Below are 115,343 nucleotides of genomic sequence, written 5' to 3'. Positions count from 1 at the left end.
GCCTCCAGCATATCTATTCTGCCCCGCTCAGGTACTTTCTGAATACCGCGGAAGGCGCTGAAACTGACATTTGTCTGGCCCGCAGCTCCCTTCTTAGTAGTTATCAGGACTACTCCGTTGGCTGCTCTTGACCCATATAAAGAGGTGGAAGCCGCATCTTTAAGAATAGTGATTTCCTCTATTTCGTTTGGGTTTATAGCACCTATACCGCCTGTGATAGGAAAGCCATCCACCACGTATAACGGATCACTTCCTCCGCTAACAGATAACTGCCCGCGAATTCTTACTGACATTCCTTGCCCAGGTTTGCCTGTTGCTTGGTTGATTTGAACGCCCGCTAACTTACCCTGTAACTTTTGTGTTACCTGAGATACAGGTATGTCTTTAATCTCCTTTGTACTAATGGTCTGAACAGATCCTGTCACCTCCTCCTTCAACTGGCTGCCGTACCCTACTACCACTACTTCCTTCAAAGCCTCGGTATCAGTTCCTAGTTGTACGTTTACTGTAGAGCGGTTATTTATTGGCACTTCTTTATTCTGAAAGCCTATGTAAGAAAAAATTAGTGTTCCATTGCCATTGGGCGCATTTATGGAGTAGGTTCCATCTGCACTAGTGGGAGCAGCTGTGGAAGTACCCTTCAAAACAACAGTTACACCAGGCAAAGGAGTACCACTTTCATCTGTAACTTTACCCTGCACAGTGGTGCCTTGAGCAAGCGCACTGGCAACAGACAGAAATAAAAGATGAAGTATGAGCAGATACCGCACCCTTTTGAGTCTAAGTAGATAATTCTTCATATTTAATTAAGTTAAATTTTATAAAGAGATTGCTGTAACACAAACATTAAGTGATTAATCAATTACAATTATTATCGTAGCATTCCTGGTAAACCTACTACACCAGAAAAGTTAAACTATACTCAAGGTATGCGTCGTATCAGAGGGTATTCTCTATTTAACCACAAGCCGAACATTTTTATCTAACTCCATCAGTACGAGTTATGGTATTTATTCTAAGATAGAGGATAAAAATTGCAGATCTGTCCTGAAGTGTCCTGATACAACCTTATGAATTATAATCAGAAATACTCCGTTCTCTTAGAAGCGTGTTCAGGAAATTACAGTTGTTTCATTCGTAAGTCCCGATACTCAACCTTCATAGGCGGACCAACGTGTACCTGTATCCCCAGTAATCCTTCAAGCTTTCGGTTGATGGTATCATTGTCTGTTACATCACTCATTAAGACACCGTTTACATAGTGCTGCAGCCTGTTACCTTTTACTACTAAATGCACCTCGTTCCAGTCGTCACTTTTGATGTGCGCCTTTAAAGAGTCTGATGCACCTAATGACTCTGTTACAGTAGTAGCTGTCCAGGCGTTATTTTTAACATTGTCCCTCAAGGACTTTGCCTGGCCATCAGGGGAGCTTACCTTTACTTTTTGCCCACGATAGGCCAAGGTCGTTCTCCCACGTTCTTCATAATTCTGGCCAGTATAGCGGTTTCTCCCGTCTATATCAGCTTGGTATCCCCTAAGTGCGAAGGGAATGGTATCCAACTCTACACTACGGTAATTGATGCCGCTGTTTCCAGTTTCGGTAAGGCGAAACTCTCCTTTTAACTCGAAGTCTTTCGTCTGCCCTCCTCTCCATATAATGAAGGTGTTATTCTTTAGAGGTTTATCCGGAGTAACCTCACCTACCAAGTTGCCATTCTCTACCCTCCAGTAAGTGGGGTCTCCCTCCCAACCTTGTAAAGTTTTGCCGTCAAATATTTTCACAAACCCATCTTCAGCGCTCCCTCCCTCTTGAGCCATAGAGCAACCAACACTGAAAAGGATAAAGGGAAGTGGTAGAACCCACCTCATCTTACTAAGCAGACCTATTTTCATATTTATTTTTTAGTTAGTGTAAACTTGTGCTAGTCATGACTCATTATAGAACTAGCATCCTTGCATAACCTCTATATTAGTTAGTTAAATCTAATGTAGTCTCTGCAGTTAAGTGTCATGAGCTGTGCTGACTGCGCCTTTTTCTTTAGAGATATTTCTATCGTTTATCGTCTCGCAGAAGCGTTAGTAATAGATGAGAAGTGATACCACCGCTCTTATAGCAGAATGACTTTTGAGCAGGTGCAGCATTTATACCATGGGTGTATAGCAGCAGAAAACAATAAAGTTTAACCTCTTCGGACTTGAATCTATCGTAATGCCTCAAGAAGTAGCAAAGTTTGTCTGTGCCTTGGAAGCCATTCAAAACTGTATGAGAAATCTTACAGCTCTAATCACCAGTCATCAATGGGACTTCGCAAGGCAGTAGTCAACTGGGCAAGCAGGACATTCGAAGACAGCAAAGGTCAAATTACCCGATTCCCGCAAATACTGTAGAAGGAGTAGGTGTGTACATAATGGGTTGATACGCTTCACCATCAGAGGGATGCTTAGTGGAGAAAATTATAGAGACGGGGTTTAAAACTTATAGCATGAACCAACTCTGAGGCACTCCTCATACTTCCTTATTGGAAATAAACAGCAATGCTTGTAAAACATGAAGGCTCTCTACAATTCCCTCTGTTAAAAGTAAGGAATGTAAAGAAGAAACCGGAAATTCAGGACCTTAATGTACAGCTCTCAATGCATACAGCCGATTATAAATTAGTGTCCGGACCAGGTAAGTGCTGGAGAACAGAGTAACTCAACAGCAGCCTTTCAAGCAGACCTGCCAGTGGTATCATAAGCCAAACGGTAACTGACAACCCACTACCTATAATGTCAGATTAAATCTTAAAAAACTTTGTAGTCAAGATAAAACTGACACTAAACTAATCAAAAAGAAGGCAATCCCACCTTCCTCATGAACGTTACAAATAGGGCAGAACAGGTAGACCTACAACTACACCTAGTGTTAAGGACAGGAGAATACATACAAGTTGAACATATCATGAACATCCTCAGTCAAACTTATCCACACATAATCCTACTAAATCTTATGGATAGCCGGAGCATTTCGACGTATGACAAAAAGTAAATATAGAAACTCTGAGTTTAAGACTACAACAGAGTAATTGTAATGTTCAAGAAAACTTTAATCAACGGGGCAGATTCAATTTATCGTTTATATCTTCTACTTAAATAAGGACACAGGGGTGTTTTTTATAGATCTATAGCGAAGTACGCCGAATCATATAAAAAGAATTCTTCACCTTTATTCGCTTCTTGTCTAACAATAAGTTAGCAGCTGTTCTCCCCATTGCCTCAAAATCAGTCGTAATTATAGTTACAGAAAGTACCTCTTTTAAGGCAGTGTCATTGAATGATATAATGCCTATCTCGTTACCAGGTGTATAGTTAGACTTCTTTATCTTTTTCAATAATTCTCCCAGGTCCGACTCTTCTATTGCAATGTACACGGTTCCTGGATGCGGCACTTCTTCAGCAACATTATTGATGATGGAGAAATCTATGTTATAGCACAAACAAAAGTAACGGAACCCATTCAAAATCTCAACTGGATAGTTTTCATCAACAGGAAAGACTAAAGTTATCTTTTGATATTTACTTAATAAATCCAAGGCTGATTGAAGGGCTTTAAAAATATCCTTCTCAAAGTCCTGAAAAATAGCTAAATAATTCGAGTTCAAGGCAGGAATATCTTTATCCAATAACACCAACTCATCGGCAGGTATACTTTTTAAGATTTTCTTGTATTCATCTTGGTCTGCATCATGGGAAAAATGCGGCATAACTACATAGTAGTTGTACTTACCCAAGCTTTTTTCAATTATATCTTTAAATACCTGAACATCATAATGGTGAATATGCAAATCTAATGTAGCCTTGTCTCCAAGTGCTTTTAGAAAGGAGTAGTATATAATTTTTTTGTAAGAACTAAGCTTATTAAATACTAAGAGTATTTTCAGTTTCTTTTCATCACTGCCAGCTACAAAGTTGCCTTTACCCTGTACTGAGGTAATAATCCCCTGCCCCTTTAGCTCCCGATATGCCCTCTCCACTGTATCACGTCCTATCCAGAGTTCAGCACTTAGATCATTAATAGACGGGAGTTTCTGGTCCTTTTTCAGAATACCTTTTTCTACATCAGCAATAATCGCCTGTAGGATTTGCTTGTACTTCGGAGTCTTGCAAGTATCACTAATTTTAGGGTAATACATTAGGATAGGGTTTAGGTGGTTAGAAAAAGTACACCTGAATTTAAATTCTGCCAAATCAGCTAAGCACTATGATTTCACGACTGTTACATTCAGGTTAAGGAATAGGAGATCTATATCTTCCACTATAGCACCCTCATAAGAGAGCTTACAACTTCCTTTGAGGATTTTATTTAATATAAAGGTGTTTGCCATCTTGTTCAGCATTCTTCATTAGAAGAGCTTTCACACGGACTATTTACATCTCATGAACGGCTCGTGCATTATCCACTCAATATATTTAGCTGAAAATAAGACTATTAGTGATAACCACAAAACTTTATCAAAAAAAAGTGACTAGTTACTCATATAAAAATGTTTATTTATAAAATAAGAAAAGAATAATAGGCAAATAGTAGAACCTTATGCTATAATCCTTAAAGAGGGATTTAATAATTCATTTATCATATCTACCAGATAGTAGCGAATTAGGTCCAGATTTGATAATGATGCAGCAGGTCTGTTGTTCCAAACTAGAGACTATAAAAGAATAACAGAGGCTTTAAACAGTTAATATGCATCAGCCGGGATAAGATTTATACTGTAACTATAATAAAACTTAGCACGAGCGGATTCTACAAAGAAAGAGTGTTTTCTATATGTTTAACAAAGTTTTCTAAGCCTTTCTGATTATTCAGCTTTGATTTTAACCAGTAAAGTAGATATATAGCAGCGCATTGGATCTTGAGTTGACTCAATTGTGAGTTGCTGAAGATATTTTCACATAATATCTTAACTTATTTTCTGCTCGTATTCTCCACACTATCCATACTAGAATTTCCCCGGCTCCGTCTTCTCCTCCATGCCCTGTAGCAAAAGCAGATAGCCTCTTACGGGTGATGTAAACTGCTATCAGTATACATCACCCGTAAGAGGCTATCTTAAATTCTGTGTTACTCGACCTAAGTCAGCGTATAGGTTGAAGAGGCAGAAGCATTATTAAAAGCTGCCCTTTAGAGAGAACGTTTAGGCAACACCGTTCCATAGCGGATTAAATTATCAGTACTACTTTGCAATCATCTCATACACCCGCACATAGTCAATCTCCATCGTCTGTGGGTATACAGAAGGGTCGACGCCCTCTGCTCCGCCCCAATTGCCCCCGACGGCTATGTTCATCAGGAGGTGGAACTTCTTGTCGAAAGGCCAGCTTTCAAATTCTTTGCCTTCATTTATAAATTCAAATACCTGCTGGTCATCAATGTACCCCCTTACTGCATAAGGCGTCCAGTCGACACGGTAGAGGTGGAATTCTGTACTTGCTGTTTCAACCACTTTAGTCTTTCCTTTCTGGGTTCCCTTACTGTGGTTATAAGCTTCGGTATGAACCGTGATGTGCACCTTGTTCTGATCGTATCCCACATGCTCTATTATGTCTATCTCTCCGGATTTTGGCCATCCGCCGTAGGCCCAGTCAGTAGGCAGCATCCAGCATAGGCGCTGCCACTTGTGAGGGTAAAGCCGAACCCATCTCTTGTCTGGAAGGTTTGAGTGGTATCTACTTCAATCGTAGGATTACTGTTTGTGCCCGTCTTAAATTTCAGTTTCGTGCTCTGCTGCGTAAACAAAACTGATTTGTCCGGGTTGGTTAGCCAGAACGCGACCTGACTTGCACCCACAGCAGGTGCAGGAGGCTGCGGAGTAATAGGCTCCGGATCTTTCTTATCACCACAACCCGTTAGCCACAGAACCAACAGCAAAAAAGCAGTCGCTTTTACGGAAAGCCTGTTTATTAATTTTCTCATCTTTATCCTCTAATAGTCATTCTGCTACGTGTGCCTTTCCTCTTATTGTTTATGATGCAGGACACAGTTGGCTGTTATAGCTGTTCCTGTAGCAACACAGTCCTTAACTTGTCTGTAACTAAGATTAAAAGCGGCAGAAAGTAATTATGTCTTTTTGCTTTCGTGTTCTAACATCAACCAAGATAGAGAGTCTTTCAACAATTTCAATGTAATAAAGCTGTTTATCAGGAAAAGGTGCATCTGTGACAGCAAAAGTCTCTAAACTCCTTCCACTGCTATATATGTTGTAACTATAGCTATGTAATACCTCGGTGCAGCCAATGATGCACAAAAGTGTAAGGGCACAAAAAAGCCTGCTCTTCCGAGCAGGCTTTGCTATTCTTCTTTCTGACTTGCTTTTCAGAGTTATTATTTATCACCTTGATATACTTCCTGAAGTTGCTGCGTCAGAAACTTATGGGCATTTGGTATCTCTACCTCTGGGTTATTTACACGACCCTCGATAAACATGGGGCCACTGTATCCAATCTGTTTCAAAGCATGGAAATAAGGTCTGAAGTCTTCGCCCACCACGCCGGGCAGCGTTCGATTTTCCTCTTCCGCTATTTCCACATAAACAATAACGTTGCCGGCATCTATAATGTGCTGCGGCGGCTCGTTTTCTTTCATCATGTGGTAGATGTCAGCATTCAGCCTGAAGTTGGGGTGATTCGCACCCTTTACCACTCCGGCTGCTTCCTCCAGCGTGGTCAGGAAGTTTGTTTCTGTACTGTTCAGACTTTCCAATGCTACCGTAATGCCGTGCTTTTTGGCAGTCTGCCCTATCTTACGGGCCAGTTGGGTGAAGTCTTTTGTCGCCTTTTGGTAGTCACAGTTATCCGGCAGTCTTCTGGCGCCCCCGCTTCCCAAAACAATCACAGGTATCCCTGCCTTTTTCGCTCTGGAGAAAACTTTGTCTGCATAGGCCAACACCTTCTTCTCATCCACCTCTGGTCCTGCTATTTTTAGGTCGGATGGGAAGAAGACATTACAGACATACACTTTCGTTTTTGTTTTCTTTATTTTCTCTACGTTCGCCTGGAACTCGGCTTCAGTTAAAGAAGGTGACAGCATTCTCCCTACCGACTCACCCAGCATCTCAAAGCCCGATGCATGAAGCAGGCTATCCCTGTCAAGGGAGGCTATCATACCCAGCTTTGGTATTTCCTGCGCTTCTGTACTGAACCCCTGCAAGGTGCATAAGGATATTAATATCACATAAAATAAAGTTTTCATATCATCAAGTTAAGTTGTAAGTCATTCTCGCCAGGAGTTGACACTGTATGTACTGTAACTAAAGCTATACATTTTTATCATTAGTTCATACAAAGTCTGCTTTACTTGAAAAATATTACCAGATTTCATGATATTCTTGCACAATGTTTGCACGGCTTTTTTGTTTAGACAGTCGTAGGTACAGCTTATCCAGCGATCCATTAGTAGCCTTTTCCACCTTTCCTTCCTGTGCTCTCTAGGCAGAGAGGCCTCGTCTTTGTGCATCGCGCTGTGTAACTGAAGCTGCCCTCGCTCCGCTCGGGCTGCCTCACTGCGTTCGGCACCGCAACATTTACAATAGAGGGCCCCTTCCCCCAGGCGCTCAATACAAAGACTGGAAACAGTCTCACTTCGTGCCGAAAAGTTGGGAGTTTATAGAAGAATAGCATATGATAAACCTGAGGAGATAAGATAAAGCTTTGTTTTTATATTGCTGTACTATCTTATTATACATCTTAACCTTTAAAAGCCCTGCATCAGGAGTATAGGGCTTTTATAGGTTAAGATGTATGTACTATTTTTAGATGGGTTGACAAAAGTAGGCTGCTGCCCTTTCAGGTTTTATTCAGCTGAACTATAGATGGATTTTAAATCAGTCATTTGTCCGGAAACAAGTTTTAGCTGGCCATTTTCTGTCACTAATTTCACTTTTGTAAACTCTTCATCAGGAAAGAAGATAGCTGTCATTACTGTCTTTCCGCTATCTGCGAAAAGCTCTACAGAGGCCACATCTACTACCAAACGCAGGTCAAAAGCCTTGTCATTTGATAATCTGGGGGCATACTGAATACCTGAAAACTTATCAGAAAAGCTGTGGTCTCCCGACTTCGTTCTGTCGATGTAGTACTGTCCGCGGGAGGCATCGAGGCCTACCAACACCTTCTGGTTTTTTGCATTAGAAAGCTCTACTGCAAAAGAGTTTTGCGTACCAACAGGTTCCAGCCTCAATTGCAGGTCGTAGGTGGATGTATTTATGGAAAGCTTATCAGAGATATCGAGTACATTGGAAATAGTTTGCGCTTCCAGCTTTTTAGTAGTGCCGTATATGTTCTGCAGCTCTTTTACCGGCATAGACGCCACGCGCATACCTGCCGGTGTATTTACCAGTTCCAGCTTACGCGCTATGGCCATGGCGCTTCTCCATTTCTCTGTGGGCACCACGTTGGCATAGTCCCAGTTACTCATCCAACCCATGAACAGACGGCGGCCATCTTCTTCCGGAACACCGGACCACGAAACACCGGCATATTCATCACGACCGTAATCGAGCCAGATGCCTTCCTGTCCGTTTACAGTAGTGGCAATAACTGGTTTCGCATTCAGGCTGGCCTCAAACTGCGGGTCTATAACAAAATTGTTCCCATCAAAAGAACCCAGAAAGTACTGCGTACCTGATCCACCGTTTGGCGCACCCGGATTAATGTTTACAATCAGCACCCATTTTTCTTCATCCGTATCCTGTGTTTTCAGTTTAAAGAGGTCCGGGCACTCCCATACGCCGCCATGGGCACCCACGTTAGCTCCGAAGTCACTTTCCAGCTTCCAGTTGAGCAGGTTTGGAGAGGAGTAAAAGCTGATGTGGTCTTTCACGGCCAGCGTCATAATCCACTTCTGCCCCTCTTCGTACCACATCACCTTCGGGTCACGGAAGTCGCGGGTGCCCGGGTTCTTGAGCACAGGGTTGTTTTTATACTTCGTCCAACTTCGGCCGTTGTCCAGGCTAAAGGCGATGCCCTGCGTCTGGAAATCATCTCTGCCTGCCCTCTCTCCTTCTGCATCGTGGTAGGTATAAATAGCGACCATGGCCGGATTCTCTTTCGTACCCAGGCCAGAGGTATTGTTCATATCCACCACAGCACTGCCCGAGAAGATAGTGCCCAGGCTGTCCGGGTATAAGGCAATCGGCAGGTGCTCCCAGCTGATCATGTCCTTGCTCACTGCATGGCCCCAGTGCATCGGCCCCCAGACAGTACTATCAGGGTTGTGCTGATAAAACAGGTGGTATTCGCCGTTGTGGTACACCATCCCGTTCGGGTCGTTCATCCAGCCGGAGGGAGGCGTGAAGTGGAACTGCAGGCGGTGCTGTTCGTTGAAAGTCTCCGTTTGCTCCATGTTCCCTGCTGCAGTGTCTTCCGTTATCGCTGTATTTGTGCTGCAGCCCCAGCTAACTGCTATCAGCAGTACACTAAGCAGATGAATTATCCTTTTCGTTCTCATGATTCTTTGTTAGTTGCTCCTGTTTGATACCGGCACATCTATATTCAACAGGTTCAGTGCAGGCTACTCAAAAAGTAAAATTGAATTCAGCGCCTGGCCCTGATGGTTATATCAAGGCCTACTAAGTCGGCAACTCTGGCCTTTATCTTGTTCAAGTTAAGGATTATACAAGCAAGTCGCTATGCACCTCATAAAAGTTTCCTAACTCAGCTGGCACAGCACTTTTTCCACATGGAACAATCCTGCTTTTCCTGTGCTGTTCGCGAACACGTAGTTCCCAGGCAAAACAACTCAGCACCCGGTAAATGACTTTTATCATTTTCCGGACTGACAGCGCTCATTCAGATCATGGCCAGCGTCCCCTACCTTGGCGACAGAAAAACACGAACAATAAGTTAACGCCTTCACCCTGCTTTGTAATACACCACCGTTGTTTGCCACTGCCGTGCCTGATTTTGCCGGTGCAGCAGGACAGGCTTACAGAATGTCTGCTACAGATAATAAAATTGAACCACACAACTCCATGACTATGAGCAACACTACTGAATTCCGTTGTGTCAGGCATTTCAACCCGGAGAACCTGCAGGTAGTCTTCCGGGGTAAGAAAGACAGCGAACTGAAGCTGGCACACTGGCTGTTTCGCCTGATGGGGAGCCGCTCCCTTACAAGGCTGGGTGGCTCGGCTACAAGGGAGTGGTTTAAATCAGGACTGCCTCTCAAGGGCTTTGTCATACATTCCGTATACCGTCATTTCTGCGGAGGCCAAACGGTGCAGGAGGCACAGCAGGCAATCAGGAAACTGCAAGCGGCCCGCGTGCAGACGGTACTGGACCATGCCGGTAAGGCGAAGAAAACGGAAGAGGGCTTTAACAAAGTACAGGAGGAAGTACTGCGCACCATTGCGCTTGCAGAGCAGTCACGTTCGTTTTCGCTCATCAGCATAAAACTCACAAGCATTGGGCACAAAGAAATACTCCAGAAGCTGGCAGAAGGAACGGGCCTGTCGCCGGAAGAACAGAGTGACTTTGCCCGCACCAGACAGCGGCTGGACGCCATCTGCAGAACGGCGGCGGAAGCAAGTGTTACCGTTTATATAGATGCAGAAGAAAGCTGGCTACAAGACCCGATAGACGCACTGGCAGAGGAAATGATGCTGCGGTATAACAGCCAGCAAGCTGTCGTCTTCAATACGCTGCAGATGTACCGCACCGATAGGCTTGATTACCTGAACAGCTTCCTTCAGCGCATAAAAGAAAAGCAGGTAACAGCAGGTATAAAACTGGTACGAGGCGCTTATCACGAAAAAGAACAGGAAAGAGCCGGCAAATACGGCTATACCTCCCCGGTATTCTCCCGGAAAGTGGATACTGACCACAGCTACAATAGCGCCATCGATATTTGTCTGGAACACCTGCCACAGGTAGCATTATGTGCTGCAACGCACAACGAATACAGCACCCATTACCTGACCAGGCGCATCAGGAAGGGGGAAGTAAACCATTACCGGGACCGTATTCATTTCTCTCAGTTCTATGGCATGAGCGACAACCTTACCTTTAACCTCGCTGATGCCGGCTACAACACATCCAAGTACCTGCCTTATGGTGAGCTGGCAACGGCCGTTCCTTACCTCATCCGGCGGGTAGCGGAAAACACCTCTATCGCGGGGCAGATAAAGAGAGAGCAGGCACTGCTGGAGCGGGAAATGAACAGACGCAGGCTCAGCGAAGAACACAAACAGACAGACAAGTGATGTTCATAAAGCTGCCATGCAATTCGGCTCTTTACCAGAACAACATCAGGATTTAAGGAAAAGCTTTTTACCCTTACACGGAGGCGGGAGGAGTCTTCATCGATTTTCAGGATTTGAATCCAAAAAAGTACAGCAGCAACAAAAACAATTTTACAACCATAACAGCAGCGTAATGCAACAGAACATGCTTCATACCTTCCACTTACCAGTCATGGGACTGGCCTTTTCTATTGACTCACCTCTTAAAGTAGCGCAATACGGCATTTCCTCCGTGCTCTCGCTCAGCGACGATACTTTGCTGGAGCAGATGCGGGAATACTATAGCGGCATTTACCAGAAAGCCTTTGTTCCGATTTCATCCAAAGAAGAAGACTACCGCGCCCGACGCATCACAGCTTATCTGGACCTGGTAGATGAACTGGTAAACCTACAGATTGCTCGCATGAAACAGGATCAGTTTGAGCCGGGAACCAAGCTCACCAGGTATTTCACGCTATTACCGGACAGATCTTCTCTGAGGGTGAGATACCTCCAAATGTTGGAAGAAGCAGCTCCTGCTAAAAAGCAACAACTACAGCAGGAGTTGCGCGAGGCCATCGAACCCGGAAGGATTGATGTGAACATCATGACAAAATTGGACCGGACAAACTACTCTAAAGAGGGCGAGCCGCTGCCGCAGGAATTTTCTGATGCCTTGTCTGCTTTCCGTGGATTTGCCAGGAGCACAGTGCAGTCGGCGGTGGTTTTCTCTGCGGGCATGAACATGCGCCTCTTCAGCTACATAGAGCAGTTCCCGGAGTTTATCCCGGACAATGAAGGTAACCTGCGCAAGCAGATCATCATTAAAGTGAGCGACTACCGCTCTGCCCTAGTTCAGGGTAAGATTATGGCTAAAAAGGGCCTTTGGGTTTCGGAGTTCCGGATAGAGTCCGGGCTTAACTGCGGTGGCCATGCTTTTGCCACCGACGGCTACCTGCTGGGTCCGATTCTGGAGGAGTTCAAGCAACATAGGGGTGCGCTGCAGGTAGAGTTGTACAGCCTGTTCTGCGCTGCGCTGGCCAGCAAAGGAATACACGTGCCCCGCACTGTACCTGACATACGCGTTACTGTGCAGGGTGGCATTGGCACAGCAGAAGAGCAGGAGTTCCTTATGAAGCACTACGAGGTAAACGCTACCGGGTGGGGCACGCCTTTTCTTTTAGTACCCGAGGCCACAACCGTAGATGCCGAAACCCTGCAGCTGCTGTCGAAGGCAAAAGCGGAAGATTTATACCTGAGCCCGATTTCGCCGCTTGGTGTGCCTTTCAACTCGCTTCGGGGCACCAGCAGCGAGGCGTTAAAAAACTACCGGGTTGAAAAAGGCAAGCCTGGTAGCCCCTGCGTAAAGAAGCACCTGGTGTCTAATTCAGATTTCACGAAAGATCCTGTCTGCACAGCCTCCCGCCAATACCAGCGCCGGAAGCTGGAAGAACTCGCGGCGCAGGGGCTGCCGCAGGAGGAATATAAGGCTGAGGAAGCAAAGGTGCTGGTGAAAGAATGCCTCTGTGAAGGCCTGGCAAACACAGCCCTTTTGATAGCCGGCATGAGCAAAAGAGCCAGTGAAAAAGCAGTGGCTGTCTGCCCTGGCCCTAACCTTGCTTTCTTTTCAGGTGTCTTCAGGCTGCAGGAAATGGTTGACCATATCTACGGCCGCTTTAACGCACTTAACCAGACATACCGCCCGCACATGTTCATCAATGAACTGAGAATGTACATTGACTACTGGAAAAACAAGAAGGCGGAGCAAATGGACACACTCACAGTGAAACAGCAGAAGTACCTGCAGGGCTTCTGGCAGGAACTACTCAAAGGCACTGCCTATTACAAACAGCAGGCATCGGAAGTGTATGCCGGGAACCTGGAAAAACAAGTGCTTTTTATTGATGAGTTGCTGGAGGCAGAAGACCAGCTCCTGCGTTCGAGGCTGGGGGCTACTGCTACAGCATAAGTCAAAATAGGGCTTCAGCAGGCCCTCACAACACAAGCTCAGTTCTTAGCTTACTCTATGATAGTATACCATGCAAGAGGCACGGGGGTAGTCCGCTTAGTTTACAACGCGTTAGTTGCTGCAAACACTAAGGAAAACGAACTACCCTCCTGACTCGGGTACAGAAACAGGTCACAGCATAGAGCACGAGTACCTGGTACTGGACTAGCTTAAATCAGCCGCAGTAATATGTTCACCTGTAGCCTCTAAGCTATAAGAAACAAAAAATTGAAATTTTAAGAAACCTTGTTTGCCATGGACCTCCAAAACCGAAGTTTTGGAGGTCTCTGTTTTTTCACCCTTTGCATCCGCTGCTGGTGCTCTTGCGATAACCTGCCAATGGCAGCAGAAACGACAAAGAATAAAACTTAATGACATAACATTTCAATACTATATAATTATTTCAATAATATCTTAAATACTATTTACTCATACAGTAAACAGAGACAAATTAAACAGAAAGACCTACAGTACAATTCATTATCCAAAACCAAAGCTGCACTATAAAATAAAATTTATTAATCTTTAATTATTTTTACTCATTTTAAAGTAAGTTTACTTCACCTCTTTATAATTAGAATAGTTATACTATATCATTCTAAATAATAACTAAAAGCCCCTCCACATTACTTTAATTATTTTTTTAAACTTATTGTAAGTTTTAATATTTCCTATCACTATATTTAAATATCGAAATACCGATTCTTTATAAGCTGATTTCATTTAAGCAGGAATGTCACCAAAACAAGATAAAGTATTTTCAGAAAACAGTGCAAATCAAAACTTATTTCTAAATATCATTTTTAACGTATGACAGCAACTTTACCTCCCCCCCTTCGCCTGAGTTTAACCATGGCATTGCTATGGTTTCTTCAGCTGGTAAGCATACAGAACCTGTATGCGCAGACTAACGGTTCGTATACAGTCGACCTAACCGGAAACCCAAATGGCTCCTGGACCTCCCCAAACGTGAGTAGAGAGGGGAGCTTCTGTGCAGGTGGTAATTGCATCGAGTTTATTGTTACGCTGAACAAGAATGCAGGTGGTCTGGAGATAATAAGCGAAGGGGCAAACGGCACGGAGTACCAGATAAACTGCGGGACACCCAAAAAAGTTGGGCAACCTATCTGTGTGGATGGTATAGGCCCTCACAAAGTTACGTTCTGCAAACCTGGTGGTGACAAAACCACCTATACCATCAGATCTATTGCCGCCTTCGAGCCACAGCCGGATGTATCGGTAACAACGGGATGTTCGGCTGAGTTAAAGGCACCTATCGCTTTTGAGGAAAGCTCAATTACCTGGAAGGATGTTACTGGGGGAGGCATCTACAACAAATACCTGTCTTTCCCGAATGGAAAGTCTACCGCTATTGTGACGCCAGATGATGATGCACCTGCCTTTGTTGACTATGAGGTTTGCGGCAATTCAGTGGCCTCTCCTTGCTCCAGCTTGCCTTACTGCGATGTGGTGCGGGTTTACTTCCATAAAAAGCCAGTCGTTACCATCGGTCCTGACCCGGCTATTATCTGCCCCGGAGGCAGTAGTGTTGCATTAACGGGTACTGTAACGGGTGGTGACGGCAACTTCACATATATATGGACTAACAGCAGTGGCGATGTGGTAGGAAATGCATTGACTTATAATGCTACTGCTGTCGGAACCTATAAGCTGGAGGTAAAAAATACCAACCAGCTGAACTGTCAGGAATTTTCTGCAACAGTTAATGTAGTTACAAACCTCACTGTAAATGCCGGCCCTGATCAGCTCGCCTGCTCGCAAAACACAGTTCAACTGGCAGGTGTGGTAACAGCAGCAACCGGTGGCACATGGACGAGTAGTGGAAGCGGGACATTTTCAGACAGAAACGTCCTGAACGCCATTTATACGCCTTCGTTGGCTGACATAGCTGCAGGCTCAGTAAGATTGACTTTAACTTCTACTGGTAACGGTTCCTGTACTGCTGTAACAGACCAGGTGCTCATCACCTTCTATTCTATGGATGTGAGCCTGGCTGGTCCAAACCTTGTATGTGACGGCAACCTGGCAACGATTACAGCAAGCGTAACCGGCGCACAGGGTGCAGTTTCTTATTTATGGAGTACAGGTGAAACGACTGCATCTATCAGCAATAAGCCAGCCGGCACTTACAACGTAACAGTACGCGACGAAAAAAGCTGTTCTGTTCAAAAATCTATCACTATCACTCAGGCAACAGGACCCACTGCACTGGCAGTTACACTGAAGCCTTCTACCTGCGGCAACAGCAACGGCGAAATAACGGTAACAGGCGTAACGGGTGGAACTGCCGGCTATACCTATAGTAGAAACGGCACCACTTTCCAGAGCGCTACCAGTTTCACAGGTCTGGCGGCCGGAAGTTACACCATCACGGTTAAAGACGCCAACGGATGTACTTTTGCCAGCTCTTACACTTTAACCAACAGCGCCGGACCAACTGCTTTAACGGCTACCTCTATACCTGCGAGCTGTCAGAATAACGATGGCTCCATAAACGTAGGCACTGTAACGGGCGGCACTGCTCCTTATACATATGCTGTAGGTAGCAGCGCCTTTCAGACCTCTACTGCCTTCACAGGCTTTGCCGCGGGCGCTTATGTCGTAACGGTGAAAGATGCTAACGGATGTTTAAAAACCACCTCTGTCAGCATCACGACCAGTGTGCCTACGGGCTTTACCAGCACCTCAACCGCTGCTACCTGTGGCAGCAACAATGGAGAGGTAACCATTACCGGCGTAACGGGAGGATTCGCTCCTTATACTTATAGTAAAGATGGCAGCACCTTCCAGAGCTCCGCTACTTTACAGAACCTGTTACCCGGCTCCCATACCATCACCGTGAAAGACGACAGAGGTTGCACCACCTCCAGCCAGGTGCAGGTAAGCAATGTTGCCGGGCCAAGTGACCTGACTACTACTGTTAAAGCAACGACCTGCGGGGGCAGCAACGGCGAAATTACGGTAACAGCTGTTACCGGTGGAACCGGTTCTTACACCTACAGCAAAAACGGAACTACCTTCCAGACTTCAGCTACCTTCACAGCCCTGGCAGTTGGCGCCCACACCATCACGGTGAAAGACGAAAAAGGCTGTACCTATAGTAAAGAAGTAGCCGTGAGCAGCATCGCTGGAGCAACCTTCACAGCGACAGCACAGTCTTCTACCTGCGGCAATAGCAACGGCAGCATCAGCGTGAGCAATGTTACCGGTGGCGTAGGCCCCTATACCTATAGCTTGGATGGTATCAATTACCAGCCTGGCACTACGTTCAGCAACCTGGCAGCAGACACCTATACTATCAGAGTGAAGGATGCCAGCGAATGCGTAGGCGCAGCTACCGTAGAGGTGCAGAACGTTGCCGGACCATCCGATGCAGCAGTAGATGTTTTTGCGGCTATCTGCGGTAATAACAACGGCTACTTCCGGGTGACCGGCGTAACAGGCGGCACCGCACCTTACATGTATGCCAGAAACGGTATGCCTTTCCAGGAGTATGACACTTTTGGAAGTTTAGCTCCAGGAGATTACACAGTAACTGTCAGAGATGCCAATGGCTGCTTGTACACTGAAAGCGTAACCATTCTAAGCCAACCCGGCCCTAGTAGCTTTGCAGGAACTACAAAATCTACTACCTGCAGCCAGAGCAACGGCGAGATAACCGTAACCGAAGTAATAGGTGGCACAACTCCGTACAGGTACAGCATAAATGGTGGAACAACCTACCAAACCGGCAACACCTTTACCGGTTTAGCGGCAGGTAAGTACTATATCACTGTAGCAGACAGAAACACCTGTACATTGGTCAGAGAGTTCAACATCACCAATATGGCAGGACCTACTGCTGTGGCAGCCACAACCATTCCTGCCTCCTGCGCCAACAATGACGGTACCATTACCGCAGGTACTGTAACTGGCGGAACGGCTTCTTACACCTACTCTATTGATGGCACCAACTTCCAGTCTGAAACTACCTTCGCCCACTTAGCTTCCGGAAACTATACGTTGACTGTGAAAGACGCAAACGGATGCACGGTAACAAGACAGGTGACGGTAACAAAGAGTGAGGTAAGCAATTTTGCGAGTACTTCTACTTCATCTACCTGCGGCAGCAGCAACGGTGAGATAAGCGTTACCGGCGTAACAGGCGGAACAGCCCCTTATTCCTACAGCAAGGGTGGCGGCACCTATCAGACTTCTGCTACCTTCACTGCCCTGGAAGCTGGAAACTACCAGGTGAGTGTAAAAGACGCGAGAGGTTGTGTTTACACTAAAACTGTACAGGTAACGAACGTAGCAGGACCAGTTTTCACAGCAACAGCACAATCCTCTACCTGTAGCAGCAGCAACGGCAGCATTACCGTCGGCAACGTTACAGGCGGAACGGCTCCCTACTCTTACAGCAAGGATGGCACCATCTTCCAGGATGGCACTACTTTCAGCAACCTGACTGCAGGTGAGTATACGATTGTCACGAAAGACGCTAACAACTGTGTCAGCACCAGGGTAGTACAGGTGCAGGACATTGCAGGGCCATCTGATGCAGATGTAGAAATTTTTGCTGCTACCTGCAGTATTAGCAATGGTTATTTCCGTGTGAAAGGAGTAACCGGCGGTACTGCTCCTTACATGTATGCACGAAATGGCACGCCTTTCCAGGAGTATGACACCTTTGGTTCGTTATCACCTGGAGACTATACTATATCTGTTAAGGATGCTAAAGGGTGTATTTACACTGAAAGTGTAACCATACCTGGTATCCCTGGCCCAAGCGATTTTACCGGAACAACACAGGCTTCTACCTGCGGCCAGCCCAACGGTGAGATAACTATAACAGGAGTGACAGGCGGTACTGCCCCTTACAGATACTCTAAAGATGGCGGCACCACTTACCAGGGTAATATCTTCACTGGTTTGGCTGCAGGAACGCATACCATCACGGTAACAGACAAAACAGGATGTAGTATTGTGAGGGCGTTCACGCTGACAAATGTTGCCGGCCCTACAGCTGTGGCAGCCACTTCAACTCCTGCCAGCTGTCAAAACAACGACGGTACTATCACGGCAGGAACCGTAACTGGCGGAACAGCTCCTTACACCTACTCTATCAACGGCACCAGCTACCAGTCTGAGACAGCCTTTGCCAGTGTAGCTTCCGGAACATACACCCTCACTGCGAAAGATGCGAACGGTTGTACCACCACGAAACAAGTAACAGTAGGCAGAAACGTTCCGACAAACTTCACTACCACAACGGTAGCCTCTACCTGCGGCAGCAACAACGGAGAGATTACGGTAACTGGTGTAACAGGCGGAACAGCTTCCTACACCTATAGCAAGGACGGCACGAACTTCCAGAACTCATCTACCTTTACAGGCTTACTAGCCGGCGCCTACACCATCACGGTGAAAGACGCGAAGGGATGTGTTTTTGCGAAGCAGATACAGGTAAGTAATATTACCGGCCCAACCGGCTTAACAGCCACTGCCCAGGCATCTACCTGCGGCAACAGCAACGGAGAGATTACGATAACCGGCGTAACCGGCGGAACAGCCTCTTACACCTATAGCAAGGACGGCACGAACTTCCAGGCTTCGGGCACTTTCCAGAACCTGCTGGCTGGCACCTACACGATTACAGTAAAAGACGCAAAAGGCTGCCTTCATGCACAGGAAGTGGTGGTAACCAACATCGCTGGGCCTGAGTTTACAGCAGTGGCACAGGCCTCTACCTGCGGCAACAGCAACGGTAGCGTTACCATCAGCAACGTAGCGGGTGGCACGGCTCCTTTTACCTATAGCAAAGATGGCACGAACTTCCAGACTAGCGCTACCTTTACAGCACTGGCGGCAGGTGAGTATGACATCACGGTAAAAGACTTGAATGGCTGTTTGTCCACCAAAGCTGTACGGGTAACCAACATTCCTGGCCCTACGGATTTCGCTTTAACCTCTACTCCTTCTACCTGCGGCCGCAACAACGGCATCCTAGAAATAACAGACGTAACCGGCGGAACAGCACCTTATACTTACTCCATCAACGGCACCACCTTCCAGAGCGCAGTGGCCTTCGAAACAGTAAGAGCAGGTGAGTACACGGTAACAGTAAAAGACGCCAACGGCTGTATCATCAGCAAGAAGGTAATTGTTAGTGACGTTGCCGGACCATCTAACCTGACTGCCAGCCTGACCTCCTCCACTTGCGGACAGAGCAACGGGCAGATTGCAGTAACAGGTGTAACAGGTGGAACAGAAGGATATACTTACAGCAAGGACGGCGTAAACTTCCAGGCTGCTGCCACCTTCACAGCGCTTGCAGCCGGACAGCACACCATCACGGTGAGAGACGCCAACGGATGTACCTTCGCCAGAAGCTTCACCATCACGAACATCGCCGGACCTACAGCTGTAACAGCTACTTCAACTCCTGCCAGCTGCCTTGACAACGACGGCACCATCACGGCAGGAACTGTGACGGGCGGAACGGCTCCTTACACCTACTCTATCAACGGCACCAGCTTCCAGTCTGAGGCAGCCTTTGCAGGAGTAGCCTCCGGAACATTCACCCTGACTGCTAAAGACGCAAACGGATGTACCGCCACCACGCAGGTAACGGTAGGCACAAACGTTCCGACAAGCTTTACCAGCACTACCGCTTCCGCAACCTGTGGCAGCAGCAACGGTTCCCTCACCATTACAGGTGTAACCGGCGGTACAGGCACTTACACGTACAGCAAAGACGGCACAAACTTCCAGGCTGCTGCTACCTTCACAGCACTTGCTGCCGGCTCTCATACCATCACGGTGAAAGACGCCAAAGGCTGTGTTTATACAGGCCAGGTGCAGGTAAACAACCTGTCTGGTCCATCTGACCTGGTGGCTTCCACCCGCTCAACTACCTGCGGTGGCAGCAATGGTTCCTTAACCGTTACATCTGTTAGCGGGGGAGTTGCACCTTATACTTACTCACTGGATGGAACGAACTTCCAGACTGGAGGAACATTCAGTGACCTGCTGGCTGGTAAGCACCAGGTGAGCGTGAAAGATTCAAAAGGTTGTGTGTACACAGAGGAAGTAGAAATAACAGATGTGGCTGCTCCTTCTTTCACAGCCACAGCACAAGCCTCTACCTGCGGTAATAGCAATGGCAGCATCACCATCAGCGAAGTGACAGGCGGAACAGCTCCGTTCTCGTTCAGCAAAGACGGCACTAACTTCCAGGCTGGAACTACTTTTAACGGATTAGCTGAAGGCGCTTACACCATCACCGTGAAAGACGCTAATGGCTGTCTGGGCACTGCTTCAGTAGAACTGGAGAACATACCTGGTCCGACAGACTTTACGGTAGTCTCTAACTCCTCAACCTGCAGTGGCAGCAACGGCACCATTACAGCCAGCGACGTTGCAGGCGGAACGGCTCCTTTCACCTACTCTATCAACGGCACCAGCTTCCAGGCTTCTGCGATGTTTGAAACAGTAAAAGCAGGTGACTATACGGTAACAGTGAAAGACGCTAACGGCTGTATCATCACTAAAAACATTACTGTAGGTGACATCGCCGGACCATCTAACCTGACCACCAGCCTGACCTCTTCCACTTGCGGACAGAGCAACGGACAGATTATGGTAACAGGAGTTACGGGTGGAACAGAGCCTTACAGGCACAGCAAGGACGGCGTGAACTTCCAGGCCGCTGCCACCTTCACAGCGCTTGCAGCCGGACAGCACACCATCACGGTGAGAGACGCTAACGGCTGTACCTTCGCCAGAAGCTTCACCATCACGAACATCGCCGGACCTACAGCTGTAACAGCTACTTCAACTCCTGCCAGCTGCCTTGACAACGACGGCACCATCACGGCAGGAACTGTGACGGGCGGAACGGCTCCTTACACCTACTCTATCAACGGCACCAGCTTCCAGGCTGAGGCAGCCTTTGCAGGAGTAGCCTCCGGAACATTCACCCTGACTGCTAAAGACGCAAACGGCTGTATGACCACTACGCAGGTAACGGTAGGAACAAACGCTCCGACTGAATTTGCAAGCACTACGAACGCCTCTACCTGTGGCAGCAGCAACGGCTCCCTGACCATTACAGGGGTAACAGGCGGAACGGCTCCTTACACGTACAGCCTGAACGGCACAACATTCCAGAACGCTGCTACCTTCACAGCACTTGCTGCCGGAGTGTATGAAGTGACAGTGAAAGATGCCAAAGGTTGTATTTATAAGACCGACGTACAACTGAGCGATGTAGGTGGGCCTGCCTTCACAGCTACGGCACAGGCCTCTACCTGCGGCAACAGCAACGGTCAGGTATCAGCAGGTAACATAACCGGAGGAACAGCCCCTTATACGTATAGTATAGATGGCACAAACTTCCAGGCCGCCGCTACTTTCAGCAACCTGACAGCCGGCTCGTACAGCATCACAGCTAAAGACGCAAATAGCTGTATCACGACACAGGCTGTTGAAGTGGAAGACATAGCAGGACCAAGCGACTTTGAGCTGCTGGCTACTGCATCTACCTGCGGCAACAGCAACGGACGCATCACCATTGGTGCGGTAACACACGGTACTGCTCCTTACGCCTACTCTATCAACGGCACCAACTTCCAGGCAAGCGCTACCTTTACAGCACTGGCTGCGCAAGCCTATACGGTAACGGTGAAAGATGCCAACGGCTGTACTTTTGAGAAGAGGACATTAGTAGAGAATGTAAGCGGCCCTACCGACTTTACCGCCAGCACGAAAACATCCTTCTGCGGTAGCGCAAACGGAGAGGTGACAGTAGTTGACGTGAACGGTGGAACAGCCCCTTATACCTACAGCAAGAACGGCAGTATCTTCCAGGCCTCCACTACACTTACTGGCCTGGCGGCCGGCAACCACATCATCTACGTGAAGGATGCCAACGACTGTATATTCAACAAGCCTTTCACCATCAGGAATGTGGCAGGTCCTTCGGCTCTGGCGGCTACCTCTACTCCTGCTACCTGCGCCGGTAACGACGGAAGTCTTACAGCAGGTGCGGTAACAGGCGGCACTGCTCCTTACACTTACTCCGTAGATGGCGTGAACTACCAGGCTGCCGCTACCTTCACGGCTCTGGCTCCACGCGAGTACCAGGTGTATGTGAAAGACGCGAACAACTGCACCACATCAACCGCCGTTACGGTTGGCTCAGAGGTAATGCAGGAAGCAACCCTTGCGGCCACTCCATCCGGCTGTACCACCAGCACCGGCACCATCCGGGTAACAGATGTAACAGGCGGAACAGCTCCTTATACCTACAGCATCAACGGCACTTCGTTCCAGGCAGCAGCGCTGTTCGAAAATGTGGCAGTTGGCTCTTACACCATTACTGTGAAGGATGCAGCAGGATGTGTTATTACCCGCACACAGGTTGTAGCCAGCACAGGCGGAGCAACCGCTCTGACAGCCACTACTACAAACTCAAGCTGTGGCAACACAGACGGAAGCTTGTCTATCAGCAACGTGACCGGTGGCAGAAGCCCTTACACGTACAGCATAGACGGAACCACTTTCCAGGCACAGGCCGCTTTCGCTAACCTTGCCGCAGGCGACTACCAGATAACTGTTAAAGATGCGGAAGGATGTACGTACGTGCAGACAGCCACTGTAAACAGCAACGGACAACTGGCAAACCTGCAGGTAAAAGTAACGCCATCAGGCTGTGACCAGAACAGCGGCCAGGTAGTGGCAGAAGGCGTAACAGGCGGTACAGCTCCTTACACTTACTCGCTGGATGGCGTGAACTTCTCTGCTTCCTCCACCTTCATGGGTGTGGCACAAGGCAGTTACACACTCACGGTGAAAGATGCCAGCAACTGTAGCACAACCACTACAGTGGAAGTAGGAATGGTAAGCAGCACCCTGGAGAATGTAAAGGATGAGAGTTGCTTTGGAGCAGCTGACGGCGAGATTATCATCACAGCGACAGGCGCAACAGACCAGACCGAATACAGCATCGACAACGGCGCCACCTTCCAGAAACAAGCCGTGTTCACAAACCTGCCAAAAGGTGTTTACCAGGTCATCACCAGGTTCTCTGCCACCTGCTCTATTACCATCGGAACAGCAGAGGTAAAAGGACCAGATGAAATAGTGGCCATTGTAACGCCACGAACCAAATCTTTTGGACACCAGAACACAGGCAGTGCCGCTGTTACCAAAGTAGAAGGAGGCGTAGCACCTTACACTTACAAAGTAGACAATGGCAGCTTTACCACAGCTACAGAGTTTACCAAACTAGGCGCAGGCGTTCACAAAGTGCTGGTGAAAGATGCGAATGGCTGTACCGTAGAGGTAACCTTCACAATTGAAGATGAAAGCGGAATTGAAATACCGAACGGGTTTACGCCAAACGGCGACAGGATGAACGACACATGGGAGATTAAGAACCTTGCCCGCCTCTATCCTCGCTGCAGAGTAACCGTGTACAATCGCTGGGGTAGCCTGGTGTTTGAGTCCATGGGCTATAATAAGGAGTGGGATGGCACATACAACGGCAAGAAGCTTCCGGTGGGCACCTACTACTGCATCGTTGAGTTGGGCGAAGGACAGCCGCCTGTGAAGAAGTCTTTGACCATCATGCGCTAATCTCATTCATATATTATCCAATCGTTATGAAAAAGTATAGTATAATTTTCCTCTTTCTGCTGTTCGCTTCAGCTGCAGTTGCCCAGCAGAAAGCTTTGTCCAGCCAGTACATGTCAAACTATTTCCTGCTAAACCCGGCTGTTGCCGGGTATAGCAGAGACCTTAACTTTAAGGCTGGCTACCGCAACCAATGGGTAGGGTTTGAGGGTGCGCCCTCTACCTTCTACCTGAGTGGCGAGACGCAGCTCTTTAAGTACAGGAACAGGGGCAGGAAAAAAGCGCAGGCTTTCCATGGTGCAGGCGGCTACATCTACAAAGATGTTACCGGCCCTACAAGCCGCACAGGAGTACTCGCTTCCTATGCGTACCATGTGCCGCTAAACAGAACCATGTTTTTGTCTTCGGGCGTGTTTGCGGGGGTGCAGCAGTACTCCTTCAATGAAAACAAGATTCAGCTGGCAAACGGGTCGAATGAGCAGGATCCTGTTACCAACGTCGGCAGCTCTACTTCTTTCATGCCTGACCTGAGTGTGGGTACCTTCTTGCATTCAAAAGAGTTCTTTGTGGGGGTGTCGTTGTTCCAGGTGCTGGGAAACAAGATTTTCGAGTTTGAAAACTCACAGGATCCCAGCCGCCTGACCCGTCACCTGTTTGTGTCTGGTGGGTATAACTTTGAGATAGACAGGAGCATCACCGTGGTACCTTCCGTTTTGCTGAAGTATGCACACCCTGCTCCCCTGCAGGCCGACATCAACGTAAAAGGCATCTACAATTTCAACAACAGGCGCAGAGGCCAGAACGACCTGGTGTGGGCAGGCCTGTCGTACCGCACCGAAGACGCCCTGGTAGGACTTATAGGTGGACAGTTCATGGAGCAGTACGAGTTAAACTACTCTTACGATCTAACAGTCTCCCGCATGAGGCACCACAGCTCCGGTTCTCATGAAATAACAATCGGCTACCGCGTAAAATAATCCGTTAGGCGCAGACCTAAACAAACTTAAATTCAGAAACCTCCAAAGCTCTTAGCTTTGGAGGTTTTCTTTTTAGACAGAAGTACAGTTCCCTGGTTTTAAAGATCGCTATACGCCCTTAGCGAACCTTACGAAACCCTTCGCCTTCTTAGCGGTTTAAACATGCTACTCTTCCGGCTTCTCCTGCTGCAGTGGCTCGCCAGGCTGGTAAACGGCCAGCAGGGTGCCGACTTTGGAGTTCAGGCCCATGATGGGAGAAACGACTACCATCCGCTCCGGATTGGAATCATCCACAATGGTCGAATCGGCCTTGAGATATTCGGGTTTGAAATGATCCGCGAAGGCCGCACCTGTAAAGTTCTGATCGGTGGAGCTGATGATATTGCCGTTTTCATCTGCGACAAGCACCAGGGCAAACTTCTCTTCCTGCACAAATTGGAATAAGTACTGATCGACCTGCTCTGTGTTGCCCGACAAAAGCGCTGTTCTTAATGCCCAGGAGAAAGGCTTCGTCAGTACCTGAAGCAGGTAGTTGTTGTTTTCAGATATCCGCTTGTTCGCCCGCTCAAGAACAGCTGCCTGCTCCAGTTCTGCCTGCTTCCTCACATCATTCAGTTGCGACTCCTTGTACAGGTACAGCCCCAGTAGAGCGAGCAGCAGAATGAGCGGAATGTACACCACAGGCTTTTTCAGCATTGCGACAAAACGATTTTCTCCTGACCTGTCTCCTGTATTCCGGTGTGGCTTTTCGGGAGCCCCGTCAGAATGGTAGTTAGCATTGTGCATGTTGTGTCTTTCTTTTGATTCTCCGGGTTCATTCAAATACCTGAACCTCTACTTTACGATCTAACGGGTTTTCTTTTTTAGAAGATTTTTCATCGCCCAGATACTGCGTGCTGATACGTTGCTTCGCTATTCCCTGGTCTGTCAGGAAACTCTCCAGCGCCTCTACCCGCCTGCGACTGAGCGCCAGGTTGTAAGCAGGATTTCCGGACTGGGAAGTATGGCCGGTGAGCCTTACTTTCATGTCAGGGTTTTCCTGCAGCGCTTTCAGTACCTGGTTTAAGTCCCGGAGGCTTTCGGCCGGAACACGGTAGGCGTTGATGGGATAGAAAACAGAGGTGGTATAGCCTTTCGGCGCCTCTTCAGGTGCGGGTGCGGGCGCTGGTGCCACCACCACCGGGGCAAGAACCGGAGCAGGGGCCGCATTCGCTTGCTTCAGCAGGGCCAGTTCCTGTTCGTACTGGTTCAGGCGCTGCAACATGCTGTCGTTGAGGGCGGCCTGCTGCTGCAGGTACTGCACCATGCTGGTGTCTACGGCCGCCGCTGGTCCTGACACAAGGGTGTCTCCGCTCGTTTGCGGCACTGCCTGTAGCGAATCTATCCTGCTCCGGAGCCTCCTGTTCTCTGCATTCACGGCATTTATCCGGAGCCGCTCCTCCCGAAGCTGCGCTGCATCCGCAGTTCGCACAGCGGCAGATCTGGTCTCTGAAGGTATGTATACATTCCGCTCGACAACGCGTGCTGTTTCCGAAGCCCGGGCAGGCGCAATTTCCTGTACGCTCTCCTGGGTTCTTCTCTCTGTTCTGACTGGGGCAACCTCCTGCGTTCTGACAGGTGCCCTTTGCTGTGCTCTGGCTGGGGCTGCTTCCTGTGTTGTAATGGGAGCTCTTTCTGTGGTAGTAATGGTTGTTGTGGTGATAACAGAATCCTGCGTTTGCACCCGCTGTTGTGTTGCCACTGCAGGCTGTGTTTGCGCTGCCGGCTCCCCTGCTACCTCCACCCTTTCCCGCACAGCAGGGGCAGGCTGTATGGTAGTGTTGCCCACTACTGAATCAAGACGGATAATGGTGCTGGCGGAGGAAATTGTTTTCAGGTCTCTTGTAGTAGTTTCCTGAGCCTGGGCCGGCTCAATAGGTACTAAGCGGTGTCTCATTATCTGTGCCAGGGCACTACTGGTATCTGCATCCGGCGTAGTGCCGGTAGTTGTGGGAGCCATGGCCGGCGATTCAACATTTCTCTTTGTAATCACTGTCGGTGTAGGCACCGTTTCATTTGGTGCGATGACAACCTGCACCGGCTTAGGCTGTATCTGCAGCATCATTTCCAGCTCGTTCTGCCTCGGCTGATTTGGCCCCTCCACTGATTGAAGCAAAGCCACATTATCTGCATAAAAACGGGGTGCCTTGAAAGTGGACTTCTTAAAGCCGAAACTATAACCAAGCGTAAAACCTGTATGCAGAAAGGCACTGTTATACTCGTTCTGCTCCAGGTCAGGCCCCTGCAGGTGGGCATCTGTCAGGTAAACCGCTTCTGTTTGCAGCGCCAGTTGCCAGCGTTCCGCTAATCTGAATTTAAGGCCAAACCCCAGGGGGATAGCGGGCACATAACGCGATTCTCTCGTGATGGCTCCACTGGAAGTTTCGAGAATGCCAAGGCCGTAACCAGCAAAAACATAAGGTGCCACCAAGGCAGATGAGTTCAGCAGCCAGCCGTTGTCGGTATAGAAATAGGCCCGCAGCGCCGACAGGCGCACGTCTGTGGTAAATGGGTTCTGCTGCAGATCATTTCCGCTTACTTCCCCGAAGGAATAGCTCGCCGATAGCCCGAAGCTGTTCCCGATATGGCGGGTTAGCTCCAGCCGGTAAAGCTGGCCGTTGTCTGTGGTAAAATAGTCGGAGGAGCTATTGTTGTCGTTCAGGTACCTGGCAAAGCCAGTATAGCCGCTCAACTTCCAGTTATACAGGTCGTGCTGCGCAAATGCCACCTGGCAACTGACCAGGAGCATGCATAGAGTTAGAAACTTTTTCATGGCTAGCGGCTTAAATCGGCCCAAACATTAAGCTCCAGGCTCAGGCCCACAAACGGCCTGACATACACCCGGTCCACGTTAAAGTCGGAGATGGTGTTGGACCCCTGGTCGCTTTGCAGCACGGTAGCTCCCGCATTAATGCGGACAAAAGGAAGTGCCCTGTAACCAAGGCCCACATACACAGGGCGCCTCACCACTGGACCTGTGGCTACATTATCGTCGCCGAACTCCAGGTTCGTTAAAAAAACACCGGCCGAGATGCTGGTTCTGGCCCAGAAAGCAGAAGTAAATGGTGCCCGGCCAAACGGAATGGAAATGCCGGCATAGGGCGCGGTAGCCGAAGAGAAGTTATCGAAATCGCCGGAGTAGTATACCCCGCCGTAGCCCGCGTTAAGTGCTATCACGTTCCTGGTTTTCTCGGTAGCGTAGTCTGTTATTTTTTTACTGTCTGTCAGCACCAGCAGCTGGGCGTTGGCATACTGCGCTACTTCCTGGTTCACCATCACCTTCAGGGCCTCTATCTGCTCCTGCGCATACTTCAAGCGGAGCGTCCGCTTATCGTCTCCTTCTCTTGACAGGATATTTAGCCGGGCTTTCTTTAGCCGCAGTTCGTTTATCTGCTCCAGCTTGTCCAGCACAATGTCAGAGAAGCCCCTGAAGTCATAGTTTATCTGGTTCCGGTAGAGTCCCAATCCCTGGTTTACAATCGCGTTCATGTCACTGCGCAGGTTTTTGGGGTGCTTGCGTAGTTCTACGCTGCTTCGGCTCACCACAAACGACTGATCGATATAGGAATTCAGGGCGGAATTGAGCTGCCTCAGGAGTTGCTGTTGTTGCAGGGCCGAGGCGGGCGTGTAATAGTTCAGCACCAGGGTATACTTCTCGTTTCCGCGCAAGGGATAATTAATGGGCAGTGTAAACATGGTTTCGGTGCTGGAGGGGCGTTTCTTCCAAGCGTTCTTATAGAGCGGTTCTTTGTTTGTATCAGCGGAGCCATAGATAAGGACTTCCACCAGACCCACATTTCTTCCGGCCTCCCCGGTGAGTAGTATATTGCTTTCGGCAGGCAGCGGCTGGCCTTCATTAAAATAGGTTCTGTCGTAGTTAAAGACCACTGTCTCGTACTGGGCAAGCAGCGGGTAACCGGACAACAGTAAAATGAACAATAGGTAGAATGTTTTCATTTGGTTAGTTTTTTAGTGTAACAAATAGCGTAGCATGGTGCTACAAATGGCTCTGGTCAGGTGAGCGAAGATGCTCACTGGCATCTTGTAAGGCTATATAGAATAACTCTACCTTAGAGGAACAAGGCTTTTAGAACAATGTTTTAATAAAAGCTATATTCAGATAGACTGTTTCAACCGTTCCCCTTGGTCCTGTACAAATCATGTTCCTGTTCCCAAATCTTAAAACATGGAATTTTACTTTACCTTCTGGCAGCGCTGCCATCAATAAATCCTTTTGTGGAAAGGAAACCGCAGCTCGTAAACCATGATCCTGCACTTCGCTTCCAGTACAGGTTTTATAAAGGCACTCATGTTATAGTATGGAGCGTCTCATAAATTAGAGGGAGCATGAGGGTGCATCATGCAGCTAATGGATTTCCGCCAGAATGAGTAGCCAATACAGGAACCTGATGAATTGATTACCAGGTAATTCCTGTAATACCCGTGACGTTACGCTGGTGTTTTGCGTCAGTGGAAGAGAGAATAGAAACAACAGCGAAGTACGCTGCCCGGCTATAAATAGACCTATTTGTATACGTGCTTTTTTACCATAGGGTAACCGATAACAGCAGGTATAAAGTGCAGGGAGAGAAAGGCTGCTTTGTATGAATCCAATGGGTGAGGAAGCTTTCACCAACCCGACAGGCTAGCTTATTTTGCACTTCCATAAACAGATACCTTTCTAATATACATTTCTTTGTTTTTACATATTAGTTTTTATATTTACATATATTAAAACCTATATATTAAAGTACAGGGAACTATGGCGCTATAACAGCAACACCACATGTTAGAATGCAAATCAAAAAAAGCAAAAGCCATACATATAACTAAATAATTTTATACTAACAGCATCTATGGAAGTTTGCGTGACAGATCAGGAAGGTGTCACAAAGAATATTACTTAATCGCGGATGCCTGTTGCGCCTAGCCTGATAACAGATAATGTAACCAACCTTTATAATTTTAGCCCCATGAGAGTATACAACTATTCCACCAGCGACATTGAATCAGAAATGGTGATAAACGCCCTTCAGAAGTGCTATGAAAAACTTTTGACAGCAGCCAACAAAGCCGATGCAGATGGCAAAGAGTACATCAACCACGCGGCCAGCTCTTACAAAAAGCTACACGAGAAGTATAAAGCAGCTTACGAGAAGCAGGCATTAGCAGAAGTAGCTGAGGCAACTGATAAACTACACGTAGCTTAGTATATTCCTTATTCCCCTGCGCTAGCCTACTGTTAGGCAAAGGGCGCAGGCCCTGCATTGCTAAAAGGCAGGCTCCGCCTATCAGCAATGCAGGGTCTTTCTTTTAATTGCTTATTTGATAGACCTGTTCAGATTAGAGCATACATTCAACTACACACTCCTGGCAGCGGGTGCAGGAATGGCTCTTAGCAGAATTTCCCCTCCTGCTGAGATGGATAGCTGGTTCTTACCTTTCATGGTTGCAGGGCAAAGTCTTATGTCTACGGTAAACAGCCAGGCGTCTGCATCTTCTTCGAACCTCCTGGTTTAAAAGCTTATCTTTCTGCCTGTCGTTAAAGCGTATATCCCGAATACTTTTCTACTGTCTGCTCTTCAATTTAACCCATACTTCCTGTATTCATAAGACAGCTACCTGAACTGAGCCTGCAGGCTGAGGCTTTTTTAAATAAAACTTTCCACCAGGAAGCACCGCACGGGTACAACAGCTCCTGTTATTCTTTATATTGTCACATAAATTCCTTCCTGTTTAAACTTATTCAAGCACCATGAAAACAGCTTTTCTTGTACTCTTATTTTCACTTGCTGTGGCCTTTGCCTCTAATGCTCAAACCCAAAAGGGAACAAAAATGCTTGGCGGCAGTGGATTTGTTCTGCTTGATGAAGGTATAGATATTTACCTGGTGCCCAATGCAGGTTACTTCATTGCCGACGATGTAGCCGTAGGTGGTGGTGTGGAGTTATATTATGCCCGGTATGACCCTTTCCGCTATATGGCAGTAGGCCTACAGCCGTTTGTGCGGTACTACTTCGGGCCACCGACTGCCCGGACGCGGTACTTTGCACAAGTAAACGGCGCAGTGAGCTATCGTAATGACAAAAACATGGATGCTGTAGAAGACATCTCGCACAACTATACCAGCAACTCTGTTGGGGCGGGCCTGGGCGTGGTTTATTTCCTGACAGAACAGGTTGGCGCGGAAGCAAGACTCTTCTACGAAAATGAGAAGTATAATGCTGGTCCCCGCAATGGCCGCCTGGGCCTGCGCTTCGGTGTACAGATCCACCTCCCGGGATCTGCTGAGTAGCAGAGACGAGTGTTGCGCCAAATTAAAAATCAAAAATGAAGAATTAGAAATAAGGACTTAAGTGCTTCTGCTTATCATATTTACAGCAAGCCCTGATTCTGGAAATTAAATTAGAAGAGCACGAGTCCTGCTGATTCCTGATTCAGTATAATCTGGGTATAAAGGCTGACTTAAAGAGAAAAATGTTTTACCTATCCCAGTGACAGGAGCCAGGCTTCTGCGTCCGCATCTTCTTCAAAGGTTCTTATCTCAAATGTATGGTCTATGTGCTGTATAAGGGTTTCGATAGTAAGCGTAGCATAGATGCTGGAGGGCACCACCTGCGCCAGGTACCTTAAGCCCGCCGCTCTCATCCGGGGCGCCCATTCAGTTTCGGCCCATTCCAGTGCCATATCCCAGGAGCCAATGACTTCTTTGTTACTGTTGAGCAGTTTCGGGCAAGACTGCTCCTCCATCATATCCAGCAGTTTATAGCCTCCCTCCTTCACCGTCTCCACAGACTGCACCCCAAACCACTGCGCATACAGAAAGGCGTTGCCATCTGTTCTGCTGGCGGTGAAAAACACATTCCCGAATACTTTTTTTAACGTTTCCTGCTCTTCCATTTAACCTGTATGCCTCTTAAGCCTATGCCACTTACGAAGAATTGTATTTTTAGGCTATTTCCGAAGGAAATTTTATGTGAGATAACATTATATTTTTATATTTGAATGTTCACTTAAACCTTTTAATATCCCCCATTTTTCATGAAACAAATTTATACTTTATTGTTCCTGGTGCTAGCCAGCGTGGCTTCTTATGCCCAGGAAGTTGACTCCATGAAACTGGAGATACAGCAGATTGAAAACTCGCTACAGTACCAAACCGGCACCATCAGCTTAAAAGACGGACTTGCCACCATTACAGTACCACCAGGCTTCAAGTTTCTGGATGCAGAGCAGGCAGAATATGTGCTGACAGAGCTGTGGGGCAACCCGAAAACGGAAACGACGCTGGGGATGCTGGTGCCGGAGCAGTATGGGGTACTCGACTCGAACAGCTGGGTTTTTAACGTAGAGTTTGATGAAATCGGGTATGTGAAAGACGATGACGCCAACGACATTGACTATGCCGACCTGCTGAAGACGATGCAGGAAGAAACACTGGAAGAAAACACAGCGCGTACGGCCGAAGGATACGACCCCATCCAACTGATAGGCTGGGCCTCCACCCCTTACTACGACAACGAAAACAAGATCCTGCACTGGGCAAAAGAAATCAGGTTCGGGGAAGCAGACGAGAACACGCTAAATTACAATGTGCGGGTGCTGGGGCGCAAAGGCGTGCTGGTGCTGAATGCCATTGCCGGTATGAACAACCTGCCCGAAGTACAGAAAAGCATTGCCACTGTAACGAGCAACGTAGCGTTTGAAAACGGCCACAGTTACTTCGACTTTGACCCAAAAGTGGACGAAGTAGCCGCCTGGACCATTGGCGGACTGGTAGCAGGAAAGATGTTAGCCAAAGTAGGCTTCTTCGCGCTGCTGCTGAAGTTCTGGAAAGTAATAGCGCTATTTGTGGTAGCGGGAGGCTCGGCCGTTATGAAATTCCTGAAGCGCAGAAAAGAAGCTGCACCAGCAGAAGAGATTCCTGTTGCATAAAAATAGTGTTGTCAATAAAAGTAGTTAAAGCCACCTTCGCCTGAGGGTGGCTTTGCTGCTTTTAAGCACTTCTGCTAGTGCTTTTGAACCGCTAGCACGAACTTTCTGACTTCGCAGCTTTACCTCTTGTATGAGTGAAGGTTCGAGCTGCAAGCTTGCACCAGTTAGGGATTCGCTTAGTAACATACACTATATTTATGAACAGGTCAGTCAATGGTAATTAGTTGAAAGGCATGAGACACGCTGAACACTTTTATTTTCATGATACAGCTCTAGTAAAACACTTGCTTCCTATTTTTCTATATTTATGATGATATAGAAAGCAGCTATGATAATTGATTTAGATAAAGGAATAAAGGGTCTAGTAATTCATCACCAACCTATAACAGAAGTTCAACTCAAACGACTGTTATTGATCTTTGATGAAGTGTATTTCACACCACCTAGTGATAATTTATTCTTCTTAGAGAAGGGATCAATTTGTTATTCATACTATCCTGACAAGAATGGTGTTGCAATCTATAGTATGAATGGCTTTGATATGTTACATCATTACGCAAATGTACCATCACCTGAAGTTTCTGAAGATAAATTAAGAGTAGCTACAATTCATTCCTACGGAGGCTCAGAGAATACACGTGTAGGAGCTTATCAAGCTGTCGTTATGTCCGACATCTTGCCCCTATTCAATGATAAGGCGTATTCAAAGGATGAGGATGCCTTATTAAATAAATTTGAATTAGCGCTTAAAAGAGACTTATTAAAAGTTTTAGACTATAAGAACTCAGACTTTTACATGCGCAATAGCATTGCTTTAAAAATAGCCTATGATAATGATGCTATTGATAAGCGTGCAGCTTCTTTTTTAGCACCTTTATTAGTTAAAAAGAAAAGGGAAGATAATAAGATGTTCATTCCAAGCCCTTCATTCCCAAAAATGTATGGTGTCAATATATTTCCAGGTACTAAATACATTGACTTGTTTCCTAAAGAAAATAATAGATTATATGATTATAACAGACAGTTCTACTCTATTATAGCGAGAGTCAATAAAAAGTTGGCTCTTTGTGGAGAACATGATCTTGTACCAATATTTCTTGATCAGCACATATATAATTTCTTTAATTACAAAGTCGAAAAATCAAAAAAGAATAAAGAAGAAGGTGTAAATGCAGAGTGGCAGAAATCATACAACATTCCTTTGTTTAACTTAAGCCAGATATCAATTCAAGCCTCAGACATACACATCTCTGATAGCGTTTTGAGAAATTTGACTATCCCAGAAATCGTATCATATAAAGAGAGATGTTTACTTAACCTGTATAGATTAAGAAAATCGTTCATTAATGACTTAAATGAGATTATAAAATCTGATTATGGATTATCATTTGATAGAGAGGTCGATAAGTTCATGCATAGCAAAATTATTCCAGATTTAAAAAAATATCAAAGAGCACAAGCAGACACTTTACAGAAAATAGTAAAAGGAGCTATTACTTTTTCCGTTGGAGCTGCTACTAGCCATTTGGGAACTATACAAGGTTTATCACCTAATTTAATCGCCCTGTTAGGAGGTACTAGTCCGTTATTTTCAGAAGCTTTACTTCAACTATCTGATAAGGTAAGAGATCGAAGGAGAAAACAGTATGAAAATACTTTTGCCTATTTCTTGAAATTAAAATGATTAGTTTGTCTGCACTAGAGAGGTTTTACAACTCGTGCCTATAACTTCTAGACAGCTTCACCTCTTGATATAAAACATTAAGTTCGCACTAGCAGGAAGTATTAGACAACCTGTTACTACTTCAGTACCTTACACCTTCTATTTCAACCAAAACACTACTTCGTTGACAGGAGTAAAAATGCCTGGAGCTTCGAGGCAGAAAAGCCAGCTCTCGATTAGGAATGAAAATAGACGTAACTGATTATCAGAAGATACTGAACCAGATTCAGCAGGAACTCTCCGGCACAAAAGTAACCGGAAGGGTAGCGTCCTATGTACCTGAACTGGCCAAGGTGCCGGCAGACAAATTCGGAATGCACCTCTATAACCTGGAGGGCGAAAGCTTTTGCTTCGGCGACAGTGACGAGTGCTTTTCCATCCAGAGTATTTCGAAGGTATTCTCCCTGGCGCTGGCTATGAAAATGATAGGCAATACACTGTGGAAGCGGGTTGGGGTAGAGCCATCGGGCGCCAAGTTTAATTCACTGTCGCTGCTGGAAGACAATTTCGGTATCCCCCGAAATCCGTTCATCAATGCCGGGGCACTGGTGGTGGCCGATGTACTGGTGTCTTATTTCAGCGACCCTAAGGCGGCCTTTCTCACGTTCCTGCACGAGCTAACCGGCAACGACACCATCACCTACAACGAGACTGTGGCTGCCTCTGAGAAGTCGGAAGGCTACCGGAACTTTGCCATGGCCAATTACCTGAAGTCGTTCGGAAACATGAAGAACGATGTGGAAGACGTGTTGGACTTTTACTTTCACCAATGCTCTATCACCATGTCCTGCAGAGAGCTGCCGCAGGCCTTTATCGTGTTTGCCAACCAGGGCCAGTTATTGGGTTCGGACCGGCAGTTCCTGACTGGGCAGCAGGTAAAACGCATTAATGCGCTCATGCTCACCTGCGGCTTTTACGATGAAGCAGGCGAGTTCAGTTTTGAAGTAGGCTTACCTGGCAAAAGCGGCGTTGGCGGCGGTATTGTGGCCGTGCACCCGGGGCATTATGCTGTAGCCGTCTGGAGCCCGCCGCTAAACCCCAAAGGCAATTCAGAACGGGGCATGGCCTCCCTGGAAAGACTGACGACGCTCACAGGTTATTCCATTTTTTAGTAATGCATGCTTTCAGGCCTCCTGTAGCCTTTCGCTGGCGGGATCCTGCTGCTTATAACTTTCAATATAATCCATAAAAAGGGTGATAGTGCTAATTTCTGCACCACCACCCCTTTTGACTTGCATTTACCGGGCACACACTTACTCTAAAAGAGTGGCTAGTCGTTTCTATCTCTCGGAGTAGTGGTTATATTGTTGTTGGTGTCAACAGTAATATCATACTCATAGCACTCACTCATCTGAACAACCTCCTCACGTACAGCTTTGTCTACTGCGATAGTAAAGGTTATTGCACCAGCGGCATAATTTCTAAAATCTGAAGTTGCTCCTGCAGGCACATTATTGAGGTTCTCTGTGTTGCCTCCAGTTGTTTTTATCTGTACGCTTGCCTCTTTCGTGCCATTGTTTATTATCCTGGCACGTGGCTGTTCCCCGTCACACTTGTCACAACTGCTGAATGATATAGAAATCACACATAGCGTTAATATTTGGAAGAGTTTATTCATTTGCTACCTTGTAAATTTTGTTGGTTATAAAATAATGTCAAAACTAGTCATTTTACATAAACAAATCTATATATTTAAAATAAACAATTTACACATTTCAATTTGTTGCTTATAGCACAACAATGCTTGTTTAAATTATATAAACTGTTAATAAATCATAGTAGCACCCTAATTTATAAAGTTACATTATCCAATATATCTTACTCTTTTCGTAATATACTTGTAGCTCTCCCCTTCGTGTAAGAGTTTTCTTTTCAAGTGCTTTTTTGCGCCGTTTTCGCAAAGGCTGTAGCGTTTCGTTGTTGGTGAAAACACCAACAACGGCAAACTTTAATCCTGCACTAAGCCTGAAGGAAGCTTGCTACTCCCCTTGTTCTAAAATTTCGAAGCAACCGTCAGCAGCAAGTATGGCACTGTTGGTTCATACCTTTACCTTTTCTTTCTAGCTGTCCCGCTGGCAACACCAACAGTACCAGCCACAAACCCGCACGTGCAACTACTGTCTTAGCGCTGTAGCCTTCTTTTGCAGCAGAAGCGGCGCATTTTGCAAGCCCGCACCAGCAAATGTGTCTAACTTCAACGGGTTCTCCCCGTTTAATAAAGCTGTAAGCATAAAGAGGCCGTGTAAAGCTTTACACCCTCCGTTAACTCAAACAAATAAACGAACTTATGAATTATACAGAGAATTTTGAAGGCATCAAGGTAGATGTACAGGCAGTAGACATTTCAATATCAGATGATGTGCAACAGCATATCCGCAATTCTATTTCCAAGCTAAAGCGCAACGGCACCAGAATAGACTCAGTGGATGTTTACCTTAAGGAAGAAACAAACCATGCGACTGACACCCGAAAAGTAAGCATGCGTGTGGGTGTACCCGGCAATGATGTTTTTGCGGAAGATAGAGGTGACAACTGGTATGAGTTACTGAAAAGCGTGGAAGAGAAGCTAAAAAAACAACTCGAAAAGCGCTAACCTGATAAGAATATTTTAATGAAAGCGTCCCGCTGCTGGCCAGGAACTAACCTGCGCCGGCAGCGGGACGTTTACATTTTAGCCTGTACTGATGCGGGTAGAAGTACCCGCAGTGGCAACAGAACGGTTCAGCTACTTCAACAAAGAAAGGCTACTGTGCCGCCGGCTTCTTCTTCAGGTCCTGCTGAAACTTTTGCAGTTGCTTGTCAATCTGCTTTTTATCACCTACCACCACCAGGGTCATGTCGTTTGGCCGGATGTACTTTTCAGCGGTTTCCTGCACCTGCTGCGGAGTAACGGCATGGATACGCTCCACCTGGTTTGTCAGGAAGGAATCGGGCAGTTTATGCAGGTCCAGGAAGTTAAGCTGGCTTATAATGCCGCCTGGTGTGGAGTTGCGCAGCACAAACAGGCCTGCCTCATAGTTCTTAATGCCCTGCAGTTCTTCTTCTGACGGTGGCTCCGTGCGCAGCCTGTCTATTTCGTACACAATCTCCTTCAGGGAATTGCCGGTGTGCTCAGTTGTCACATCGGCTATCTGCGCCCAGTCTCCTACCTTGTAACGCTCCGACACAACACTTCTGGGCGAATAGGTATATCCTTTATCTTCCCGGATGTTGCGGGTAATGCGCGAGCCAAAAGAGCCGCCCAGCAGGGAGTTGGTAATGCGGAGGGCCATATAATCCGGGTGCGAAGGGTCCACAACCGGCAAGCCCATCACGATTGTGGATTGTGGCGCACCGGGGCGGTCGATTACGATCATATCTGATTTTGTAACCGGCTCCGCAACAGGTATCTCTGGTGCCGGCCCTCTTTCCATCTGGCTGAGCGAAGAAGTAATGGCTTCCTTCAGGGCACCAGTATCAAACTGGCCAGCCACATACACATCAGTGCGAGCCGCTCCAAACTGCTTTTGATAGAAATCACGGACCTGCTCCAGGGTAAAGGCATCGATCTCCTTGTCAGTGGGCAGGTCGCGGCCGTATGGATGATTGGGATACAGCGCGCCCCTGTACTTGCTTTGTGCCTGCGTCCCCGGCTGCGCCCGTGCCAGGTTCATCTGCCGCTTAAAGTCATTTTTAATGCGCTCCAGCTCCGACTCCGGGAAAGCAGGCTGCTGCAGTATGTCTGCCATCAGCCGCACCAGCTCCGGGCCATACTCAGAAAGCGCATCGCCATACAGTATGGTCTGGTTCGGACCGATGCTGATGTTCAGGGCACCTCCCATCCTGGCAACCTCTTCGGCAATCTGCTTTCCGTTGCGGGTGGCGGTGCCTTCTTCCATCAGCTTCCCAACAATATCAGCCAGGCCGTTCTGGTTCGGGCCTTCGTGTACGTTGCCCGCCTCTACCACCATACTTACCGTTACTTTGGGTATTTTGCCGTAAGGCACCAGCGTAGCCGATACGCCATTGGGCAAGGTGAACTCCTGCTTTTCCGGCAGGGTAAAATTGCGTGGAGTTCCTCCCTCCGGCGGTGTCTGTTTTTGTGCTGTGGCAGGAATGGTACTGCATGCCACCAGCACAGCTATTGCGAAAGAAAGTAGTTTATTCATAGTCTGATGTCTTTATATCTGTGCCTGTGGGTTAACAACTAACACGGTTCGGTTTGTAGGGCGCAGGTACTCCTGCAGGGTGCGCTGCATGATCTCCGGCGTTATTTTCCTGAACTCTTCCTCCAGTTCGTTTATGCGTTCCGGGTTGTCATCGAACAGGGCAAAGCTCGCCAGCAGATCCGCTTTCCCGAAACCGCCGCTCATCTGGTCGTAGAGCGAGGAGCGCATTTTCACGATGGCCCGGTCCAGCAGTTCCTGGCTGATGCCATTCTCCTGCAGCTGCTGTATTTCCTGGTCCAGCACGCTCACAATAGAGTCTGCTGACACGCTTTTATCGTGTATCAGGCTGCCCATCCACAGCATAGGCCCGTTGTAGTTGAACATGTTCCCCAGGAAGGCATTAATGCCGCCATCCACAGAGCCCGCATAACCCCGCTCCTGCACCAGCGCCTGGTACAGGCGGCTGTCGTTGCCCTGCAGCAGGATCTGGTCCAGCAGGCCCATGGCATAATATTCCGGCGTGTTCTTTTCCGGCATATGATAGGCAAAAGCCAGGGCAGGGCGGTTTGCCAGTTTGTCGTCTTTTGTAAAGCGCTGCTCTTTTTCCTGCCGTGGCTCCTTCAGATCAGGTATAGGGGGCACCTCAGAAGACTTAATGTCTCCAAAATACTGCTGAATCCATTCCTTTGCCTCTTCTATTTCAAAATCGCCTACCACTACCACCACAGCGTTATTCGGAGCGTAATAGGTGTCGAAGAACGACTTCACGTCCTCCAGGTTGGCGGCGTCCAGGTCCTCCAGGTCGCCGTAGAAGTTGTGGGCGTTATACCAGTTCTTGTTCGCATACTGGGGCATGTCCAGCCAAGGAAAGCCACCGTACGGTTGATTCAGCACGTTTACCTTCACCTCGTTCTTTACCACCCCCTGCTGGTTTGTCAGGTTCTCCTGCGTAATGTTGAGGCCCCTCATCCGGTCTGCTTCTGCCCAGAGCACAGTCTCCAGTTTATGGGCTGGCACAGTTTCAAAATAGTTGGTGAAGTCGAACCGGGTGCTGCCATTCAATACGCCGCCGTTTTTCTGCACAAGCTGGATAAACTCCATCTTGCCCAGGTTATCTGACCCCTGGAACATCATGTGCTCGAACAGGTGCGCAAAACCGGTGCGGTCTTTTGGCTCTACCCGGAAGCCAATGTTATAGTACACAGCCACCGTGGCAACAGGGGCAGTCTCGTCAGGCGACAGCACTACTTTCAACCCATTGTCCAGTTTGTAATATTCTACAGGAACTTCAAATACAGGAACAGCAGGCAATTCTGAATCAGTAACTTCCTTTTCTGTCACTGTTCCAGCAGTGGCTGTAGCATCGCCTGATACTGTTGGGGCCGTTTTCTGGCTACAGGAAGCCAGCGCCACCCCCAGCACCAGCGACAACAGGGAGTACCTGAGGGCTTTCAAGTGAAGCGTGTTTATTTCCATAAATAACTCGATTAAGGTTAGGACTTTGATTCTTACTGATACACAGCCTTATACGGCACAAACCCGGAATGATATAAGTTTCACCATAGAATTAATTCAAATAGTATAAGTCGTAATATATTCACGATTTTAAACTGCACCCACTCCTACCCCTGCGAGGCTACTCCCCGGACACAAGGTTTTCCTGCCTCAGGTTATTTACCTGGAGCACGAAGGGGACAGTGTTTTTACCTGCGCGGGTATGAAAACTCATAAAAGGCGGGTATGGCAGGCAGGACCGCCGGCACTACCCCAGGCGCATTTCCCCATACCTGCTACACCCAGTAGGATTATCCGTATACAGCTTAGCCGCAACTGGTACAGCTGTGACAGATTACATCTTGCCTGGATGATGTAACATGGATACACCGAAAGAAATCATGTATAACCAGAACAGTATCGTCATTGTCACTATCCTGTTTTTCCTGATCCTGCTGGCGCATGAGGCAGGCTACCGGTTGGGCCACTACTACCAGAGCAAGACGGATACAGATGTAAAAACGCAGACAAACACCATACAGGCGGGCACTCTGGGTTTGCTGGCACTTATACTTGGCTTTACCTTTAACATGGCGCTGCAGCGCTACAACAACAGGAGCCAGGCCGTTATACACGAGGCAAATGCCATCGGCACTACCTTGCTCAGAACCCAGCTCCTGCCGCAGCCCTACGATACCGTGACCCATGCCTTGCTCCAGCGCTATATTAACCTGCGCCTGGGTGTGAGCAACTCAAACGATGCCTCAGTTATGGAGAAACCGCACCTGGATGATGAGACAAAGAAACTTCAGGGCGACATCTGGATAAACGCGGTAAAGGCGGCGCGTATTGACCCGCGGCCCGTAACCACAGGCTTTTTTATCACCTCGCTGAACAACATGATTGATGCGCAGGGGGAGCGCAACGCCATGCTCCAGCTGCATGTGCCGGAGGTTATTTTGTTTCTTTTATTTATAGTCTTCATTATGTCCGGGGCCTTGATGGGCTACGGCAGCGGCCTGGGAAGAAAGAGAACCTTTATCCCGGCCATGATGATGACGTTCCTGATCTGCCTGGTGGTCTTTATCATCATCGACCTCGACAGGCCCAAAAGAGGCATCATCAAGGTAAATCAGAATATCATGTTTCAGCTAAAGGGCGACTGAAAGGCGGAGATATATAAATCCAATTGCTGCTGATAATCAGGAACGCAGTATGCGTTTGTAACTGATGCCTGTACGCGCTTTTTGCTTGCGCCTACGCAGCTGTACATAGGAGTGATAACATTTTTCTGTCTAAGCTGGCGTAGCAACAGTTTAGACAGCGACATCAAACCTACTGTTTTATTGTGCTACTCTGTGCTCTCCAGGCTGAGGGGCCTCGTCCTGGAGTATTATACCTTCTGAACGATTCGCTCAAGCTCAAAACGCGCATTAGCGTAATTTGCTTCAACTGGTGTGTATTAAAGCTGCTGTCGTGCTGCTGTTGCTAATTTGTTATACCTGCCACATCAGGAAAGAAAGAAGCACAGGCTTGCCGCTTGTGCTTTTTAGGGTTCATTGAGATTGGTGGGTAGCCTGCTGTACCCGAAGCTACTTGAACAGGAGGTTCATTTTAACTCCTGTTCTGCCCTGCACCGTCACCTCTGTTTTACCAGGTTTGCGGGTTATAACTATCTCATCTTCTTTCAGCGATAAATGAGGGTTTTTTTTAATGACAAAGGCCTTTATTTCCGCATCGGTCATGTCTTTGGCAGGAGGCACTTCTCCAGGTTGGAGGTATTTTATCTGCTCCTGGACATGGGTCACGCGCTTGCCGTCCTTCACTTTCAGATCCACTCCAAATGCTTCGCCCGCCTCATCGGTTATGCTGGTGTTTATCTTTCGCTCCCCATCCTGGCCGGTTGTTACTTTCACAGCCAGGTTATGGATACCCTGCGCCTGCAACTGCTCCTGTATGCTCTTTTCCAGTGCCTCATTTGAAATACCGGTCGCATCCATTTCTATTTTAAAAAAGCTCTCCAGGGCCGCGGCATACAATGGTTGCGATCTTGTATGCGTAACCGGCGACACGGTTAAACCAGAGACACCTTTTATTCCGGCCAGGCTGTTCCGGTAGCTTTGCAGCACAGCGGGATCAGCATCCGGCACAGTAATAGAATAAGCCAGGTAGCTGTTTCCATTCAGGTTTATTTCTTCTACCAGAAGTGGTCCCTGCTGCAACCAGCTGATCTGTTTCATAGCATTTACAGCGGCTTTGTCATCGGCCTTCACTTCCCAGCGCAACACCGTGGCAAGGGGTTCCTTCACCTCTACCGGGTAATTGCAGGCACCCACTACCAACAGTAGCGCCAGCACGATGTAAGCCATCCTGAACTTCAGGCCAGCGAGACGGACATGCATCTTTTCAGGGATGGAGTGGCTGACAGTAGCAGGGTGTTCACGGTGGCGCACCCAGTGTGATGTTTTAGAAAAGGAATTTGAATGATCGGTATTCCGGATGGTTTGCCAGTACGCTTTCATTTCAGCGCTAGTATTATCGGCGGCCGAGGTAGGCTGCGGCAAGTTTTTCTGTTTCATGGTTTAAATCTCCTGTAAGCATGGGGGTTAAACTTCTTTTTTTTTCAGCGTCTATGACAGACGTCTTCAGCTTCTGCCGCGTCCGGCTGAGCCGCGATTTTACTGCCGACAGGCTCTTCTCTTCCTGTATGTCGGCGATTTCCTGTATGGAGAACTCCCCTATCTCGAAAAGTAAGATGGCAGCACGTTCTTTTGGTTTCAGTTCCTGCAAGGCCAGCAACAGAAGTGCCTGGCGCTCGTTCCCGGGTTCTTCTTCAAACACAGCGGGCAGTGGGAGTTCTTGGTAAGGGGGGCCCAGTGGCAAAAACCGCGACCAGAACTTTTTCCGACGCTGGGTATAAAAAGTGCGGGTAATGATTTTAAAGTACCACGACTTAAACTTGTCCGGCTCCCGAAGATGAGAGGCTTTCTCCAGGGCACTTACCAGCGATTGCTGCAGCAGGTCCTGTGCCTCGTGCGGGTCGCGGCACAGCGCCCGGCAGTACTGTAGGGCATCGCGGTAATGTGGCTTTAACAGGCTTAAAAATTCTTCCGGATTTCCTGGCATATGCTTTTGGTTTAACATTCATGCATTAGACACAGCACAAGGCAAAAAGTCGCAGTTTCTAACAATTATTCTATGTGAGATAAATCAGTAAAGCTTTAGATACTGCTTAAGCTGGTTCTACCACTGGCGCAAACATGCAGTTCGTGCCTCCTTTCCATTGCACAACCAAAACGCTTTCACCAGAAAAGCTTGGCTACAAGTATATAGGGCCACCTCCACAAACATTACGCTACAGCAGGTAGAAAAGCGTGAGGGAAGCCCCTTTATATATTGATTCCTGTATTAAAAGCTCCGGTATTCTGTATAGAAAAAGCTTGCTTTCACCCAGACTTTTTGATAGTACACGCAATATGCCCGCTACCCTTTTTAAAGATACCAAGATTACATTATCTTATACAAGGTATTAGTTATCAACACCTTAACTAAAAATTACTATGGACAAGAGAAGGAGTTTCGCTTATCTTCTGCTGCTCTCAGGTATTGGCCTCTTTACGCAATGTACGGAAGCACGCACTGAAGATCGCATGCAACAGGCTGCAGTAAACCCTGTCGTTCAGGAGGGTCCGCAGCAGAACAAATACGGCGGGTTTGAGAGCCAGATAAAGTATGGGGAGCACCTGGTGCTGATAGCTGGCTGCCATGACTGCCACACACCAAAGAAAATGACGGACAAAGGCCCGGTGTTGGACTTTTCCTTAGCCCTCTCAGGGCACCCTGCTAAAATGCCACCGCCCGACATTGACCGGCAGGAAGTACAGAAAAAAGGACTTGCCGTTACGCAGACTTTAACCTCCTGGGTAGGCCCATGGGGTATTTCTTTTGCAGCCAACTTAACTTCTGATAAAACAGGTATCGGAAACTGGCAGGAGCAAAACTTTATTTATGCCATTAGAGAAGGCAAAATAAAGGGAATGGAGAACGGCAGGCCGATACTGCCCCCCATGCCCTGGGATATGTACCGTAACATGACCGACGAAGAGTTGAAAGCAATTTTTGCTTACCTGAAGTCTACCAAGCCGATACGGAATGTAGTTCCGGCTCCTGTGCCGCCCGTTGCACAGGCTTCTGTTAAATAACATACACGCGCGTATCCATACCCACTGGTGGTGGTTCTCTGCAACGGTTGTTTTCCGCTGCCAGTCTCGACTTACTTAACGTACTCTGTTACGAACACCTGCTCCCCGATAGCAACTGAACATGCCAAAAGCCCGTGTTTTTAGTGCGGGGTAAATTAAACTTAACATCTTTTAGCGTTTGACAGTGAAATTGTTCCCGTGCACAAGAATACCAGCACCAAGTTTACATGTTTAACATACTGCAGTTGCCTGTAAAAGAAAACAGCCGTTGACTTCAAACAACGGCTGTTTTTTATGAGGGAATCAGGTGCTCTAGTAATACCTATCCTGCAAATAGCTGCGGCGGTTGGAGTCGAGCCAGCTGTCTCCGCTGCTGTCACGGTCGCTCTCATACCTGCCCCTTGTGCCGGAACTTCCTGAATAGCCTGTGCCGCTATTGTAGTCCCTGCCACTGTAACGGGAGCTTCTGTCATAGTCTCCTTCTCCGAAATAATTTTCCCGGTCATTTCTTCCTCTTCTGTAGTCATCCCTGCCGGAGGAGGAGTAGCGGTCGGAGGTGCCATAGCGCTGCCGCATGTTACCATAGTCCCGGCTGCTGTCACGGTCTCCTCTGTCATAGTCCGGGTTGCTGCTGTAACTGTCGCGGCTGAAGCTGCCACCGTTATACCTGTCACGGTCCCGGTCGTTCCGCTGGTTGCCGGAATAATCTCCGTAGCCTCGGCCTTCTCTCCTGAAACGCTCATAGGCATCACCCATATCGCCCTCGTGGTAGGTGTGATCCATGTGGTGCCGGTTACCGCCCCTGTGGCTTTGATATTCCTGCTCGAAGGTGTCCGTTAAATTTCTGGCGCTGTGGTAATGCTCATCATTCCTGTTGTAGCCCTCATAGCGTCCGTAGTCATGCTCGTAGTCGTTCCGATCTCTGTCTCGTCTGTTCATAGCTCTTCATTAGGTTTAGTTACAAATTACTTCCCTATATAAACGGTCGTTCACCTTTTGGGGTTAATTCCAGCACGGACCCCTTACCAGTGCCAAAGCAGGGTGCAAAGCCCTGCCCCTTTACGACAGAACAGCAGCGCCTGGAGTAAACCGGCATACCGCCGCCTACACAGCACCCCGAACGAATGAGACTTTCACCTAATATGCTTACCTTTGCCTGCCAAATTCTTTTTAAACAGAGTTAATAGAGTAGTCACCCATGATCAGGAGCTTTTATATACAGGGAAACGAGCTGTGCTGGGATAAGAATCCTGACAATTTAAACACCGATTGCCCGGGTAGAACTATTTGGATTGACTTGCAGGGGCCTACACCGGAGGAACAGAAACAGGTCGAGGATTTCTACGGGATAGAATTTTTCACGCCACAGGAAGCTGCGGAGATTGAGAGCAGTTCCCGCTTTTACGAAGACAGTACCGGCTTTGAGGCAAACAGTGCTTTTGTGGTGAAGGAGGGCACGTCTTATAACACGAGGCAGGTGTCATTTATTTTCAAAGATGACATTCTTTTCACACTCCGGCACGGTGACTTAAAGTCTTTTGCCGAAACAGTGCGCAAACTCAAGACCTTCACGACCACCAACAACAAAGCACTTCAGATCTGGCTGCTCCTGCTCGAAACCCAGACCGACCTGGATGCTGACTTTATTGAGTTCCTGTCACGCTTCACGAATAAAGTCAGCCGTAAGCTGGTGAAAGAACGATCCATTGAAGAGGAGGTACTTATCCAGATAACGGAGCTGCAGGAAAATACCATTCTCATACGTGGCAGCATCGTGGATAAGCAGCGCCTGGTTTCTTCTCTGCTGAAGAGCTTCCTGGTAAATGAGCCAGAGAAAGAACGCCTGCGTATTATCCTCAAAGACATTAACTCCCTGCTTCAGCACACGCAGTTTAGCTTTGAGCGTCTGGAGTACCTGCAGAATACCTTCCTGGGTTTGGTGAACATTGAGCAGAACCAGGTTATCAAAATCTTTACGGTGGTAACCGTTGTATTCATGCCCCCTACCCTCATTGCCAGTATCTACGGAATGAACTTCGAGCACATGCCCGAACTGGAGTGGACATTCGGCTATCCATTTGCGCTCGTGCTCATGGTCATTTCATCCATGGCATTCCTGTGGTACTTCAAGCGGAAGAAATGGCTATAGAGAAGGCTTTTCCGGGCCTATAGCACCAATATCCACCATTTCACTGGCACAGGTTTTCAAACCTGCGCCAGTGAAATGGTGGAGAATACTCCTTTCCCTCTGGGAAACCACAGCATACGTAACAAACCTGAGAATCCTTAATTTAAATCCGCGCCTGATATGTGTAAAGCTGGTAATACCTTCCTTTCTTCTCCAGCAGTTCTTCATGTTTTCCCTGCTCTGCAATGTTACCCTGTTCGATTACCAGAATCTGATCGGCCTGGCGGATGGTGCTGAGGCGGTGGGCAATGACAAAGGTGGTGCGTCCCTGCATCAGTGTCTTGAGGCTAGCCTGTATCAGGCTTTCGCTCTCTGTATCCAGGTTAGAGGTCGCCTCATCCAGGATCAGGATGCGCGGGTCCGCCAGCACGGCCCTGGCTATCGCGATGCGCTGCCGCTGGCCTCCCGACAGCTTTACACCGCGTTCCCCAATCAAAGTATTCAGGCCCTCCGGGAACCGGTCAGTGAACTCCTGCACGTGGGCTGCTTTTACGGCCTGCTGTACCTGCTCTTCGGTGGCATTGGGGCGTGGGAAGATGATGTTTTCCCTGATGGTGCCTTCAAACAGAAAGTCGTCCTGCAGCACGACGCCCAACTTGCTCCTATAGCTCTGCAGGCTTATTTTCTGCAAGTCGTGGCCATCTACTGTAATGGTGCCGCAATCCGGATTCAGGAATGAAGCAGCCAGCCCGGCAATGGTAGTTTTCCCTGAGCCGGATGTTCCCACCAAAGCAGTAACAGAACCGGCAGGCGCCTTGAAGCTGATTTCCTTCACTACTTCTTTTCCTTCCTCATAGGCAAAAGACACCCTGTCAAAGACGACATCGCCGTGTATATGCTCCAGTTTTAAGGTCCTGTGTCCGCCATCATCTTCCAGAGGCGTGTTCAGAATTTCTTCGGTACGGTCTAGCCCGGCGAATGCTTCTGTAAACTGGCTCCCGATGTTGCTCATCTGAAGTATAGGCGCAATCAGGAAACCCAGGAAAAGCGTATAGGACACAAAATCGCCGTATGTAAGTTCACCGTTCATGATCTGGTAACCACCTATCCCCATAATGCCTGCCGAAGCAAGCCCCAGTAACAAGGTAGCCGCACTGGTTACCAGGCTGGTGGTGACCAGGCTTTCCTTCACGTTCAGGAAAAGCCTGGTAACGCCCGCTTCAAATATTTTAATCTCCTGCGCCTCCGCGTTGAATCCTTTTATCACGCGTACGCCCCCCAAAGTCTCTGTCAGCCGCCCGGTTACTTCTGCATTGATGACGCCGCGGTCCCTGAAAATAGGCCTTATTTTTCCGAAAGCCTTTAAAGAGATGACACCGAAAATAGCGACAGGAATTAAAACAAAGGCGGTCATCAGCGGGCTGATATAAATAAGCAGGCCCAGGCAAATAAGCGAAGTGAGCACCCCTCCTATCATCTGGGCAAAACCTGTCCCAACCAGGTTTCTTACGCCTTCCACATCCGTCATAATCCTCGAAACCAGCTCACCGGTTTTTGTATTGTCGAAGAAACGGATGGGAAGCTGAATGATGTGCCGCTGCACCTTCGCCCTTAGCTGGGAAATGAGGTGCTGCGCTTCTACACTCAGTATTTGCGTCAGGGCAAAGGACGTGACAGACTGGATGACAATAGCTGCTGCCACTGCCAGGATCAGCCATTTCAGCATCGACATGTCCCTGTTCGGAATGACATCATCTATCAGATATTTGCTGGCGCCAGGTACCACCAGGCCCGCCAGGCGGCTGATGATGATCAGGACCAGCCCAATACCGAGGTACTTTTTCCGGGGCCAGATGATGGTTTTGAACACCTGGCTGACGGTTACATTCTTAAGCTTTTTTGATTTCGCCATTTATTTAGGAAAGACAACGATTACAACAGGTGTTAACCGAACTTGTTTTTGCTTCACCCTTTAGCGCCCACCCCTACTTATTGATGTCAGCAGTATGACCCTCCTTTCTACATAAGACTTCAGGAAAGCCACCAGGCAGAAAGTTCTATCTGTGAACAAGTCCCCCTTTGAAGGGATGAATCGCTTCATTTTAAGAGTATGAAGTTGATTTACTGTCATTCTGTTAAGGAACCTGATAGAAATAGAGGGCCCCTACCCCCGGGAGGTTAAGCTTTCGCGACTCGCCCACAAGATCCTTAACAGGATGACAAATATGTAGAATGAGACGATTTCTACCCTTTGAAGGAAGGCTACTGCACGGCTCATGTACTTCAGGCACCATAAAATTCACTGCGTCTGTTTTAGCCACACCTCGGTAAACTGTGAATATAGAATATAAACTAATGTGTTTGTCACTGCTGGCGCGAATCACCCTTTTTTTGTCGCTTTTGTACCATCTGTTTATATGGTGGCAGGAGATGAGATAAGCACAAAGAACAATAAGTTATGGAGGTCGCACCATATAAAGTTGAACTTAAAGCGCCTTTATATCTTTCTATTACTACGCGCATGTTCATAGTTTGTCCTTTTCGAATCAGAACGAAAAAAACATGCTCCCACTCGCTTACATGCAAGCTTAACAGCATTCACATCTTAAGATTAGCTCCCCATGAAATTCAAAATAAAAATTACCGACGCCACCACAGTAGAGGAAATAGCTAGCTATTGGTCGACGGAGGATTATATTCAGTTACTTGAAAAATTTAACTACCCGGATGCAGCAAATGCGGCAAAAGACACCTTAAATGAGCTGCTCCTGATGGCTATCACGGACTATGAGCCAAATGAAGCCGCCGCTATCTTTCTGGAATACAAACTCAGCGACCACCTGAACGACGGCCAGATACAGCAGATTTCCAACGATATGTTACTGGACAAGGTGGTGGAGGAATATCCTGAGATCAGCCTGCATGCTACCTTATTTCATATCAATCAGCTCTTGTACAAGGCTTTCAACGGCAAATTCCCCAACACCAAGGCCACAGTTATTGATTGCAGCTTCACAGCTTCAGAAGAAACCAGTGAAGCTGCATATCCAAAGGAAATGGTTCTGAAATTACTGGGTGCAGGTCTTTCAGACAGGAATCTTGTTAATAGGCTGTTTAGTGAGCAGATGGCAGGAAATAAACCTTTCCCGGAAGCGGATGATATCCTGTGGGAACTCAAGCAGACGGATGGAAACCACTATAAAATCCTGACTTCAGAGAACTGGATAAGCAAAGACGACCTGACTACAAATGAATTTGAAGCAGAATACGAGAAAGCTGAGGTTCTGGAACAGGAATAATCAGAAAAGAAAAGCTGAATTCCTTTCAAGCAAAGTTCAAATACCTATACGCTTTTCAGGCTATCTGCTGCCTGCACAGGTATAAGCTGGGGTACAAAAGTTTGGGGATGAGCTATTGGCTTACTTTCCAAACCGCTCCCTGGCACCGCCTTCCGTTCCGGAACGGCAAGGTTTGAAAGTTCAGGATAAAAGGGTGGAATGACCTTTGGTTCTGTTTGCGGCTCTTCTTCAAAGCTCAGTAACAAGGCGAGGGCGCCACATAGAACACCCATTATGAGTATTGTGCCAATAAAAAAAATAACTATCGCCATAGATAAGACGTGTGGTGCAGGGTGATGATGAATCCTTCTAAAATATATAGTATTAATATATTTAAAACAAATTATTCCCTTTCCTTTTTTTCATGTACGTGGTCAGAATAAACGCAAAAGCCCTTTCCTGCAGGAAGGGGCTTTTGCGTTTATTCTCAAACAATGAAAAGTGTACGGGCTCAGGTCTCGCGGACACGGGAAGCCAGTAGCCTGAAAATCAGGTACAGTACAGCGAATATGACCATCGCTATCAGAGTCCAGAATTTTTTCCGGTTCTTTTCCTGCCAGAAATCACGTTCAACCTCTGTTTTCTTTAGCTGCTGCCTTGTTTCACTATGCGCTACGGACTCTTCATTCAGTTCTGCCAGCAAGGCATCCAGTCTGGCAGTGTCTGGCAGGAGAACTGTTTGAGTAATGCGAACAGGAAGACATTCAGGGCAGTCTCTGGTACGCGGAACTGGCACATACTTCGTTCTTTGCTCCGGCACTGGCCATGGTGTTAGCCTGCCGGGCACAATCAGCTGCTCCCTTTCTGTGGCAGGGGGAGGTAGTTGCGGAGAGAGCTTTGCGGGGAAATGTTTGGCAGCATAAGCTTTCCCATACTCCTCCGTGTACGCTGTGTTTTTATCCACGTATTCCGCCAGTTCTTCCGGGTTTTTGTCAAAGAATTTCTCAGCCCCACGTTGTGTGGCGCAGGAGCACAGCAGCATTAGCACGAATATCAGTCTTGTGAGTTGCATAACGCTTGTCTTTACTGAAGTAAAGCTGGGCACCAACAAAACGGGTTATTTGCTGTGCTGTTCAAGGTTATGCTCCTGAACAGAGCCAACCGGTGCCAGGCATCTAAAGGACTTCAGGAACTCAAAATACGAATACTTATTGTATTTTATTCAATTCCTCTACGGTGAAAGCCCTTTGGCGGTCACTTAAACGCTGCCTTACTTTGGTAACCTCCTCAGCAGTAATTTTACTGGCGTCGTTTTGCCACGATTTCCGGATGTAGCTGAGCAGCTGCGCCACGTCTTCGTTAGGCAACGATTTGTCATAGCCAATACCCGGCATATCGCCATTTATTTCCGGCGCTTTATACAGGTGGCCGTTTACTGTTACCGGTCCGGTCAGGCCATATAACACAATGGATACCAGTTTGTCTTTGTCGCCTGTTACCCACTCCGATTTGTTCAAAGGAGGCGCCAGGCCTTTGACACCATTGCCGTCTGCGCCATGGCACGTCTGGCAGGACCGGGTATACATCGCCACACCTTTCGGAAACTCCTTTAGCAGCGCTTCCGGGCTCCGGCTTGCGCGGGCATCTCTGATATTTGTTACCACCCGCGCCAACTGCTTGTTTATGGTATAGGCAGTATCAGGCGCCAGCGCCAGTAGTTCTTCCTGGAACGCTTCTTCACGGCCCTGCAGGTTGCTTATAACGGCATCGGCTACATATTCATTTGAAGGGTACTTCTGAGCTACTTTTTGTAACAAGTTGTTCGCTGATACCTTGTCGAATGGCTGGATGTGGTTTGCAAGGAATGCCACATAGGGTGCTGCCAGTGTATCGTTGCTGGCTACCAGTTGCTCCAGCACCGGCACATATTGCTTGTAATTTGCCTTGTTCAGCACAGAAGGCAACGCAGTTAATGCCTGCATCCGTAAAGGCCATACTGGCTGCTTTAGCAGGGCAAGTACCTCTTCAGACTTCAGTGCTCCCAATCCTTCCAGTGTCCAGAGTGCGTGCATTACCTGCAGGGGGTTGTCTGTCTCTTTTACTGCCTGTCGTAAAGCCGGGATAGCTTGTGTAAAATTTCGGTCTATGAGCTTTTGCTGCGCATTGTCCCGCACCCATCCATTTGCATGCCCCAGCAGTTGCACCAGTTGCTCAGGAGCATCCGGCAGCGTCACCATTTTAGCCGTCTTGTTTTCAGGAACAACCTTGTAGATGCGACCATAGCCTAAAGGCTGTGTTAAATTCCGGAGGGCTATTTCATTTTTGAGGTAGGGGGTCAGGTACGTTTTATGCTGGATAATACCGCGGTACATGTCAACGATGTACAAGGCTCCGTCCGGACCGTTGTACAGGTTTACCGGCCGGAAACGCTCGTCCACGCTTGCAATGAACTCTTTCCCCTGGTACGCCTGCTCACCGCCTGTAACATAGCCGCTCTCGCTCAGGATATTGCGCTTGATGAGGTTACCCGCTGGCTCTGCCACAAAGGCGTTCCAGGCATAGGTGTCCCCGAACAAATCGCCCCGGTACACTACCGGTCCGTTGGCAGCGGTAAAATTCACCAGGCGCAGGCTGTCATCTAAAACACCTTCCATGTACCCCCTGTTCACGCCGGGGGTAGGCCTGATGGGGTAAACCTTGTTATTGGCTACTATTCTTTCGTTGTAGCCGGCAACACCACGCTGGTTTTTGTTTGTAGCGCCAAAACCCGGCGCGAAGTAATCGCCCAGCACGTTAGAAGGGTTGGTATTGTAGTAGAGCCGGCCATAATTATCCTGGGTAATGCCCCACTGGCCCCGGAAGTGCGTTGGCTCTATCAGCCACTTGTCTCCAACCTTCCGGTAGCGCTTGGTCGACTTGGCGTTGTAAATCCAGTTATCCATGGCCCGGAAAAGCCCATTAGGCTGGTGCTCCACGTTGCCCCCTACTGCATAGGCATCATCGACCAGTGTTTTTTTGCCTGGCTTGCCGTTGTTTATTTCGTAGTACCACAAGTATGGCGGCTCCGCCACCAGGATGCCATTGTCAATAAGGGCTATAGCTCTTGGCAATACCAGCGAATCCAGGAACACGGTCCGTTTATCTGCTACACCATCTTTGTCTGTATCTTGCAGAATAGCAATCTTACCACTCGGGATTTCCTCCCCGGTTCCGGCCGTATCGGGCATATAGCCTTCCATTTCCACCACCCACATGCGCCCCTCATCATCAAAGGTCATCGCAACGGGAGCAGTTACAAGGGGCTCTGAAGCTACCAGTTTCACCTCAAAGCCATCAGCTACCTGCATCAGGCCGAGCGATGCTGCAGGAGAGACAACAGGAGATGAATCAAGGCTAAACTGGGCAGCCAGGGGTTTGCTTCCTTCTTCCAGAGTAGCCGTAGCCTGTTCAGTGTTATTCGTTTTGCTGCTTTGGCAGTAAACCAGGAAACACGCCATGACCAGTAGAAGAAAGGGATACAGATATTTTCTCATTGTTATTAATTCAATTCAGTTTAGCAAGTAAGGCGACAGAATGGATAAGGATAAAGCCCGCTCAAATTATACTTAAACCCACCCCTGCTGCTCCCCGAAGGGAACCACACATGCAGGGAGAACTCTCCTCCTTAGAAGGGCAGGTGATTATGTATGCTCTTCACTTTTACCATCAGTCTTTCAAACAGATAACGTTCTTTTAGGTTTTTTCCTCTCCTACAACTCCAGCGGCTTCATACTTTTAGTGAGCAGGTGTATAATCAGCCAGGCCAGCAGGTAAGCAAAACCGCAGATGATGAACAGGATGTTATACCCGGCACCAATGTTCCCGAGCACCTCGTAATAATTCAGAAGCCAGCCTACGAACAAAGGGAAAAAGGTAGAGGCAATGGAGCCAGACATACCTCCGATGCCCACAACAGAACTGACGGCTCTTTTAGGTACTATATCCGAAACTATGGTAAAGATATTCGTGCTCCAGGCCTGGTGCGCGGCTGCCGCCAGACTGATAATGCCTACAGCCACCCAGATGTCTGTCGCGTACCTTGCCGTCATGATAGGCAGCACCACAAAAGCCACAATGAGCAGGGTGGTTTTCCTTGCTTTGAGCACCGGCCACCCCCGCTTAATGAGGTGAGATGACAAGTAGCCGCCGCCAATACTGCCAAAGGTGGTTGCGGTATACACAACTGCCAGCGGTAGGCTTGGCTTGGTGAGATCCAGGTTAAAGGTGGTAGCAAAATAGGATGGCAGCCAGAACAGGAAAAACCACCATATCGGATCAGTTAACACTTTGCCCACAATAAACACCCATGTTTGCTTTACCTGGAGCAGGCGGCTCCACTTTAAGGAACCTGCTGTTTCTGTTAAGGCGGGCTCATTATCAATGTGAATAAAAGCGTATTCCTCAGGCGTTATTTTTTTATGGCGGGAAGGAATTTCATACATGAACCACCAGAATATCAACCAAACAAATCCCAAAGCCCCGGTAATGATGAAGGCTTCCTGCCAGCCATATGCACCCAGGATCCAGGGCACCAGCAGCGGGGCGGCTACTGCTCCAATGCTGGTCCCGGAGTTAAAAATACCAGTAGCCAGAGCACGCTCTCTTTTCGGGAACCACTCCGCTACCGCTTTTACAGCTGCCGGAAAGTTACCGGCCTCTGCCAGGCCCAGCAAGCCCCTTACAAGGCCAAAGCCCAGCGTGGAGCGGGCCGCGGCATGTAGCATAGCGGCAATACTCCAGACAACCACAGAAATGGAATAACCCAGCTTCGTCCCTATCCTGTCGATGACACTGCCGAATATGACATACCCTATAGCATAGGAGGCAGAGAAAAACATGATGATGTACCCATAGTCGAGCTCCGTCCAGTTAAACTGCGCTTCGAGGGTCGGCTTCAGCAAGCCAATCACCTGCCTGTCGATGTAGTTGATGGTGGTGGCGAAGAACAGCAGAGCGCAGATGACCCAGCGGTAATTGCCCACTTTCGCTTTTTCTGTTAACCCGGTGCCGGTATCGGTTAGTTGCGTTTTTCCCATGGTATGAATCTGATTTCTGTTGATATGGTGTTAAATCTGCGTCTGTTGCTTTCGTGGTGCTATTTGATTGCTGCCTGCTTTCTCCTCAAAATGTCCTTCGATTTTTGTTTCTCTATTAAGGGGATTGATATTAATCACACCTGTGATCCATCATCAATTTACTCTTTCTGAGGCTACTTCTAATCAAGCCACAGCAATTTAGTACTCCCAGCCGCCTCTCATCCCCTACCCCCTTCAAAGGGGGACTTTTTCGCAGTTATTGCGAGACGTCTTTATAGTATAGTAATGGCTACTTCCGCTCCTTTTCGCTCCGAGGAGACATAGCCGGCGTAGATAGTAGCAATTACATCGGCGGCCAGGCTGCTGTTGCTTTCTACCGGCTCGCCATAGGCAGCAGACTTATAGAAAGCGTCCATCTCGTGCTGGTAGCCGGCAAACCAGGCTTCATCCGGCGACATAGACGACCAACCTTGCTTCGTTTCCGTTTTCTCGACCACGTATACATCTTTGAAATAATGCTCTGACGGAGTATAGGCTTGCATGGCATTGTTAGGGTGAATATTACAGATGGTGCGGTGGTTGTTGGTGTTTACCTCTATCCAGTTATGCACCCCGCCCAATACCAGTTCGCTTGCAAACACATCAGCAATAGTACCGTCTTCAAACACAACATGCAGTTGGGCGAAGTCTTCAATGTCCTTATAGATTGTTCTCAGGTGGCCTTCATCCTTGAAAGTTGGCATGCGGGTGATGGCATGGGTTCGCGCGGAGATCGACTGCGGCCGGATAGGTTTTCCATCGCGTGCCCGCCCTTCCACGTGCTTCAGGTAGATGGCCGCAGATAAAGGATGGCAGCCTTTCCCGATCATGGATCCGCCACCGGAAAGCTTCCACTGCCCATAGGCTAAAGAATGCGATCCTGAATGGGATTCTTCGCCATGCATCCAGATGATCTGAGCACCTGTTTTCTCCAATACTTCCCGCTCTTTCTGTATGGCAGGGGCATAAACCCAGTTCTCCGCATACATAATCACGCCTTCGCTTGCCTTCTCCGCCTCCAGCATCCTGCTGATGCTTTTCAGCGTTTGTTCCAGTCCCTCTTCCCGCGAGAAAGTATCTCCACTGAAATGCTCACTCCCATCGCCAAAGTAGCCGGTAAACGGCTTCTCCACAATAACATGCTTGTTCAGTTTTAATGCGGCTACCACAATAGGCTCATGCGTCACAGGCGGTGTGCAGACATGAATCACATCAGACTGCTCCATCAATTGCTCCAGACTGTCGAAAGCTTTCAGGTTACGCTGTATTGTAAATGCCTGCAGGTTACCCGGGGATGGTGAGTATGCGCCGACAATTTCCACTTTCGCACTGAAAACACGCTGCAGTGCTTCGTAATGAAATTTGGCGGCGAAGCCTGAGCCAATTATTCCGGCCCGTACAACTTTCTTTTCCATAGTGTTTGTTAATCTTTATTTTCTTCAAGCCATTCGTAGCGCGCGCAGCATCGCTGTTGTCTGCTATTCCGCGATTCCGGCCACTTTGCTCAGGTGAAACTTTTATAACTGAGTTTGAAAGAACCCACCCCTACCCCTCCGAGGAGGGGAATACACTCGTGTAGAGATTCCCTTCCCCGGAGGGGTAGGGATGGGTTTACACTACCAGGTATTTATCATCCGGTTTTGGCAACGCAACTTCATTTGTATTTCACAGCCAGCGGCCTCACCATACCCAGCACAAGTTAAAAGACTCGGACTATACTTAATTAAAAAGTAAAATAGTTCTTAGCATTATGGTAACTGATGTCCTGCACCATCTTTCCTATCCACGGAAGGTCAGCAGGCAAAAGCCCCTGCTCTATGTCATCTCCGAACATATTGCACAACAGCCTTCTGAAGTACTCGTGCCTTGGGAATGATAAAAAGGAACGGGAGTCTGTGAGCATACCAATGAAGCAGCTGATGAGGCCCATGTTAGACAAGGTGTTCATCTGGTCTTTCATACCTTCCAATTGATCCAGGAACCACCAGCCAGAGCCGAACTGTATTTTGCCTCTTATACCGGGGCTCTGAAAATTGCCTGTCATAGCGGCAAAAGCAGCGTTGTCAGCAGGATTTAGGTTGTAGATAACTGTTTTAGCAAGGCTATCTTCTTTTTCTAAAGCATTGAAAAAGGCAGACATGCTAGACGTCTGCGGGAAATCGCCGATGGAGTCGTAGCCTGTGTCCGGGCCGTTCACCTGCAGCATGCGCGTGTTGTTGTTGCGCAGCGCACCCAGGTGAAACTGCTGCACCCATTCCCTCTGATGATACATCCTGCAAAGCTCCATCAATACCAGATTTGCAAACTCCTGCTCGTGCGCAGCAGCGTCCTGGTCGTCTCCGTTCACAACGGAAGAAAATACTGAGTCGAGTTTCCCGCTGCTGGTGCTGCTAAAAGGCATGAACGACAAGCCATGGTCTGAAACGCGGCAGCCGTTGGCATGAAAATAATCCACCCGCTGCTGCAGCGCCTCCAGTAAGGTATCTATACTATTAATAGCCACTCCGCTGGCTTCAGAAAGCTTTTGGAGATAGCTCCTGAAAGCCTCCCCTCCTGCTAAATTTAAAGCCTTGTCTGGTCGGAAAGAAGGCAGCACTTTTATGTTGAAATCGGAGGTGGCTATTTGCTGGTGATACTGCAGGTTGTCGGTTGGGTCGTCGGTGGTGCCGACCATTCTCACATCAAAATGCTGCAGCAAGCCTCTTGGAGTATATTCCGGCTTCTGTAAAAGGTCGTTACAGTGGGCATACACCTGCAGCGCATTTGCCTCCGACAGCAGTTCTGTTACACCAAAAGGGTTCTTCAGCTCCATGTGCGTCCAGTGGTACAAGGGGTTGCGCATGGTGTGAGGAACAGCTTTCGCCCAGGTCAGAAACTTCTCTTCGTCTGTGGCATCGCCTGTGATATTTTTTTCATCTACTCCCAGCGTCCGCAGCGCCCGCCATTTATAATGATCGCCCGCCAGCCAAATATCCGTCATGTTGGCAAACGTTTTATTCTCTGCTATGGCCTTTGGCGATAAGTGGCAGTGGTAATCTATGATTGGCTGGTCCTTCGCGTACTCGTGGTATAGCAACCTTGCTGTTTCTGTTTGCAGCAGGAAATCCTCACTCATAAAACTGTTAGTCGGCTGCAGGTGCCGGCGCTTTGCAGCAGCGGGCGTAACCAGGCTTTCTTCCTTCATAGGAGTATTCTTTATTTGTCTGACATCGTTCTTTCTATACCCATTTCCAGTCCCCGCAACTCTGCAAGCCCCCGCAGCCTGCCAATGGCAGAATAGCCGGGGTTGGTAACCTTGTGCAGGTCATCAAGCATCTGGTGGCCGTGGTCTGGCCGGAACGGGATGGGCTGCTCCCGCTTACTGTTAATGGTGATGAGCTCTTTCATCACAGCATACATATCCACATCACCCTCCAGGTGATTGGCCTCGTAGAAGTTTCCAAATTCATCCCGCTGTGTACTGCGCAGGTGCACAAAATAGATGCGGTCTGCAAACTGCCGCACTATTCCCGGCAGGTCATTGTCTGGTCTCACGCCAAAAGAGCCTGTGCAGAAGCACAAGCCGTTGCTCAGTGAAGGGACAGCCTGCACCAAAGCTTCCACGTCGGCGGCAGTGCTCACCACCCTTGGCAGCCCCAGAATACTGTAAGGCGGATCATCGGGATGTATTACCATTTTCACACCAGCTTCCTCGGCTACCGGAACCACCTCCTGCAGGAAATGTATCAGGTGCTGCCGCAGTTTGTTTGCATCGATGCCATCATATGTATCCAGCGCCTGCTGAAACTGCGCTACCGTAAAGCTCTCTTCACTGCCCGGAAGGCCTGCGATGATGTTTCGTTCCAACAGCAACTTCTCTTCTCCGCTCATGGTCTCAAACCGCTGCTTTGCCCGTTCCAGGTCCTGCTCCGAGTAGTCTTTCTCAGCACCTTTTCGCTGAAGTATAAAAACATCAAAAGCAATAAAAGCAGCCTTTTCAAATCGCAGTGCTTTAGAGCCATCTTCTACTGTATAGCTTAGGTCGGTCCGGGTCCAGTCCAGCACCGGCATAAAGTTGTAGGTAACGATATAGATACCGCAGGCGGCCAGGTTCCGGATTGACTGCTTATAGTTTTCTATGTATCTTCTAAAATCACCGGTTTGTGTTTTGATTGCCTCGTGCACCGGCACGCTTTCCACCACGCTCCATACCAATCCAGCAGCCTTCACTTCCTCTATCCGCTTTTGGATTTCCTCTACCGGCCACACTTCGCCATTGGGTATGTGGTGCAGTGCAGTAACGATATCGGTGGCGCCGGCCTGCCCGATATCCTGTAATGAAACCGGGTCTTTGGGACCAAACCATCTCCAGCTTTGTAACAGTGGCATATTTTTGTTTAATTTTTCCGTTCGAATTAGCTTAAACTCCGCTAAAGGCATTAAAACCACCATCTACCAGCAGTGTTTCCCCACTCACAAACTTAGATGCGTCGCTTAGCAGGTAGATGAGTGTGCCAGTCAGTTCTTCAGGGTCGCCGAGCCGCCGGAAGGGAGTGTTGTTGATGAATTTCTGTGCTCTGTCGGTATAGCTTCCATCTGAATTCAGGAGCAGCGTTCTGTTCTGCTCCGTCAGGAACACACCGGGCGCAATGGCATTCACCCGCACCCCATCGCCATAGCGCTGTGCCAGTTCTACTGCCATCCACTGGGTGTAAGCCTCTACAGCCTTTTTAGCTATGGTGTAGCCTAAGACTCTGGTAAGTGGACGTTGCGCCGTTAGTGAGGAGATGTTTACAATGGAGCCTTTTCCTTTTTCTGCTATCACCCTTCCAAAGATCTGTGTGGGAATGATAGTACCGAACAGGTTGAGATCTACCGCCTTTTTGGTGTCTTCTACTCTGGTGTCAAACAGGTTTTGGTCTGGCATAACAGTGGCTCCCGGGATGTTGCCGCCGGCAGCATTCACGAGGCCGTCAATTGTTCCCCATGCCTTAAGTATTTCCTCTTTTGCTGCCTGCATTTGCTTTTCATCCAGTACGTCACCCAGCACCGCCATGGCCTCTCCGTCAGCTTCCCTGATAGCGGCCACCCGCTCATCGGCTCGCTCCTGGTTACGCCCTAGTATGGCTACTTTCGCGCCGGCCTTTCCTATGGCAAGCGACATGGCTTCGCCCAGAATGCCAGTGGCACCTGTCATCACAATGACTTTGCCTGCTAATGAAAACTGCTCTAATCCACTCATATATGTTCTCTTTATGATAATCAGGCCCGGCCTGATAAGATGTTTTGTTTCGTAGCATCCTCACAATCGATTGCAGATATACTGTATAACAATGCCTCTGCTCTTTTGCTTACTACTTTGAATATACCTAATAGCTATCAGCTGAAACTAAAGCTTTACTGGACTTCCGTTTTATCAACTCTATTGGTGTGGTAAGCGATATAAGGCTTCTGCCAACAGTTACTTTTTGCCGGACTAAATCCAGGATAAGCCTTGCGGCGTGCTCGCCCATCTCATATGGAAACTGCTCCACTGACGTAATAGACGGCCGAACAATTTGCACGCGCGGATCATTTGAATAACCTGCCAGTTTTAAATCTTCAGGCACATTCAGCTTCATCCTGCTTGCATACTCCATCACCGCAATGGCAGAAGTGTCGTTGCTGGCAAAAACTCCATCCGGATAGGGCTTTTCCGCAAACAGCACCTGGCATGTCTTCAGGGCATTTTCATGCGTTAACTCCTGGAAGAACACCAGGCTCTCGTCCAGCGCGACATTATATTTTTTGAGTGCATCCTGGTAGCCGGCGTAGCGTCCACTGTACAGGCTACAGGAAAGCGGCCCGCTGATATGTGCTATCCGGCGGCAGCCCTGGTCCAGCAAGTGGAGCGTGGACTTGTAGCCTCCCTGGTAATCATCGCCCTGTATCTTATGGGCAGAATATGTCTTCGGTACCCTGTCATAAAACACCAGCGGAACATTCGCCTTCGAGAAGACATCGAAGGGTGAAAAATCTTCTGTATACAGCGTAGAGGATACAATCAGCCCCTCTACACGCAAGGCATGCAGCACACTCACCAGCTGCTTTTCCAGCACCGGCGATTCATTTGACTGAAAAATCATCAGGTTATAGTCGCACTTCTGCAGCTCATTCTGAATGGCCGTAATAACCGCCGACTGGAAGTACATGGAAATTCTGGGCACAATCAGCCCGATAATATTGGATTTGCTTTTGCGAAGGCTGGATGCCATGGCATTCAACTGGTAGCCGGCTTTGTCCACCGCCTGCTTTACCCGTTCTTTTGTATCCTCGCTAACGTGCGGGTGGTTGCTCAAAGCCCTTGAAACGGTAGAAGTAGACACCCCGAGTTCCCGGGCTATATCTTTTAATCTGTGCTGCGATTGTCTACTCATGTTTATGCTGCCGTTGTCCCCGTAACCATGTTTGCTTTTAAATATATTAAATTCTAGACTTACCCGTGGCACATAACGTGGCACAGGCGTCGTGTAAAGATCAGGCGTTGTTCTATGTTTTTGATTATCTGTTTTATGCAGGAATCAGAGCCTAAAAGAAACTAAGCATTTTTCTGCGTCCTGTCTGTTAGTTCTCCTCGAGCCTATCAAACACAGGATTGCGGATAATAGACGAACTCATTGCGTTATCCCACAGAAGGTTATTTAATGCTGCGGAACATACTTCTGGTACCGGGCCTTTACCTGCTCAGGAGTAAGGTTATCTCCTGAATGCACCACAACACGGTGCCTGAAAGTAACTGATTCTCCGGCCGAAAGTTTAAAATTTAGCTCCTCTGCCCCATTGCTCATGGCTTCTTGCCCTAAGGGGTTTGCTGCAAACAACCCATAGCCTCGGGCATGCCAGTACGTAGGATACCCGATATTCTGCGGGTTGTCCATGATAACGACTGTTACCGGCTCCTGCCCTATTTTACCGTTTACACTTACCCAGCCGGCACGGGTGCCCCATACATCATCCCCTTTTATACCTTCGCTGCTTTGGTAAAGCCCTGTAATTCCCTCGTTCTTCATCTGTGGAACCGCAGTAGCTTTACCACTGGCATCCGTAAATATCTCAGGACTTTTAGACGGATGCTCCAGTGCTCTGGCTAGCCGAATCGCAATAAGCCCCTCCTTGTTATCCCGAAATAAAACATCTTCTTCAAGCGCCTTCAGGGTTGTGATGCGGTCAATAACACGCGTGTCTCCTTCGCCGCTAAATACGTACCTGGTCTTTTCCAGCAACATGGCCGTACCGTCCGGCTTTTGCCATTCTGCACTTACCTCCAGCTCTGCCTTGTCGCTGCCACTGGTCATTTTATCTACGCTGCGGTGGCGAATGGTGCCAAACGGCCCTTTATGGTCTCCTACATCGTTGGAGTTGTTCCAGAAATCATACCCGTTCACATCGCCGTAGTTGAACCACAGGCCTACGTGGTGGGGATGATCCACCCGCTCGCCCTCCCTTGGTGATAAAGGCCAGCCCCGCGTAATAGTCGTGCCTTTCGATGTTCGTATAGGGTACAAGACCGGCTTCTTTACTTCATCCGGGTAGATGTAGGATGTAAAAGCTTTGCCGTCTATCACAACATCAACCCGTTTGCCTTGCTTGTCTTCCGTTAGCTGGAAACGCTTTGCTTTATTCTGGCCTGTTGCTGTAAAAGCACCGCCCATCATAGTACATGCTATGGCTAAGAAAAGTGAAGCCAGGTTCATTATCCATTTCTTTTCCATATCAGTTTGCTGGCGTTATTACAAAACGTAAGTATTTGCGATTTTCGGAACTGTAATCTTATCTGAAGGTATAGATCACCCCTCCCCGGAGGGCTTAGGAATGGATTTTATTTTAGCACAGGCTTAAATCTAAACAGCAGCTCTTGTACCTCTAGTGAAAACGGTCAGGAGAACGTATTCTGCCTGACCGGCTCCAAAAAAAATGTTATCGGAGATGCTGTTGTTAGCTTGCTACTACATCCTGCTTCGCGTCGTCAAAGATAACGCGTTTGCCTGTTTGCATCGCTACGCGCGTCATGATGTTAGCAACAGAGTGGTTGTAACCTGCCTTCACTGATGCATTCGGCGTCTTGCGGCTGCGAACGCATTCCATCCAGTTGCGCATATGCAGCGACGTCATCGGGTCGCCGCCTGTGTTGGCGTCTGTAGCAACTTTAGTCTGGTCTGGCAGGGTATAATCCGGCAGTAAGTTTGCCTGCATGCCCATATCTTCTGCCATATCTTTCGTTAAGCCACCTTCTGAAGTGATTTTGTTCGTGTCCAGGTTCAGCATGCCGCCATTGGAGTAGTATAGTTCCTTCACGCCACCAGCTGAGTTGCTGAAACGGGAAGAATAGACCACCTGGAAGCCTTTTGCGGCGTCATCTGCCGGACCGTAATCGAACACAGCGGTTAAGGTATCCGGATTCTCCCGGCCATCATTCCACATGTAGATTCCGCCGTTGGCCGCTACGCTGCGTGGATGGTCCAGGCCTGTAAACCAATGCACGGTGTCTATCTGGTGCGACATCCACTGGCCTGGTATGCCGGATGAGTATGGCCAGAACAAGCGATACTCCAGGTACTTTCTTGGGTCCCAGGCTACTTTAGGTCGGTTCATCAGGTAACGCTCCCAGTCAGTGTCTTCCTTCCGGATCTGGCTCACCAACTCTGGTCTTCTCCAACGGCCGGGCTGATTAACGTTCCAGGTCATCTCCACCATCTTGATTTCTCCGAACTTGCCGGATCGAATATAATCGTTTGCTGCAATGTAGTTCGGAGCACTACGGCGCTGCGACCCTATCTGTACGATCCTGCCTGTCTCTTCTACCGCTTTCAGAATCGCACGGGCATCTTCCATGGTTTCTGCCATCGGTTTCTCAAGGTATACATCCTTTCCGTTGCGCACGGCTTCAACGCCCATCAAGGCATGCTGAAAGTCCGCTGTGCTGATGATAACTGCATCCACATCTTTTTTGGCGTACATCTCATCGTTGTTGCGGTACTTTTTAATCTTGGTGCCATGCTTTTCCTTCAGATAGGCTTCTGCTTCATCCCGGCGGCGGTTCCAGATATCAGAAACGCCTGCAAACTCGAAATTCAGTTCTTTTGCATGATTCATCATGGCCGGGTATAGAGAATGTTTGAATCGGTCAGAAAACCCGACTATTCCCACTCTTACCCTGTCGTTGGCACCCAGAATTCTTCCGTAGCTTTTGGCACTAAAGCCCATCCCCATCACGGACAAGCCTACTGTTCCCATCACAGCTTTTTTGATAAAGTCTCTGCGGTTGTTATTATCCTTGTGATCCATCTCTTAATCGTTTTAGTTTGAGCTTTATTTATGATTCAATGCAAAACTGATTTCTGCTCGGGCAGAAAGCCTTCCAAGGCCACTTTACTTCTCCAGCGATAGTTGTTTGGAAGAGGAATGCTTACACCTGGGTTTTCGTCGCCTTATAATTCTTTAATCTTGATGCTTCTGAAGGCAACATTGTTTCCGTGGTCCTGCAGAAGGATGCGGCCTTTTTCAGCCTCCCCAAAATTCTCCCAGACCTTGTATTTACTCTTCGCCACCAGGTCCCGGAACTCTTGAGAGCCTCTCTTGTACTCCAGCACTTTTATACCGTTCAGCCAATGCTCTACTGTGTTATCCGGTTTCACTATCAGGCGTGCCTGGTTCCACTCCCCGATTGGTTTCAGAAAGCGTTGGTTTTTCTCAGATGTTTTCAGGTCGTACAAAGAAGCGAGGGTACGGTTCCCATCGCGGCCCATTTTAGCATCCGGATGCCTTTCATCGTCCAGTAGCTGATACTCCAGGCCTATGGCAGACGCATTGTTTACGTTCTCTTTTTCTGTGACGAAGTATTTGATGCCGCTGTTAGCACCTTCTGTCAGCTTAAACTGGAGCTGCAGGTCAAAGGCATCATACTCTTTCTCCGTCACAATATCACCGCCGTTTACAGATTCGCCACCGCCAGATTCCAGCACCTGCAGCACTCCGTCCTCAATCTTCCAGCCACCTTCCGGAAACTTGTCTTTGTAAGCACCCCGCCAGCCATTGGTTGTTTTACCGTCCCAGAGCATGGTCCACCCCTGTGCTTTCTCCTGCTCTGTGAGGGTGTTCGGCTCCAGGTTCACGACAAAGGCATCATGGCCTTCGCGGTGCTTTAGATCATCTGTTTTGATGCGGATGTTCCGCCACTTTATTTCTTTTCCGGCATCTTCGGCCTTACCAATAGAGTGCACCTGCAGGGCTATAATGCCCTTGGGTGTCATATCATCTACTACTGCCGCAACAGGCACATCGTTGATCCACGTTTTGATGTTATTGCCGATGGCTTCGATTCTGGCTTTGTTCCACTCTCCTTTTTTGAAGGCGGATTGGGCATCCGGGTTCAGCGAAAGCGGGTACAGCCATCCGCGCCGCGCCTCATCATAGATACCCCCGGTCCATTTCCTGTCGGAAGGGTCTAGCTCAAACTGATAGCCATGTACGCGGCCATCCATCACTGCCGGGTCTGTAATACTGCGAAACTGCACACCACTGTTGATGTCGTTGTCCAGCATCACCTCAAACTCCAGGATGTAATCGCCATACTCCTTATCGGTAGCCAGAAAGCTGTTGGGTGAGTCTGTGACGGTAGTGCCTACGATAGCTCCATCCTCTACCCTATAAGGGGCCTTGCCGTTTACCTGCTTCCAGCCCGTCAGGTCCTTGCCGTTGAATAAGTTTGTCCAGCCATTCTCCTGTGCAACTGCTGCACCCTGTGTATTTTCGGCCGTCTGTACAGTTTCGGTAGTATTCACAGCTTCGTTACTCTTTGAAGCGCATCCGTACTGGGCGCAGGTGACAGGAAACAACATAAGCAAAAGTGGCAGGTGACTTCTTTTCATTGTTTTAGGGTTTTAAAATTGAGTTCTTTTCTTTGATTACAACGTTGGCCTACGAAGCCGCTACAAGCTTTAAGGCATTATATTATCTGTATTGCCAGCCACACCTGAGAAACTCGTGAAAAGTGACAGTTTTGCTGACATTCAACTCACAAATGGCGAAAACAACCAATGGGTACCTTGCTAATTTTCTTTTTGGAATCGATTGCAGAAAAGGCAAAAAAAATATGCCTTCTATTTTCACTCCTCACGTGCCTTTCGTTCAAAAAACAAGACAGTGAGCAGTCAATCATTTCTCATGGCATTGAAAGTTAACTAAATATTTTAATATCCCAAATCTTTTTTGTCTGTTATCATGACTTGCGTTAGCGCTCTACAGTTCAAACTATAGTATAGTTAAGGAAACAGGCAAAGTATTTTCATCACATTTAGACACATTTTAATGTCAAATACTTCATTTAAGGGAAATAAAAGGTAAAGAGCGTTTTTAGCTGATGCTGCGCGAAAATCTTAAAAACTGAAAGTGTGCTTTTTGCCTGCTTGGGATTGAAAAGCCAAATCACCGCTTATGTACCCTGGGAGAAAAGGTTCCGCTCCGAAATAATCAGAGGCAACACTAATAAAGTTATACCACTGGATTAAAATTCGAACTTTCTGCTACTGGTAAATGTCGGAATACTGGAAAAAGAATAACCTTACAGTATAAGCATTAGTCGCCAGAGAATGCATAGCATATGCAGCTCAGCCTGCACAGTCTCGCCCGCCTGATTGTTAATTATACTTAATTGCTTTAGTTTTATACATTCTTTTATACAGGTGTTTAACAAACGTTTCTATGAGATACAATTCATTGTCAATTCTCTTCTTCCTGGTGCTATTCGGCTTTACAGGCATGGCACAGAAAAGAGAGTTGCCCAACACTACCATTTCCCTTCAGAACCTGAACGACTTCCAGCCTGCAGCAGGCAACTGGCAGTTGGCAGGCGATGTATATTACGACCTGAAGAAGGCTGGTAAAGAAAAAATACAGCCCGGCTCCGGGATACTGGTAAATGACCCTTCTGATAAGAACAGGGATAACCTGCTCACTAAAATGGAGCACGGTGACATTGAGCTGGAGCTGGATTTTATGATGGACAAAGGGTCTAACTCCGGCATTTACCTGCAAGGGCGCTACGAAGTGCAGCTGTTCGACAGCTGGGGCGTGCAAAGCCCGACAGCCGCAGACTGCGGAGCCATATATGAGCGCTGGGACGAAAGCCGCCCCGGCGACAGGAAAGGGTATGAGGGCCACGCGCCAGCGGTAAACGTCAGCAAAGCTCCCGGCCTGTGGCAGCATTATAAAATTGTTTTCAGGGCGCCGCGCTTTAATGCGCAGGGGCAGAAAACGGAAAATGCCGTGTTTGTGCAGGTTATCCACAACGGCGTGGTTATTCATGAAAACGTGGAAGTGACAGGGCCAACGCGTGCCGCTGCCTTCCAGGATGAGCAACCGCTGGGCCCGCTGATGATCCAGGGCGACCACGGCCGCGTAGCCATCCGCAACATCAGTTATAAAGCATTCGGCACAGAGCCTGTCACCCTGACGGGCCTGACACTGAAGGCCTACGAAGGCGGAGCGAAAAGTCTGGATGAGCTCAATAAGATGACACCAGTTAAGGAGATGGACATCAGGGCACTGGCTCACCAAGGCTCCGGCACCAGAGACGAGTTTGGCGGGAAAATTAACGGAACCATTAACGTGCCGCGCACCGGCGAGTACCTGTTCAGCCTGGAGCTCGACTGGATACCGGATGACAACAACTACCCGGAAAGGCCAAACGGTGCCGGCGAGATGATTATCGGTGGCAAAAAGGTTATCTCCATCGACGGAGAGCGTGGGGACGCCACGACGATGGTGCAACTGGAGGCAGGCGAACACCCGATAGAGATTTCGTACCTGAAGAACTTTGGCTACTGGTATGCCCAGAGCAACGATTTTACCCTCACGGTAGAAGGCTCAGGCGTGCCTCGCACAGCGCTGAATACCCCGCTTCGCGCAGCAGAGCCGGTGGGTGCCATTATGGTGCTGGCTGAAAAAGAGCCGGTGATGCTCAGGAGCTTTATCGAGCACAACGGAGACAAGAGAACCCATACCATATCTGTAGGAGAACCTGGCGGCGCAAATTATACCCTCGACCTTGGCACTGGCGATTTCCTGCAGTTCTGGCGCGGTAACTTTATGGAGACTACTCCTATGTGGCACGGTAGGGGCGAAAGCCAGTTGGGCGTACCGATGGGAAGCGTGATTGAGCTTGCCGGCAGCCCAACCCTTGCATACCTGAATGATAAAGACATGTCCTGGCCTGACTCCAACACCGCTTACAACTACCTCGGGTATGAAGTAGACAAGAACGGCCGCCCGACCTTTAACTATACCTTAGGTGGCGCCAGTGTGAAGGACGTGTTTGAAGTGAACGAGGGAGGAAGAAAACTCACCCATTCCCTGACGGTGATACCTGGCCAGGAGCAGGGGGAGTTATGGTGCAGGGTGGCCGCAGGAAATGAAATCAAAAAGCTGCCCAACGGCCTTTACGCCATCAATGATAAAGAGTACCTGATAGAGTTACCACGCAGGGCAAAACCTGTTATCCGGAATACGGCACAAAACGTGAAAGAGCTGCTGCTGCCCGTGAAAGCCAAAAATGGCGCCACGGAGGTAAAGTATAACATTGTTTGGTAGGCTTCAGACATCAGGAGGAGAAAAATCATCATGAAAAATATAGCACGAATTACACATTTAACAAAGGCTGCACTTGTTGCGCTCTGCCTGCTTACCCTAAGTGGGCAACCGGCTTTGGCGCAGAAAAAGGCCAGGGTAAACCCTGAAACAGGAAGCAAACAGCCCGCACCGGCGCCTGAAGGCCTGGAAGAGGCCGATGCCATTCCGGAAGTGGAAGACGACTTCTATAAATTGATTTCGCTGCCGATACCAGAGGGAGTGTTGCTGGAAGTAGGCGGAATGGCGACACTGCCGGATGGCAGCCTGGCCGCCTGTACCCGCAGAGGAGAAGTATGGATCATCTCTAACCCGAATGTTTCTGGTAATGCCAAGCCATCTTACAAGCGCTTTGCTTACGGGTTGCATGAGCCGCTGGGACTGGCTTACAAAGACGGCGACATCTACGTGACGCAACGCAGCGAAATCACCCGCCTCCGCGACAATGACGGCGACGGCGTGGCTGACGCCTACGACAAAGTATATTCCTGGCCGCTGTCGGGCAACTACCACGAATATTCCTATGGCCCCCTGTTTATGCCAAACGGAAACATGCTGGTGACCCTGAACCTGGGCTGGAGCAATAGCCTGGGCCATGGTGTGAGCCTGGTTCCGTGGCGTGGCTGGATGCTGGAAATAACGCCGGACGGAAAAATGACACCTGTTGCATCGGGCCTGCGCTCGCCTTCTGGCTTTAACGTAAACGAAGCCGGTGACGTGTTCTATACCGAAAACCAGGGGGACTGGGTAGGCTCGGGCCGCATCACGCACCTGGAGAAAGGCGACTTCGCAGGCAATGCCGAAAGCCTTCGCTGGTCAGACCTGCCGGGCGCCACTGTCGACCTGAAGCCAGAGGACATCCCGAACACCGGCGAGCCGCTTTACGATGTGGCGAAGCGGGTGGACGCGCTGAAGCCGCCGGCTGTCTGGTTGCCGCACGGTATCCTGGGCATCTCCACCTCCGGTATTTTGAATGATAACACAAACGGAAAGTTCGGGCCTTTCGAGAACCAGCTTTTTGTGGGAGACCAGGGGCAGAGTAAAATTATGCGGGTAGCGCTGGAGAAAGTAAAGGGGCAGTACCAGGGCGTGGTGTTCCCTTTCAGGGAGGGCTTCTCTTCGGGTATTCTCCGGCTGGTGTGGGGCAGCGACGGCGCTATGTTCAGCGGCATGACCAGCCGCGGCTGGTCCTCTACCGGAAAAGAACTCTTCGGCCTGCAGCGCCTTGTCTGGACCGGCAAAACTCCTTTCGAGATGAAGACGGTGAAGGCGATGCCGGATGGTTTTGAGATAGAGTTTACGCTTCCTGTTAACAAGAAACAGGCTGCTGACCCTTCTGCTTATGCTGTTACAGGCTTCAACTATAAGTATCAGGCCGCTTACGGCAGCCCTGTTATCAACAATGAGAAATGCCCGGTGCGGGGTGTGGTGGTATCAGAGGATGGACTGAAAGCCCGCCTTGTAGTAGACGGCCTGCGGGAAGGATATATTCATGAAATTACGGCAGAGGGTGTTCGTGCGGCAGACGGTAAGCCTTTGCTGCACACCGTAGGCTATTACACGCTCAACCAGTTCCCGGATGGGGAAAAACTGGCTATAGCAGCAGCCAACCACAGTAACCATATGGCCATGGCCTCCACTTCTAAAACAGCGCCAGCCACTGCGAAAACGGCCACAGCCAAAAAAGCAGCCGCCGCCAAGCCCGCCGAAGCCAAAGGAGCCAAGCGCGTAACAAAAAGACCTGCCTCTTGGACAAAAGAAGCCGATATCACCATCAACCTGGGCACCAAGCCCGGGCTTAAGTTCGACCCTTCACAGATACGCGTGAAGGCGGGCAGCAAGGTAAAGGTGGTGTTCCATAACAACGACGACATGCTGCATAACTTTGTGGTGGTATTGCCGGGCACTGCCATAGAGGTGGGTGAAATGGCCATGAAGCTGGGCCTGGAAGGACAGGAGAAGAACTATATTCCGCAGACAGACAAAGTGCTGTACCACACGAAACTGCTGCAGCCCAGCGAGACAGAAGCCATCTACTTTGTGGCGCCTGACAAACCTGGCGAGTATACCTATGTCTGCACGGTGCCAGGGCACTTCTATGTGATGCAGGGCACGCTGAAAGTGGTGGAGTAACAGATGTTGCTATAAGCTTTCGGATTCAGAAAAGCCTGCATAGATTTCAAAAACAGAAAAGCCCCAGCCAATTTGGCCGGGGCTTTTCTGTTTAGCGCTTCAGCTTAATAAACATTGGTATTTGGCTCGCCTCGTTGACCTGGAAGTCAATCTCTTCTACCTCTTCAGAGTTCTTTAAGTCGAGATATATTGAAAGAGCATGTTCTCCCGCTATCTCTTCAAGAGTAGGGCGTTGAATCCTACCGTTCTCTATCAATACCTTCTTTACCTTCTCGTAAGCTACCATGTACTTTGCATTTTGATGTTGCATGAAATTAAGGGTTAAAGGTTAGTAACTAATAGACCAAAGATACAATATTGCACACGCACCTCTGTTACAGCGGCAAACCATAGTTTTCAGATCTTCCACTTCCTGAATACAAATATTTTTGCACCTTGTACAGAAAATTCCCCATACTTGAAAGATTCGACTTAATCATACTCCAACTCCTCCTAAGCGGGGATTCACCCAGTAGTGGTTTGCATCAAAGAAACTTTTCTACTCAAAAAAAGAGGCTGCCAATATATGGCAACCTCTTTTTACTTGCTCAATCTTTCCCGAAGAGAGAACAAACTTTTAGTTTTTAACAAGCAGCTTTTTAATCAGCGCTTGTATCTCATGGTTCTCATGCGAACCCTCCATTTTCTCCAGGCGCTGCTGCAGGTCCTGCAAGGTTTTAACAGACTCCGCAGAATTGATGGCACCGATGCGCTGGATAGTATAGGGCAGCACATGAGGCACCTTTGCCTTCAGCGCCAAGTCAGCCGCTCTGTTCATGTCTGTAGGCACAGTTGGCTCAAACGCATACCAGAGCATAAGGGGCATGTTGTGGTCATCTTTATCTTCTGTCCGCTGCACCAGGGCTTCCAGCGTTTCCCATCTTTTCTCTGGCGCTATTCTTTGAATGGCCGAAGTCAGGTAAAGCCTTACAAGCGCTGTGTTGTCAGTTTTTGCCAGCTCTGCAAAACGTTTCAGGGCAGCATCAGAGAGGTCTTTGTCTTCTGCCATCAGTTGAATGGCCCAACTCCTGATATACTCACTTTCGTGGTCCAGCAATTTGAGCAGTTCTTTCTCGCTAATCCCCTCTGTCACATGGAGCGCCCAAAGAGCCCGCAGCTTTCTGCTTACATCCGGGTTCTCGTTCAGAATCTTTTTCAGGGCTCTATGTACTTTCTTATTAGGCCCGCGCTCCTGCAGTATGAGTCGTGCTGTTCTGACATACCACTCGTTTTTGTTAAGCTGATGCTTCACCAGGTCCATGTTAGAGGCTTTTGATAAATTCACCTGCACCCACTCGTCTGTCTCATGGCTGATTTTGAAGATACGCCCCATCGTCTTTTGATGCACATCCGGGTTTGGGCTATGGCACTGGTTCTTGTCGTACCAGTCGATAGCGAAAACAGAACCGCTGGGGTCGTATCTGAAGTTGAGCCACTGCGACCAGGTATCGTTCGTCAAAAGGAAATCTTCGCCGTGCAGTGCTACATACCCCGAACCCCTTCTTTCGAGCACATCGGTGTTCACCCTGCTGCCATGGATGTTGTTCATGTAAATCTTGTTGCGGTACTCCTCGGGCCAGTTCTCACTTCCCAGGTAAATCATAGCACCCGCATGAGCATGACCGCCTCCTTTCGCATTTGATCGGAAGTTTCCAGCATGGGGTCCCCTGTCTCCCACCCAATGCACATGGTCGCCTACCTGTTTGATATCATTGTAAGTATAAGGGTTGAAGTGCTCCCCGGCCTGCCGCTGATACCTTGCGCCCTGAATGGCGTGAAACATGTGGGGGATAACGCATACCGTAATAAAGGAATGCCCGTAGTCATTGAAATCAATACCCCAGGGGTTACTCGTACCTTCTGAGAATAGCTCAAATTTCTTTGAAGTCGGGTGGAAGCGCCATACGCCGGCGTTCAATTTTGTTCGCTCTGAGTTGGGCGCTCCCGGCTTTCCGACGTTGGAATGCGTGAACACCCCCTGCGTACCATAAAGCCAACCATCTGGTCCCCATCGGAAGCTATTCAGTATTTCGTGCGTATCGTCGATACCCCAGCCATCCAGAAGTACCTGCGGTGGGCCAGCAGGTTTGTCAGTCTTCTCGTCAACAGGAATAAACAAGAGTTGGGGTGCTGAACCAAGCCAGACGCCGCCCATACCCACTTCAATGGCACTAATCAGATTCAGGCCTTCCATAAAGACCTTTCGCTTGTCCAATGTGCCATCGCCGTTTGTATCCTCAAATATGAGTACGCGGTCTCTGCCCTGGCCTTCAGGTGCCCGAATAGGATACGTATGGGCCTCCGCCACCCAAAGCCTTCCGCGGGCATCTGTGGTAAAGCTGATAGGGCGGATGACATCCGGCTCAGCAGCTGCCAGTTTCACAGAAAAGCCGTTGTGCGTTGTCATGACATCTGCAGCTTCCTTACCTGAAAGCCCTGAATGGATAACCGGGTCCAGGGGAGGAAGGATAACGATATCGCTTGGTTTTAGCTCGTTCGAAAAATTAGGCCGCTCCGGATAGAACTGAAAATCGTCAAAATTGATGTGGGCCCAGGTATCATCCCCAATGTAGGGAATTTGCGAAATTCCCGTTTCGTTGTCGACAATGCGGACGTAGATTTCCTTGTTTAGCAGCGGTGTCAGGTCAACTACAACCGGTTGAAGCGTTGGACGACCCGCTCCTGTTATTTGAAAGAAAACTTCGTCATTGTCTGCCCTTACTATTTCTACCCGTGTATCCTGCAAGGCACCTCCTGATACCTTGAAAGAGGCAAAAGGATGCGTCACAGTGAAAGGCACCGATGTCAGTGTACCGGTTCCCTTGTAGTTTTTGGTTCCGCCGCTCGTTATGAAGTGCTTTCCGGAAAAGCCGATTTTCATATCCTTTTCATGTACCGGAGAAGGGTCCTCTGATATGATAGGACTTGCAAAGGCATCGCCCGTTGCTTTCCAATCCTGCAGGCTTCCTTTCTCAAAGTTCAGGTTCAGGTCTTTTCCTCCTTTTTTGGGTGTCAGGCCGGCAATGGTTACCTCTTTTTTGATAGGACCATCCACTACCTCAAATTTGCCTACCATGCCCGCAGCACGGTGTCCGGGAATAGTGCAGTAATAGATGTCGCTGTTCACAGCCTTGAAAACAATGCTTGCGGTATCTCCCGTTTCTACCAGCACACGGCTTCTGATGCCGAGCTTCTCCAGGGCGATATCATGGGTCATAGGCTCGCCATTTACGATTTTGATCCGCACTGTTTCTCCCTTCTGAGCTTGCAGCACAGGATTGCGTTTTCCATCTAAATCAAAATAGCCGAGAATGGAAGCTTTCAGCGTGTATTCGCGATCATACCGATCAGCCTTCTTATCTTTTGAGGGGCCAGAATTGAGGTTTGAACTATAGGCGTTTGGATGCAGGCATACTGCAAGCAGTATCAAAAAGAGCAACCGGGATAGGGTTATCATAAATTTGGTGTTTGAGGTAATAAATCAGGACAGGTAATGCTGGATTACCGGCATCAGTAAACAGAAGACATTTAAAATCATTCAATTAACTTATCATCAAACAGTTAATTGAGACAGAGAAGCAATATCAGGTATAAATATTTTAAAATTAAACTTAGAAATCAACTTGTAGCCCATGTAATCAAGCAGCGTCGTCATCTTTTACCTTTTTCAGGCAGTTCTTCCAGGTAGATATCCTTGTAAAATACTTGCGCCTTGCCCCCGCCATGAATCTGAAGGGCAATAAGGCCCGACTGCGGAATGGTGGTATCTTCTTCTGTGTAATCAACAGTCTTTTCCCCGTTCAGGTATATCCGGATGCGTCGCCCTTCGCTATGGATTTCATAATCATTCCACTCATTGGGTCGGAGCAGTCGTTTAACTTGAGCAGGGTCAGCGGTAGCAAGGAGTTTGTTCCGGCGGGATTCATCGTACAAACTGCCCCAGTAACCTTCTCCAACATCTGCCTGGTAGCCTACCATTTCATAGGCTGGCTCAGCTATCCGCTGGCTATGGAACTGGACACCCCCATTTATGAAGCCGTCATCACCGGTTAGTTTAAACTTGAGCTTAAGTACATAGTTATCATAGCTCTCTGTAGTGCTGATAAACTCGTTGTGAGGCACAGTTTCCGTCAGAGAACCTCCCACCAAGGCTCCCTCCTGGATGCACCAGGTGTTAACGGTGTCTCCCTCCCAGCCTTTAAATGTCTTTCCATCGAACAGCTGAACCCGTTTTGCTTTAGACTGACCTGTGGAGGGAGGAACACAGAAGACCAGCAGCGCTAGCAGAAAAATTATCGTTCTCATATCATGCCGTTTTAAGTCAGCTTTCTCTCTTATACTTGCCTGTTGAAAGAGGGCAGTAAGTATAACCTTCATACTTTTCTTGATTATTATTTGGCGCAATCACAAAAGATTATGGCACCAAATACAAGTGACACAATATGGCAGAGAATGTCAATTCCGTTTCTGCTCAAAGACAAAAACGCCTTTCTTATTGGCCACTATGATATCCTTCATCCCATCGCCGTTCATGTCTTCCACCACCACTTCTACCCCTACCCCGGAATTATCATCTACCAGGTGCGGTACCCAGGCAGGCGTTGCACCGGGCTTAAACTCGTACCAGTACAGCACAGCCGGCTCGAACTCGCCCGGATCCTTGCCCATGTGGGCGAAATAACGTTTCCCCGTCACCAGGTCAGGGTGCCCGTCCGAGTTAACATCTGTGAGCACCAGCCCATGTGATTGGGTGAAGGCATCTGATATAAGGTGCGTCTTCCATACTGTTTCCCCCTGCTCGTCCGTACCTTGTTCGTGCCACCAGACTCCCAGTGCGTGCGCCGATGAGGAAACCACATCCTGGTCTCCGTCTCCGTCAAAGTCATAGGCATGCATTTGAGCGGCTGGCTCGCCCAGGTTAGCTTCATGGAATTCCCAATCAGGTTGCTGCGGATCTGATGGTGCCTCCCACCAGCCTTCCCTGATGATGACATCCCGGCGTCCGTCCTTGTTCATGTCGCCCAGGCCAAGCCCATGCGAAAATGGCTCTGAGCCGGGACTTTTCTCCTGGCTAATGGTGAATCGCTGCCACTCCAGGTTATCGCCGGAAACGGGTGCCTTAAACCAAACCATCTGCCCTTTGGGAGAATCGCCGCCCAGCACGTCCATCTTGCCATCGCCGTCCACATCAAAAAAGCCCGCTGACTCGTTGCCTAATGTTTCATGAATGAGGTGCGATTTCCAGTGCACCCCTTCCTGCTTTGGGTTCTCGAACCACTGTACTTCCTGGCCCGGAAAACCGACCCGCACGAAATCCACCCAGCCGTCGAGGTTCACATCCATAGCATGGCTCACAAAGGCATTGCTGTAACCTTTATCGTACTCAAACTTTTGAGGCACTGTCAGTTCATGCTTTTCCCAGTCAGGCGCCTCGAACCAGTAAGCACCAGCCAGCACATCCATTTTGCCATCTTTATTTACATCTCCAACAGCTACTCCCTCGGCAAGAAACTCATCTGTTAATATTTGCCTGGTGAAGGATATTTCTTTCTGTTCGGTATCATTATACACTGATTTCTCCGTTGACCTGCACCCCGTTATCAGGCAGAAAGCTAAATGCAACAGGACGAGGAATGTGGGCTTTGCCTTAGCCTGGTGCAGTATCCGAGATCCATCACTTGTACGAGGCGCGCTATGGTCTTTCATGCAGGAGAAATTTGGTTATGAGTAATTATTATTTGCTAATACTTCATATGGAGGGTGCAGTACCCACCCCAAAATCAAAAGATGGTTATACTACTTTACGCATAAACGATAGGCACAGTAATGAGGTGTCAATCAATAGATTTTATCATATAAAGGAGGCATAACCATACTATGGTTTTAACAAAGTAAATGAATAACACGGATTGTTAAAGCTGCTTAACCTTCCCCTATTTTCACTACAAAAGACTACAGAAAGCCGATAAGCCAGTCAGGAAGTAAACCAAGGATATGTTGTCATGGTGCTGATAGCATTTTCCGCTTCTATAAAGTCGCTTTATTTTAAGACAGGTGCCTGCTGTGCACTTACAGAAGGCGTGCCTGTTTCAATCTGAGGCCAGCCATCCCTGTAAATAATTTTGTCCATCAGCATTACCCGGCCCTTATTTAGTTTATTCGCGTCAATAGCATGATAAATTATCCAATCCTGGCCGGCATCATCTGTAACGATGGAGTTATACCCCCGAGCTATCCACTGTTCGTTACGTTCCAATATCAAGCTGTTCTCTCTTCCGGTTGCCTCTGCTAGCGTTTTAAAGGGGCCAGTGGCATTTTTGGAGCGTGTTACCATCACGGCATAGTGGGCTTTGTCGCCGCAGCAGTTGTCGCCGGAGTAAAAGAGGTAATAGTAGCCGTCCCTGAACCTGACCCATGCACCTTCTACAAGGTTCTGATAGTTAGCCGGGTCGTTGTTGTGTATGGCCTGTACAACCTCTGTTGGCTTGGTTCCAGGCTTAAAGCTCAGCCGATCCTCCGTAAGCTCCTGCACCTTAATGGGTAAGTGAGCAGAGCCCCAGTACAGCAGTTTCTTACCTGTTGCCGACTCGTCGTAAGCCATCGGATCGATGCTTTCAAAACTTTCCCCACAGAGCAAAGGCTCGCCCTTATCCGCAAACGGACCGGAGGGACTTTTAGAAGTTGCTACCGCCAAGCACTTGCCTTCGGTTTCGCTTCGGGACTCTCCTGAGTAATACAGGTAATACATTTGATTAATGGCATCATAGAGTACGTGCGGTGCCCAGAAATCCTTGCCTGCCCAAACTGGTTTTTCCGGCAGGGCATCTCCCACATGCTCCCATGTCACCATGTCTTTTGAGCGGGCTACCTGGATATTCACTGTCTCTCCTTTTACCTCTGTGTTGGTACCGTAAACATAGTAGTAACCATCAGCCGCTCTGATAACAGTAGGGTCGGCAAAGTCGGCGGCGTATACCGGGTTGGTATAGGCCTTGGCAGCAGCCGGTGCCTCTGAAGCAGAGGGAACAATCTCTGGCTCTGAAGCTGCCTGTTCTCCGGGCTGACAGGCAACACCGAAACCAAGTATGAATAGAAATCGGATGCATGTCTTTTTCATAGGCTTTGGCATTATAATGACAAGCAATAAGAAACTCATACTTATTTGTAAACTGGTCTGCTTTACCGAAGATTTCCACCTCCTTTCGTAATGCCTGATTAGCGCCTGCCCAAACAGCATGTGCATTGTCTAATATCACTGCTCAGGCCTACCGGTGCAAGTGCGCCTGCAACAACTTTATTTCCTTCTGCTTTCCAGAGAGATAGAAGGAGACAGAAACGCTTCTCAGTTTATGATGGGATAGAAAAAACTGTGAGGGTCAACAGTGAGTATTTCTTCGCCTCCATCTGGATTCTTAGAAAATTCGGCTTTGATAAGAGCTGTTTTCCTGGGGCCTACAACAGTGTCTGATTGGTGCGTATGGAATACATAAATCAGATTCCCTCTCTTATCTTTTACAAAATCGCCGTGCCCTGTCCCCTTTTCTCCGATGTTCTTTGTGCTGATGACAGGGCTGGACACCTGTTTTACCCATGGCCCCAGCGGACTCTGGCTGGTAGCATACCCCACTGCATAATCAGGGTTCCGAAAATCATTCGCAGAGTAAATCATGTAGTACATACCCTTATGCTTGAGCACTGTTGGGCCTTCTGCCACTGGCCAGCCTGCGTTTGCTGTGTTCTCCCAGGGTTCTTCTGCAGCAATGGCCTCCCGAAGCGTCTCATCTTTTATTCCAGACATGTCATCCGTCATTTCTGCTACAAATATCCTGTTCCCGTCATTCAGGCGCACATGGTACAGGTACTTTCTGCCATCGTCATCTATAAAAACAAACGGATCTATTTGCTTTACAGGAGCCGCCAACGGCTCCTTCACCTGCTGAGTAAACGGCCCGAGCGGGCTGCTGCTTTCTGCTATAGCAATGTTCTCGTTGGCAGTATACGCCATATAGAACTTCCCCTGATGATTGAATACCTGTGGCGCCCAAAATCCTTCCGTCCCGTAGGCATCTTCCTTGCTCAACGCAAAACCATCCCTCACACCTTTAGGTCCTTCCCAGGACTTCAGGTCTTCTGACGTATACACCTCGAACCCCTTACCTGAATTACCCTCTACAGTACCATACAGGTAGTAGGTACCTTTATGATAAAACACAGTCGGGTCAGCCAAGTGGATGTTGTTTCCCTCTGCTACGTCCTGTGCAAGCGGGGTAAGTTTACAGGAGCACAGCCAGAGTGCTAAAAGGAAATAACGGAGGCTGGCTGCTTTAAAATTCATTGTTTGTTTCTTTAACAACATACTGTTTTGGGTATTCTGTTCAGGTTATTTAAAAAGCCGAAGTATAGCTTACGTGCTACTTCGGCTTTTAATTTGCTCACCTCTATTCAAACATGTCCATTGCCTGTTTGGGAGCGTTTGAGGCTATTGCTTCTGAACGCTGGTCAGGTCTTTTATAAGGTTTACTTCCTCTTGGCTATCGGAAACTACAAAAGCCTTTTTTACATTTTACTCATATTCTTACTAAAGTTCGAGAGGGATTTTGAAACCAGGTTGTAGACGCCTTCCACAGAAATAGACATTCGACGGCCTATCTCCTCACTTGGCAGGTTTTCATAGAACTTTAATACAAGGGACTCCTTCTGCCGCACCGTTAATTTTTCCAAGGCTAACAATACTCTCTTTTTCTGTGATTCTGATGTCTGCATTACAATAATATTGTTTTCTTCTGAGCAGACGGTTTCTAGCCTGACTTCAAATTCATTTAGCCCAAGATGTTTCTGGTGGAATCTAAAGCTGTTTATCAGCCTCCTTTTAAGAGATTTATAGAGGTAATACTTTATTGAGGTTGTAGTTGTTAGTTTCTCTCTGTTTTTCCATATATAGATAAACAAATCCTGTATACAATCTTTTACTACCTCCCTTTCACTACATATTTTAGAGCCATAGCTGTACAAAGAATAAAAGTAACTTTGATATATTAATGCATAGGAGACTTCACAACCATTCCTGAAATCATCCCAGAGCTGTTGATCTCCCTGTATGTAAGGCCTGTTAGCCTTATTGATTTCTCCATTATGCCTTTCTAGTGTCAATTTATTCATATCAAAATATTCAAAATACTCTGAAAAGTAGATTAAGTGTCTGTACCGAAACTAACAAAAGCATGTACCTCAGCGAACCTCCAAACTGGTCAATCTCATTTCTACAACTTTATAACTGACCTGAGTAAGCAAATCGATAGTTCTTTGGTATTCCATTTATAATGCTAAAAGGTTTTAGCAAATCTGATTATAGTTTCCTACTTTGCACATACTAATAAGCCTTAAAATAAAGAATTTTAATATATGAGCTATGCTTGTGACTCATACCAAGACATGGATTGTCTTATAAAAGACTGTTACTCTAATTAATTGAAAATATTTTTAACAAGCAATCAATCACTCATTTTTTAAGTCCTGTCTTATCAAAAGAGAATAATTCTGTGTTATTTGCTCCTTTTCATTCTGTATCTCCAACAGTATGTAGCTGTGTGCGAGGAATTAAAACTGAAGGCAGTGAGTGTCAGCAACAAATCAAGAAACGCGCAATAAAATGATAAACCAACGATAAGCATAGCCTGAAACTTTTTATACTTTCAGTTCCCGTAAGCTTGAGGAAAAAAGAGAATAGCAGATTGGCTCTTCTGTTCCTTTTGAGTCCTAAGATCGCTTCAATTCTTATTGAGGGTTCCTCTGGTGCTCTTGCGCCAATCATACTTTCCCTTAACCTCCCTGTCGTAGCTATCACCTTATTCAACACCCCTACTCTCAGCAGAGGCGTGGAAACATCCTGATGAAGAGCACAGCTGCGTATCTACAGATAGAGTAGTCTGCCAATACTGAAGAAAAAAGGATCATGCTAACTCAGAACGCTGAGCGCACGACCCTGCTTTATTTCTCATTCATGAACTCTGATTCGCCACTAATGCGGAAAGGACCATTAGGCACAAAACATTGGCCATGCACTTAGTGCCAGCAACAAATACTTTCGAACCAGACCTTTCTGTAGTTCCTGTATAACAGCTTTTTCACCAACGCCTGTTTTCCTATGTAGTTCTTTTGGAGCGGCACGCCCACGCCATAATCTACATCCTCGTCTGCCTAGGACAGAAGTCGCGGGTTTTGCTGGTAGGTTTTCCAGAGGAATTCCCCGAAAAGGGTATTGGCCCAGGCAAACCAGGAACGGGTGAAATTCTTCGGGTCATCTTTGTGAAAGGCCTCGTGCATAAAGCCTGTGCCGGCGTGCGTAGCCTTGAGCATGTCAATACACGCTTTTATCTCCTGCGGATCTGAGCTGGTCAGCCCCCTCATAGTGATGGCCATTGGCCATATCATATCCTGCCCCACGTGCGGCCCACCAATACCCTCAGCTGCAGTACCCTTAAAGAAGAAAGGATTACTTGGCGAGAGCACAAATTCTCTGGTGTTCTGGTAAAGCGGGTCGTCGGCACTTACAGCACCCAGGTATGGCAACGACAGCAGGCTGGGCACATTGGCATCGTCCATAAAGTAGTGATTCCCGAAGCCGTCTGTTTCGAAGGCGAGAATTTTACCGTGCTTCGGATGCTCGCCCGCAGCATGCTCCTGCAGCGCCTTTTCTACCTCCGTTGCCAGGCTTAACAGATCGTTTGCCGTACCTTTGTCTTTGGCTATCTTCTCCATCATCTCCGCTGCCTGCCGCAGGCTCACCACGGCAAAGAAGTTAGACGGAATCAGGAAAGGGAAAATGGTTGCGTCATCGCTTGGCCTGAAGGCGGAGGTTATCAGCCCCACAGGATTAACGGGAAACCCGTAGCCTGACATGGGTTGTGTGTCCGTTGCATGCGGTGTTTCCCGCTGGAACCTGTAGGGTCCGCGGTCCTCTTTTCGCTGCTGCTCCCGGAAGGTGCGAAGCGTGGTTTTAATAGCCTGCTGCCACTGTGCATCAAAAGGTTTAGTATCGCCTGTTGCTTTCCAGTAGCCATGTGCCAGCCTGATGGGGTAGCACAGGGAATCTATTTCCCACTTGCGCTCATGCACACCCGGTTTCATATTTGTTTTATCCGTTCCCCACTCCCCTACTTTATTCGGATCGTCATAAAAGGCGTTGGCGTAAGGGTCTTTCAGGATATAGCTGGTCTGGCGGTTGATCACACCCGCTATGAGGTTTTGCAGCGACTCATCCTTTTTAACGAGCATGAGGTAGGGCCACACCTGGGCAGAACTGTCGCGCAGCCACATGGCATCAATGTCGCCAGTAATCACATAGGTATCGGGCCTGCCGTTCTTTGTACTGTAGGTAACGGTAGTATCAAGGGTGCTGGGGAAGGTGTTCTGAAACAGCCAAACCAATTCCTTGTCCTTCACGTTCCTGCTGAATTCTTTGATGGCCGCCTCTACGGCTTTGCTCTGGAAGTTGCGCTTGGAAGCAGGCACGCGTACCGTTGGAAAGTCTGCAGCCGCAGCCGCTGCGAAGGGGCTAAGATAGACACTTGCGCCCAGGATGGCAGAGCGCTCTATAAAGGTTCTCCTGTTCATGTATCGATTTTGCTAAAAGCTGATGTAGATTTAGTCTATTGCAATGTAGCAGGCAGGACATACCTCCCGCTTTAGAGTAAACGGACAAGAAATACTAATCTCACCATCTACTCCGAATAAGTTTTACCTGAAGGCAAAAAAATAGTGGCCGGGGGCAAATGTTGCGCAGCATTTGCCCCCGGCCACTAGTGTACTTAAAATACAGAAATAACTATCATCCAATAGTATTTCCAGACAGGAGCGCTACTTAAGCGGCTGCCTGGCAACGCCTTCAAACGTAATCTTGACAGGCTTTATCAGTCCGTTCTCATCGAAGTGCATTTCATCTATGCTGGTAACCCTGTGGTTGGCATCGGTCTCTCCTAAAGGTCTTCTGTGGTACACAATGTACCATTTATCCTCCTTCTGATTATGTATAACGGAATGATGTCCTGCCCCGGTGGCTACTTTGGGGTCTTGTTGCAATACAGTATCTATACGCTTGAAAGGCCCTAGTGGGGAGTCAGCAATGGCGTAGGCCACTTTGTAGTGAGGTCCTCCCCAGCCGCCTTCTGACCACATAAAGTAATACTTACCATCTTTCCTGAACATGAACGGCCCCTCTACATAGCCTTCCGGTGTGATTTCCTTGAAGGTGGTACCATCTTCAAAAGGCACAAAGCCGGTAAAGTCATCGTTGAGCTTTGCGATGTTGGTGTGCCGCCAGCCACCATAAATGAGGTAGTGCTGTCCGTCTTTATCTTTAAAAACAAACTGGTCAATGGGCTGTGCCCCGTTATGGAATTTATCTATCAGCGGTTTGCCCAGGTGATCTTTGAAAGGACCCGCAGGATTATCAGCCACCGCAACGCCAATGCCTCCCAGTTCATTGTCGCTTTGGATATCGTTGGCACCAAAGAACAGGTAGTACTTTTTGTCTTTCTGGATGATGGAAGGAGCCCACATGGCCTTATGCGCCCACTTAACACTGGCGGTGTCTATGATGCGGCTGTGTTTTGTCCAGTTCACCAGGTCCGGAGAGGAAAAGGCATCCATAAACACCTGCTTCTCATAGGGTGCTGAATAAGTAGGGTAAATCCAGTATTTGTTGCCGAAGATAATCCCTTCCGGGTCAGCGTACCATCCTGGGAAAACAGGATTGCCGGCAGTCATCTTTTGGTCTTTTTTCTTTGAAGAAGCGTCTTTTTGCCGGCCCTCGCTCTGAGCGTAAGCCTGTAGCAGCGTTGCAAGAATAAAAACAAGGGTAAGTAAAACTCTCATGTCAGTTGCTTTTTTATATAAACCTCATCAAGTGCAGGTTTCTAAAATACGAAAATTCTGTGGGTTTGGAAGAGCTTTTGTTTCAGGCCCTATCTGCTGCCAAAGCTGCGTCAGCTCTTTTACTTTCAAGGGGTACCGCTCTGCCATGTATACTGTTCTGCCCGGACTTTTTTGGCATACCAGCGCCTTATTTACCGCTTTAAGCTACTGCTACCAGGTTCCAAACGTGCTGTTGTTTCCTTCCAGTTTGTACTCCAGCAGCTTAATAAAATAGCCCCCCACCACCGAACGGGCCCTGAAGTTCATCACTTCTGCATCTGTTGTCTCGTGCCAGTCGCTGATTGGAACCCTGTCTGGAGTCTCATTCGCGTACTTCCACATGGGCTGCACAAGGGCTTTGAAATCTCCTTCATTATCGGCCAGAGTTGCCGTCCAAAGCACCCAGTCTGATTTGGTATAAGTTTTCCGGCTGTCCAGGGGCAAACCATACTTCTCCTGCTTTGTCAGGTAGTACTTTATTTCCTTCTCCCTCACCGATTTCGGGAAGATGTCATAATCTAGTATTTTATCCCATACCAGGTTATACTTCTGGCTCCAGGTGCCTTCGTTCTCGAAAGCCAGGGTGTAGTGGTCGCCGTCGTTTGCCAGTTGCATCCACTTCTGCGCCATGCTTTTTGCCAGTGCTGTGTATTCTTTTTCTACTTCTTCTTTCCCCAGCATGCCTGCCAGTTTGCCATAGGAGGCAAGACCAAGGATGGCTTTCACGGAGAGGTTTGCGTTTCTGGCCAGGTGGCCTGCAAAGTCGTCGGTAGACAACTGGTTGGCCGGGTCGAAACCGCTTTCCCGAAGGTATTCAGCCCAGGTAGTCAGAGTTTCCCAGTGTTCTTTGGCATAGTTGGCGTTTCCTTCTACTTTCGCAATGGCATCCGTCAGGATAAGCATGTTCCCGGATTCCTCCACCGGCATGTCCTCGCCGTATGTCTGCCCGTTGGCAATGGGGTACGTACCCAAATCATGCGCGGCAAACGGCTTGTTCCATTTCCCGCTTTCGCTGTAGTAGAATATACCGTTCAGCATTCCCTTCAGCAGGTCCGGGTTATACACCAGGAACAGCGGTGCGGAGGGATAGGTCACGTCTACGGTGTTGATGGAGCCGTTACTGAAGTTTTCCTTTGACAAAAACAGGATTTCCCCTTCCGGGCTTTTCACTAAGGTATGCGCGGCGATGGCCTGGCGGTAGGCTAATTCGCAAAGCTCTGCATAGGCTTTACCGCCTGCGGCCAGCGCGTCCTGGTATAGTTTTTTGTCGAAAGCCTGGCATTGTGCTATCACTTTGTTATAGTCTGAGGCTGCCTTGGCCAGTTCTTTTTCCATGGTACTACCGCCTTCTGCTTTCCACCAAGGCTTCAGGTTTTGCCCGAAATACTGCACGGAGTTTAGCTCATCGTAGCCTAGCATCACGTACTGCTCTTTTGCTGTACTGCCTACTTTGCCGAGCGGTAAAATGGTATTCAGCACAAGGCTTTTTCCCTGCAAGGCCTCCTGCGCGGGAGGGCTGACATTACCCGCAAAGGGAGCCAGGGCATTGGCAGTGGTAGAAATGTATTGGATTGGCCTGGCGGACTTAGGAACAGCCACATAGAGGTAACCCCAGTCGATGCGTACATTATCCCCCTTCTTCTGCAGCACGGGCTGCTCTTTTGTGCCGGCTCTGAGGACTGACAGGTTACCGGAAGCATATTCCTGGGCAGCCACATGCTGCTCAGTGGAATTAACGGCTAAATCTGTAGACGTGCCGAAATAAAACTGCACATCATGAGAAGCCTTGTCATTGGATTTTGCCTTTGCAGAGATATAGGACACCGGCCTTGCCAGCAGGTCCAGGTGCTGCATGAGTAAAGGAGAGGTAAAAGTGGTGGTGACATCTACAGGGCCACATTTGAGTTGGTAGATGGTCTGGGTGGCATTTAACTCCACACCTACCTGCTCTGCCGGAAGCACGGCCACTTTGCCTTTGAGTGCCTCCTCCGCTACCAGGCCAATATCAAGCCATGAACCACCCGCCGTGTTCGCCACATGTATGGCCAGCACATTCTGTCCCTTTTTAAGCTTCTGCTTTGCCGCCTCCTGCAGCGGAATGTACTGAAACCTGTCTGTCCAGCCCTTGCGCTGGTAAATCTCTTCCCCGTTCAGGTAAACTTCCACATTGTCGTCGTGGTTTAGCTTTAGAAACAGCTTATCGAAATCTGCCTCACCTAAATTGAATGTTCTCCTGGCCCAGATGTTGTCGCTGCGCCAGTTGGTGTTCACTGGTCCTTTATCATTTCCGAAGGGGGCAGCACCGGATTTCCAGTTGCTGTCGCCAAACTGTGGGTTCATCCAGTCTGCGGCTGGTGCGGATTCTGTATAGCTGAAGTTATACTTTTCCTCATCCGACGCCGCCAGTACTGTTTTATAGGATTTGGTCTCCTCGCCCAGTATGCGGTATACTTTGCCGTCTACCTTCACCATACCAATCATAGAATGATCCGCGCCCGTCCAGTGCCTGGTGTTGGAGGCGTTCAAAGTATCGCCGAACGACCAGATGCTGAAGTAAGGATTGTGGGTGATAAGCGGGTAAGCGGGCGCCCTCAGGTCCTGTGCTACCAGCACGGTAACGTTAAGAACCCACAGTAACAGCAGGATAAACTTCTTTTTCATGTAATATTACATCATGTTATACAGGTGATTTCTGCGATGTCAGCACCTGCCCAAGACACTTATTCAACCTATCGTCTAAAACACATTCAATGACTCTCCCACTTCCCGGCCGGTACTACACCTTCTGTAAGAACAGTGTAAAACTGCCAATCTCACCTATTCCTGTAAAATTTTGTTTGGAGATTAACGGTTAACAGAACCTATTCTATCTGCTTTGGTGAAAGTTTTACCTCACGGAGATACTGTTTCTTTCAGCCGCCAAAGAAATACAAGGTTCACTATAAAGGCAGATGCTTCACTTAAAAGGTAAACCGGTCTTCTGTTAGTTCTGCTTCTGCGGCTCAGCTATACTCATACCTGCTTCTTTGGGAATTACTACCTTTATAAGGTTTTACAAGCCCATTATCAGGCATGGCATCATCGCGTGCCTTTCATTTATACCGTGGATAAATGATACAAAAGGAAGCTTGGTTATTTTGCTAAAACGGTTTACTTTGGATAAGCAAGTCATAAAATACACCCTCACCAATATATTTCCTTATAGCACATACAATACTGATGAGAAAAAGACTTTTACCTGCTTTACTCCTTACACCCCTGCTCACTTTCGCACAGCAAGGACCTGTTCAAGACCTGGTGAAATACGTGAACCCGATGATTGGTACGGCTAAAATGGGCCATACGTACCCCGGAGCTACGGTACCTTTCGGGATGGTGCAGCTAAGCCCGGACACGGATACTATTCCTTATGAGGTGAACGGCAAGTACAACAAGGAGGTGTACAGGTACTGCGCAGGTTACCAGCATGACGATAATACCATTGTCGGCTTCAGCCACACGCACTTTAGCGGCACAGGCCACTCTGACCTTGGGGATTTTCTCATAGCCCCTACCACCGGAAAGCTGCAACTAAACCCTGGCACAGAAGACAGGCCGGAAAGCGGCTACCGTTCTGCTTTCTCGCATGCGAATGAAGTGGCAGAACCAGCTTACTATAAGGTGAAACTGGATGACCATAATGTTCTGGCCGAGTTGACTGCCTCTAACCGGGTGGGGATGCACCAGTACACATTTCCAAAATCAGACGAGGTGCATATTATCCTGGACCTGATAGCAGGCATCTACAACTATGATGACAAGAACGCCTGGACATTTGTGCGTGTGGAGAATGACACGCTGATTACAGGTTATCGCCAGACCAACGGCTGGGCCAGGACGCGCACCGTTTACTTTGCCATGGCTTTCAACAAGCCCTTTTACCAGTACGGAAACAAAGACTATTCAAAAGAACAGGTATACAAAGGCTTCTGGCGCAAGTTCGACCAGACAAAAAATTTTCCTGAATTTGCCGGTAAAAAGCTGAGAGCATACTTCGACTTTAAAACAAAGGAAGGCGAGAAGATAAAAATAAAATTTGCCCTCTCCCCGGTAAGCACAGAAGGTGCGCTGGCCAACATGCGTACCGAAATACCGCACTGGGACTTTGAGCGCGTGAAACGGGAAGGGCAGGCAAACTGGAACAGGGAATTAAACAAAGTGGTGGTAAAGGCAGGCCCGGATGACCTGGTAAACTTCTACACGGCTATGTACCATGCTTTTCTTGGACCTACCACTTACATGGATGTGGATGGAAAATACAGGGGCCTGGATATGAACGTGCACGAGGCAAAGGGCTTCACCAACTATACCAGCTTTTCGCTTTGGGACACCTACAGAACCCTGCACCCACTCTTTAACATTGTGCAGCCTGCCCGTAACGCCGATATGGTCAAGTCGATGCTGGCGCACTACGACCAGAGCGTGCATAACATGCTGCCGGTATGGTCGCACTATGCCAATGAGAACTGGTGCATGATTGGCTACCATGCCGTACCGGTTATCGCTGACGCAGTGATAAAAGGCAATGCAAATTTTGATGTAAACAGAGCACTGGAAGCCTGTGTCACCACAGCCCGGAACAACTATTATGACGGGCTGAACTATTATAAGGAGATGGGTTATGTGCCCGAGGACAAGAACAGTTCTTCGGTATCCAAAACCCTGGAATATGCCTATGACGACTGGTGCATCGCGCAAATGGCTAAAAAGCTGAACCGCCAGGACATTTATGAGGAGTTTATAAAGCGGGCGGGCAACTACAAAAATGTGTATGACGCAAAGTCTGGTTATATGCGCCCGAAATTGAGCGATGGCTCCTGGAAAAAAGAATTCGACCCGCTCGACACACACGGGCAGGGCTTTATTGAAGGTAACTCCTGGAACTACAGCCTGTACGTGCCACACGATCCGGCACAGATGATCTCGATGATGGGTGGAAAACAGCGCTTTGCCCAGCACCTGGATTCCCTCTTTACAATGGAGCTGCCTGATAAATATTTTGAGAATACGGAAGACATCTCCCGCGAAGGAATCATCGGGAACTACGTGCATGGCAATGAACCCTCCCACCACGTGGCCTATCTCTATAACTGGCTGGACCAACCCTGGAAAACACAGGAGCGCACACGCATGGTGCTAAAGGCGATGTATAAACCAACAGTAGACGGCCTGGGAGGCAACGATGACTTTGGGCAGATGAGCGCCTGGTACATCTTCAGTGCGTTGGGCTTTTACCCTGTTGCGCCGGGCTCAGACGCCTATGCCATCGGGAGCCCCGCCGTACAATCCGCCACCATCAACTTGGAGAATGGCAGGACCTTTACAGTGGATGTAAAGAACCAGAAAGATAAAAATGTGTATGTGCAGAAGATAGACCTGAATGGGCAAGCTCTTAACCGGAACTACCTGACGCACAAAGAAATCATGGACGGAGGCAAAATCACTTTCTACATGGGCAGCCGACCAAACAAGAAGCTCATGACGATGGCACCCTAATCTCCCTGTCAAACTGTTCATCCTGCAAAGGGAACATCAATAGCCATTTTTGTTAAAGATATGAAAACAACAGGAGCAATTAGAGCTATGTATCCAACTCTAATTGCTCCTGTTGCATTTAAGTTAACTTTGTCGGATATGTTCTCTGGCTTCTGTAACTGTTTCGCTAATCTCCTCAGAACTCTCCACTTGCGCATTCCAGAAATCAAGGTTAAGCCACTGCTTTTTACAAAAGCGTTTTGCCAGGCGCTTTGGTTTTATAGGCTTTTAACTCCTGCTGGTTCATGCCGAACAGCAAGGTGTTGTTTACCTGCACAACACTTCGCACATCTCCCCACAGCTTCAGACCGCTTTGATATTGAGGGACATACTCGAAGCCTCCCTTACCGTCGCCCTTCAACAGGACGCCATAGTTTGCATCGCTCTTCCCGAAGCGAAGACGTGCCTTGTTCACATTGCCGCATAGCAGCAGGTCCTGCTTTCCGTCTGCATTATAGTCCAGGGGTGTTATAGTAAACACCGGAGCATACTGCGCCTGAATGGGCAAGAGCTTTTCATGGAACCTGCCATCGCTTCCGCTTTCAAAGTAGGCCGTCTTCAGATAGTTTGCTTTATAGTGGCCGGCTTCTGCCAGTTCTTCAGAAGAAAAGATGTCCGTGATGGTTGCATCGGCGTAGCTCTTGTAATCCGGAAAGCGGGTACGCATGCTGCTTACCTGGTCCAGAAGTTCATCTCTTGATACATAAGGATAACTCTTGCCCTGTACATAAAAACATAAAATAGGGTCTACGGCACCATTGGCATCAAAATCCTTGAAGTACAACTCCGCAGGCTCCTTATCGCTGGCCCGGCACTGGGTATTGGTGCCCTGATTTCCTATAACCAGATCCTGCTTCCCATCACCGTTCAAATCCGTCAACTGTAATTTGTTCCACCAACCGCTGTACTCTTTCTCAAAAAAATCTCTTGTCCTATTCTGAAATGTTCCGTTTTGATTCATTAGTACTGTAACCGGCATCCACTCCCCTACCAGAATCAGCTCTTCTTTGCTGTCTCCGTTCAGGTCGAGCCATGCGGCATCTGTTACCATTCCCAGGTTCTGCAGCTCCGGTGCAAGAGATGCGGTAGCATCTTTAAAACTTCCTTTGCCGTCGTTTAGCAACAGGTAACTTCTGGGAGCCTCCGGGTAGCGCCCCGGCACAACCCTTCCGCCTACAAATAAGTCCGGAAAGCCATCATTATTTATGTCCCCAATCCTCACGCAGCTTTTGCTTGTCAGCATCTCAGGCAGTTTGCCGGCTGCCAGGGTAAAACCTCCTCTTCCATCCCCGAAATAAAGCCGGTCCTGTAGCAGTGGGTCAGCAGCCAGGTAGTTGTGGTAGCCGCCACTGGCCAGGTAAAGGTCAGTGAAACCATCAGCGTTTGCATCAAAGAAAGCGGCATCTGTTACTTCCCTTTTGCCATCACCACTGAAGGCTGGCTGTGGCTTTAGCGTAAACTTTCCTTTTTTCTGTTGCAGGTAAATAGCACCTGGTTTGCCGTTTCCTTCACCAACATACATATCCTCCAGTCCATCGTTATTAATATCTGCTTTAGAAAGCACCGGACCGGAAAAAGACATCGGGTTCACCATCAGGGGTTGCCGCTTAAAGTCATTGATGCTGTTTCCGGGGTGTTGGTACTGGATGGGCGCGGTAACCTCTGTAAATAAAGGCTTGAGTCGCTCAGGCGCCTCATAAGGAGAAGTGGCATCTTCTTCTTTAAGGGTAAGCATCTGGTCCGATTTTACATTTACAAGCACTTGTTTTTTCCCGGTCGGCCAGACAACTATAAGAGAATCTATGCCGGCATCTTCCCCCAAGCCAAAGTGCAGCACAGGAGACACACTGGACTGGTAGCCTCGCGTAGGCATTTGCTCCAGGTATTGTTGCTTACCCTGAAGGTAAACCCATACTTTCGCACCTAGCCCCTGCGTGTTTCCGCTGGCTCCTGCTAACTTTACTTTTAAGTAATGATGCCCTAGTTGTTGGTTCGTCTCATTCTGATAAATAAAAGCAGGCTTATTGATGTTATTCACAACCAGGTCCAGATCGCCGTCATTGTCTAGATCGACATAGGCGGCTCCGTTACTGTTTGATGGTTCCTGTGCTCCCCATTGGGCAGCCATCTTGCTGAAGGTAAGGTCACCGTTGTTTCTGAACAGGTAATTCACCACGTTAGAAGCAGGCATTTTATGCACCAACTCCACAATATCCCTGTCCTGCATGTTGCCCCGCCTGGTGCCTACATAATCCTGCATGTACTTCACAAAGTCCTGGTTGGTGATGTCCCTCAAATAGCCATTCGTCACATACAGGTCCTTCCAACCATCATTATCCAAGTCAACGAAGAGCGGGGCCCAGCTCCAGTCTGTGTTCGATATACCCGCTAGCTGCCCCACTTCACTGAAAGTACCGTTCCCGTTATTTACATGCAGCATATTGCGCATGTACTGGAAGTACAGGCCAGTTTTCAGGTTGAGGTCGAACTTCTCATAATTATCAGGTGCCAACAACAGCTTTTGCCTCCTGTTATCTTCCGGCAGCATGTCTAACACGAAAATATCGGGCAATCCGTCGTTGTTGATGTCAGCAACATCGTTTCCCATTCCGAAATGTTCCGTATGGCCAAGGCTCGTCTGAAGCTTATCTGTAAATGTTCCGTCCCCGTTATTGATGTACAGATAATCCGGGGCTATGTAATCGTTTGAAATATAAATATCTGACCAGCCGTCACCGTTGAGGTCTGCGATGCCTGCACTGAGTCCATAAGTCAAAGGAGAGCTATGAAACCCTGCCTCATTCGTCACATCCTGAAAGTGAGGTTCCCCAGCCTTGCCCTTGTCGTTTCTGTACAGCCTGACACCTATTACAGGATGCTCCAACTTCAGCATCTCCCTGATAGACACATCATCTACAGGGGGCAGGGAAGAAGGATTGTGGTTTAACAGGAACAAATCCAGATCATTATCCTTGTCATAGTCAAAGAAAGTGGCTTGGGTACTGTTGGAGGGATATGCTAAGCCATACTCCTGTGCTTTCTCAATAAAGTGCGGCACACCATTTTTGTCAACGCCCTGATTTATGTAAAGCTCATTCACCAGTTTCTCTGGCCTGATATTACCAGAGTAGCAGACATAAATATCCAGCAGCCCATCACCATTGACATCAGCCATCGTCACGCCGGTTTTCCAGGGGCCGTTTCTTCCAGCTGCTCCTGAAGCCGCCGTGATGTCTTCGAACTGCATCTGCCCTTTGTTCAGGTACAGCTTGTTGGAGGCCATATTGGAAGTAAAGTACAGGTCCTCTAACCCATCGTTATTTAGATCCCCTACGGCAACACCTCCCCCGTTATAAAAGTACTCGTACATCAGCACGTTGGTATTGGCGGCCTCCGTCAATGTGTTGCTGAAGTCTACATGCGTTTTTTCGGGAGATAGCAAGGTTAAGAGAGGCGTCACGTTCTCCTGGGGCTCCTTTGTTACCGCTGTTCTGGAGGCTTCTTTGCAGCCTGCAAGCACCGCGGTTGTTATTGAAAGTAAAAATAGAGTCTTGTTCAACTGATGTAAGCTAAAGGGTGATCATTGTAAAAGACAGACAAAAACAGGGATGGTTTCTTATTCTAGTGAACAAAATATGCACTTAAAATAAGCATTTTAAGCTTGATTTACAAGAAGTAGGAGCCGGCATAAGAAAGGGGAGCCTTTGCAAGGCTCCCCTTTCTAAAAAATGTCCACACGTTTGACAGTAGCTTTGAATTTATGCTACATCAGTTGTGCCAGCTCTTTTAGTTATTAATAACCATTTGGCTTTAACAGCGGGTTAGCATTCAGCGCACTTGACGGAATCGGGAACACAGTTTTATCGGCGGCGTCTGCTGCCTTGTCCCACCAGGCGTCTCCGAATCTGCCCCAGCGTACTAAATCTGTTCTGCGGTGGCGCTCTGCTAAAAACTCACGGCCTAGTTCATCCACAAACTCATCGTCGGTAAGCATTCCCAGGTTCTGAACATAACTGTGCTCCGGCCACTCAGCCTCGGTGAAATTTCTCATTCTAACGGCATCCAGCAACTCAGCAGCTCCGGCTTTATCACCTGCCTTGTATTTACACTCAGCCAGTGCATAATACACTTCAGCTAAGCGTATTTCCGGGGCAGAGTTAAACTGGAAGAGGCCCTGGCTATCAGGCAACCATGGGAATTTCAACAACCGAACCCCAGTATTCTCTTCACCGGTCTCAATATGCGAACCTTTCGCTAAACCTGCAGCACCTTCTGAGAAGCGGCCCACCTGGTCAACATATACGAGCGGCTTTCCGATATACTCTTCTGTTCCCAGCACTACCACAGTGCTGTCGAGCCCATAGCCTTTGCCATAGTCAAACCCATATTGCGGCCCAATAAGGAAGAATCCTTCGTATGGGCCTCCCGGAGCTGTTGTCCGGAACGGCTGCTTGCGCTTATCGTCGTCAGAATAATGCTCGTACGGCTTCCCTAACTCGTAGTTAAGAATGTTGCCTTCCAGGTCACGGGATGGAGCCAGCGTAATACCGTTCCATCCACCTGAGACATTATCCAACGAATACCTGGCCTGGTAGTGCTGCGTAGCGTTATACATCCACCCAAACTCATAGATGTTCTTCGCATGCGGGAATTCGAAAATGTTTTCAGGCGACCAGTAGTTGTTTACACCAGATCGGAAAGGCCCTCTGTAGTCAGGGTCAATGCTGTATGTACCATACTCCCCATCAATAATGCCCTGTGCTATCTCCATCAGATCGTCACATCTTGACTCCCCGATCCACGCTTCAGAGTTCAGGTAGATGCGCACCAGCAAGGCAGCTGCGCCAGCTTGGTCCCAGCGGCCGGGCTGGGCGTTTTGCGGAAGACTTGGTAAAGCCTCTTTCAGCTCTGTTTCAATAAAGTTGAACACCTCTTCAGGAGTTGAATTTCCTACTCTCTCACCGGATTTGGTAACTATCGGAACACTACGGAAGTAGTCGATCAGGAAGGTGTAAAACCAGGCCCGTAGTACCCTCAACTCATTAATATGCCGTGCTTTGTCTGCCTCTGTCAGGCCCATGCTGGCATAGTCCAGATTTTGAAGGTCCTCCATAATGAGGTTGGTCTGCCCGATGCCCTGATATGGCCCTACCCAGCCTCCTCTGATGGTACCTTCATCCGGTGTCCACTCATGGCGGTGCAGGCGAACCCAGTTGCCACCGTCCTGCCCATGCCTGCCTTTCTGAGCCCAGATAAACTGGTCTGCCGTTAATTCACTTAAATTCCAGCGGTCGCCATCCCACCCATTCCAGTGCGCGTGCTCGTAAGGTCGGGTAACTGCGGCAATCACGGAGTTTCTGTCCTGGTAATAATTACCTGCAGGCAAGACGTCAAATGCCTCCTCTTCCAGGTCAGTACAGGCAGGCGCTACAGCCAGAAGCAATAGCGATGCAAATAATATTTTATATTTATTCATATAGATATATCTACTAGATGTTTAACAGTTACTTAAAAGGTGATTTGTGCTCCAATTGCAAAGTTTCTGGTAGTAGGGTAAACATCCAGGCTGCCATAGCCAGGAGTTAAGCCTACAACGCCAACAGAAGTTGGATCCAAGCCGGAATATCCGGTTAAAGTGAACACATTTCTAACTGATCCATAAATTCTGAAGTTGCTTATCTGGTCAACGCCCAGCCTAGGAGACCATCCGATAGTAAGGTTATCCAACCTCAGGAAGTCGCCGTCCTCCAGGAAGTAGTCAGTGATAACTTTTCCTGATTTGATGTGGTCGTTTCGGTCAAAAGCATCCTGCAAAAGGTTGGTACTCGCTTCTCCCTGCAGGCCGTAGTACATCTGGTACAGGTTCAGTATCTGGTAGTCAAAGCGGCCACGGAAGAAGATCGTCAGGTCAAAGGCCTTGTAGTTAAGCGAATTGGTCCAGCCCAGTTCGTAACGCGGTGCACCATTGCCGATGTACGTTCTGTCCCTGTCGCGGCTCACCTCTATGTTATTACCACTGGCACGTAGTTTCTCGGAGCCCTCAATTCCTTCTTTCCAAACAAGGATATTTCCATCCTCATCTACCCCGGCATATTTGTAGCCATAATAGTTACCAATGTCTGTGTTGTCTTCCAGCCTGTAAGCCGGCCCAGGGTTACCAGGAGAAGGCAGATCCTGCAGGTCTACAAAGTCTGCCTGATACACATCATTCGACCAGGTTCCTAACTTAGCTCTTGTGTAAGAGCCCGTGAGGGTGGTGCTGTAGCTGAAATCTCCTGTGTTTACAGCGTCCCAGTTTAAAGACGTTTCAACACCTCTTGAGCTGGTGGTACCAACATTCACGAACATTCTCTCGTGCAAGAAGGGAGGCACCGGTACACGGTACTCTGAAATCAAATCACTGCTTCTGCGGTCAAAGTAGTCGATGCTACCGCTCAGCTTGTTGCTGAACAAAGCGAAATCCAGACCAACGTTATAGGAAATGGCTTTCTCCCAACGCAAATCAGGGTTATAGTTGTTTCCGGGTCCGTACACCTGTATCCAGGTACCTTCATCGTTCTGGTACCTGCCGTAGCCCTGGTAGCGCTGAAGAGCAGTGTACCTGTCAAAGCCAGAGCGACCTGTAACACCATAGGAAGCGCGCAGCTTTAAGTCATCAATAACGTCAATTCCCTGCAAGGCTGGTAGGTTAGACACGCGCCATGCAGCAGATACGGCCGGGAAAAGACCCCATTTGTTCTCTATACCGAACTTTGTGTTACCCTCATAACGGAAGGATGCCATCAGATAGTAGGTGTCATCAAAGTTGTAGTTCAAACGACCAAGGAAGGCAATGGTCTTTTCCTTGCTTCTCCAGGAATCCATACCTAAACGGCCTTTTTCTGCTCTGTTCCATTCTCCGGCACTCAGGTTATCGTATCCGAACGCATCAGAAGGGAAATCGGCATTCTCGGCAAAGAACCCTCTGTTGTTTGACTCCTGGTAAGAGTAACCACCCAACAACCTGATGTCGTGTTTCCCGATGGTAGTATTGTAGTTGTTCAGCCACTCTAGTACATAATCCGTCCACCGCTCATCTCCTAACCGGGCGCGCCCCGTACGGTCATTCTGCACAGACTCTGCCGCCATGGATGAGTGGTACTCTCTTCTGTACGCATCTTGGCCCTGCCGTGCCAATTTAAGCTCCGTGCTCAGGTTATCTAGAATATTGTATTTAGTAGAGATGTCTACAATAGAATATTCCCGGTCTGCCCCATTTTCTCTGGCTAGCAGGCTCTGAACCGGATTATAAGTATCAAACCCTAAGATGGTGTTATATCTGGTAGGATCATTCGGATCCATGATCGGAATGGTAGGGTTTAGCTTCACTGCTTGCTGGAAAGCGCCATAGTTGGTGTATTCTTCACTCACTATCCTGTAAGAAAGATTGCCGCCTACCTCCAAACGGCCGTTCATAGCCATTTGCAGGAAGCTTGCCCGCAGGCCATACTCTTTCCGGTCAGAGGCAATATCAATACCTTCTTTTGTTCTGTACTGGCCTGAGAGGCGAAACACTGTATTTTCGTTACCGCCGCTTACCGCCAAAGTATGATTCTGACCGAAGTTGTCCTCTCTAATTAACTCATCGTACCAGTTTGTCCTGGCTCCACGGTCAGCATCCCGGCCCCGCTCCAGGAATTCCTCCGGAGAAAGAATATCAGGCCTGGCTGCTACCCGGTCGTGCTCTACAAAGCCGTCGTAGGTTACGGACACTTTTCCGGCTTTTCCTCTTTTCGTCTGAACAAGGATAACACCGTTGGCACCGCGCGAACCGTAGATAGCAGCAGCGGCGGCATCACGCAGCACCGAGATAGACTCAATGTCCTGCTGCGCCAGGTTTCGCAAATCCCCGCCCGGCAATCCGTCAATTACGACCAGCGGCCCGTTACCTGACCTGAGAGAGGCAGCACCCCGCAACTGTATGCTTGGTCCTGCGTTTGGGTCGGATGCAGCAGGGTTGGAAATAGTTACCCCGGCCACTTTACCTTCAATCATCTGCAAAGGGCTGTTAAAGGCTCCTTTCTGAAAATTCTCACTTGTCACTGTGGTAACGGCACTACTCACTTCTTTCCTTTCCATGGTACCGTAACCCACTACCACCACTTCTTCCAGTGCCTTGGCATCGGTAGATAAGGTTACATTGATAGTAGATTGGTTGCCGATCTTAACTTCCTTCGTTGCGTATCCAATGTAGGAGAATATGAGGGTGCCGTTGCTTTGATCATCCGGTACGGTGAGGCTAAAGTTTCCATCTGCATCAGTAGAAACGCCTGTAGTTGTACCCTTTAAAACTACTGTTACTCCTGGCAGTGGCATGCCCGTTGCGTCTTTCACCGTACCACTTACCTGCACTTCATACTTTGAGAAACTACCTGCGACTGAACTCTTCCCAGAGACCAGAGCCGAAGAGATTGTATTTAGCTGATCTTTTTCAGCTGCATAGCTTTGTGGACCAGTCAAGCCCGCACAAATTGTAAAAGAAAGAAGGCCGGTACAGAAGATCCGCCCCTTTCCTTTTACATAGCTACCATTAAGCAAATCTGTAAATTGGTGTTTCATAGGTTTTAAAATTAATTATGACACTGATTAAAGCACGCTAAAACGTTTTAGCATCTGCAACAATTATAGTTTGTCTTTTGATGGATTTTTGAATACCTCCTTTACTGCGTAATAAGTTATATTATAATCTACTGCAAACCTCATCTTCATCATATTCTAGGCTCCCTACCGTCAAACACACGTGTGTTCACGCTTAAAAGCCACCACCTTATTTTTTTACCTGCACACATCTGGAAGCCAGTAGCTCAGGCAGCTAATTTTATAATAGTTTTTTATCTTTCTTTGGCTTAAATTAATCAATGTATTTTAATATCCAAAAGTTTTATATAGATATTTGAGTGGAAGTGAGTGAGTAATCATAATTATAATCTAAAGGTGCTCTAAAATTCTTTGAGGATTTTAAACAACATTCGAGGCAAAAAACAAGCTATCAGACAGGGGGCCGCTTTCCATACTCAAGATAATGAGGCGAACGTGGAACAAAGTGGCTTTCTAAACCGGAGCTTCCCTCCTATAGCAAGCAAAGCATACGCATACAACAGGTAAGGTTGTGAATTGCAGTGCCTGACACTACGACTCTAGCTTTCAAAGCAGTCCCTCTTTTTCAAATTTGGCCAGTGCTTCTGTTAGCATAACGCCACTGAGTTGTGTAGAGCTTTCAACAGCGCCTTTGGGAAGGGTGCTCCAGTCAGAACTAAACAGAATCTCGGGCTTCGTGGTACCTTTGCTCCAGAGCTGTTCCCCGTTCTGCCGTAGAAAAGCTACATAAGCGCGGCGTCTTTCCTCGCTCACATCTTCTTCCATCACAAGCTCTGTCAGGTAACGCACTAGTATTCCTTTGAACAGGCCGCCATCTCCACCGCCACGCTCTCTTAGTATGTTATTCACGGTAAAATGTTGGTTGTTCAAGACGTAGTCCGCCGTTCTGACAGCGTCATTTAGGTAAGCCTGCTGGCCTGTAATTTGGTACAGCTCCAAACCTGCTCCTATGTACACGCCCTGGCAATACGTGAACAGCCAGTTCTTGTCAATTTTATTGTCCCCCTGCCTGTTTATACCATCCCATACCAAGCCAGTGGCGGGGTCAACTAAATTTTCTTTCTGCCATTCATATATCTTTTTAGCCCATTCCAGGTCTTCCTCCTCCTTGTTAAGCTGGTATAGCCTGGACGCCAGAATGCTGGCAGGGGCATTGGCCGGTGTGTTTTTGTAATCTACCTGGTCTTTCTTCCAGCTGATGCCACCACCCAGATAATCGCTCCAGCCAGTTTTTATGTCTTCCCAAAGTGTTTCTGCAGTGGCTTTGTACTTTTCATCTTTTGTAAGGTCATAGGCTCTCAGGCAAGCCAGCGCCATCCACTCCATGTCATCGTAATAGTTGTTGCTGAACGTGTTCCCATTCGTGCGCTTTACCCCTTCATGCAACTCGCTCATGAGGGTAAGGTACTTCGGATCATTTGTGCGGGCGTAGGCATCGCAAATAGCGTCCAGGGCATGTGCCTGCCACCAATAATTGAAGGCGGTATCTCCTGTGTTCGTTTTTAGAAAGTAACCTTGGTTAGGCGACCAGAAGTGCCGGACAAGGGCATCCTGAGACTTATCTGCTGCCTCTGCCCAGGAAGTCTCCTCATCCTGTGGCGCCTGTACGTCTTTGCTTGTCTTTGACGGGCTGGCGCTCTCACATGCCGTTATAAACAGCGGACCTGCAGCAAGCAACAGCAGGTAAGGTAATCTGGTAGTCATTTTCATATTGTATAGGTGGAATTAGGTAAGGTACTGGCAAGGGCAAAAGCCACTGCCTATGCTAAACTTATACTGGAAGCAGAGCTCCAGACTTCTAAAAAAGTGTTAAGGCGCCTTGGCGTTAGGCACCATCAGGGTTGCTTTACATTTTTCCTCCTTACAAAGTGGCGGAGCGTTGTTAACAGGCGGCAGAAGCATGATAAGTGAAGTATCCTTACAGAGGCCGTATCTTGATATTCTTAAACCATACCTTGTCGCCGTGGTCCTGTAAGGCAATGTGTCCGCTCTTATAGGTTCCGTATTCCGGCATGCTGGCAAATTTACTTTCCTTCACCATACGCTCCCACTCAGGGCTCCAAAGCGTGTACTCCACTACTTTCTTGCCGTTCAGGTATTGTTCCACATGTCCGTTCTTCACTACCAAACGGACCGTGTTATACTCTCCCGCTGGTTTCACGGCAGGTTCAGAAAGCGGATGAAGGTCGTAATTTGTTCCTGCTTTGCGGTTACCATTTTTGCCCTGCTTTGCATCCGGGTGCCTTTCATCATCTATAATCTGTACTTCCGGGCCTGTCTGAAAGGTATACTGGAATTTAGGGTCTTCAGAAACGTTGAAGAAAATGCCGCTGTTGCCACCCTCCGAAATCTTCCAGTCCAGCATCAGTTCAAAATCCTTGTACTCTTCCTTCGTAACGATATCACCGCCTCCTTTGCCTGTTAGTGCAATGGCACCATCCTCGATCTGCCAGGCATCCGGTACATTGTCCTTTTTGAACCCGCGCCATTTGTCCATGCTTTCTCCATCAAAAAGCGACACCCAGCCGGCATTCTTCTCTTTCTTCGTTAATGTATTATCAGCCTGAGCTGAGCTACTGCCCGTTTGTGAGGCACAGGCGCTTATCATGACAACTGTGGCTACAAAAGCCAGTAGTGCGTATATCTTTTTCATTTGAGTCAATTTTCAGTGAGTTAAAAGTTACAGCCATCGCTGCTTGCTTCATCAGTTTGATTCAATGCTGCAGCTGTAACAGGCATTAGTTAAAAAAATGCCGTATGTCCCCGACCAGGTTAGGAGGAGAGGAACATACGACATGTAGCTTACCACAGCACTTGCCCTTCAAGCACTACTTAGCAGAGGCTTTATCTGCGGGAGCAGCCAGTGAATTTATCCATCTGGCAATCTTAAGCGCATCTTCTTTGGGCACCTGCGGCATCGGCGGCATTTCCGTGGCATAATCAGGCCAGTTTTTCGGGTCCGGGTTATGGATCAGCTCCACAATCCTCTCAGGCGTATAGCCACGCTTGGCTACATCCACATAGGCCGGCCCCACCTGTCTTTTTTCTGTGTTGTGGCAGGCCAGGCAGGTATGCTTTGCCAGAAGCCCCTTCACTTCATCGTAAGTAGGCGCATTTTGGCGCGAAGCGGCTTTAGCAGGCGCCTTTTTAGCGGCTGTGCTTGCTGCTGCAGAATTTGCCTTCGCTGGCGAGGACTTCTTAGCCGATGCTGTTGAAGTAGATTTCCCCTTTGATGCTGCAGCGGCGGAATTCTTTGTGCTCAACTCACTCATCGAAAGCTTCTGCCCTTCCGGAATGTTGTTCAGCGTGTAGTACGCTGTCGGGTGAACCAGTGAGTGAGAATTATCACGCTCCCGCACACCATTCAACGTGATGTTGTGGATGTAATAGCGGCGCAGGTTATCCACTACAATGCGGGCCTTCATGCCGTCTTCTGACACTTTTACGCCTTTAATAGGGTTCTCCTCGGTGTCTACAGGCGGGCTGCCGTAAACCGGGTGGTATTTATAAATGAAGCTGGAAACATTGTAGGAGTTCACATCCTCCGCTGATTTCCGGTCTACAGGCTTGGTGAACTCTATTTCAAAGCCGTCTGGCATAGCACGTACGGCACGCATCTCGAACGGCACTTTTTCGTTCCATACCAGGCGCTGCAAACCTTGGTTGGCTTCACCTGCGGAGCCCCATCCACGGTTTGTCTCTCCCACAAACAAAGAACCGTCTTTTGCCCAAGCCAGGCGCAGTACACCAGACTGGAAGCCGGTTCTGAACAGGAAAGATGCTCCCTGGTATTCGCCATTCACTTTCTCCAGGAACACGCGAGAGATCAAGCTCATTCCTTGGTCTCCTACCAGTATCTGGCCACCAAACGGACCAAAGTTCTCTTCCGGTATCTTTATTGGCTCAGAGTTGGAAATACCCAGAATACCGTGCGGGAGCCACACTGCGGGCGTACGTAATTCAGGGAACTCTTTCTTCATCTCGTACATCGCCACATAGTCCTCATCTACAATATTTTCAGGTTTGATGTAGCGGCCCTGTTCGTTCTTTACCTGGCGCGGATCAAGCTTGGCGTACATTTGCTCAGTCGTCAGCTTAACCGGTGAGTTAGGCATGTCCGTCCAGCGTAAACCAGCCGGATGGCCTGTAAAGGCACCTTTTGGTACGTGCCAAAGCCCTCCTGAACCCATCCATTCTCCTTGGTTGTCGGTGTAGAAAAGCTCTCCGTCAATAACACCCGGACCTGCTGGTGAACGCATGCCTGTGGCCCAAGGCTCTAACTTGCCATCTTCACTGATCTTCATCGTCCAGCCGCGCCATGGCACCCGGCTTTCCCCACGCCACCACTCCTCGTTTCCGAAAGCGACGTTGCCGGTAACAAAGAAGTCACCGTCCGGAGCAAGCTTGGGCCCGAAACTATACTCATGGTAGTGCCCGGAAAGTGGCCACGCGTAAACGGTTTTGTACTTATCGGCCTTACCGTCCATGTCTGTATCCACCAGCTTCGTTAGTTCACCGCGCTGGGCTGCGTACAGGGCACCATCTTTATAGGCAAGTCCTAGAATCTCATGCAGTCCGGAAGCAAACTTACGGAAATAAGGCCGCTGGCTCGTCGGGTTCTCCACGATGTAAACATCTCCGCGCCGTGTGGAGATGCCCAGGTCGCCTGAAGGAAGCACTGTCAAGCCTCCCACCTCCAGCAATGCGCCCTCCGGTGAAGGCACACCTGCTATCCTGAAGTAGTCCTCTTCCATCGGTGACTCCTGGGCCACGGCTGAAGCATTGATACCAGTTACAGTTGCCGCAGTAAGCAGAAAGCCAAGCGCAGCATGACGGTATGATTTTCTATGCATATGTTTCATGGGTAACAATAGTCTGATGTTAGAAAATGATTGAATAGCTGACCTTGCCGCGTACCGGCACTATCAGCTCTTTTTTGCCCCCGGCGTCTCTCACCACAGGCTTTGCACCGCCGGCATCATCCACTTTAATGTAATAGGACTTTCCGTCTACTGTGTACATGTCTCTCGAAACTGCCTCAATGGTGTTGCCTTCTGCCAGACGGGCGTACAGGTTCTCTCCGGGGTTCTGCACTGTTAGCTCTCTTCGTATTCCTTTACCACCTTCCAGTACCCGTATAGCATCCTGCACGTTTGCTCCATACAGTTTATAGCTGAAGGTTGGCTGGTCGTTCTTATCCACATCATACCCTTCCGGACGGTAGCCGCTGCCTGCGGTGTCTGCTACCCAGGCTGCCTGTGGAGAAGACAGTTTAGCCAAGGTGAAAGCGGGCTGTCCGAAGTGCTGCACAGCGCCAACTGGTCGGGAAGATCCATCTCCACGGCTATACCACATCGGTGTTGCATCCAGGAACCCTCCGCGCCATACCTGGACCATGTTGCCTCTGTCCATGTCGTAGGTATAATGCACCTGCTCAGGGCTTCCCACATTTACAGCGTGCACCACTCTGACACCTCTTCTGCCTTCTTCATTTTCAATCGGCAGATCCATAAAACTTCGAAGTATGGTATTAACGGGGGCGTCCACCAGGATTGGTCCCTGGGAATTATTGTTCCCGCCACCAGCAACAGGTTCGCCCATCACGTACTCCCTGATGCCAGGGCCTACCACGGCGATGCCTATAGAAGGTCTTCCCCACTCTACAATCTTGGAGTAAATAAGCTCAAAAGGCATGTCGCCGGCAGGCAGGTTTACAGTACCCCGCAGGTTTCTGTCCCCTATCGGAATGACAACTTTGTTGTTGATTTTCATCATTCCTCCGCCACCGCCTGCATTTAGGTTAAAGGTATACTCCCCCGGCTCTTTTACCCGGAGCGTACCCCTGTATCGGATAAGAAAATCGTTCGGAAAAGGACTTATTGTGGAGGTCAGCGCAACAGAGGTTCCCTCCGCTTCAGGAGGAATGCTGTCATATAGCGGCTCCACCTCATACTTCCCTTTATACACCTGGTACTTCAGATCTACAAGTTCAGGGCGGGGTTTGCCATACTCCGTTATCTTTATATCCTTGAATGCTACGGCACCGTGGTCTCCCTGAAATCGGAGCGGACCTGTTGGCACTTCATTGTTTCCCATAGCACCCCGCGTTGGCCCGAATAGCTCTACATTCTCGTGTATAACTACACCGTTCAGCTCGGCGCGCAGTATTTTGGCGTTCTCAATCTTCTTGCCGCTGGCATCAAAGCGCGGTGCCTGGAACGAGACCTTCAGGTGCTGCCACAGCCCGGGAGCGCGGCTTACATTCTGGCGGGGAGCATACCCCTGAAAGCCCTTCTGCCCATTGGGTCGGCTTTCGTCCCAGCGCTCATAAATACCACCATTGTCCCCGGAGGTAGCAGTCTTTGTTCCCCAGCTGTCGTTCAGCTGCACCTCGTACCTGCCCTGCAGGTAAATGCCGGAATTAGCGCCCTTCGCCATCATAAAATCAAGCTCCATGTCCATGTCTCCATGCTCAAAGTTGGTATAGAGGTCTGTTCCCTTTTTTCTTCTGCCCGGGTCGTTCACCAGCACGCCATTGCCTTCCACTGTATTCAGCCTGTTCGCCTTGTCGAGCTCTGCCGTTACACCTCCGGCAATCTGCCAGCTCTTTCCCGGGTTCTGGAAGGAAGATAAATCTTTTAGCGGAAGTGCATAAGATTCTCCGGCTGACTGTGCTAGGGCTAGCCCGGCACCGCATGCCCAAAACAAGCCCGTTACCAGTAGCTTGTTTACTGAAAACTTTAATCTTACCATATATTTTATTTTGTGTTTTTATTGTGAAGCATTCTACCTGAACCAAGTGCGTAATCCGAAACAGAAGAATTCAACTTGAAAGCTTTCAAAATACACCTCCAATTCCCTGTCACTCCTTTCCAGCTCGTGCTTTATTTCAATTTATTTATTTCAGTTTAGTCCCAGGTTAAGAAGAAATTCATCATGTATTCCTTCTCAAAGGCCTGAAAAATGTATTTCTCATCTTTACAGGGTACTTTTATTTGGCAGCAGTGCCTATAACTTTTCCAGTCTCTCCTAATTCAATTTAGCTTATATAAAGAGCTTTTACAAAAGGGAAGCATTGTTAGTCACTTCATTATCGATATTAAATCAGAACAGTCCTTTTGTAAAATGCTATCGCTCAACCCAAAATTCTTCCTGTTTTGCCTCTATCCAGGTGGCAGCCGCACCCAGCAAGGCAGATTCTTCTCCCAGTTCTGCAATGCGAATGGTCGTATCAACCCCGCCTTCCTTCAGCCGCTTCAGCAACTCAGATGAGAACAAGTGGTAGGTTTTTGAGATATTTCCCCCAATTACAACTACTTCCGGGTTCTCCTGCTTAAAGAAATTAATCAGGAACAGCGCGAGGTTTCTTCCAAACCTATGAAACACCTCCTGCACGTGTGGGTCTTTGTCTGCCAATTCGGCAAGCTCTTTTACGCCTCTTACCTCCAGCCCTGTCAGGTCAAAGTATGCCTTTACAAACCACCGGGTAGATAGCTTGTCTTCTGCAATGCCTTCCTCAAAGGGGGCACACCACAGCGCCGCATCTCTTGATTTCCCATTCTTGTAAATGGCAGAACCGAAACCGGTACCCAGCGTCAGGCCCAACGCGCTGCTGTATCCTTTTGCCGCCCCGCATACTACTTCTCCCTGCAAAAAGCATTCGGCATCATTTATAAACCTGATGTTTTCAGGCTCCATCGAGAGCCTTTGAGCCAGCATCTCCTTTATATTCAGCTTGTATAGTTTTTCATACTTGTTTTGCCCCTGTATAAGCGAAATTCCCATCTGATAATCAAAGGGCCCAGGCATAGCTATACCAATCTTGCCTGAGAACTTCGTGGTTTTCTTTATTGTCTCCTCTGCAATTTCACACCAGTCCTTCATAATTTCCTCCACAGTCCCCTGGCTGTCAATCTCCCTTCTTTCACGGCTTCCCAGCAGAAGGTTACAGGTACTGAGGTTTACGAGTGCTGCGGTGGCATGTGAGCCGCCAATGTCTATTCCTAATACTATCGGGTTATCCATCACTGTATTCTCTTTTAGAACAAACCTCTGAATTAGTCGCAACTACTGATTGAGTGAATTGGATAAGGAATAAGGATAAGCCTCGCTTTCAGTACCCCTTTCTTTGCTTGGAGTAGCTCCCATATCAAACACAAGCTTACCACCCCTCATAATAACTTCGTGGGTAATGTAGTTCTTGCCGTATTTCTTGCCGTTGAGCTTAACCTTTTGCACATATATGTTCTCTTCGCTGTTTCTAGGTGCCTCAATCACGAACTCCTTGCCGTTCTCCAGTTGCAGCGTTGTTTTCCTGAACAGAGGCGCTCCCAGCACATACTGGTTTACTGCTGGTGTAACAGGGTAAAAGCCCATGGCTGAAAACACATACCAGGCTGAAGTTTGCCCGTTGTCTTCATCCCCGATATAACCGTCGGGCGTTGGCTTATACATGCGGTTCATGGTCTGGCGCGCCCAGTACTGCGCTTTCCATGGCTCACCGGCGTAGTTGTACAGGTATATCATGTGCTGAATCGGCTGGTTTCCGTGTGCATACTGGCCCATATTGGCAATCTGCATCTCCCGTATCTCATGTATCACGCCACCGTAATAGCTTTCATCAAAAACAGGAGGCAGTGAGAAGACAGAGTCCAGTTTGGCTACAAAGTTTTTTCTTCCTCCCATCAGGTCTACCAGCCCCTGCACATCGTGGAAGACAGACCAGCTGTAATGCCAGCTGTTTCCCTCCGTAAAAGCATCGCCCCATTTGAAGGGATTAAAAGGAGACTGGAAAGAACCATCTTTGTTCTTGCCGCGCATCAGCCCTGTGGAAGGGTCAAAGAGGTTACGGTAATTCTGGCTGCGCTTTGCGTAAAGGTCAATTTCCTGTTGTGGCCGGTTCAGGGCTTTGGCCAGCTGGTAGATAGCAAAGTCGTCATAGGCATACTCCAGGGTACGTGCGGCGTTTTCATTTATATCTACGTCGTAAGGCACGTAGCCTAGCTTATTATAGTAGTCAGCACCGGCACGGCCAATGGCTGTGATTGGCCCCTCGTTGTTGGCACCGTGCAGCAACGCCTCATATAATGTATTGATGTCATAACCCCGCAGGCCTTTCATGTAGGCATCGGCCACAACAGAGGCAGAGTTGTTGCCTACCATAATGTTAGCATAGCCTGGGCTCGACCACTCCGGCAGCCATCCGCCTTCTTTGTAGTCATTTACAAGGCCCGCCTGCATCTCTTTGTTTATAGATGGATAAACCAGGTTCAGGAAAGGGTACAGCGCCCGGAAGGTGTCCCAGAAGCCGGTGCCGGCGAAACGGTATCCGTCATAGGTCTTGCCATCGTAGGGGCTGTAGTGCACGGCATTGCCAGCGGCATTTACCTCATACATGCGCTGTGGAAAAAAGAGGGTTCGGTAGAGACAGGAGTAAAAGGTACGCATCTGCTCCTCTGTGCCACCCTCCACTTTTATTCTGCCCAGCGCGTTATTCCAAAGCTGCTGTGCCTTTGCTTTTGTATCGTCGAACTTGTCGCCGGCGAGTTCTCTTTTTAAGTTTAGCTCAGCCTGCTCCAGGCTAATAAAGGAGGAAGCAACTTTCAGGTGCACGAACTCTCCTTTTGTGGTTTTAAAGCCCACTACTGCCCCGGTATGGTTAGTTTGCATCTCCAGTTCATCCTTCACCAGCACACTGTCTCGCCAGGTGTACGTTAGGTTAAAAGGTTTATCACTGTAAATAACAAAGTAGTTTTTAAAGTCTTTTGGGTTACTGCGGGAGTGCTTGGTTGTATAGCCGACTATTTTGTTTTCTCCGGGAATGACCTTTATATAAGAGCCTTTGTCGAGCGCATCCACCACAATGAAGGAGCTGTCGGACTTAGGAAAGGTAAAACGGAACTGAGCAGCGCGTTCTGCTGGAGTCATTTCGGCTGTTACGTCATGATCAGCCAGGTATACGCTGTAATAATATGGCTTAGCAACCTCCGCTTTGTGTGAGAACCAACTGGCCCTGTCATCCTCTTTGAACCTCACTTTACCAGTAACCGGCATTATCGCGAATTGTCCGTAGTCATTCATCCAGGGAGATGGCTGATGCGTCTGCTTGAAGCCGCGAATTCTATCTGCATCATACGTATAGGCCCAGCCGTCGCCTATCTTGCCCGTCTGCGGCGTCCAAAGGTTCATTCCCCAAGGCACTCCCAACGCCGGATAGGTGTTACCATTAGACAGGCTCGGCTTAGAATCTGTGCCCATTAGGGGATTTACCAGCTCAGCAGGTTGAAAAGTATTGCCCTTTTGTGCAAAAGCCGGCAACGAAAGCACAATAAGAGATACAAGACAGATTAAAGATCTTACCATTTACATTTACTTTTTATACTATTCAAAAAGCTGATACCACTTTTTAGAGTTTTCACTTTCTACTAAATCGTTTTAGCAAGCAAGTAAATAAAAACAAAACTAAAATCAAAAAGGCTTTCACATACTAATCAGCACGTCTTCCTTTCCAACAGACTTACATTTATTCCAACATTGTGCTTAACAGCATGTAGTTAAACAGTCTTGAAAAGTAACCAGAGTGCAAGCACCCACACAATGTAAAAGAGACAAAAGAAGAGACAATATGAGCAGGAATCAGACACAACACTATTTTTACCTTTACCAGGTGTAGTAGTATTGTGCTATAACTTATGCTCCTTTATGAGCAATTAATCACTTTATTCTTAATATTTCAACTTTTATTTCACTTTTATTGTGGTTGTATACTGTATTCTTCCATTCTAATGGAGAATATCAGGTGAGAGTATTGAGGAGTAAACACATAACTGGCGATAAAGAAGTAAACGGAATATGCCGCTGCAACTAATCGTGACACGCCGGAAACAGACAATGCGGTACTAAAATGAAGCTGCTAATCCAGTTTTTTTTTCCGTGAAGATTCTCGAATGATAAGCTTTGCTGGCAGTACTAGTTCCTCATTTGAATTCGCCAGACTGGAATTCTCCAGTTGGTTCAACATCATATTGATAACCTCTCTTGAAATTTCTTCTATGGGTTGCGCGACAGCTGAAACGGTTGGCACAAAGAGGGGAAAGATATCATGGTCGTCAAAAGAAACAATCCCGATTTCAGATGGCAACAGAAACCCTGTGTCTTTTATTGCCTGTAGCCCCCAGATACTAATGTAGTTGGTTGCAAATATCACTGCATCTATGTCTCTGTTGTCTTTCAGAAAAGACACAACACGCGCTATATTTCTATCATCCGGATCTTTGAACTCCAGTTCCGCCACATACGGCCGTAGGTTATTATTTTTTAGTGCGCTCTTATAGCCACTGAGGCGATCGTTCATTTGCACTTGCTCTGACTCAATTGTAATGAAGGCAATCTTAGAGTACCCCTGGCCTATCAGGTGGTTTGTGGCATTATAGGTACTATTAAAGTTGTCGATGATAACATAGTTCGTTTGTAAGTCAGGAAAGAAACGATCGAACAGAATAACAGGAAACTTGTCGTCTATCAGGGCTTGTATGTCTTCCTCCACCCCTGCAGGAGGCGTCATGATATAGCCATCAATCTGCCAATCCCTGAACATCCTGATAAGCTCCCGGGTTTTCTCAACGTCGTTTTCTGTGCTGCAGTAGATTATTCTATAGCCTTTTTGGTGCGCCGCCTCCTCAATTAATCGGGCAACCTTAGAGAAAAAAGCGTTCGAAATGTCTTCTACCATCAAACTGATGTTCTTAGACTTTCCTGTCCTTAAGCTCTGGGCTATCTGGTTTGGCTTATATCCTACCTGCTCCACATACTTCAGAACCTTTTCGGCTAGCTGATCACTAATACGCATTTCTTTCGCTTTACCATTTAAAACAAAAGAGATGGTAGAAGTAGATATATTCAGTTGCTTCGCAATGTCGCGTATGGAGGGTTTCTTATTCTTCATCTTAAGAAAGTAACTACAAACCTGTGCTTACTAATGATGAAGCGCAGGTAAATGAACAGGCATTTTTTGATTAAAGGAGCCTGTTCATATTTTTATTATTGCAAAATAAGTTTGCTGCCATAAAAATTTTAGAATCCTTCTTCCAGAGTCTTATCCTAAGTTCCTGTAAAGGACAAGCGGCTAGCCTCAGGCAATATAATATATTATTAAGTTAATATAATATTTGAAGTTACAAATGCCGGAGCAGGGTCTCTTTATTGCACGAATGACATTCAACCTAAGGTTCTTTGCTACGGCATCTTTAAATGCCCTGCACATAAATCCGCAGACTTTGTAAGTGGCTCAATCTACTGTTTCTCCACCGGTATTTGCACGTAGAGAAGCTAACTCAGCCTCTGCGTACAGCAGAAATGACTGCGTTCTCATTACATTGTCTCTACCGTCTGTAGTAAGTTTATAGCGCGTAAGCCTATTTTTCAGGTGTTCAGCCTGGCACCTTTGTATTCGTGCCACTACTGAAGTGAAAGGTGTCTGCTCCTTTTTTAAACGAAGCTTGCCTTTCGGTTCTCTCGACGCTACCGCACTGTTCTGCAAGCCACTATATTTACTTTATTCTGCATGCTTATGGGGTAAGTCCAGCGCTTTGAACCGCTGTGTCAGCTCTGTTAAGGATTTTTCTACCCCCATGCGCTCCAGTGAAGAGGCCCCCACAAAGCCGTGGGCCCTGGTGTTCGCTAACACTACCCGCACATCTTCCGGTGTATTAATAGGCCCACCGTGCGTAAGGAAGAATGTTTCCGGGTTAACTTCACTGCCCGCCGCAATAATTTCATTCGTTCGCTCGATGGCTTCGTCCATTGAGCAGGTGGCACCTACCACCCCGATAGAACCGCCAACGGTTGTGCCCACATGCGCAATAATGGCGTCTGCTCCCACCTGAGCCATCTGCCGGGCCTCCTCCGGTGTAGCCACGTACACAATGGTGAACAAGTCCATCTTACTTGCCAGCCTGATCATTTCCACTTCTTTGTCAAAGCCCATACCTGTTTCTTCCAGCACTGCCCGGAAATGGCCATCGACAATAGCATGTGTAGGAAAATTATTAACTCCTGAAAAGCCCATTTCCTTTACCTTCAGCAAATGATGCCACATCCGGCGGCGGGGGTCAGAGCCGTGGACCCCACAGATAACAGGCACCTCTTCCACTACCGGCAGCACCTCAAACTCACCAATCTCCATGGCCACCGCATTGGCATCACCATAAGCCATCAGGCCCGCCGTAGAACCATGTCCAGCCATGCGGAAACGGCCAGAGTTATAAATAATAATCAGGTCGGCACCGCCTTTCTCAATGAATTTAGCACTGATACCAGTACCTGCCCCAGCTGCTATAATCGCTTTTTGCTGATCTAAGGTAAGCTGTAAGCGGTCTCTGACTTCCTGCTTGGTATAAGGATTCCCCTTTCCGGTCCATGGATTTGGCATAATAAGATCTTTGATTTGAAAAAATAGTTGAATTTACTAAAGTCATTTAAGCGCTAGCCACACTGCTGCTATTCGCTTTGTTCTTGGCTATCAGGTTTAACAACATTCCCACTGCTGCCTCAGCAAACTTTTTATCGTTTATATGAGCATCTACTTCCACTACCGGTACTTCTTTAACAGCATGTTCTTTTATAGCATCAAACAGAATCTGGTCGATATCAGGACGATGAAACACCCCGCCAGCTGCATCTATCTGCGATATCCCCTTATTAGGCAATAGTATGGCAGCGGCAGCGGAACTATTCAGTTTTTGGGCGAGCCTCTCACCCAGCAGGCGGTTTTCCTCTTCATTGGTCCGCATTAAGGTAACATCAGGCGCCCAGCTATAGAGCTGCCGGGCCTGGTACTGATCCGGCACCGTATCTAGCTGCGCAAAATTAACCATGTCCAGGCATCCCGGCACCACTACCTGCGGAATCTTCATCTCTACTGCAGCACTGAGCCGCTCAGGGCCCGCGCTGCAAATGCCGCCGCACAGTTCATCGGCCAGTTCGGTCGTTGTGATATCCAGAACGGCATCAAAGCACCCTTCGCGTATTAGGCCCTCCATGGTGCGTCCACCCACCCCTATAGCATGGAAAGCAAGTACTTCATACCCTTGATTTTTTAATAACTCACTGCATTGATCAACACAGGGAGTGGTATTGCCGAACATGCTGATGGCAATGATGCCGGCACTAGCCGCATCTTCTGTAGGCACGACCTGAGCCATGGCACAAATGGCCGCAGCCGCCTGTGCTATCAAAAGTTTGCTGATGCTGTTGAGGCCGGCCACATCCACTATCGAAGGCATAAGCGTAATGTCCTTGTTACCTAATTGCCGCGATAGATCTTTGGCCGCTAAAGTGGATAAACAAAGCTTGGGCACCCCTAGCGGTATTGACTGCATCGCCGAAAGTGCAATATATGTACCGCCGCCGCCGCCCATGCCAATGGCTGCCTTTACCCGTCCTTCCGCCACGAGCCGGGCGATAAGGACGGCAGCTCCCTTCCCCATCACGTCTACTGCATGTCCCCGGTCAGCTTTTTCTCTTAGGTCAATAATGGTAAAGCCTGCTTCCAAAGCCACACGGTCAGCTTCGAAATCCACTGGGAAATACTCTGTAGTACCCATAACGCCGGTGTTGATGGTTATTACCTGCTCTCCATGTGCAAGCAGACAATGGCGGAGAAAGGAGAAAACCTCTCCTTTCGTATCGAAACAGCCGAGCATCAAAACGAATTTGTGGTTAGCGGACATCTGGTTCTTCGCTTTAGGTGGAGAGAAGCTTTGTTCTATGGCTTATAATCCATTTCAATAAACCTGTTGGTTTGTTCAACTGCTTTGTTTGCTTCTAGAGTTGAATGTATGGTTTACATGAATCTATTCATTTTTGTTAGCTGGGTAAAATAAAGCTACCCCACAAACTACCTGCAGCCCCTGAAGTGTGGTTTGATAAGCATTTTGTATTTTTGTGAATCGAACTTGCTGTTCCGTAGCCTTCTTAAGCTTACTTTAAGAAGATTGTTTTGTTCAGCTTTGCTGATTCTTTAGCTGCTTCCAGAATCTCTACGGCGGTAACATTGATGGGTAATTCGTAGAGGTCGTTTTTATCAAGCGCCAGCCTACCACTTACAACTGAAGCCAGTAAGGAAAAGGGGTCGGTATACGGCTCAGGGCGTGGTTTCAGCTTTAACAGCTCTTCAGGCGATTTCTCACTCAGGCGCTGACGAACGGTTGTTGCATCCACGGCTACAGCATATCCCTTTTCACCATAAACTTCCATGTCTTTTCGGGAGAAGGGCCAGTTCCACGACCCCTGAATAATACACTGGGCTTTGGGGTACTGCAGGATAATGGTTGCTTCATCATCTACCTTCTGATAAATATCAGGCTTGTTCTGCTGCACTACTGCCGTTACAGAAGCAGGCTTTTCTCCATTCATAAGCCAGGTTATAAGGTTGGCGCCATAGCATCCGAAATCCATCAAGGCGCCTGCTCCGTTCTTCAGCGGGTCCGTTAGGATTTCCAGAAACTCTTTGCTCACCCCAATTTCCTTAGGCCCCTGGTGCCCATCATTCACCATCACTTTCCGTACCTCCCCCAACTTGCCCTCACCCACTAAACCAGCAACATACTGATTGCTTGCATACCAGGACGTCTCGAAATTTGTCAGTACATGGATATTATTCTTGGACGCGAGCGACTGGATTTCTTTTGCATCAGCCAATGTGGTAGCCAATGGTTTCTCCACCATAACATGGATTTTCCTTGGAGCACATGCCCTCACTACAGTAACATGGTCACTGGTTGCACCAAAGGCAGACACAGCATTCGGCTTTACCTGGTCCAGCATTTTATTCAGGTCGCTAAAAAACAATTTCTGGTCGATTTTATAACGTTTGGCGTACCTGTCCACCAACTCCTTATTAGGCTCGTAAATACCCACCAGAACAATATCTTTTTTACCGGGCCTGTTGAAAATCCAGTCGACATGGCCGTGGCTCAGACCTGCTACTGCAACTTTCACGGGCGTTTGGGCAAAAGTTTGTGTATAGAGCAAAACACAAAAAAGGGCAACTAAAAATGCTTTCATATCCTTAATTTTGTTTCTGTGTATTTGATGATAGAGTGGGCAGCATGTGAAAGTGGCTTAGAAATACCATACCCTCAGTACTCGTCACTCCTTTAAACAAAGTAAGCTACCGCACCATGTATAAAAAATTCAAATAGCAAAAGCCACCTACTACCTGGTGGCTTTTGCTATCCCCTCTCGTGCATCAGGAAACGATTATAAGAAGAATAACAGAGATAGTTGTTTTCAACTTACTACTCTACTGTTTATCATATGCATCCTATACGGTTTATTCTCTGCCGTGACTTTCCCTCCTTCTCAAGTCTCGGAGCATGAGGTGTTTTGAAGTGATTAGATTCATCTTGTGTTTTTTGACCATATCAAGCATTTCTACAATCAGCGCATCTGAATAAAAATCTTTCAGGATTACAAGGGCGTCCTGAATCAGAAGCTCAATCTCCTTTACACTATAGCCGTATTTAGCGGCTAGTTCCTCTTTTGATATTATCTCCCCCACACGAAAAGATACATCAGTAGATGTTGTCGCTTCTTCAGCACCTAATAAAGGAATGAGTTCTTTTATCTTCTCATTGGCTTCTGCTACAACACTCTCAGAGCCTGGCACCTCCCGGTTTATCTTTACTACTTCTGCTAATGCCGCCATGGCATCTATTACGTCTCGCTGTGTCATGATACTTTGGTCTTTAACATTTATACCCATTTCTGTTAGTTTGTTTGATACCAAGTCATCTATTGCCTGATACATCGGCACACCTAAGGTAGCGGCTAACACAGTCACTTTTTGCCTAGTAGTGTACGGGACCTTTATAGTAGCCCGATCATCTTTCTTGTTCTCCTTCATGTACGTAATGTACTAAATGTAGTACATAATTAATTTTAAAAGATTGCAAATAGAATTTATCACAAGGCTTTGCAGAGAATAACCATATTGCTTTTTTAGATATAACCGATATATAACTCTATAAATATAGCCTTAAGCTTGACGTGATGAAGTCTCTCTGATAAAAGAAAGAAATAGGCCAAATGCTAACTCCTCTTCTTCCTCTAGGCCAAAATCATGCATTTCATAGGAAGGGCTATAAGCAGGCAGTGAAGCGCGAGAAACCACGGCTGGCATATGAAGAGAGACTTGAGTAAAAGTAATAAAGAAACATGAGATCCATCCATGTAAATATTAGACACCTTACTTAGATTTATATCTGACAAGAACCAAAAGCTAAAGGATCGTGCAGCAATTATTATCATCATTTCCCTTACTTTTTTTGCCAATGATTTGGTACTGTGTTTAAAGTAAGGCTGGCTTTATTGCCAATCTTTCAAGATTATAGTTATACAGGAAGTAACGTATAGCCAATCGGTGATTTTCCCATGATCTGGAGAAGGATAATGTCTTTCTCACCAG

General features: G+C 48.1%; 72 protein-coding genes (1 of these 72 running past the window's edge). 17 read left to right on the top strand and 55 right to left on the bottom strand.

Annotation, left to right across the window (positions count from 1 at the left end; genetic code table 11):
* The 7 genes from ACFS7Z_RS18895 to ACFS7Z_RS18865 all read right to left on the bottom strand — a co-directional run.
* A protein-coding gene (locus ACFS7Z_RS18895) for a SusC/RagA family TonB-linked outer membrane protein (protein ID WP_377487875.1) crosses the window boundary here: on the bottom strand, positions 1 to 800 show its start. 2,296 nt of this gene lie to the left of the window's left edge; only the first 800 of its 3,096 coding nucleotides appear in the window; the start codon lies at positions 798 to 800; its stop codon lies beyond the left edge, outside the window.
* Between the two features lie 320 nt (positions 801 to 1,120).
* The gene (locus ACFS7Z_RS18890) at positions 1,121 to 1,819 is read right to left on the bottom strand and encodes a 3-keto-disaccharide hydrolase (RefSeq protein WP_377487921.1); all 699 of its coding nucleotides are present in this window, start codon (positions 1,817 to 1,819) and stop codon (positions 1,121 to 1,123) included.
* 1,343 nt (positions 1,820 to 3,162) lie between these two features.
* On the bottom strand, positions 3,163 to 4,173 hold the full coding sequence (locus ACFS7Z_RS18885) for a GntR family transcriptional regulator (RefSeq protein WP_377487873.1): 1,011 nt from the start codon (positions 4,171 to 4,173) through the stop codon (positions 3,163 to 3,165).
* Between the two features lie 1,041 nt (positions 4,174 to 5,214).
* Positions 5,215 to 5,637 (bottom strand): glycoside hydrolase family 16 protein, encoded by a 423-nt coding sequence (locus ACFS7Z_RS18880; RefSeq protein ID WP_377487871.1) that lies wholly within the window; start codon positions 5,635 to 5,637, stop codon positions 5,215 to 5,217.
* Positions 5,586 to 5,954, bottom strand: a complete 369-nt coding sequence (locus tag ACFS7Z_RS18875; protein ID WP_377487869.1) for a hypothetical protein — start codon at positions 5,952 to 5,954, stop codon at positions 5,586 to 5,588. Before ACFS7Z_RS18875 ends, ACFS7Z_RS18880 begins: the two co-directional genes overlap by 52 nt.
* Positions 5,955 to 6,362: 408 nt before the next feature.
* Positions 6,363 to 7,229 carry a sugar phosphate isomerase/epimerase family protein gene (locus ACFS7Z_RS18870; protein WP_377487867.1) on the bottom strand — a complete coding sequence of 289 codons (867 nt, stop codon included), beginning with the start codon at positions 7,227 to 7,229 and terminating at the stop codon, positions 6,363 to 6,365.
* Positions 7,230 to 7,829: 600 nt separating this feature from the next.
* Entirely contained in the window at positions 7,830 to 9,485 is a 1,656-nt protein-coding gene (locus ACFS7Z_RS18865) for a glycoside hydrolase family 32 protein (protein WP_377487865.1), read from the bottom strand.
* 529 nt (positions 9,486 to 10,014) lie between these two features.
* Here ACFS7Z_RS18865 and ACFS7Z_RS18860 point away from each other — a divergent pair.
* Together ACFS7Z_RS18860 and ACFS7Z_RS18855 are read left to right on the top strand one after the other, a co-directional pair.
* The gene (locus ACFS7Z_RS18860) at positions 10,015 to 11,238 is read left to right on the top strand and encodes a proline dehydrogenase family protein (protein ID WP_377487863.1); all 1,224 of its coding nucleotides are present in this window, start codon (positions 10,015 to 10,017) and stop codon (positions 11,236 to 11,238) included.
* Between the two features lie 172 nt (positions 11,239 to 11,410).
* Positions 11,411 to 13,225 (top strand): hypothetical protein, encoded by a 1,815-nt coding sequence (locus tag ACFS7Z_RS18855; RefSeq protein ID WP_377487861.1) that lies wholly within the window; start codon positions 11,411 to 11,413, stop codon positions 13,223 to 13,225.
* Between the two features lie 204 nt (positions 13,226 to 13,429).
* On the opposite strand, the gene ACFS7Z_RS18850 is transcribed toward ACFS7Z_RS18855, so the two are convergent.
* Entirely contained in the window at positions 13,430 to 13,642 is a 213-nt protein-coding gene (locus ACFS7Z_RS18850) for a hypothetical protein (protein WP_377487859.1), read from the bottom strand.
* Between the two features lie 432 nt (positions 13,643 to 14,074).
* Between ACFS7Z_RS18850 and ACFS7Z_RS18845 the strand changes: the two genes are divergently transcribed.
* Positions 14,075 to 23,905: a T9SS type B sorting domain-containing protein gene (locus ACFS7Z_RS18845; RefSeq protein WP_377487857.1), complete on the top strand. Its 9,831-nt coding sequence runs from the start codon at positions 14,075 to 14,077 to the stop codon at positions 23,903 to 23,905.
* Between the two features lie 26 nt (positions 23,906 to 23,931).
* A complete protein-coding gene (locus ACFS7Z_RS18840) occupies positions 23,932 to 24,879 on the top strand; it encodes a PorP/SprF family type IX secretion system membrane protein (RefSeq protein ID WP_377487855.1) in 948 nt (315 codons plus the stop codon).
* Positions 24,880 to 25,044: 165 nt separating this feature from the next.
* Here the strand turns inward: ACFS7Z_RS18840 and ACFS7Z_RS18835 are convergent, their stop codons facing one another.
* The 3 genes from ACFS7Z_RS18835 to ACFS7Z_RS18825 are packed head-to-tail and all read right to left on the bottom strand — an operon-like array spanning position 25,045 to position 28,875.
* A complete protein-coding gene (locus ACFS7Z_RS18835; RefSeq protein ID WP_377487853.1) occupies positions 25,045 to 25,665 on the bottom strand; it encodes a PDC sensor domain-containing protein in 621 nt (206 codons plus the stop codon).
* 28 nt (positions 25,666 to 25,693) lie between these two features.
* The gene (locus ACFS7Z_RS18830) at positions 25,694 to 27,691 is read right to left on the bottom strand and encodes an OmpA family protein (protein ID WP_377487851.1); all 1,998 of its coding nucleotides are present in this window, start codon (positions 27,689 to 27,691) and stop codon (positions 25,694 to 25,696) included.
* Positions 27,692 to 27,693: 2 nt separating this feature from the next.
* Positions 27,694 to 28,875 carry a hypothetical protein gene (locus ACFS7Z_RS18825; protein ID WP_377487849.1) on the bottom strand — a complete coding sequence of 394 codons (1,182 nt, stop codon included), beginning with the start codon at positions 28,873 to 28,875 and terminating at the stop codon, positions 27,694 to 27,696.
* Positions 28,876 to 29,891: 1,016 nt separating this feature from the next.
* Between ACFS7Z_RS18825 and ACFS7Z_RS18820 the strand changes: the two genes are divergently transcribed.
* Entirely contained in the window at positions 29,892 to 30,128 is a 237-nt protein-coding gene (locus ACFS7Z_RS18820) for a hypothetical protein (protein ID WP_377487847.1), read from the top strand.
* A gap of 545 nt (positions 30,129 to 30,673) precedes the next feature.
* Positions 30,674 to 31,213, top strand: coding sequence for a hypothetical protein (locus tag ACFS7Z_RS18815; protein ID WP_377487845.1), 540 nt, complete (start codon positions 30,674 to 30,676; stop codon positions 31,211 to 31,213).
* A gap of 191 nt (positions 31,214 to 31,404) precedes the next feature.
* On the opposite strand, the gene ACFS7Z_RS18810 is transcribed toward ACFS7Z_RS18815, so the two are convergent.
* A complete protein-coding gene (locus ACFS7Z_RS18810) occupies positions 31,405 to 31,818 on the bottom strand; it encodes a hypothetical protein (RefSeq protein WP_377487843.1) in 414 nt (137 codons plus the stop codon).
* A 141-nt stretch (positions 31,819 to 31,959) separates the two neighbouring features.
* On the opposite strand from ACFS7Z_RS18810, the gene ACFS7Z_RS18805 reads away from it, so the two are divergent.
* From ACFS7Z_RS18805 to ACFS7Z_RS18795, 3 genes are all read left to right on the top strand, one after another.
* Complete coding sequence (locus tag ACFS7Z_RS18805; protein ID WP_377487841.1) at positions 31,960 to 32,853, top strand: DUF2167 domain-containing protein; 894 nt, start codon at positions 31,960 to 31,962, stop codon at positions 32,851 to 32,853.
* 328 nt (positions 32,854 to 33,181) lie between these two features.
* Positions 33,182 to 34,537 (top strand): hypothetical protein, encoded by a 1,356-nt coding sequence (locus ACFS7Z_RS18800; protein WP_377487839.1) that lies wholly within the window; start codon positions 33,182 to 33,184, stop codon positions 34,535 to 34,537.
* Between the two features lie 221 nt (positions 34,538 to 34,758).
* Entirely contained in the window at positions 34,759 to 35,688 is a 930-nt protein-coding gene (locus ACFS7Z_RS18795) for a glutaminase (protein ID WP_377487837.1), read from the top strand.
* A 158-nt stretch (positions 35,689 to 35,846) separates the two neighbouring features.
* Here the strand turns inward: ACFS7Z_RS18795 and ACFS7Z_RS18790 are convergent, their stop codons facing one another.
* Positions 35,847 to 36,161, bottom strand: coding sequence for a hypothetical protein (locus ACFS7Z_RS18790; protein ID WP_377487835.1), 315 nt, complete (start codon positions 36,159 to 36,161; stop codon positions 35,847 to 35,849).
* A 702-nt stretch (positions 36,162 to 36,863) separates the two neighbouring features.
* Here ACFS7Z_RS18790 and hpf point away from each other — a divergent pair.
* On the top strand, positions 36,864 to 37,169 hold the full coding sequence (gene hpf / locus ACFS7Z_RS18785; protein ID WP_377487833.1) for a ribosome hibernation-promoting factor, HPF/YfiA family: 306 nt from the start codon (positions 36,864 to 36,866) through the stop codon (positions 37,167 to 37,169).
* Between the two features lie 151 nt (positions 37,170 to 37,320).
* Here the strand turns inward: hpf and ACFS7Z_RS18780 are convergent, their stop codons facing one another.
* Positions 37,321 to 38,724: a M16 family metallopeptidase gene (locus tag ACFS7Z_RS18780; RefSeq protein WP_377487831.1), complete on the bottom strand. Its 1,404-nt coding sequence runs from the start codon at positions 38,722 to 38,724 to the stop codon at positions 37,321 to 37,323.
* 12 nt (positions 38,725 to 38,736) lie between these two features.
* Positions 38,737 to 40,200: a M16 family metallopeptidase gene (locus ACFS7Z_RS18775; protein WP_377487829.1), complete on the bottom strand. Its 1,464-nt coding sequence runs from the start codon at positions 40,198 to 40,200 to the stop codon at positions 38,737 to 38,739.
* Between the two features lie 398 nt (positions 40,201 to 40,598).
* Between ACFS7Z_RS18775 and ACFS7Z_RS18770 the strand changes: the two genes are divergently transcribed.
* Positions 40,599 to 41,384, top strand: coding sequence for a bestrophin-like domain (locus ACFS7Z_RS18770; RefSeq protein WP_377487827.1), 786 nt, complete (start codon positions 40,599 to 40,601; stop codon positions 41,382 to 41,384).
* 426 nt (positions 41,385 to 41,810) lie between these two features.
* On the opposite strand, the gene ACFS7Z_RS18765 is transcribed toward ACFS7Z_RS18770, so the two are convergent.
* Positions 41,811 to 42,797, bottom strand: coding sequence for a hypothetical protein (locus tag ACFS7Z_RS18765; protein WP_377487825.1), 987 nt, complete (start codon positions 42,795 to 42,797; stop codon positions 41,811 to 41,813).
* On the bottom strand, positions 42,754 to 43,344 hold the full coding sequence (locus ACFS7Z_RS18760) for an RNA polymerase sigma factor (protein ID WP_377487823.1): 591 nt from the start codon (positions 43,342 to 43,344) through the stop codon (positions 42,754 to 42,756). Before ACFS7Z_RS18760 ends, ACFS7Z_RS18765 begins: the two co-directional genes overlap by 44 nt.
* A gap of 434 nt (positions 43,345 to 43,778) precedes the next feature.
* On the opposite strand from ACFS7Z_RS18760, the gene ACFS7Z_RS18755 reads away from it, so the two are divergent.
* Positions 43,779 to 44,420: a c-type cytochrome gene (locus ACFS7Z_RS18755; RefSeq protein WP_377487821.1), complete on the top strand. Its 642-nt coding sequence runs from the start codon at positions 43,779 to 43,781 to the stop codon at positions 44,418 to 44,420.
* Between the two features lie 312 nt (positions 44,421 to 44,732).
* Here the strand turns inward: ACFS7Z_RS18755 and ACFS7Z_RS18750 are convergent, their stop codons facing one another.
* Positions 44,733 to 45,359: a hypothetical protein gene (locus ACFS7Z_RS18750; RefSeq protein WP_377487819.1), complete on the bottom strand. Its 627-nt coding sequence runs from the start codon at positions 45,357 to 45,359 to the stop codon at positions 44,733 to 44,735.
* A 259-nt stretch (positions 45,360 to 45,618) separates the two neighbouring features.
* On the opposite strand from ACFS7Z_RS18750, the gene corA reads away from it, so the two are divergent.
* Positions 45,619 to 46,569, top strand: coding sequence for a magnesium/cobalt transporter CorA (gene corA, locus ACFS7Z_RS18745; protein ID WP_377487817.1), 951 nt, complete (start codon positions 45,619 to 45,621; stop codon positions 46,567 to 46,569).
* 142 nt (positions 46,570 to 46,711) lie between these two features.
* Here corA and ACFS7Z_RS18740 read toward each other — a convergent pair whose 3' ends face one another.
* Positions 46,712 to 48,460: an ABC transporter ATP-binding protein gene (locus ACFS7Z_RS18740; protein WP_377487815.1), complete on the bottom strand. Its 1,749-nt coding sequence runs from the start codon at positions 48,458 to 48,460 to the stop codon at positions 46,712 to 46,714.
* Between the two features lie 709 nt (positions 48,461 to 49,169).
* Between ACFS7Z_RS18740 and ACFS7Z_RS18735 the strand changes: the two genes are divergently transcribed.
* Positions 49,170 to 49,847, top strand: coding sequence for a hypothetical protein (locus tag ACFS7Z_RS18735; protein WP_377487813.1), 678 nt, complete (start codon positions 49,170 to 49,172; stop codon positions 49,845 to 49,847).
* 490 nt (positions 49,848 to 50,337) lie between these two features.
* Here ACFS7Z_RS18735 and ACFS7Z_RS18730 read toward each other — a convergent pair whose 3' ends face one another.
* The 11 genes from ACFS7Z_RS18730 to ACFS7Z_RS18680 form a co-directional block, all read right to left on the bottom strand.
* Positions 50,338 to 50,898 carry a hypothetical protein gene (locus ACFS7Z_RS18730; RefSeq protein ID WP_377487811.1) on the bottom strand — a complete coding sequence of 187 codons (561 nt, stop codon included), beginning with the start codon at positions 50,896 to 50,898 and terminating at the stop codon, positions 50,338 to 50,340.
* Between the two features lie 136 nt (positions 50,899 to 51,034).
* On the bottom strand, positions 51,035 to 53,359 hold the full coding sequence (locus tag ACFS7Z_RS18725) for a DUF7133 domain-containing protein (RefSeq protein ID WP_377487809.1): 2,325 nt from the start codon (positions 53,357 to 53,359) through the stop codon (positions 51,035 to 51,037).
* Between the two features lie 216 nt (positions 53,360 to 53,575).
* Positions 53,576 to 54,901: an MFS transporter gene (locus ACFS7Z_RS18720; RefSeq protein ID WP_377487807.1), complete on the bottom strand. Its 1,326-nt coding sequence runs from the start codon at positions 54,899 to 54,901 to the stop codon at positions 53,576 to 53,578.
* 272 nt (positions 54,902 to 55,173) lie between these two features.
* Complete coding sequence (locus ACFS7Z_RS18715) at positions 55,174 to 56,355, bottom strand: Gfo/Idh/MocA family protein (RefSeq protein WP_377487805.1); 1,182 nt, start codon at positions 56,353 to 56,355, stop codon at positions 55,174 to 55,176.
* A gap of 308 nt (positions 56,356 to 56,663) precedes the next feature.
* On the bottom strand, positions 56,664 to 58,124 hold the full coding sequence (uxaC, locus tag ACFS7Z_RS18710; RefSeq protein ID WP_377487803.1) for a glucuronate isomerase: 1,461 nt from the start codon (positions 58,122 to 58,124) through the stop codon (positions 56,664 to 56,666).
* An 11-nt stretch (positions 58,125 to 58,135) separates the two neighbouring features.
* Positions 58,136 to 59,308: a mannonate dehydratase gene (gene uxuA / locus ACFS7Z_RS18705; RefSeq protein WP_377487801.1), complete on the bottom strand. Its 1,173-nt coding sequence runs from the start codon at positions 59,306 to 59,308 to the stop codon at positions 58,136 to 58,138.
* 31 nt (positions 59,309 to 59,339) lie between these two features.
* The gene (locus ACFS7Z_RS18700) at positions 59,340 to 60,161 is read right to left on the bottom strand and encodes an SDR family oxidoreductase (protein WP_377487799.1); all 822 of its coding nucleotides are present in this window, start codon (positions 60,159 to 60,161) and stop codon (positions 59,340 to 59,342) included.
* 127 nt (positions 60,162 to 60,288) lie between these two features.
* Positions 60,289 to 61,335 (bottom strand): LacI family DNA-binding transcriptional regulator, encoded by a 1,047-nt coding sequence (locus tag ACFS7Z_RS18695; RefSeq protein ID WP_377487797.1) that lies wholly within the window; start codon positions 61,333 to 61,335, stop codon positions 60,289 to 60,291.
* 264 nt (positions 61,336 to 61,599) lie between these two features.
* Positions 61,600 to 62,670 carry a DUF6807 domain-containing protein gene (locus ACFS7Z_RS18690; protein WP_377487795.1) on the bottom strand — a complete coding sequence of 357 codons (1,071 nt, stop codon included), beginning with the start codon at positions 62,668 to 62,670 and terminating at the stop codon, positions 61,600 to 61,602.
* A gap of 223 nt (positions 62,671 to 62,893) precedes the next feature.
* On the bottom strand, positions 62,894 to 64,243 hold the full coding sequence (locus tag ACFS7Z_RS18685; RefSeq protein ID WP_377487793.1) for a Gfo/Idh/MocA family protein: 1,350 nt from the start codon (positions 64,241 to 64,243) through the stop codon (positions 62,894 to 62,896).
* Positions 64,244 to 64,386: 143 nt separating this feature from the next.
* On the bottom strand, positions 64,387 to 65,826 hold the full coding sequence (locus tag ACFS7Z_RS18680; protein ID WP_377487791.1) for a 3-keto-disaccharide hydrolase: 1,440 nt from the start codon (positions 65,824 to 65,826) through the stop codon (positions 64,387 to 64,389).
* 832 nt (positions 65,827 to 66,658) lie between these two features.
* Between ACFS7Z_RS18680 and ACFS7Z_RS18675 the strand changes: the two genes are divergently transcribed.
* Entirely contained in the window at positions 66,659 to 68,545 is a 1,887-nt protein-coding gene (locus tag ACFS7Z_RS18675; RefSeq protein ID WP_377487789.1) for a family 16 glycoside hydrolase, read from the top strand.
* A 30-nt stretch (positions 68,546 to 68,575) separates the two neighbouring features.
* Positions 68,576 to 70,714 carry a plastocyanin/azurin family copper-binding protein gene (locus ACFS7Z_RS18670; protein ID WP_377487787.1) on the top strand — a complete coding sequence of 713 codons (2,139 nt, stop codon included), beginning with the start codon at positions 68,576 to 68,578 and terminating at the stop codon, positions 70,712 to 70,714.
* A 91-nt stretch (positions 70,715 to 70,805) separates the two neighbouring features.
* Here the strand turns inward: ACFS7Z_RS18670 and ACFS7Z_RS18665 are convergent, their stop codons facing one another.
* The 10 genes from ACFS7Z_RS18665 to ACFS7Z_RS18620 all read right to left on the bottom strand — a co-directional run bounded on the left by ACFS7Z_RS18665 (position 70,806) and on the right by ACFS7Z_RS18620 (position 86,326).
* Entirely contained in the window at positions 70,806 to 71,000 is a 195-nt protein-coding gene (locus ACFS7Z_RS18665; protein WP_377487785.1) for a hypothetical protein, read from the bottom strand.
* A 330-nt stretch (positions 71,001 to 71,330) separates the two neighbouring features.
* Positions 71,331 to 74,210 (bottom strand): PVC-type heme-binding CxxCH protein, encoded by a 2,880-nt coding sequence (locus ACFS7Z_RS18660; protein ID WP_377487783.1) that lies wholly within the window; start codon positions 74,208 to 74,210, stop codon positions 71,331 to 71,333.
* A 194-nt stretch (positions 74,211 to 74,404) separates the two neighbouring features.
* Positions 74,405 to 75,058: a 3-keto-disaccharide hydrolase gene (locus ACFS7Z_RS18655; protein ID WP_377487781.1), complete on the bottom strand. Its 654-nt coding sequence runs from the start codon at positions 75,056 to 75,058 to the stop codon at positions 74,405 to 74,407.
* A gap of 150 nt (positions 75,059 to 75,208) precedes the next feature.
* Positions 75,209 to 76,324 carry an FG-GAP repeat domain-containing protein gene (locus ACFS7Z_RS18650; RefSeq protein WP_377487779.1) on the bottom strand — a complete coding sequence of 372 codons (1,116 nt, stop codon included), beginning with the start codon at positions 76,322 to 76,324 and terminating at the stop codon, positions 75,209 to 75,211.
* Positions 76,325 to 76,793: 469 nt separating this feature from the next.
* Positions 76,794 to 77,870, bottom strand: coding sequence for a glycoside hydrolase family 43 protein (locus tag ACFS7Z_RS18645; RefSeq protein WP_377487777.1), 1,077 nt, complete (start codon positions 77,868 to 77,870; stop codon positions 76,794 to 76,796).
* 225 nt (positions 77,871 to 78,095) lie between these two features.
* The gene (locus tag ACFS7Z_RS18640) at positions 78,096 to 79,088 is read right to left on the bottom strand and encodes a glycoside hydrolase family 43 protein (RefSeq protein ID WP_377487775.1); all 993 of its coding nucleotides are present in this window, start codon (positions 79,086 to 79,088) and stop codon (positions 78,096 to 78,098) included.
* Positions 79,089 to 79,309: 221 nt separating this feature from the next.
* Positions 79,310 to 79,912, bottom strand: a complete 603-nt coding sequence (locus ACFS7Z_RS18635; protein WP_377487773.1) for an RNA polymerase sigma factor — start codon at positions 79,910 to 79,912, stop codon at positions 79,310 to 79,312.
* A gap of 1,038 nt (positions 79,913 to 80,950) precedes the next feature.
* Positions 80,951 to 82,366, bottom strand: a complete 1,416-nt coding sequence (locus tag ACFS7Z_RS18630) for a glycoside hydrolase family 125 protein (RefSeq protein WP_377487771.1) — start codon at positions 82,364 to 82,366, stop codon at positions 80,951 to 80,953.
* 243 nt (positions 82,367 to 82,609) lie between these two features.
* The gene (locus ACFS7Z_RS18625) at positions 82,610 to 83,518 is read right to left on the bottom strand and encodes a glycoside hydrolase family 43 protein (RefSeq protein ID WP_377487919.1); all 909 of its coding nucleotides are present in this window, start codon (positions 83,516 to 83,518) and stop codon (positions 82,610 to 82,612) included.
* A gap of 318 nt (positions 83,519 to 83,836) precedes the next feature.
* Positions 83,837 to 86,326: a glutaminase family protein gene (locus ACFS7Z_RS18620; RefSeq protein WP_377487769.1), complete on the bottom strand. Its 2,490-nt coding sequence runs from the start codon at positions 86,324 to 86,326 to the stop codon at positions 83,837 to 83,839.
* A gap of 558 nt (positions 86,327 to 86,884) precedes the next feature.
* Here ACFS7Z_RS18620 and ACFS7Z_RS18615 point away from each other — a divergent pair.
* Positions 86,885 to 89,200, top strand: coding sequence for a GH92 family glycosyl hydrolase (locus ACFS7Z_RS18615; protein WP_377487767.1), 2,316 nt, complete (start codon positions 86,885 to 86,887; stop codon positions 89,198 to 89,200).
* Positions 89,201 to 89,217: 17 nt separating this feature from the next.
* On the opposite strand, the gene ACFS7Z_RS18610 is transcribed toward ACFS7Z_RS18615, so the two are convergent.
* The 15 genes from ACFS7Z_RS18610 to ACFS7Z_RS18540 all read right to left on the bottom strand — a co-directional run bounded on the left by ACFS7Z_RS18610 (position 89,218) and on the right by ACFS7Z_RS18540 (position 114,782).
* Positions 89,218 to 89,397, bottom strand: coding sequence for a hypothetical protein (locus ACFS7Z_RS18610; protein WP_377487765.1), 180 nt, complete (start codon positions 89,395 to 89,397; stop codon positions 89,218 to 89,220).
* A gap of 29 nt (positions 89,398 to 89,426) precedes the next feature.
* Positions 89,427 to 92,759 carry a VCBS repeat-containing protein gene (locus ACFS7Z_RS18605; protein ID WP_377487763.1) on the bottom strand — a complete coding sequence of 1,111 codons (3,333 nt, stop codon included), beginning with the start codon at positions 92,757 to 92,759 and terminating at the stop codon, positions 89,427 to 89,429.
* 273 nt (positions 92,760 to 93,032) lie between these two features.
* The gene (locus ACFS7Z_RS18600) at positions 93,033 to 94,715 is read right to left on the bottom strand and encodes a RagB/SusD family nutrient uptake outer membrane protein (protein ID WP_377487761.1); all 1,683 of its coding nucleotides are present in this window, start codon (positions 94,713 to 94,715) and stop codon (positions 93,033 to 93,035) included.
* A gap of 32 nt (positions 94,716 to 94,747) precedes the next feature.
* Positions 94,748 to 97,837 (bottom strand): SusC/RagA family TonB-linked outer membrane protein, encoded by a 3,090-nt coding sequence (locus ACFS7Z_RS18595; protein ID WP_377487759.1) that lies wholly within the window; start codon positions 97,835 to 97,837, stop codon positions 94,748 to 94,750.
* A gap of 585 nt (positions 97,838 to 98,422) precedes the next feature.
* On the bottom strand, positions 98,423 to 99,580 hold the full coding sequence (locus tag ACFS7Z_RS18590; protein ID WP_377487757.1) for a glycoside hydrolase family 76 protein: 1,158 nt from the start codon (positions 99,578 to 99,580) through the stop codon (positions 98,423 to 98,425).
* A 214-nt stretch (positions 99,581 to 99,794) separates the two neighbouring features.
* Positions 99,795 to 100,529 (bottom strand): 3-keto-disaccharide hydrolase, encoded by a 735-nt coding sequence (locus tag ACFS7Z_RS18585; protein WP_377487755.1) that lies wholly within the window; start codon positions 100,527 to 100,529, stop codon positions 99,795 to 99,797.
* 175 nt (positions 100,530 to 100,704) lie between these two features.
* Positions 100,705 to 102,738 carry a hypothetical protein gene (locus tag ACFS7Z_RS18580; RefSeq protein WP_377487753.1) on the bottom strand — a complete coding sequence of 678 codons (2,034 nt, stop codon included), beginning with the start codon at positions 102,736 to 102,738 and terminating at the stop codon, positions 100,705 to 100,707.
* Positions 102,739 to 102,757: 19 nt separating this feature from the next.
* Positions 102,758 to 104,629, bottom strand: a complete 1,872-nt coding sequence (locus ACFS7Z_RS18575; protein WP_377487751.1) for a family 16 glycoside hydrolase — start codon at positions 104,627 to 104,629, stop codon at positions 102,758 to 102,760.
* 375 nt (positions 104,630 to 105,004) lie between these two features.
* Positions 105,005 to 105,901: an ROK family protein gene (locus ACFS7Z_RS18570; RefSeq protein WP_377487749.1), complete on the bottom strand. Its 897-nt coding sequence runs from the start codon at positions 105,899 to 105,901 to the stop codon at positions 105,005 to 105,007.
* Between the two features lie 42 nt (positions 105,902 to 105,943).
* Positions 105,944 to 108,238, bottom strand: a complete 2,295-nt coding sequence (locus ACFS7Z_RS18565) for a GH92 family glycosyl hydrolase (protein WP_377487747.1) — start codon at positions 108,236 to 108,238, stop codon at positions 105,944 to 105,946.
* Positions 108,239 to 108,788: 550 nt separating this feature from the next.
* On the bottom strand, positions 108,789 to 109,820 hold the full coding sequence (locus ACFS7Z_RS18560) for a LacI family DNA-binding transcriptional regulator (RefSeq protein ID WP_377487745.1): 1,032 nt from the start codon (positions 109,818 to 109,820) through the stop codon (positions 108,789 to 108,791).
* 609 nt (positions 109,821 to 110,429) lie between these two features.
* The gene (locus tag ACFS7Z_RS18555; protein WP_377487743.1) at positions 110,430 to 111,305 is read right to left on the bottom strand and encodes a phosphoenolpyruvate hydrolase family protein; all 876 of its coding nucleotides are present in this window, start codon (positions 111,303 to 111,305) and stop codon (positions 110,430 to 110,432) included.
* A 46-nt stretch (positions 111,306 to 111,351) separates the two neighbouring features.
* Positions 111,352 to 112,605, bottom strand: coding sequence for a Tm-1-like ATP-binding domain-containing protein (locus tag ACFS7Z_RS18550; protein WP_377487741.1), 1,254 nt, complete (start codon positions 112,603 to 112,605; stop codon positions 111,352 to 111,354).
* Positions 112,606 to 112,855: 250 nt separating this feature from the next.
* Complete coding sequence (locus ACFS7Z_RS18545) at positions 112,856 to 113,941, bottom strand: Gfo/Idh/MocA family protein (RefSeq protein WP_377487739.1); 1,086 nt, start codon at positions 113,939 to 113,941, stop codon at positions 112,856 to 112,858.
* Positions 113,942 to 114,209: 268 nt separating this feature from the next.
* The gene (locus ACFS7Z_RS18540; RefSeq protein ID WP_377487737.1) at positions 114,210 to 114,782 is read right to left on the bottom strand and encodes a hypothetical protein; all 573 of its coding nucleotides are present in this window, start codon (positions 114,780 to 114,782) and stop codon (positions 114,210 to 114,212) included.
* Positions 114,783 to 115,343 lie beyond the last annotated feature (561 nt).

It is taken from the genome of Pontibacter toksunensis (genome assembly GCF_042686245.1).
GTDB classification, from domain to species: domain Bacteria; phylum Bacteroidota; class Bacteroidia; order Cytophagales; family Hymenobacteraceae; genus Pontibacter; species Pontibacter toksunensis.
Note: the sequence above shows the minus strand (reverse complement) of the source record. Positions and strands in the feature narration are given on the sequence as shown.

What these genes read in the sequence shown, in the direction of transcription:
- ACFS7Z_RS18890 (WP_377487921.1), bottom strand. Translation starts at nt 1,819, where the DNA reads ATGGCTCAAGAGGGAGGGAGCGCTGAAGATGGGTTTGTGAAAATATTT.
- ACFS7Z_RS18885 (WP_377487873.1), bottom strand. Translation starts at nt 4,173, where the DNA reads ATGTATTACCCTAAAATTAGTGATACTTGCAAGACTCCGAAGTACAAG.
- ACFS7Z_RS18880 (WP_377487871.1), bottom strand. Translation starts at nt 5,637, where the DNA reads ATGCTGCCTACTGACTGGGCCTACGGCGGATGGCCAAAATCCGGAGAG.
- ACFS7Z_RS18875 (WP_377487869.1), bottom strand. Translation starts at nt 5,954, where the DNA reads ATGAGAAAATTAATAAACAGGCTTTCCGTAAAAGCGACTGCTTTTTTG.
- ACFS7Z_RS18870 (WP_377487867.1), bottom strand. Translation starts at nt 7,229, where the DNA reads ATGAAAACTTTATTTTATGTGATATTAATATCCTTATGCACCTTGCAG.
- ACFS7Z_RS18865 (WP_377487865.1), bottom strand. Translation starts at nt 9,485, where the DNA reads ATGAGAACGAAAAGGATAATTCATCTGCTTAGTGTACTGCTGATAGCA.
- ACFS7Z_RS18860 (WP_377487863.1), top strand. Translation starts at nt 10,015, where the DNA reads ATGAGCAACACTACTGAATTCCGTTGTGTCAGGCATTTCAACCCGGAG.
- ACFS7Z_RS18855 (WP_377487861.1), top strand. Translation starts at nt 11,411, where the DNA reads ATGCAACAGAACATGCTTCATACCTTCCACTTACCAGTCATGGGACTG.
- ACFS7Z_RS18850 (WP_377487859.1), bottom strand. Translation starts at nt 13,642, where the DNA reads ATGTCATTAAGTTTTATTCTTTGTCGTTTCTGCTGCCATTGGCAGGTT.
- ACFS7Z_RS18845 (WP_377487857.1), top strand. Translation starts at nt 14,075, where the DNA reads ATGACAGCAACTTTACCTCCCCCCCTTCGCCTGAGTTTAACCATGGCA.
- ACFS7Z_RS18840 (WP_377487855.1), top strand. Translation starts at nt 23,932, where the DNA reads ATGAAAAAGTATAGTATAATTTTCCTCTTTCTGCTGTTCGCTTCAGCT.
- ACFS7Z_RS18835 (WP_377487853.1), bottom strand. Translation starts at nt 25,665, where the DNA reads ATGCACAATGCTAACTACCATTCTGACGGGGCTCCCGAAAAGCCACAC.
- ACFS7Z_RS18830 (WP_377487851.1), bottom strand. Translation starts at nt 27,691, where the DNA reads ATGAAAAAGTTTCTAACTCTATGCATGCTCCTGGTCAGTTGCCAGGTG.
- ACFS7Z_RS18825 (WP_377487849.1), bottom strand. Translation starts at nt 28,875, where the DNA reads ATGAAAACATTCTACCTATTGTTCATTTTACTGTTGTCCGGTTACCCG.
- ACFS7Z_RS18820 (WP_377487847.1), top strand. Translation starts at nt 29,892, where the DNA reads ATGAGAGTATACAACTATTCCACCAGCGACATTGAATCAGAAATGGTG.
- ACFS7Z_RS18815 (WP_377487845.1), top strand. Translation starts at nt 30,674, where the DNA reads ATGAAAACAGCTTTTCTTGTACTCTTATTTTCACTTGCTGTGGCCTTT.
- ACFS7Z_RS18810 (WP_377487843.1), bottom strand. Translation starts at nt 31,818, where the DNA reads ATGGAAGAGCAGGAAACGTTAAAAAAAGTATTCGGGAATGTGTTTTTC.
- ACFS7Z_RS18805 (WP_377487841.1), top strand. Translation starts at nt 31,960, where the DNA reads ATGAAACAAATTTATACTTTATTGTTCCTGGTGCTAGCCAGCGTGGCT.
- ACFS7Z_RS18800 (WP_377487839.1), top strand. Translation starts at nt 33,182, where the DNA reads ATGATAATTGATTTAGATAAAGGAATAAAGGGTCTAGTAATTCATCAC.
- ACFS7Z_RS18795 (WP_377487837.1), top strand. Translation starts at nt 34,759, where the DNA reads ATGAAAATAGACGTAACTGATTATCAGAAGATACTGAACCAGATTCAG.
- hpf (WP_377487833.1), top strand. Translation starts at nt 36,864, where the DNA reads ATGAATTATACAGAGAATTTTGAAGGCATCAAGGTAGATGTACAGGCA.
- ACFS7Z_RS18780 (WP_377487831.1), bottom strand. Translation starts at nt 38,724, where the DNA reads ATGAATAAACTACTTTCTTTCGCAATAGCTGTGCTGGTGGCATGCAGT.
- ACFS7Z_RS18775 (WP_377487829.1), bottom strand. Translation starts at nt 40,200, where the DNA reads ATGGAAATAAACACGCTTCACTTGAAAGCCCTCAGGTACTCCCTGTTG.
- ACFS7Z_RS18770 (WP_377487827.1), top strand. Translation starts at nt 40,599, where the DNA reads ATGGATACACCGAAAGAAATCATGTATAACCAGAACAGTATCGTCATT.
- ACFS7Z_RS18765 (WP_377487825.1), bottom strand. Translation starts at nt 42,797, where the DNA reads ATGAAACAGAAAAACTTGCCGCAGCCTACCTCGGCCGCCGATAATACT.
- ACFS7Z_RS18760 (WP_377487823.1), bottom strand. Translation starts at nt 43,344, where the DNA reads ATGCCAGGAAATCCGGAAGAATTTTTAAGCCTGTTAAAGCCACATTAC.
- ACFS7Z_RS18755 (WP_377487821.1), top strand. Translation starts at nt 43,779, where the DNA reads ATGGACAAGAGAAGGAGTTTCGCTTATCTTCTGCTGCTCTCAGGTATT.
- ACFS7Z_RS18750 (WP_377487819.1), bottom strand. Translation starts at nt 45,359, where the DNA reads ATGAACAGACGAGACAGAGATCGGAACGACTACGAGCATGACTACGGA.
- corA (WP_377487817.1), top strand. Translation starts at nt 45,619, where the DNA reads ATGATCAGGAGCTTTTATATACAGGGAAACGAGCTGTGCTGGGATAAG.
- ACFS7Z_RS18740 (WP_377487815.1), bottom strand. Translation starts at nt 48,460, where the DNA reads ATGGCGAAATCAAAAAAGCTTAAGAATGTAACCGTCAGCCAGGTGTTC.
- ACFS7Z_RS18735 (WP_377487813.1), top strand. Translation starts at nt 49,170, where the DNA reads ATGAAATTCAAAATAAAAATTACCGACGCCACCACAGTAGAGGAAATA.
- ACFS7Z_RS18730 (WP_377487811.1), bottom strand. Translation starts at nt 50,898, where the DNA reads ATGCAACTCACAAGACTGATATTCGTGCTAATGCTGCTGTGCTCCTGC.
- ACFS7Z_RS18725 (WP_377487809.1), bottom strand. Translation starts at nt 53,359, where the DNA reads ATGAGAAAATATCTGTATCCCTTTCTTCTACTGGTCATGGCGTGTTTC.
- ACFS7Z_RS18720 (WP_377487807.1), bottom strand. Translation starts at nt 54,901, where the DNA reads ATGGGAAAAACGCAACTAACCGATACCGGCACCGGGTTAACAGAAAAA.
- ACFS7Z_RS18715 (WP_377487805.1), bottom strand. Translation starts at nt 56,355, where the DNA reads ATGGAAAAGAAAGTTGTACGGGCCGGAATAATTGGCTCAGGCTTCGCC.
- uxaC (WP_377487803.1), bottom strand. Translation starts at nt 58,124, where the DNA reads ATGAAGGAAGAAAGCCTGGTTACGCCCGCTGCTGCAAAGCGCCGGCAC.
- uxuA (WP_377487801.1), bottom strand. Translation starts at nt 59,308, where the DNA reads ATGCCACTGTTACAAAGCTGGAGATGGTTTGGTCCCAAAGACCCGGTT.
- ACFS7Z_RS18700 (WP_377487799.1), bottom strand. Translation starts at nt 60,161, where the DNA reads ATGAGTGGATTAGAGCAGTTTTCATTAGCAGGCAAAGTCATTGTGATG.
- ACFS7Z_RS18695 (WP_377487797.1), bottom strand. Translation starts at nt 61,335, where the DNA reads ATGAGTAGACAATCGCAGCACAGATTAAAAGATATAGCCCGGGAACTC.
- ACFS7Z_RS18690 (WP_377487795.1), bottom strand. Translation starts at nt 62,670, where the DNA reads ATGGAAAAGAAATGGATAATGAACCTGGCTTCACTTTTCTTAGCCATA.
- ACFS7Z_RS18685 (WP_377487793.1), bottom strand. Translation starts at nt 64,243, where the DNA reads ATGGATCACAAGGATAATAACAACCGCAGAGACTTTATCAAAAAAGCT.
- ACFS7Z_RS18680 (WP_377487791.1), bottom strand. Translation starts at nt 65,826, where the DNA reads ATGAAAAGAAGTCACCTGCCACTTTTGCTTATGTTGTTTCCTGTCACC.
- ACFS7Z_RS18675 (WP_377487789.1), top strand. Translation starts at nt 66,659, where the DNA reads ATGAGATACAATTCATTGTCAATTCTCTTCTTCCTGGTGCTATTCGGC.
- ACFS7Z_RS18670 (WP_377487787.1), top strand. Translation starts at nt 68,576, where the DNA reads ATGAAAAATATAGCACGAATTACACATTTAACAAAGGCTGCACTTGTT.
- ACFS7Z_RS18665 (WP_377487785.1), bottom strand. Translation starts at nt 71,000, where the DNA reads ATGGTAGCTTACGAGAAGGTAAAGAAGGTATTGATAGAGAACGGTAGG.
- ACFS7Z_RS18660 (WP_377487783.1), bottom strand. Translation starts at nt 74,210, where the DNA reads ATGATAACCCTATCCCGGTTGCTCTTTTTGATACTGCTTGCAGTATGC.
- ACFS7Z_RS18655 (WP_377487781.1), bottom strand. Translation starts at nt 75,058, where the DNA reads ATGAGAACGATAATTTTTCTGCTAGCGCTGCTGGTCTTCTGTGTTCCT.
- ACFS7Z_RS18645 (WP_377487777.1), bottom strand. Translation starts at nt 77,870, where the DNA reads ATGAAAAAGACATGCATCCGATTTCTATTCATACTTGGTTTCGGTGTT.
- ACFS7Z_RS18640 (WP_377487775.1), bottom strand. Translation starts at nt 79,088, where the DNA reads ATGAATTTTAAAGCAGCCAGCCTCCGTTATTTCCTTTTAGCACTCTGG.
- ACFS7Z_RS18635 (WP_377487773.1), bottom strand. Translation starts at nt 79,912, where the DNA reads ATGAATAAATTGACACTAGAAAGGCATAATGGAGAAATCAATAAGGCT.
- ACFS7Z_RS18630 (WP_377487771.1), bottom strand. Translation starts at nt 82,366, where the DNA reads ATGAACAGGAGAACCTTTATAGAGCGCTCTGCCATCCTGGGCGCAAGT.
- ACFS7Z_RS18625 (WP_377487919.1), bottom strand. Translation starts at nt 83,518, where the DNA reads ATGACTGCCGGCAATCCTGTTTTCCCAGGATGGTACGCTGACCCGGAA.
- ACFS7Z_RS18620 (WP_377487769.1), bottom strand. Translation starts at nt 86,326, where the DNA reads ATGAAAAAGAAGTTTATCCTGCTGTTACTGTGGGTTCTTAACGTTACC.
- ACFS7Z_RS18615 (WP_377487767.1), top strand. Translation starts at nt 86,885, where the DNA reads ATGAGAAAAAGACTTTTACCTGCTTTACTCCTTACACCCCTGCTCACT.
- ACFS7Z_RS18610 (WP_377487765.1), bottom strand. Translation starts at nt 89,397, where the DNA reads ATGCGCAAGTGGAGAGTTCTGAGGAGATTAGCGAAACAGTTACAGAAG.
- ACFS7Z_RS18600 (WP_377487761.1), bottom strand. Translation starts at nt 94,715, where the DNA reads ATGAATAAATATAAAATATTATTTGCATCGCTATTGCTTCTGGCTGTA.
- ACFS7Z_RS18595 (WP_377487759.1), bottom strand. Translation starts at nt 97,837, where the DNA reads ATGAAACACCAATTTACAGATTTGCTTAATGGTAGCTATGTAAAAGGA.
- ACFS7Z_RS18590 (WP_377487757.1), bottom strand. Translation starts at nt 99,580, where the DNA reads ATGACTACCAGATTACCTTACCTGCTGTTGCTTGCTGCAGGTCCGCTG.
- ACFS7Z_RS18585 (WP_377487755.1), bottom strand. Translation starts at nt 100,529, where the DNA reads ATGAAAAAGATATACGCACTACTGGCTTTTGTAGCCACAGTTGTCATG.
- ACFS7Z_RS18580 (WP_377487753.1), bottom strand. Translation starts at nt 102,738, where the DNA reads ATGAAACATATGCATAGAAAATCATACCGTCATGCTGCGCTTGGCTTT.
- ACFS7Z_RS18575 (WP_377487751.1), bottom strand. Translation starts at nt 104,629, where the DNA reads ATGGTAAGATTAAAGTTTTCAGTAAACAAGCTACTGGTAACGGGCTTG.
- ACFS7Z_RS18570 (WP_377487749.1), bottom strand. Translation starts at nt 105,901, where the DNA reads ATGGATAACCCGATAGTATTAGGAATAGACATTGGCGGCTCACATGCC.
- ACFS7Z_RS18565 (WP_377487747.1), bottom strand. Translation starts at nt 108,238, where the DNA reads ATGGTAAGATCTTTAATCTGTCTTGTATCTCTTATTGTGCTTTCGTTG.
- ACFS7Z_RS18560 (WP_377487745.1), bottom strand. Translation starts at nt 109,820, where the DNA reads ATGAAGAATAAGAAACCCTCCATACGCGACATTGCGAAGCAACTGAAT.
- ACFS7Z_RS18555 (WP_377487743.1), bottom strand. Translation starts at nt 111,305, where the DNA reads ATGCCAAATCCATGGACCGGAAAGGGGAATCCTTATACCAAGCAGGAA.
- ACFS7Z_RS18550 (WP_377487741.1), bottom strand. Translation starts at nt 112,605, where the DNA reads ATGTCCGCTAACCACAAATTCGTTTTGATGCTCGGCTGTTTCGATACG.
- ACFS7Z_RS18545 (WP_377487739.1), bottom strand. Translation starts at nt 113,941, where the DNA reads ATGAAAGCATTTTTAGTTGCCCTTTTTTGTGTTTTGCTCTATACACAA.
- ACFS7Z_RS18540 (WP_377487737.1), bottom strand. Translation starts at nt 114,782, where the DNA reads ATGAAGGAGAACAAGAAAGATGATCGGGCTACTATAAAGGTCCCGTAC.